The organism is Hymenobacter actinosclerus, from assembly GCF_900111515.1.
GTDB classification, from domain to species: domain Bacteria; phylum Bacteroidota; class Bacteroidia; order Cytophagales; family Hymenobacteraceae; genus Hymenobacter; species Hymenobacter actinosclerus.
Genome location: NZ_FOHS01000004.1, coordinates 1 through 113517 on the forward strand (window position 1 = coordinate 1; position 113517 = coordinate 113517).

Annotated in this window: 99 protein-coding genes; 35 read left to right on the forward strand and 64 right to left on the reverse strand. The window is 63.0% G+C overall.

Features of this window, described 5'->3' with window-relative positions; genetic code table 11:
• A partial coding sequence (locus BMY67_RS14695) for a PA14 domain-containing protein (protein WP_177189850.1) occupies positions 1-1877 on the reverse strand: 1877 nt, incomplete at its 3' end.
• 419 nt (positions 1878-2296) lie between these two features.
• The gene (locus BMY67_RS14700; protein ID WP_092772954.1) at positions 2297-3523 is read right to left on the reverse strand and encodes a molybdopterin molybdotransferase MoeA; all 1227 of its coding nucleotides are present in this window, start codon (positions 3521-3523) and stop codon (positions 2297-2299) included.
• A gap of 231 nt (positions 3524-3754) precedes the next feature.
• Between BMY67_RS14700 and moaC the strand changes: the two genes are divergently transcribed.
• From moaC to BMY67_RS14715, 3 genes are all read left to right on the forward strand, one after another.
• Positions 3755-4243 (forward strand): cyclic pyranopterin monophosphate synthase MoaC, encoded by a 489-nt coding sequence (moaC, locus tag BMY67_RS14705; protein ID WP_092772956.1) that lies wholly within the window; start codon positions 3755-3757, stop codon positions 4241-4243.
• Positions 4233-5420 (forward strand): NTP transferase domain-containing protein, encoded by a 1188-nt coding sequence (locus BMY67_RS14710; protein WP_092772958.1) that lies wholly within the window; start codon positions 4233-4235, stop codon positions 5418-5420. Before moaC ends, BMY67_RS14710 begins: the two co-directional genes overlap by 11 nt.
• Before the next feature lie 192 nt (positions 5421-5612).
• Entirely contained in the window at positions 5613-7877 is a 2265-nt protein-coding gene (locus BMY67_RS14715; RefSeq protein WP_092772960.1) for a S41 family peptidase, read from the forward strand.
• A 92-nt stretch (positions 7878-7969) separates the two neighbouring features.
• Here BMY67_RS14715 and BMY67_RS14720 read toward each other — a convergent pair whose 3' ends face one another.
• Both BMY67_RS14720 and moaD read right to left on the reverse strand, forming a co-directional pair.
• Positions 7970-8389, reverse strand: coding sequence for a molybdenum cofactor biosynthesis protein MoaE (locus BMY67_RS14720; RefSeq protein ID WP_092772962.1), 420 nt, complete (start codon positions 8387-8389; stop codon positions 7970-7972).
• A 122-nt stretch (positions 8390-8511) separates the two neighbouring features.
• Entirely contained in the window at positions 8512-8754 is a 243-nt protein-coding gene (gene moaD, locus BMY67_RS14725; protein WP_092772964.1) for a molybdopterin converting factor subunit 1, read from the reverse strand.
• Positions 8755-8950: 196 nt separating this feature from the next.
• On the opposite strand from moaD, the gene moaA reads away from it, so the two are divergent.
• The 3 genes from moaA to BMY67_RS14740 all read left to right on the forward strand — a co-directional run bounded on the left by moaA (position 8951) and on the right by BMY67_RS14740 (position 10753).
• Positions 8951-9946 (forward strand): GTP 3',8-cyclase MoaA, encoded by a 996-nt coding sequence (moaA, locus tag BMY67_RS14730; protein WP_092773597.1) that lies wholly within the window; start codon positions 8951-8953, stop codon positions 9944-9946.
• 92 nt (positions 9947-10038) lie between these two features.
• Positions 10039-10560, forward strand: a complete 522-nt coding sequence (locus tag BMY67_RS14735) for a hypothetical protein (protein ID WP_143069846.1) — start codon at positions 10039-10041, stop codon at positions 10558-10560.
• On the forward strand, positions 10553-10753 hold the full coding sequence (locus BMY67_RS14740; protein ID WP_092772968.1) for a helix-turn-helix transcriptional regulator: 201 nt from the start codon (positions 10553-10555) through the stop codon (positions 10751-10753). Before BMY67_RS14735 ends, BMY67_RS14740 begins: the two co-directional genes overlap by 8 nt.
• A 9-nt stretch (positions 10754-10762) precedes the next feature.
• Here the strand turns inward: BMY67_RS14740 and BMY67_RS14745 are convergent, their stop codons facing one another.
• Positions 10763-11146, reverse strand: coding sequence for a nuclear transport factor 2 family protein (locus BMY67_RS14745; RefSeq protein WP_092772970.1), 384 nt, complete (start codon positions 11144-11146; stop codon positions 10763-10765).
• Between the two features lie 274 nt (positions 11147-11420).
• Between BMY67_RS14745 and BMY67_RS14750 the strand changes: the two genes are divergently transcribed.
• The gene (locus BMY67_RS14750) at positions 11421-12227 is read left to right on the forward strand and encodes a DUF2490 domain-containing protein (RefSeq protein ID WP_245745065.1); all 807 of its coding nucleotides are present in this window, start codon (positions 11421-11423) and stop codon (positions 12225-12227) included.
• Positions 12228-12306: 79 nt separating this feature from the next.
• Here the strand turns inward: BMY67_RS14750 and BMY67_RS14755 are convergent, their stop codons facing one another.
• The 4 genes from BMY67_RS14755 to BMY67_RS14770 form a co-directional block, all read right to left on the reverse strand.
• The gene (locus BMY67_RS14755; RefSeq protein ID WP_092772972.1) at positions 12307-13509 is read right to left on the reverse strand and encodes a putative sulfate/molybdate transporter; all 1203 of its coding nucleotides are present in this window, start codon (positions 13507-13509) and stop codon (positions 12307-12309) included.
• 127 nt (positions 13510-13636) lie between these two features.
• On the reverse strand, positions 13637-14725 hold the full coding sequence (gene moeB / locus BMY67_RS14760; protein WP_092772974.1) for a HesA/MoeB/ThiF family protein: 1089 nt from the start codon (positions 14723-14725) through the stop codon (positions 13637-13639).
• A gap of 264 nt (positions 14726-14989) precedes the next feature.
• Complete coding sequence (locus BMY67_RS14765) at positions 14990-15421, reverse strand: four helix bundle protein (protein WP_092772976.1); 432 nt, start codon at positions 15419-15421, stop codon at positions 14990-14992.
• Positions 15422-15478: 57 nt separating this feature from the next.
• Positions 15479-15886: a hypothetical protein gene (locus BMY67_RS14770; RefSeq protein WP_092772978.1), complete on the reverse strand. Its 408-nt coding sequence runs from the start codon at positions 15884-15886 to the stop codon at positions 15479-15481.
• Between the two features lie 153 nt (positions 15887-16039).
• Between BMY67_RS14770 and BMY67_RS14775 the strand changes: the two genes are divergently transcribed.
• Complete coding sequence (locus BMY67_RS14775) at positions 16040-16306, forward strand: hypothetical protein (protein ID WP_143069847.1); 267 nt, start codon at positions 16040-16042, stop codon at positions 16304-16306.
• 134 nt (positions 16307-16440) lie between these two features.
• Here BMY67_RS14775 and BMY67_RS14780 read toward each other — a convergent pair whose 3' ends face one another.
• The 11 genes from BMY67_RS14780 to BMY67_RS14830 all read right to left on the reverse strand — a co-directional run bounded on the left by BMY67_RS14780 (position 16441) and on the right by BMY67_RS14830 (position 25745).
• The gene (locus tag BMY67_RS14780) at positions 16441-16764 is read right to left on the reverse strand and encodes a hypothetical protein (protein ID WP_092772982.1); all 324 of its coding nucleotides are present in this window, start codon (positions 16762-16764) and stop codon (positions 16441-16443) included.
• 153 nt (positions 16765-16917) lie between these two features.
• Positions 16918-18450, reverse strand: coding sequence for a carbon-nitrogen hydrolase family protein (locus BMY67_RS14785; RefSeq protein ID WP_092772984.1), 1533 nt, complete (start codon positions 18448-18450; stop codon positions 16918-16920).
• Between the two features lie 215 nt (positions 18451-18665).
• The gene (locus BMY67_RS14790; RefSeq protein WP_092772986.1) at positions 18666-18980 is read right to left on the reverse strand and encodes a hypothetical protein; all 315 of its coding nucleotides are present in this window, start codon (positions 18978-18980) and stop codon (positions 18666-18668) included.
• A gap of 228 nt (positions 18981-19208) precedes the next feature.
• Positions 19209-19628, reverse strand: coding sequence for a hypothetical protein (locus BMY67_RS14795; protein ID WP_092772988.1), 420 nt, complete (start codon positions 19626-19628; stop codon positions 19209-19211).
• An 83-nt stretch (positions 19629-19711) separates the two neighbouring features.
• Positions 19712-19999: a hypothetical protein gene (locus BMY67_RS14800; protein WP_143069848.1), complete on the reverse strand. Its 288-nt coding sequence runs from the start codon at positions 19997-19999 to the stop codon at positions 19712-19714.
• Between the two features lie 114 nt (positions 20000-20113).
• Complete coding sequence (locus BMY67_RS14805) at positions 20114-20497, reverse strand: hypothetical protein (protein WP_092772992.1); 384 nt, start codon at positions 20495-20497, stop codon at positions 20114-20116.
• 101 nt (positions 20498-20598) lie between these two features.
• Positions 20599-22059, reverse strand: a complete 1461-nt coding sequence (locus tag BMY67_RS14810) for a M56 family metallopeptidase (RefSeq protein ID WP_092772994.1) — start codon at positions 22057-22059, stop codon at positions 20599-20601.
• Complete coding sequence (locus BMY67_RS14815) at positions 22056-22442, reverse strand: BlaI/MecI/CopY family transcriptional regulator (protein ID WP_092772996.1); 387 nt, start codon at positions 22440-22442, stop codon at positions 22056-22058. The genes BMY67_RS14810 and BMY67_RS14815 overlap by 4 nt, the downstream gene beginning before the upstream one ends.
• 158 nt (positions 22443-22600) lie before the next feature.
• Positions 22601-24190, reverse strand: a complete 1590-nt coding sequence (locus BMY67_RS19790; RefSeq protein ID WP_092772998.1) for an OmpA family protein — start codon at positions 24188-24190, stop codon at positions 22601-22603.
• A 183-nt stretch (positions 24191-24373) separates the two neighbouring features.
• Entirely contained in the window at positions 24374-24703 is a 330-nt protein-coding gene (locus tag BMY67_RS14825) for a chaperone modulator CbpM (protein WP_092773000.1), read from the reverse strand.
• 115 nt (positions 24704-24818) lie between these two features.
• Positions 24819-25745, reverse strand: coding sequence for a DnaJ C-terminal domain-containing protein (locus tag BMY67_RS14830; RefSeq protein WP_092773002.1), 927 nt, complete (start codon positions 25743-25745; stop codon positions 24819-24821).
• Positions 25746-25903: 158 nt separating this feature from the next.
• Here BMY67_RS14830 and BMY67_RS14835 point away from each other — a divergent pair, with 158 nt between their 5' ends.
• Positions 25904-26305, forward strand: a complete 402-nt coding sequence (locus tag BMY67_RS14835; protein WP_092773004.1) for a DUF6799 domain-containing protein — start codon at positions 25904-25906, stop codon at positions 26303-26305.
• Positions 26306-26508: 203 nt separating this feature from the next.
• Here the strand turns inward: BMY67_RS14835 and BMY67_RS14840 are convergent, their stop codons facing one another.
• The 3 genes from BMY67_RS14840 to BMY67_RS14850 are packed head-to-tail and all read right to left on the reverse strand — an operon-like array spanning position 26509 to position 27983.
• Positions 26509-26703 carry a hypothetical protein gene (locus tag BMY67_RS14840; protein WP_092773006.1) on the reverse strand — a complete coding sequence of 65 codons (195 nt, stop codon included), beginning with the start codon at positions 26701-26703 and terminating at the stop codon, positions 26509-26511.
• A 27-nt stretch (positions 26704-26730) separates the two neighbouring features.
• Positions 26731-27105 (reverse strand): septal ring lytic transglycosylase RlpA family protein, encoded by a 375-nt coding sequence (locus tag BMY67_RS14845; protein WP_092773008.1) that lies wholly within the window; start codon positions 27103-27105, stop codon positions 26731-26733.
• Between the two features lie 41 nt (positions 27106-27146).
• Positions 27147-27983, reverse strand: coding sequence for a glycoside hydrolase family 25 protein (locus tag BMY67_RS14850; RefSeq protein ID WP_092773010.1), 837 nt, complete (start codon positions 27981-27983; stop codon positions 27147-27149).
• 131 nt (positions 27984-28114) lie between these two features.
• Here BMY67_RS14850 and BMY67_RS14855 point away from each other — a divergent pair, with 131 nt between their 5' ends.
• Together BMY67_RS14855 and BMY67_RS14860 are read left to right on the forward strand one after the other, a co-directional pair.
• Positions 28115-28384: a VF530 family protein gene (locus BMY67_RS14855; RefSeq protein ID WP_092773012.1), complete on the forward strand. Its 270-nt coding sequence runs from the start codon at positions 28115-28117 to the stop codon at positions 28382-28384.
• Positions 28385-28592: 208 nt separating this feature from the next.
• Positions 28593-28916 carry a hypothetical protein gene (locus BMY67_RS14860; protein ID WP_092773014.1) on the forward strand — a complete coding sequence of 108 codons (324 nt, stop codon included), beginning with the start codon at positions 28593-28595 and terminating at the stop codon, positions 28914-28916.
• Between the two features lie 144 nt (positions 28917-29060).
• On the opposite strand, the gene BMY67_RS14865 is transcribed toward BMY67_RS14860, so the two are convergent.
• Complete coding sequence (locus BMY67_RS14865; RefSeq protein ID WP_092773016.1) at positions 29061-29441, reverse strand: Hsp20/alpha crystallin family protein; 381 nt, start codon at positions 29439-29441, stop codon at positions 29061-29063.
• A 233-nt stretch (positions 29442-29674) separates the two neighbouring features.
• Between BMY67_RS14865 and BMY67_RS14870 the strand changes: the two genes are divergently transcribed.
• The gene (locus BMY67_RS14870; protein ID WP_092773018.1) at positions 29675-30322 is read left to right on the forward strand and encodes an alpha/beta hydrolase; all 648 of its coding nucleotides are present in this window, start codon (positions 29675-29677) and stop codon (positions 30320-30322) included.
• Between the two features lie 84 nt (positions 30323-30406).
• On the forward strand, positions 30407-31165 hold the full coding sequence (locus BMY67_RS14875) for a PPK2 family polyphosphate kinase (RefSeq protein WP_092773020.1): 759 nt from the start codon (positions 30407-30409) through the stop codon (positions 31163-31165).
• A gap of 79 nt (positions 31166-31244) precedes the next feature.
• On the opposite strand, the gene BMY67_RS14880 is transcribed toward BMY67_RS14875, so the two are convergent.
• The 5 genes from BMY67_RS14880 to BMY67_RS14900 form a co-directional block, all read right to left on the reverse strand.
• Positions 31245-31820, reverse strand: coding sequence for a GNAT family N-acetyltransferase (locus tag BMY67_RS14880; RefSeq protein WP_092773022.1), 576 nt, complete (start codon positions 31818-31820; stop codon positions 31245-31247).
• Positions 31821-31936: 116 nt separating this feature from the next.
• Positions 31937-32209: a phosphopantetheine-binding protein gene (locus tag BMY67_RS14885; protein WP_092773024.1), complete on the reverse strand. Its 273-nt coding sequence runs from the start codon at positions 32207-32209 to the stop codon at positions 31937-31939.
• 37 nt (positions 32210-32246) lie between these two features.
• Positions 32247-32807 carry an efflux RND transporter periplasmic adaptor subunit gene (locus tag BMY67_RS14890; protein WP_092773026.1) on the reverse strand — a complete coding sequence of 187 codons (561 nt, stop codon included), beginning with the start codon at positions 32805-32807 and terminating at the stop codon, positions 32247-32249.
• 145 nt (positions 32808-32952) lie between these two features.
• Positions 32953-33402, reverse strand: coding sequence for an Rrf2 family transcriptional regulator (locus tag BMY67_RS14895; RefSeq protein WP_092773028.1), 450 nt, complete (start codon positions 33400-33402; stop codon positions 32953-32955).
• 169 nt (positions 33403-33571) lie between these two features.
• A complete protein-coding gene (locus BMY67_RS14900; protein WP_092773030.1) occupies positions 33572-34429 on the reverse strand; it encodes a pirin family protein in 858 nt (285 codons plus the stop codon).
• Between the two features lie 163 nt (positions 34430-34592).
• Between BMY67_RS14900 and BMY67_RS14905 the strand changes: the two genes are divergently transcribed.
• The 3 genes from BMY67_RS14905 (at position 34593) to BMY67_RS14915 (ending at position 40251) form a co-directional block, all read left to right on the forward strand.
• Positions 34593-35663 carry an NADH:flavin oxidoreductase/NADH oxidase gene (locus BMY67_RS14905; RefSeq protein ID WP_092773032.1) on the forward strand — a complete coding sequence of 357 codons (1071 nt, stop codon included), beginning with the start codon at positions 34593-34595 and terminating at the stop codon, positions 35661-35663.
• A 205-nt stretch (positions 35664-35868) separates the two neighbouring features.
• Positions 35869-37980, forward strand: coding sequence for a M13 family metallopeptidase (locus BMY67_RS14910; RefSeq protein ID WP_092773034.1), 2112 nt, complete (start codon positions 35869-35871; stop codon positions 37978-37980).
• 159 nt (positions 37981-38139) lie between these two features.
• On the forward strand, positions 38140-40251 hold the full coding sequence (locus tag BMY67_RS14915; protein ID WP_092773036.1) for a M13 family metallopeptidase: 2112 nt from the start codon (positions 38140-38142) through the stop codon (positions 40249-40251).
• Positions 40252-40536: 285 nt separating this feature from the next.
• On the opposite strand, the gene BMY67_RS14920 is transcribed toward BMY67_RS14915, so the two are convergent.
• The 7 genes from BMY67_RS14920 to BMY67_RS14950 form a co-directional block, all read right to left on the reverse strand.
• The gene (locus BMY67_RS14920; protein WP_092773038.1) at positions 40537-41277 is read right to left on the reverse strand and encodes a ZIP family metal transporter; all 741 of its coding nucleotides are present in this window, start codon (positions 41275-41277) and stop codon (positions 40537-40539) included.
• Between the two features lie 150 nt (positions 41278-41427).
• Entirely contained in the window at positions 41428-42168 is a 741-nt protein-coding gene (locus BMY67_RS14925) for a class I SAM-dependent methyltransferase (RefSeq protein ID WP_092773040.1), read from the reverse strand.
• A gap of 101 nt (positions 42169-42269) precedes the next feature.
• Positions 42270-42542, reverse strand: coding sequence for a heavy metal-binding domain-containing protein (locus BMY67_RS14930; protein ID WP_092773042.1), 273 nt, complete (start codon positions 42540-42542; stop codon positions 42270-42272).
• Between the two features lie 21 nt (positions 42543-42563).
• On the reverse strand, positions 42564-42935 hold the full coding sequence (locus BMY67_RS14935) for a hypothetical protein (protein WP_092773044.1): 372 nt from the start codon (positions 42933-42935) through the stop codon (positions 42564-42566).
• Between the two features lie 134 nt (positions 42936-43069).
• Positions 43070-43663, reverse strand: coding sequence for a hypothetical protein (locus tag BMY67_RS14940; protein ID WP_092773046.1), 594 nt, complete (start codon positions 43661-43663; stop codon positions 43070-43072).
• A 102-nt stretch (positions 43664-43765) separates the two neighbouring features.
• On the reverse strand, positions 43766-44626 hold the full coding sequence (nadC, locus tag BMY67_RS14945) for a carboxylating nicotinate-nucleotide diphosphorylase (RefSeq protein WP_092773048.1): 861 nt from the start codon (positions 44624-44626) through the stop codon (positions 43766-43768).
• 433 nt (positions 44627-45059) lie between these two features.
• The gene (locus tag BMY67_RS14950) at positions 45060-45458 is read right to left on the reverse strand and encodes a DUF4783 domain-containing protein (RefSeq protein WP_092773050.1); all 399 of its coding nucleotides are present in this window, start codon (positions 45456-45458) and stop codon (positions 45060-45062) included.
• Positions 45459-45605: 147 nt separating this feature from the next.
• On the opposite strand from BMY67_RS14950, the gene gpmI reads away from it, so the two are divergent.
• Positions 45606-47156 carry a 2,3-bisphosphoglycerate-independent phosphoglycerate mutase gene (gene gpmI, locus BMY67_RS14955; protein ID WP_092773052.1) on the forward strand — a complete coding sequence of 517 codons (1551 nt, stop codon included), beginning with the start codon at positions 45606-45608 and terminating at the stop codon, positions 47154-47156.
• Positions 47149-47745, forward strand: coding sequence for a hypothetical protein (locus tag BMY67_RS14960; protein WP_092773054.1), 597 nt, complete (start codon positions 47149-47151; stop codon positions 47743-47745). The genes gpmI and BMY67_RS14960 overlap by 8 nt, the downstream gene beginning before the upstream one ends.
• A 188-nt stretch (positions 47746-47933) precedes the next feature.
• On the opposite strand, the gene BMY67_RS14965 is transcribed toward BMY67_RS14960, so the two are convergent.
• The 3 genes from BMY67_RS14965 to prfA all read right to left on the reverse strand — a co-directional run bounded on the left by BMY67_RS14965 (position 47934) and on the right by prfA (position 51150).
• Positions 47934-48353 (reverse strand): secondary thiamine-phosphate synthase enzyme YjbQ, encoded by a 420-nt coding sequence (locus BMY67_RS14965; RefSeq protein WP_092773056.1) that lies wholly within the window; start codon positions 48351-48353, stop codon positions 47934-47936.
• Between the two features lie 100 nt (positions 48354-48453).
• Positions 48454-49974: a right-handed parallel beta-helix repeat-containing protein gene (locus BMY67_RS14970; RefSeq protein ID WP_092773058.1), complete on the reverse strand. Its 1521-nt coding sequence runs from the start codon at positions 49972-49974 to the stop codon at positions 48454-48456.
• A gap of 105 nt (positions 49975-50079) precedes the next feature.
• Positions 50080-51150 carry a peptide chain release factor 1 gene (gene prfA, locus BMY67_RS14975; RefSeq protein ID WP_092773060.1) on the reverse strand — a complete coding sequence of 357 codons (1071 nt, stop codon included), beginning with the start codon at positions 51148-51150 and terminating at the stop codon, positions 50080-50082.
• A 223-nt stretch (positions 51151-51373) separates the two neighbouring features.
• Here prfA and BMY67_RS14980 point away from each other — a divergent pair, with 223 nt between their 5' ends.
• Together BMY67_RS14980 and BMY67_RS14985 are read left to right on the forward strand one after the other, a co-directional pair.
• Positions 51374-52048 carry a c-type heme family protein gene (locus BMY67_RS14980; protein WP_092773062.1) on the forward strand — a complete coding sequence of 225 codons (675 nt, stop codon included), beginning with the start codon at positions 51374-51376 and terminating at the stop codon, positions 52046-52048.
• Between the two features lie 321 nt (positions 52049-52369).
• Positions 52370-53677, forward strand: coding sequence for a protoporphyrinogen/coproporphyrinogen oxidase (locus BMY67_RS14985; protein ID WP_143069849.1), 1308 nt, complete (start codon positions 52370-52372; stop codon positions 53675-53677).
• 64 nt (positions 53678-53741) lie between these two features.
• On the opposite strand, the gene BMY67_RS14990 is transcribed toward BMY67_RS14985, so the two are convergent.
• The 3 genes from BMY67_RS14990 to BMY67_RS15000 form a co-directional block, all read right to left on the reverse strand.
• Positions 53742-54512: an exodeoxyribonuclease III gene (locus BMY67_RS14990; protein WP_092773066.1), complete on the reverse strand. Its 771-nt coding sequence runs from the start codon at positions 54510-54512 to the stop codon at positions 53742-53744.
• Between the two features lie 139 nt (positions 54513-54651).
• Complete coding sequence (locus tag BMY67_RS14995) at positions 54652-55011, reverse strand: hypothetical protein (RefSeq protein WP_092773068.1); 360 nt, start codon at positions 55009-55011, stop codon at positions 54652-54654.
• A 2-nt stretch (positions 55012-55013) separates the two neighbouring features.
• The gene (locus BMY67_RS15000; protein WP_092773070.1) at positions 55014-55391 is read right to left on the reverse strand and encodes a carboxymuconolactone decarboxylase family protein; all 378 of its coding nucleotides are present in this window, start codon (positions 55389-55391) and stop codon (positions 55014-55016) included.
• A gap of 191 nt (positions 55392-55582) precedes the next feature.
• On the opposite strand from BMY67_RS15000, the gene BMY67_RS15005 reads away from it, so the two are divergent.
• Positions 55583-56281: a ComF family protein gene (locus BMY67_RS15005; protein ID WP_092773072.1), complete on the forward strand. Its 699-nt coding sequence runs from the start codon at positions 55583-55585 to the stop codon at positions 56279-56281.
• Positions 56282-56516: 235 nt separating this feature from the next.
• Here BMY67_RS15005 and BMY67_RS15010 read toward each other — a convergent pair whose 3' ends face one another.
• On the reverse strand, positions 56517-57770 hold the full coding sequence (locus BMY67_RS15010; RefSeq protein ID WP_092773074.1) for an SUMF1/EgtB/PvdO family nonheme iron enzyme: 1254 nt from the start codon (positions 57768-57770) through the stop codon (positions 56517-56519).
• Between the two features lie 68 nt (positions 57771-57838).
• The gene (locus tag BMY67_RS15015) at positions 57839-58909 is read right to left on the reverse strand and encodes a PorP/SprF family type IX secretion system membrane protein (protein WP_177189851.1); all 1071 of its coding nucleotides are present in this window, start codon (positions 58907-58909) and stop codon (positions 57839-57841) included.
• A gap of 299 nt (positions 58910-59208) precedes the next feature.
• On the opposite strand from BMY67_RS15015, the gene BMY67_RS15020 reads away from it, so the two are divergent.
• Both BMY67_RS15020 and BMY67_RS15025 read left to right on the forward strand, forming a co-directional pair.
• Positions 59209-62286, forward strand: a complete 3078-nt coding sequence (locus BMY67_RS15020) for an AsmA family protein (protein ID WP_092773078.1) — start codon at positions 59209-59211, stop codon at positions 62284-62286.
• 113 nt (positions 62287-62399) lie between these two features.
• On the forward strand, positions 62400-63251 hold the full coding sequence (locus tag BMY67_RS15025) for a DUF4382 domain-containing protein (protein WP_092773080.1): 852 nt from the start codon (positions 62400-62402) through the stop codon (positions 63249-63251).
• A gap of 134 nt (positions 63252-63385) precedes the next feature.
• Here the strand turns inward: BMY67_RS15025 and BMY67_RS15030 are convergent, their stop codons facing one another.
• On the reverse strand, positions 63386-64912 hold the full coding sequence (locus BMY67_RS15030) for a dienelactone hydrolase family protein (RefSeq protein ID WP_177189852.1): 1527 nt from the start codon (positions 64910-64912) through the stop codon (positions 63386-63388).
• 328 nt (positions 64913-65240) lie between these two features.
• Between BMY67_RS15030 and BMY67_RS15035 the strand changes: the two genes are divergently transcribed.
• Positions 65241-65912 (forward strand): alpha/beta hydrolase, encoded by a 672-nt coding sequence (locus tag BMY67_RS15035; RefSeq protein ID WP_092773084.1) that lies wholly within the window; start codon positions 65241-65243, stop codon positions 65910-65912.
• 173 nt (positions 65913-66085) lie between these two features.
• On the forward strand, positions 66086-66856 hold the full coding sequence (locus tag BMY67_RS15040) for a cyclase family protein (RefSeq protein ID WP_092773086.1): 771 nt from the start codon (positions 66086-66088) through the stop codon (positions 66854-66856).
• A 324-nt stretch (positions 66857-67180) separates the two neighbouring features.
• On the opposite strand, the gene BMY67_RS15045 is transcribed toward BMY67_RS15040, so the two are convergent.
• The 9 genes from BMY67_RS15045 to BMY67_RS15085 form a co-directional block, all read right to left on the reverse strand.
• Positions 67181-67456, reverse strand: a complete 276-nt coding sequence (locus tag BMY67_RS15045) for a hypothetical protein (RefSeq protein ID WP_092773088.1) — start codon at positions 67454-67456, stop codon at positions 67181-67183.
• 113 nt (positions 67457-67569) lie between these two features.
• Positions 67570-70080: a DUF5686 and carboxypeptidase-like regulatory domain-containing protein gene (locus BMY67_RS15050; protein WP_092773090.1), complete on the reverse strand. Its 2511-nt coding sequence runs from the start codon at positions 70078-70080 to the stop codon at positions 67570-67572.
• 109 nt (positions 70081-70189) lie between these two features.
• Positions 70190-71146 (reverse strand): NAD(P)/FAD-dependent oxidoreductase, encoded by a 957-nt coding sequence (locus tag BMY67_RS15055; protein ID WP_092773092.1) that lies wholly within the window; start codon positions 71144-71146, stop codon positions 70190-70192.
• A gap of 180 nt (positions 71147-71326) precedes the next feature.
• Positions 71327-74791: a right-handed parallel beta-helix repeat-containing protein gene (locus BMY67_RS15060; protein ID WP_092773094.1), complete on the reverse strand. Its 3465-nt coding sequence runs from the start codon at positions 74789-74791 to the stop codon at positions 71327-71329.
• A 376-nt stretch (positions 74792-75167) separates the two neighbouring features.
• Positions 75168-77894, reverse strand: a complete 2727-nt coding sequence (locus BMY67_RS15065) for a 4-alpha-glucanotransferase (protein ID WP_092773096.1) — start codon at positions 77892-77894, stop codon at positions 75168-75170.
• 180 nt (positions 77895-78074) lie between these two features.
• Positions 78075-78332 carry a hypothetical protein gene (locus BMY67_RS15070; protein ID WP_092773098.1) on the reverse strand — a complete coding sequence of 86 codons (258 nt, stop codon included), beginning with the start codon at positions 78330-78332 and terminating at the stop codon, positions 78075-78077.
• 54 nt (positions 78333-78386) lie between these two features.
• Complete coding sequence (locus BMY67_RS15075) at positions 78387-79391, reverse strand: SPFH domain-containing protein (protein ID WP_092773100.1); 1005 nt, start codon at positions 79389-79391, stop codon at positions 78387-78389.
• 2 nt (positions 79392-79393) lie between these two features.
• A complete protein-coding gene (locus BMY67_RS15080) occupies positions 79394-80758 on the reverse strand; it encodes a hypothetical protein (RefSeq protein ID WP_092773101.1) in 1365 nt (454 codons plus the stop codon).
• 120 nt (positions 80759-80878) lie between these two features.
• Complete coding sequence (locus BMY67_RS15085) at positions 80879-82228, reverse strand: hypothetical protein (RefSeq protein ID WP_092773103.1); 1350 nt, start codon at positions 82226-82228, stop codon at positions 80879-80881.
• Between the two features lie 325 nt (positions 82229-82553).
• On the opposite strand from BMY67_RS15085, the gene BMY67_RS15090 reads away from it, so the two are divergent.
• The 6 genes from BMY67_RS15090 to tamL all read left to right on the forward strand — a co-directional run bounded on the left by BMY67_RS15090 (position 82554) and on the right by tamL (position 95818).
• Positions 82554-83030 (forward strand): hypothetical protein, encoded by a 477-nt coding sequence (locus BMY67_RS15090; RefSeq protein ID WP_143069850.1) that lies wholly within the window; start codon positions 82554-82556, stop codon positions 83028-83030.
• A gap of 46 nt (positions 83031-83076) precedes the next feature.
• Positions 83077-83469: a hypothetical protein gene (locus BMY67_RS15095; protein WP_092773107.1), complete on the forward strand. Its 393-nt coding sequence runs from the start codon at positions 83077-83079 to the stop codon at positions 83467-83469.
• A gap of 72 nt (positions 83470-83541) precedes the next feature.
• Positions 83542-86073, forward strand: coding sequence for a DUF4132 domain-containing protein (locus BMY67_RS15100; protein WP_092773109.1), 2532 nt, complete (start codon positions 83542-83544; stop codon positions 86071-86073).
• Positions 86070-87761, forward strand: coding sequence for a TPM domain-containing protein (locus BMY67_RS19050; RefSeq protein ID WP_143069851.1), 1692 nt, complete (start codon positions 86070-86072; stop codon positions 87759-87761). Before BMY67_RS15100 ends, BMY67_RS19050 begins: the two co-directional genes overlap by 4 nt.
• Positions 87762-88040: 279 nt before the next feature.
• The gene (locus tag BMY67_RS15110) at positions 88041-93233 is read left to right on the forward strand and encodes a translocation/assembly module TamB domain-containing protein (RefSeq protein WP_092773111.1); all 5193 of its coding nucleotides are present in this window, start codon (positions 88041-88043) and stop codon (positions 93231-93233) included.
• 128 nt (positions 93234-93361) lie between these two features.
• Positions 93362-95818, forward strand: a complete 2457-nt coding sequence (gene tamL, locus BMY67_RS15115; RefSeq protein ID WP_177189853.1) for a translocation and assembly module lipoprotein TamL — start codon at positions 93362-93364, stop codon at positions 95816-95818.
• Positions 95819-95923: 105 nt separating this feature from the next.
• On the opposite strand, the gene BMY67_RS15120 is transcribed toward tamL, so the two are convergent.
• The 7 genes from BMY67_RS15120 to BMY67_RS15145 all read right to left on the reverse strand — a co-directional run bounded on the left by BMY67_RS15120 (position 95924) and on the right by BMY67_RS15145 (position 107004).
• Entirely contained in the window at positions 95924-98470 is a 2547-nt protein-coding gene (locus tag BMY67_RS15120; RefSeq protein ID WP_092773115.1) for an FdhF/YdeP family oxidoreductase, read from the reverse strand.
• A 57-nt stretch (positions 98471-98527) separates the two neighbouring features.
• Positions 98528-98854 (reverse strand): DUF7009 family protein, encoded by a 327-nt coding sequence (locus tag BMY67_RS15125; protein WP_092773117.1) that lies wholly within the window; start codon positions 98852-98854, stop codon positions 98528-98530.
• A 146-nt stretch (positions 98855-99000) separates the two neighbouring features.
• On the reverse strand, positions 99001-99858 hold the full coding sequence (gene fdhD, locus BMY67_RS15130; RefSeq protein ID WP_092773119.1) for a formate dehydrogenase accessory sulfurtransferase FdhD: 858 nt from the start codon (positions 99856-99858) through the stop codon (positions 99001-99003).
• A 163-nt stretch (positions 99859-100021) separates the two neighbouring features.
• Positions 100022-100714 (reverse strand): hypothetical protein, encoded by a 693-nt coding sequence (locus BMY67_RS15135; protein ID WP_092773121.1) that lies wholly within the window; start codon positions 100712-100714, stop codon positions 100022-100024.
• A gap of 802 nt (positions 100715-101516) precedes the next feature.
• Positions 101517-102368 carry a hypothetical protein gene (locus BMY67_RS19055; protein WP_143069852.1) on the reverse strand — a complete coding sequence of 284 codons (852 nt, stop codon included), beginning with the start codon at positions 102366-102368 and terminating at the stop codon, positions 101517-101519.
• Between the two features lie 72 nt (positions 102369-102440).
• Positions 102441-104822, reverse strand: a complete 2382-nt coding sequence (locus BMY67_RS15140) for a ribonucleoside-diphosphate reductase subunit alpha (protein ID WP_092773123.1) — start codon at positions 104820-104822, stop codon at positions 102441-102443.
• 496 nt (positions 104823-105318) lie between these two features.
• The gene (locus tag BMY67_RS15145; protein ID WP_177189854.1) at positions 105319-107004 is read right to left on the reverse strand and encodes a CotH kinase family protein; all 1686 of its coding nucleotides are present in this window, start codon (positions 107002-107004) and stop codon (positions 105319-105321) included.
• 394 nt (positions 107005-107398) lie between these two features.
• On the opposite strand from BMY67_RS15145, the gene BMY67_RS15150 reads away from it, so the two are divergent.
• Positions 107399-108538 (forward strand): metallophosphoesterase, encoded by a 1140-nt coding sequence (locus BMY67_RS15150; protein ID WP_092773127.1) that lies wholly within the window; start codon positions 107399-107401, stop codon positions 108536-108538.
• Positions 108539-108551: 13 nt separating this feature from the next.
• On the opposite strand, the gene BMY67_RS15155 is transcribed toward BMY67_RS15150, so the two are convergent.
• Entirely contained in the window at positions 108552-108779 is a 228-nt protein-coding gene (locus BMY67_RS15155; protein WP_092773129.1) for a hypothetical protein, read from the reverse strand.
• Positions 108780-108876: 97 nt separating this feature from the next.
• Complete coding sequence (locus BMY67_RS15160) at positions 108877-109839, reverse strand: ribonucleoside-diphosphate reductase small subunit (protein ID WP_092773131.1); 963 nt, start codon at positions 109837-109839, stop codon at positions 108877-108879.
• 499 nt (positions 109840-110338) lie between these two features.
• On the opposite strand from BMY67_RS15160, the gene rplU reads away from it, so the two are divergent.
• Both rplU and rpmA read left to right on the forward strand, forming a co-directional pair.
• The gene (gene rplU, locus BMY67_RS15165; protein WP_019946836.1) at positions 110339-110644 is read left to right on the forward strand and encodes a 50S ribosomal protein L21; all 306 of its coding nucleotides are present in this window, start codon (positions 110339-110341) and stop codon (positions 110642-110644) included.
• 115 nt (positions 110645-110759) lie between these two features.
• Positions 110760-111077 (forward strand): 50S ribosomal protein L27, encoded by a 318-nt coding sequence (rpmA, locus tag BMY67_RS15170; RefSeq protein WP_019946837.1) that lies wholly within the window; start codon positions 110760-110762, stop codon positions 111075-111077.
• A 189-nt stretch (positions 111078-111266) separates the two neighbouring features.
• Here the strand turns inward: rpmA and ribD are convergent, their stop codons facing one another.
• Positions 111267-112319, reverse strand: a complete 1053-nt coding sequence (gene ribD, locus BMY67_RS15175) for a bifunctional diaminohydroxyphosphoribosylaminopyrimidine deaminase/5-amino-6-(5-phosphoribosylamino)uracil reductase RibD (protein ID WP_092773133.1) — start codon at positions 112317-112319, stop codon at positions 111267-111269.
• Positions 112320-112535: 216 nt separating this feature from the next.
• Between ribD and prmC the strand changes: the two genes are divergently transcribed.
• Positions 112536-113405 (forward strand): peptide chain release factor N(5)-glutamine methyltransferase, encoded by an 870-nt coding sequence (gene prmC, locus BMY67_RS15180; RefSeq protein WP_092773135.1) that lies wholly within the window; start codon positions 112536-112538, stop codon positions 113403-113405.
• The last annotated feature ends 112 nt before the right edge of the window (positions 113406-113517 follow it).

Here is a 113517-nt window from a genome sequence, read left to right on the forward strand (position 1 = left end):
TCGGGGCGGCGCCAGGCCACGGCCAGGTAGCCGGGCCCCCACTCCTGCTTGTGCAGGGCTTCGATGTAGTAGCGGCGGCCGGCCACGAGCTGCACCGGGGCCGACTGCTGGCTGGCGTAGCGGCCGAAGTCGTGCACGCCGCTGGTCCAGCCGCTGCAGCTGGCAATGCGCTGCTTGTGGCTTGGCGCCTCGTCAGAGCTGAGCAGCAGTTCGCCGGCGTCGTCGGCGGCCAGCCAGAAGGTGTAGCTGCCCGACTGGGGGGGGCAGATATAGGCGCGCAGGCGGGCGGCGTAGCGGGTGCTGCCGCCGGCCGGGGTCTGGTGTTCGAACTGGGTGAGCGGGGCGCTGCTGGTCGGGGCCTTGGTGGTGGGCACGCTGGCCAGGTCGGCGCCGGCCACGTTGTCCCACTGTTCGCGCAGCAGGCTGCCCGTGCCCGCGCAGCCGCCATCAGGAGCGGGCGTGGTGGGCGGTGTAGGCGGTGTAGGCGTGGTGGAAGATGCCGCTGTAAAAAACGACGGCGACGAGGTCAGCGTGATATTCTGGCTGGCCAGGGAAGTTTTAGCGCTGGTTGCGGCGTAATCCCACTCGTAGCGCTCCAGGCTGGTCAGGTTCCAGGCGGCCGGAAACGAGTAAGTAGCCGTTGCCACCTCCGAGTTGTCCGTCAGGGCTTTGGCCCACAGGACGTAGGTGTAGGCCCCGGCTTTGCCGAACGCGGCTCCCTGTATGCCGGCGGGCAGGGCCAGGGCGGTGGTCCGGGCCGCATCGTAGCTCCAGCCGTAAAGCAGCTTCGAGGTGGTGGCCAGGGCCTGGCCCTGCTGGGTGATGCGCTGAGCGCCCGGGGCATCGCGCAGCAGGTTCTCGTACAGCCCCATCAACGCCAGTTCATCGGTGCCCGAAACCGAAACACCGGGGGCGGGCGCGTTCACCGATTCGCCCAACTGATAGAGATACAGCTGCCGAATGTCGTTTTTCTGGGCCTGCACCAGCACCTTGATGGTGAAATTACGCTGCATCTCGTCGGTGCCCGTCCGGTCGTCGGACGTGCGGCGGCCGATGTTGGTTTCCGAAATCAGCAGGTGCTTAACCGGGTAGGTGGTGCCGTTGTAGCCGTAGCGGTTCAGCACATCCACCATCGCCTGGCGCTCCTTCAGCAGCTGATCCGTGGCGAGGTCGGAAGTGCGCGAGTACCGGAACCCGTTGAGGCTGGTGTCCCAGGTATGGAGCGAGTAGGAGGGGTAGCTGTGGAAGCTAATGGCATCCAGGTACGCGCCGCCCTTGTTGGGGTATTCGGCCGTTACCTTGCCCCCGTCGGGGTTGTCGGTGTAGCGCAGCAGGGCATCCAGAAACTGCGGGTAGCCGATGCCCCCGGTGGTTACGTAGGCGTCGGGGCGGTATTTTTTAAGAATCTCGTAGCTGATGCGCAGCATCCGGATGTAGTGGAAGATGGGCGCCCGCAGGTTGGGCACCTCGTCCGGGGTGGGGGGGCGCGTCAGCCAGGCATCCAGCCCGGTTCCGTACCGGAAATCGGGCTCGTTTACTATTTCCCAGAAGCGCACGTTGTCGCCATAGATGGGCAGCAGGCGGTAGAAGTAGTAAGCGTAGTAGTTGTTCTGGTTCACGCTGCCATCGGGGTTCCAGATGGGCTCGTAGAGGTGGGCAAACAGCCGCGACGGCTCCGAGCCTCCCGGGTAGGTGGTTGGGTCGCGGTGGGCAGCCGTGGGGCCTTCCACAAAACAGGTCAGCTCCCGCATGCCCTGCGAAGAGGCATAAGACTGGAATGCGGCCTGCCGGATGTTGTAGCCATACTGCTCTACAAAAGCTTCGGGAAGCGTGGGCCGGATGGAGTGTACCCCGAGCGTTTGCGCAATGGCCGCCATAGCTTCATCACTCCAGCGTTCATTGTAATATCCTAAATTAACTCCGTATTGAAACGCACCGGAGTAGGGTTTTACGTAGCTCTGGGCGGTTGTGGTTGGTGGTTGTCCTTTTGCATAAAAGCAAGATAAAGAGAACAATGAAAGAAAAAAAGCAAAAAATCCTCTCTTCATAAAATGTACTTTGAACTGAAACGTCTTTACTATTGCAAGACATAGCGTCTTAACAATATGCAATTTACGACCGTTTCAATAAAGCGCTTTTTGAATTGCTCGATCGAGCCGCCGGCTGCCGGTTTGGCGCCGCCTCATTTTTCGCCCAAAACTGTAAAAACAGAAAGCGAACCGACTTTTTGCCGCCCGCAGATTCCCCAAATTTTATTAGCCGTTACCCGCAACGCGCAACTCCCCAACCCCCGGATTTACCGAAACCGCCACACCGGCAGCACCGTGCCTGCCGGGAAGTAGCTGGTTTCCGGGGGCAGCTCCAGGAAGGCGCTGGAGGTGAGCAGGCTGGCCATGTCGCCCGAGCCGCCGGCCCGCTCGGGCGTGGCCAGCAGGCGGCCGTCGGGGCCGGGCTCCAGGCTCACGAGCAGGAAATGGGTCATGGCGGGCTTGAAGTCGACGGGCGCGGTGAGTACGGCCGGTACCGGGCCGCTACCAGCCGCGGCCGCCCCGTTGGGCTGCTGAACTGCCCGCAGCCAGGGCTGCACGTAGCGGTAGAAGTTCACGAACGTAGACACCGGGTTGCCGGGCAGCGCGAACACCACTGCCCCGCCGGCCCGCGCCCCGAACCAGAACGGCTTGCCCGGCCGCTGGGCCACCCCGTGGAAAAGCTGCTCCACGCCCAACTCCTGCAATATTTCGGGCAGAAAATCGGCCTTGCCCATCGACACGCCCCCACTCAGCACCACGGCGTCGTAGCCGGCCAGCAGTGCGGGCAGGCCCTGGCGCAGGGCGGCGGGGTCGTCGTCGAAGTGGAAGGCTTCGGCCTCGGCACCGGCCTGCCAGGCGGCGGCTTGCAGCATCAGCCCGTTGGAGCGCCGGATTTGGTGGGCGGCGGGCTGCTCGCTGATGGGCACCAGCTCGTCGCCGGTGCTGACCACGGCCAGCCGGGGGCGGCGGGCCACGGCCACGGTGGCGGCCCCCACGGTGGCGGCCACGGCCATTTCGGCGGGCTTCAGGCGGGTGCCGACGGGCAGCAACAGGTCGCCCTGGCGGCGGTCGGCGGCGCGGGCGTGCACGTTGTGGCCGGGGCGGGGTGGCAGGGCCTGCACGGTGGCGTACCGCTGGCCGACCTCGTCGGTGCGGAAAGTGAGGTCCTCGTAGCGAATTACGGTATCAAGCTCCGCGGGCAGCACCGCGCCGGTCATGATTTCGACGGCGGCCGTGGGGTTGGGGGCAGTTACCGGGGGCTGGCCGGCAAACTGGGTGGCTTCAATGAAGAACTCGCGTTGCCCGGCGGCCAGCGCTTCGTAGCGCAGGGCCACGCCATCCATCGCCACCCGGTTGAAGGGCGGAAAGTCGCGGTCGGCCCGTAAGTCTTCGCGCAGCAGGCGGCCGGCGGCCAGCGGCAAACTCAGCAGCTCGGTGCCCAGCGGGCGGACGGTAGCGGCAACGAGGCGGGTGGCTTCGGCAACGGAAATCATGGGCGCAGGCGGAAAGTGAGGAGAGGCGGTTGTAGAGACGCATCTTTGCGTCTCGGCGTTGAACGGCACTACTGAACAACAGGCGCCGCAACGATTTAGCATTTTGGAAACCAAGGCACTCGGCCAATGGGTTCTGCCGGCTCGTTCAACGCTTAGACGCAAAGATGCGTCTCTACAACCGCTAACTACCGAACTTATCGGTTTATTCCGTTCCACCCGCCAACACCTGCTATGCCCGATTCCGCTAAACTCACCCACCTCGACGCTTCCGGCCAGCCCGCTATGGTAGACGTAGGGGCCAAAACGCCCACCCGCCGCGTAGCCGTGGCCCGCAGCCGCGTGGTGCTGGGCCCCGAAATAATGGCGCTGGTGCAGGAAGGCGACCTGCCGACGCGCAAAGGCCCCGTGTTCCAGACGGCCATCCTGGCCGGCATCATGGGGGCCAAGCGCACCTCGGAGCTGATTCCGCTGTGCCACCCGCTGGGCCTCGATAACTGCCGGGTAACCATTGAGGTAGACGGCCCCGACGCGGTGCGGATTGAATGCACGGCCACCGTAACGGGCAAAACCGGCGTCGAGATGGAGGCCCTGACCGGCGCCTCGGTGGCCGCCCTCACCATCTACGACATGTGCAAGGCCCTCTCGCACGACATCGTTATTCAGCAAACCCGCCTCATCAGCAAAACCGGCGGCAAAAACGACTTCCAGCATGCCGACTAACCCCGCCGAGCAGCCCCGCCGCAAGCACGCCCACCTGGCCCGTCCCGACCTGGGGGAGTTCGGCCGCCACGAGCTGGCGATACTGGGCGCGCCCTGCGGCCGCATCAAGGAGCTGGCGGCCCGGCTGCTGCCCCTGCTGGCCCCCGCCCTGCGCGTGGCCTACGTGGATGCCGACCACGCCGCCGCCGATGCCGTGCGCAACGGCACCGCGCCCGAAACCGGAATGCTGGCCGCCGGCGCCAGTGCCGAGCTGACCGACAACGTCAGCTTCGCCCGCCTCGACGTGCGCCGGCCCCTCGATAAGTTCAGCCAGCCCGAGCTGCTGGCCCACCAGAGCCTGGCGCTGGTAAACGGCAACCACTTCCGCGCCCGCCAGCAGTTGGTAATCCTCGACCCCGCCAAGCCCCTGGAAAAAAAGCTCGACCGCCTCACCGACGTGCGCGCTCTGCTGCTGCCCGAGGGCGTAACCGAGGTGCCCGCCTACCTGCGCGCCTACCTCGCCGATACGGCCGGTGCCGCCGTGCCGGTGCTGCCCCTGGCCGATACCGCCGCTATTGCCGAGCTGGTGCTGCGGGAGTGGCGCGCCGCCGCGCCGCCGCTGCGGGGCCTGGTGCTGGCCGGCGGCCGCAGCCAGCGCATGGGCCAGGATAAGGGCCAACTGGCCTACCACGGCCAGCAGGCGCAGCGCGCCTACGCCGCCGAGCTGCTGGCGCCCTTCTGCCACGATGTGCACGTTTCCTGCCGCCCCGACCAAATTACGGAGCTTGAATACGCCGGCCTGCGCCCCCTGCCCGACTCGTTCCTCGACCTGGGCCCGCTCAGCGGCCTGCTCTCGGCCTTCCGCCTCGACCCCAACGCCGCCTGGCTGGTAGTAGCCTGCGACCTGCCGCTGCTGTCGGCCGCCACGCTGAGCCACCTGGTGGCGCACCGCCAGCCCGGCCGGCTGGCCACCACCTTCCAGAGTCCCGAAAACGACTGGCCCGAGCCGCTCATCACCATCTGGGAGCCCGCCAGCTACGGCCAGCTGCTACGGTTTTTGGCTTTGGGCTACAGCTGCCCCCGCAAAACGCTCATCAACTCCGACATCGAACTGCTGACCCCGCCCGCCCCCCAGGAGCTGCGCAACGTGAACACGCCGGAAGAGGCAGCGGAGGTGATGGGGTTAATTAAGAATTAAAAATGGCCTTTGAACGGTATCCTCATGGAGCGTTCAACGACCATTTTTACGGTTGAACGTGTAATTTTTAATTCCTCCGGCCACCTTTTGGCCCGGGCAGGGCTCCTGGAAACAACCGTTTATCCGTGCTCTGCATCCTGACTCAATTAGTGGGTAGGTGCGGTTCGGCCCAGCCATTTTATCGTTTTCTGTATGCGAAAAATTTGCCTCGCGCTGGCTCTGCCGCTGGCCGCCGCTACCATTTGCCTGGCGCAAAGTCCGGTTTCTCCTGTAAATCTGAACTTTGAGCAGCGGGCGGTTGCGGCCGACAGCGTGCCGGGCTGGTCGACCAGCAACGGCAAGGGCTACAGCATCGGGCTCGATTCGGTGGAAGGGCGGCAGGGGCGGTACGTGGTGCGGCTGCGGGAAGCGGGGGCCAAGGACGGCCAGTTTGGGCGGGTGGGCCAACGCATTCCGGTGTGGTTTCAGGGTAGAAGCATTACGCTGAGCGGGTTTATGAAAACCGAGCAGGTGTCGGCTAGCGGGCGGGTGTATCTGACGCTGCTCCAGACCGATGCGGGCGGGGCAACGGTGGCTTACGGCAATACGGCCAGGCAAACCGTGCGGGGTACCACCGGCTGGCAGCGCTACGAGGTAACGCTGCCGCTGAACGCCGATGCCACGGAGCTGTTTTTCGGTGGTATTCTGGAGGGCCAGGGCACGGCGTGGCTCGACGATTTGCAGCTCACCATCGACGGTAAGCCACTCGATAAGGCTCCCACCAAAACCATCAGAACGTACTTGGCCGACCAGGACACGGCTTTCCGGCGGGAATCAGGTGTGGTGCTGCCTGCCCAACTGAGCGCGCAGCAGCTGGAAAACCTGGCGGTGCTGGGCCGGGTGTGGGGCTTCGTGAAATACTACCACCCGGCCGTAGCCGCCGGTAATTTCAACCTGGATGCCGAGCTGTTTCGGGTATTGCCGGCCGTGCTGGCGGCCCCCGACGAGCCCCGCCGCAGCCAGCTGCTGGGGGCCTGGGTAACCCGGTTCGGCCCGGTGCCGGCCTGCCGAAAGTGCGCCGACTGGCCCGCCAACAAGGTGCGCCAACAGCCCGATTTAGCCTGGCTCAACGACGAAAAGCAACTCGGCACCGCCCTGCGCGACCAGCTCCGCTACCTGCGCGAAAACCGCAACCAGTCGGCCCAGCATTACTATGTGGCTTTTGATGCAGCGGGCAACCCGCTTTTCCGTCACGAGCTGCCTTACGCCGCCGCCGCCGGCACCACTCCGCCCGACGACGGCGTGCGCCTGCTGGCCTTGTACCGCTACTGGAACATGATTGCCTATTTCTTCCCCTACCGCTATGCCATCGGGGAAGACTGGCAGCCGGTGCTGCCCGAGTTCATCCCGAAACTGGCGGCTGCCCGTACCCCCGAGCAGTACCGCTTGGCGGCTCTGGCCCTCATTGCCCGCATCCACGACTCCCACGCCAATATCTTCCAGGATGAGGTGCTGAACAAGTACCGGGGCCTGCTGTATGCGCCGGTGCGGCTGCGTTTCGTAGAGAACCAGGCCGTGGTAACCGACTACTACCATAAGGCTCTGGGGGCGGCCACGGGGCTGCAGAAGGGAGATATTATCGTCAGCGTAGACGGCGTGCCCGTGCCCGAGCTGGTGCGGCGGTGGCAGCCCCTGGCCCCGGCTTCCAACGAGCCCACCCAGCTGCGCGACATTGCCAACCTGCTGCTACGTGGCAACACGGCCCAACTGCCGCTGCTGGTGCGCCGCGACGGGCGGGAGTTTCCGGTTACTATCAGCCGCTACCCCAACAACGGTAGGCTGAACCTGGCGTTGAATTCCGGCACGCCTGATAAGGCCGCTCCAACATATCTTCCGCTGCCCGGCAACATCGGCTACCTAGTTCTGGGCACTCTCACCAACGAGAGGCTGCCCGAGATTATGCGGGACGTAGCGGGCACAAAGGGGCTAATAATTGACATCCGAAACTACCCGGCCGAATTTGTGACCTATACCCTAACCAGCTACCTGCTGAAAAAGCCGGCCCCCTTCGTGCAGTTCAGCCGAATGGATATTCTCAATCCGGGCGCTTTCCCCCTGGCCCCGCCGGTACTCGTCAAGCCAGGGGCAAGCCAGTTTTACCCCGGCAAAGTGGTTGTTTTGGTGAATGAACTGACGCAAAGCAATGCCGAGTTCACCGCTATGGCCTTACGCACGGCTCCCAACGTCACGGTGATGGGCAGCACCACGGCCGGGGCCGATGGCAACGTGTCGGCTATCGTGCTACCGGGCAACATCCCCACCCGCATTACCGGCCTCGGCGTTTACTACCCCGACGGCCGCGAAACCCAGCGCATCGGCATCGTGCCCGACATCGAAGTTCACCCCACCATCCAGGGCATCAAAGAAGGCCGCGACGAAGTGCTGGAGCGAGCAGTGGCCCTTATTCAAGGGAATTAAAAAGTTAAGAGTGAAAAAGTGAAAATGGCCGTTAAACGTCCCGCCTGGGTATCGCTCAACGGCCATTTTTACTCTTACTTTTTAATTCCCCGCTAGGGGTGCGCCGCTACCCACACGTCGCCGTCCTGGTAGAACTCCTTTTTCCAGATGGTGACGACCTGCTTGAGCGTGTCGATGATGTACTGGCAGGCGGCGAAGCTTTCGGCGCGGTGCGGCGTAGACACGGCCACCACCACGGCCACGTCGCCGATGTGCAGGGTGCCTTTGCGGTGGATGACGGTTACTTTTTGCAGCATGGGCCACTGCGCCACGGCCTGCTCGGCTACTTTGCGCAGCTGGTGCAGCGCCATACTGTCGTAGGCCTCGTACTCCAGGCGGATTACCGCGCGGCCGGTGCTCTGGTTGCGCACCGTGCCGATGAACGTGTTGATGGCGCCGGCACCATCGGCTTCCACGCTGCGCAGGGCGTCGGCTACGGCTATGGGCTGGTCGGTCAGGTCGATGTGAATCATGGGATAACTGGGAGAAAGACCGTCATTCAGCGCATGTGGCGCATCAAGCCAGGGACGAATGATGCGCCACATGCGCTGAATGACGGTCTGCTTACTGGCAACTGGACACGGGCAACTGACAATTACCCCCCACTTACCGGCGGAATCAACGCAATTTCGTCGCGCTCGTGCAGCGGCGTATCGTCGGCGGCGTACTCGTTATTAACGGCCACGGCCAGGCTGCTGAGGGCGGCCAGCGCCGGGTAGCGGGCGTGCAGCTCGGCGAGCAGGCCGCGGGCCGATTGGCCGGCGGGGGCATCTATTTCGAGCGTCGGCTGACCTACGATTTCGCGGGCTATGCCAAACAGGGCTATATTGAGGTGCATAACGTTGAGGGCTGATGGGGCAATAGTACGTATACCAAACCCAAACCACCGCGCCGGTGTTACGTTTGTTCTGCAACCCCCGCCGCTGTGGCCCGGTCGTCGCGTTTTTTCCTGCTCCCTCATGGCCGTTTCCGCCTTCCCGCCTTCCCTTTCTCCCAACAACCCGCCCGTGGTGCAGGAGGCAACCCCGCGGCCGGTGCTGTTCGATAACCACGGCCGGCCCCTGGAGTACCTGCGCCTGGCCGTAACCGACCGCTGCAACCTGCGCTGCTTCTACTGCATGCCCGAGGAAGGCATCAAGTACCTGCCCAAGCAGGAGCTGCTCACCTACGAGGAAATGCTGCGCCTGACCGGCCTGCTGGCCGGCCTGGGCGTGCGCAAGGTGCGCCTGACCGGCGGCGAGCCCTTCGTGCGGCGCGACCTGGTGCCGTTTATGGCCCGCCTGAGTGAGCTGCCCGGCATCGAGGAAATCAGCCTGACTACCAACGGCGTGCTCACGGCCCCGCACGTGCCCGAGCTGGCCCGCCTGGGCGTGCGCACCGTCAACCTCAGCCTCGATACGCTCGACCGGGCCCGCTTCGCCAGCATCACCCGCCGCGACGAGCTGCCGCGGGTGCTCGACACGCTGTATGCGCTGTTGGAAGCCGGTATCCGGGTGAAAATTAACGCCGTGGTGATGGACGGGCAGAACATCGAGGACCTGCTGCCGCTGGCCGAGCTGACCCGCGAGCTGCCCGTGGAAGTGCGCTTTATCGAGGAGATGCCCTTCAACGGGGGCAGCCACGAGGCCACGCCCGCCACGCTGCCCTGGAACCACCACCGCATCCGCGAGCATCTGGCCTTGAACCTGGGCGAGCTGATGCCCGTGCCCACCCATCCCGGCGACACGGCCAGCCACTACACCGTAGCCGGCCACCAGGGCCGCCTGGGCATCATCGCGGCCTACTCGCGCACCTTCTGCGGCAGCTGCAACCGCCTGCGTCTCACGGCCGAGGGCGGCCTCAAAACCTGCCTCTACGACCAGGGCGTACTCGACCTGCGGGCCCTGCTGCGCACCGGCGCCCCCGACGACGAGCTGGTGGCGGCCCTCAGCCACGCTTTCCGGAACCGCGCCGCCAACGGCTTCGAGGCCGAAAGCCAGCGGCCGCTGCACCAGCTCAACTTCGAGTCGATGAGTACGATTGGGGGATGAGCCTCAGTAGACGAGCAGTATCTTCCCAAACTTCACATGTAAGAAGTTTGATGTAAAATTTGCGAATCATTTTGTCGTGTATGCTTTACATTATGACAAGCATTCATTACCATTGCAGTATCATTCACTCGAAGCTGCTGCTCATGATGACGCGCTATTTATTCCCCCACCGCTACAAGCGGTTGGGTTGGCTGCTGGCCCTGGCTGGGGCCAGCCTCTGGATTCTGGAGCAAACGAACCTGCTGACGCTGCCGCCCTTCATGACCTGGCTGCCCTCGCTGTGGTATGACACTAACGGAATGCTACCCAGCGGGAGCGGCCCCGACCCGCGCAACAACTACGACGCCTACGCCCTCATCTTTATCGTCGGGGCCCTGCTGGCGGCCTGCTCGCGCGAGCAGCACGAAGACGAATACATTGGCCAGCTGCGGCTGGAGGCCTTATTAAAGGCGCTGTACATTTATTGCGGACTGCTGATGCTGGCTATTCTGCTGGTAAGCGGAATGGATTTTCTGCTCGTGATGCAATACGCCATGTTCGCGCCGCTGCTGCTGTTTCTGCTGTTGTTTCAGCTCAGCCTGCGGCGGGCCCAACGCACCCCGGCTCATGACTAACACGCTGCGCGTAGAACGCGCCATCCACCGCTTCACTCAGGAAGAGCTGGCCCGGCGCATCGGCGTGAGCCGGCAGACCATCAACGCCATGGAGGCCGGCAAGTACGTGCCCTCCACGGCGCTGGCCCTCAAGCTGGCCCAGGTGTTCGGCAAGCCCGTCGAGGCGCTGTTTCAGTTGGAGCCGGGCGACTAGGCGCCTGGCTCAGAACATGCCGTTGCCACTTTTGTCGTCGGCCAGGATGACTTGCAGCACGTCCCAGTGCTCCACTATTTTGCCGGCTTCGTCGAACCGGAAAATGTCCATGCCGGCGTAGTCGTGGTCGTGGGGCCAGTGCTGGTGGCAGTGCAGCACCACGTAGGCACCCTCGGCCAGGGCCCGTTTGATGGTTACGCGCTTGCCGGGGTATTCGCGCTGCATCCGCTCGAAGTACGCGATAAAGCCCTGGGGGCCATCGGGCACGTGGGGGTTGTGCTGGATGTACTCGTGGCCCGCGTAGCGCCGGATGGCCTCGGCGGGCTGGCAGTCGTTGAACATCAGCTCGTAGAAAGCAATGGCATTCTGCTTGTTCTGGTCGGGGGCGGGCATGATGCGGACGGTTTGGGGGCGGGGCGGCAAGCTACACGGATTCCCCGTTTCGGCCATCAACGGCGCGCCCGGGCCCGCACTGAACTGCCGGATTAGCACATCGGCTGGCCCGCTACCGGAGGGCAGTCCACAAGGGGTAAGCAGGCGGAATACCAGCGGCACACTTAACTGCCAGCCAATGCCGGGCGCCCGGCATTGGCTGGCTGGCCGGCTGGCTCTGCAAGTAGCCGCTGCCCCCTACCTTCGGGGCATGAACCGGCTTCCCCTTTCCCTCTTGACTGCCCGCCCGACCCGCGCCCTGCTGGCGGGCAGCCTGCTGGCGCTGGCCGCGCCTGCCGCCCGCGCCCAAACCAACGCCGTACCCGGCCAGCGCTGGGGCTCCTGGCTCATTGGCACTGCCGTGCTACCCGCCGGCGAAAAGGGCTGGGGCGGCTACGCCGAGGTGCAAACCCGCTCCGATGCCGTAATGCGCCGTTTTTTCTACTCCGAACTGAAAGCGGGGGTCAGCTACGACGTGGCCAAGAACTTCGCGCTGCTGCTGGGCGGCGGCCGCTACGCCACCTCCGACTACCGCGACCTGTCGGCTGGGCCACTCAACGTGGAGCGTCGGCTCTGGCAGCAGCTCATTCTCACCCAATTTACGGCCCGCCTCAAATTGGAGCACCGCTACCGCTTCGAGCAGCGCTGGTATCACTTCCGCGACGACATCACACCTCCCGGCCAGCGCGACTACCGGACCCGGATGCGTTACCGCTTCAACGCCGTGCTGCCCCTGAATAAGGCTGCCATCGGCCCCAAAACTGCCTTCCTGAGCGCGTACGACGAGGTGTTTTTCAACCCCCGCGGGCCGTTTTTTGAGCGCAACCGGGTGTACGCTGGCGCTGGCTACCAGTTCGACGACCACTGGACTTTGCAGGCCGGCTGGGTGAACCAAGCCAACTACACCGCCGCCCGCAACGGCCCCGCCGGCTTCGTGCCCCAGAGCACGGCGGCCAAAAACAACCTCGTGCTCTCCGTCAGCTACCGCATCGCCCGCCCCGCCAACGCCGACCGCCAGCACATCCCGTTTCAGCCGGATTAGATGGTTGAGTTGCAAGCTGCAAGCCACAAGCCACAAGCTTTCTGAACGTGCTTGTGGCTTGCAGCTTGTGGCTTGCAGCTCAAAAACCCTGCTTCCCCAGCCCCACCCAGCCGCGCCGCATGGCGTAGTAGAGGCAGGTGCCCACGGTGAGGCCCACAAGGTAGCCATAGGGCAGGCCGGCGCAGAGGATGCCGGTGAGCAGGGCCAGAAGCAGGTGGGCTCGCTCGGTGCTGATGTCGCGCAGCAGGGCCGCCAGGCTGAGGGCCTCGAAGAACAGCAGCACCCCCAGAATGGGCAGCGGAAACACCTGCACCAACTGCTGGAAGCCCTGGCTGAAGAACAGGCCCAGCACCAGAAACAGGCCGCCGTAGATAACCACCGAGCCGCCGGTGCGGCCCCCAAACGTGTAGTGGCCCACCATGCCGCCCGAGCCGTGGCAGACCGGGAAGCCGCCCAGAAACGGGTTCACCAGGTTCATGAGGGCATAGGTGAAGCTGATTTTGCGCACCGTCACGGGCCGCTCGGGGAAGTAGTCCTGCACCACTTGGCGGGTGGCCAGCACCGAGTTGCCGAGCGACAGCGGAATCTGGGGCAGCGCCAGCAGCACGGCGCCGGTGAGGATATCGGTCATCTGCGGGACGTGCCAGGTGGGCAGGCGCAGCCCCAGGGCCTGCTGGGCCGAGTTGAAATCGAGCTGGAAAACCAGGCCGTAGACGACGCCCAGCGTGACCACCACCAGCGCGGCGGGCCAGCGGCGGTTGCCCAGCAGCACCACCGTAATCAGGAAAGCGGCCGCGGCCAGGGCGTAGCCGGGCAGGCCATCGGCGGGTACGTATTGCTTGAGGGCCAGCGTGGAAAGCTGCAAGGCCAGCCCGAACTGGATGCCGCGGATAACGGGCTTGGGCACGAGCCGGGCCAGCCCATCAATCAGGCCCGTAACCGAGAGCAGCAGCATACCCGCGCCCACCGCCAGCCCGCCCCCGAATATCACGCGGCCCGGAATTTTCTGGGCGATAACCAGTGCGGCGAAGGCCTTGAGGGGCTGCACCGGCATGGGCATGCCATACCACAGGCCCGAGAACAGCTGCATCAGCCCGAACATGATGAGCACCCCGGTGCTGTCGAGGCCCGAGGCGGCAATTACCCCGATAAGCAGTGGTAGGTCGGTGCCCAGGTCGCCGAAGGCTCCGGCCAGCTCGTTGCGGTCGAAGCGGATGCGCGGGCGGCGCGAAGCTGAATGAGCGACGGGTTGCAGGAGCGGTTCGGTGGGCGTGATGGGCATAGGGCGCAAGCGTGGCAAGGGGGCGCGGAGGCTCCGAAAGCTGGTTCAGCCCCGGCGAAGCGGCAAGATACGGCGCGACCTCTCGATTAGCGGGGCGCCTACTCAGGATATCCTGGGCAGGCCTTCATCAGCCCTCGTAGCCCCCAATTCCGCCTTCCAGGCTGCGCAGGTTTCCTAAACCGAACCCGGCCTGCAGGCGGGCTACGGCCTGGGCGCTGCGGGTGCCGCCCTGGCAGTACACCACTACGGCGCCGGTGGCGGGCACCTCGGCGGCACGGGCGTCCAGCTGGCTCAGGGGCAGATTGACGGCCCCGGGCAGATGGCCGGCGGCAAACTCGTGGGGTTCGCGCACATCCAGCAGCAGCGGGACAGCGGCGGCGGGGCCGGCCAGCGTGTGGCGCAGGGCGGCGGCCGTAATGGTGGGCAGGGCGGGGCGGCACAGCTCGGCGTAGGCGGCGGGCTCGGCGGTGCCCAGGTGCAGGGCGGCCTGCTCGGGGCGGCGGGCGAAGCGCAGGGTGCGGGTAGCAAACGTGAGGGCGTCGAACAGCCAAAGCCGGCCGCTCAGCACCTCGCCCAGGTTCAGCAGCACCTTGAGGGTTTCGGTGGCCTGGGCCGTGCCCACCACGCCGGGCAGCACACCCAGCACGCCGGTAGCCGAGCAGTTGGGGGCCTCATCGGCCCCCGGCGGCACCGGAAACAGGCAGCGGTAGGTGGGCCCGCCCTGGTAGTTGAACACGCTTACCTGCCCCTCGAACTTGTAAATGGCTCCGGAAACCAGCGGCCGGCCCAGCAGCACACAGGCATCATTCAGCAGGTAGCGCGTCGCGAAATTGTCGGTGCCGTCCACTACCACGTCGTAGGCTTCCACTAAGGCCCGCACGTTGCTGAGGTCGAGGCGGGTGTTATGCACTTCGGTCGCTACCAGCGGGTTGAGGCGGGCCACGACGGCGGCAGCGGTTTCGGCCTTGGAGCGCCCCACATCGGCGGGCCCGAACAGAATCTGGCGGTGCAGGTTGCTTTCGTCCACCACGTCGGCGTCGATGATGCCCAGCGTGCCCACGCCGGCGGCGGCCAGGTATTGCAGCACCGGGCAGCCCAGCCCGCCCGCGCCCACTACCAGCACCCGGGCGGCCCTGAGCTTGAGCTGGCCGGCCTCCCCGATTTCGGGCAGTTGCAGGTGGCGGCGGTATTTCCGCTTCTCCTCCTCCGTTAGCACTTCGGAGGAGAAGCGGGAATTAGGAATTAGGGATTCTGAATTATGAATTGGAGCCGGCACGGAGGTGGAATTATGAAGTATGAATTCTGAATTATGAATGGGGGCTTCGGCTGGGCTGGGTAGGTGCTGGCGGCGGGGAGGCGGGGGCGCGGCGTTGCCTGGCAGAACATCCGACCCTCAAATACGGCCTACCGCCCTTCCGGTCTTAAAAGGGCCCCTGCCAGAGCCGTCCGCCATTCAGAATTCAACATCCAGAATCCATCCTTATTCATCCTTCCCGCGCTTATTCTGAGCGGTAAGGAACCCAAGTTGTGGACTAGAGCTAATTACTAGCTCTAATTTTAATACTCTGCAACTTGGGTTAAGGATGATACTCGTGAGGATGCGGAGCAGCTCGGCGTTCTGGTCGTGGAGGGAGTCGAAGAGCGGGTCGGGCAGGTAGTCGTTGTCGTGGAGTAGGCGGAGCCAGTAGCTGGTTTCGCGGCACTCCTTGGCCGAGATGGTGAGCTTATGCACAAAATCGGGGCGCGAAACCCCCGCAAGGGCCTCCTCCACGTTGGCCCCGATAGAGGTGCCGCACCGTAGCAACTGCTTGGCCATGATAAACTCCCGCTTCTCCGCCGTCAGGTACTTGTACGCCTTCACAATCCGGGAGGCAAAGGCATAGGACTTGTCGCGTACCAGATTGTCCTTCATATCACCCGGCCCTAAAGTGCACAGGCGGAAGATAATTCAAAATTCAGCATCCAAAATTCAGAATTCAAAGAGCCAGGCCACCGCCGCGCCTTCGTCGCCGAAGAAATGGATCTGGTAGGGTTTGTCGGTGTAGTACTCCACGGTTTTAAATTCGGGGTCGGCCATGATGTGGGCCAGCAGGGTGGGGCTGGTGAGGTAGGCCACGCGCAGGCCCCCGAGGCGGCGGGCCATGTCGGGGAAGTAGTCGGTGAGCAGCCAGCGGGTGGTAGCCGGGTCGTTGACAACGCGCCGGCGGATATCCTGGAGCCAGTAGCGGCAGCGGCTGGCCCCGGCCTCGCGGGCCAGCTCGCGGTAAGCGGCGGGCAGCAGGCTGGTGTTGGGCTCGTGCGTCCAGCGGCCCACCAGCAGGTCGAGGTCGGCGCGGTAGGCGAGCTGTAGGAGCTGGGCGGGCGTGTTGGAGTCCATGGCAAAAAAGAATGGACTGCAAAGCTACGGAAAGCGGGGGGCAGAAGGAGGCGCGGTAGGAGCGTTGCCCAACATGCCGGCGGGTGCCGCGTATGAGGAGGCACGGCGGCCCGTGCGGGGTTGCCGGCTTTCGTTTCCCTGTTCTACTTTCTTATGCAACGATTCTCTTTGCTGCTGAGCACCGCCGCCCTCACCCTGCTGCTCGGCGCCTGCTCCCAAACCGACCAGCCCGCCGCCACCACCGTTGAAACAGCCGAAACCCCCGCAGAGCGCGCCGCCGACCTGCCGCCCGGCACCACTATTAAGGGGGAAGATGGCAGCAAAATCAAGAAGCAGGCCGATGGCGACATCAAGATAAAAGATGCCGACGGCAACAAAATCAAGCGCGACGCCGACGACGGCACCGTGAAGGTTAAGTAGCCGACAGTCGCCTAACTTACCCAACGCGGCGCTCCGGCTGCCCCGAACAGTGGTTCTCACTTGTTTGGGGCAGCCGGGGCGCCGCGTTAGGTTGCTGCGTAGAACTGGCCGCGCGCGGACGCTTAGCTTACTGGTTACTGGCGCGGGCGGCTTTTGCGCTTGCGTACGGGCGGCTTAGGGGCCGGCGGCACGGGTTGCATCTGCACCGAGTCGGCGCTTACCTGGCCGAACTGCACTTTAGGCATGGGCAGCTGGGCATTGGGCTCGACGGCGGGCACCGGCAGCGGCTCGGCACTACCCTGCCCGACGCCCGTGGGCAGCACCACCCCCGGCACCGGACTGATGCGCTCGGTGGGCTGGTAGCGGGTAGGCGTGGTGGGCTGGCGGTTCTGGGCCTGAGCGGCGAGCGGGGCGCTCAGGCCACCCAGCAGCAGGGCAACGGTCAGGAAACGAAACATGGGCGGGAAGGCTGAGATGAGAAGGGGCATAGCGCCCACGCCTGTTGTTACGGCGGCCGGCCTGGTGGCGTTGGGTTATGTTGCGGGGATGACAGAGTTGGTGGAACCGGTGCCCGGCCCTTTCTCCCCATTACCGCAAGTCCTCCCCTCTGCCTAATGCTTGGGCATGAGCTCGGCCGAGCTGAGCGTGTACACATCGTGGCGGCGGCTGCGCAGGTTCTGCACGCTGCCCTGCTGGCGCAGCTTGTCGAGGATGGACAGATCGACGTCGGTTACCAGAATCATCTCGGTGTTGGGCGTGGCCTCGCTCTTGACGCCGGTGTTGGGAAACGAGAAGTCGCAGGGCGTGAGCACGGCCGACTGGGCGTACTGGATGTCCATGTTTTTCACGCGGGGCAGGTTGCCCACCGAGCCGGCAATGGCCACGTAGCACTCGTTTTCGATGGCCCGGGCCTGGGCGCAGTGCCGCACCCGCGAGTAAGCCGTCTGGGTGTCGGTGAGGAAGGGCACGAACAGGATATCCATGCCCTGGTCGGCCAGCAGGCGGGCCAGCTCCGGAAACTCGGCGTCGTAGCAGATGAGGATGCCCACCCGGCCGCTGTCGGTGTCGAAGGTCTGGAGGCGGGTGCCGCCCTTCAGGGCCCAGTACTTGGCCTCGTTGGGCGTTACATGGATTTTCTCGTAGCGCTCGGTCGTGCCGTTGCGGCGGCACAGGTAGCCCACGTTCAGCAGCTGCCCGTCGGGGGCCAGCTCGGGCATCGAGCCGGTGATGATGTTGATGTGGTACTTAACGGCCAGCTGCGTAAAGCGGCGCAGGATTTCGGGCGAAAACTGGCTGAGCTTGCGGATGGCGTCGATTTCGGCCAGCTCGTTGGTTTCGGCCATCAGCGGCCCGTGGAACAGCTCGGGAAACAGGGCGAAGTCGGCGCGGTAGGAAGCCAGCGCATCCACGAAGTATTCTACCTGCTGAAACAGGTCGTCGATGCCATCGTAGAGGCGCATCTGCCACTGCACCAAACCCAGGCGCACCTGGGTTTTGGGCGCCACGGCGGCGGCGGGCCGCTCGTGGTAGAGCATGTTGTCCCACTGCATCAGCAGGGCATAGTTGCCCGAGGCTTCGTCGCCGGGCAGGTAGCCCCGAATCACGCGTACCGGATGGAAGTCGTTGGCCAGCTGGAAGTTGAGGGCCGAATCCACGATTTCGCGGTTCTTCACCCGCTGCACGTACTCCTTGGGCGTCAGCGTGGCCTGGTACTCGCGGTAGCCGGCAATGCGGGCCCCGAAGGTTATGGCCTGCAGGTTGAGCCGCTCGCAGAGCTCCTTGCGGGCCTCATAAAGCCGCCGCGCCAGCCGCTGCCCGCGGTAGTTGGGGTCGACAAACACCTCGATGCCGTAAAGCGTGTCGCCGGCCGGGTTGTGGGTACTGAAGGTGTAGTCGCCGGTAATCTGGCGGTAGGTGTGGTCGTCGGAGTACTTGGCGCGCTCCACAATAATGGCCAGCGCGGCCGCCACCACGGCCCCGTTCACCGTCACCACCAGCTGCCCCTCCGGAAACAGCTCCCGCAGCCGCGCCAGCGACTCGGCGGGCCAGTAGCTGCCCATTTCGGGGTAGGCGCGGCGCATGGCCGCGTTAAAGGATTCATAGTCGTCGGCCCGCAGGTGGCGGATTTCAATTACTTCGTTCATGCAATAAGGAGTTGTAGTAGCCCCCGCGTTGCCATCGGCAGCACAGGTCCGGCCCGGCGGGCCGGGCACGCAGGCCGGGGCGTTGGTTTTCGGAAGCCCGCTGCCGGCTAAACGCGCACCGTGGCGTTTGGTTGGCCCCCGGTAGCGGCACCGGTACAGCAAAAAAGCCGCTTCCCGGACAGGAAGCGGCTTTTACCGACCGGCAGAAAGGCCGGCTATTTTTTCATCACCCGGGTTGGGGCGCCGGCTTTCACGCTCGGAACGTGGGTACGTCGCTTGGCCTGGGCCTTACGGCGCAGCTTCCAGCGCCGCACGGGGCCGAGCTTCTTGAGCTTGGTGCGGTTGGCGCCCTTGTACTTCATGTAGTTGGGGCGGCCCTTGCGGGGGGTACGCCGGAAAAAGCCGGCCGTAGTAGTAGCGGGGGCGAGCAGCGCAGTGCCAGCCGCACTGGCGCCGGCAGTAGCGCGGGCCGGGGCGGGTTCCAGCATCATTGCAAAAGCCAGCAACAGAAAAAGTAGCGTTTTGAACATACAGAAGAAGGAAAGGGTGGATGCAAATGCCTGAAACAAGGGAGTTAGCCACTTGGTAAATCAAGTACCTAACTCACAATGAAGGTAAACGAAAAGCATTCACTATAAAAATTCATCTTTCCACGAATCTTTTGCACGGTCGAATACGATGCCAAAAAATTGTCTTATTGCCGGTTCTTCAATTCTATAGGATACGCATAGTGCAAAAAAGCTGCTGCCAGTGCTGCCCTAGCGGCGCGAGCAAAGCCAGCGCACAGCCTCCCCTTCGTCGGTGAACTGGTGCACCGAGCAGTAGTCGCCGTGGGTGTAGGGCATGGCGGGCAGCGTATCGTCCTGCACGTCGTCGAGCTGGTAGGGCGCCACCAGGAAAGCCAGGAACACGTGGTGGCCCAGGTGCTGCCGCAGGGTGGGGTAGAAGTGCTCGGTCAGCCAGTGCACATCGCCCGAGTCTACCCGTACGCGGCGGCGGGCGTCAATCAGCCAGCAATTGCAGGCGCTGCAGGTGTTGGCGTGGCGCAGCAGCAGCTGGTAGCCCGCCCGCAACTCGCCCGAAGTAGTCGGCCGCAGCCAGCGGGCGGCAATAATGCCCAGATCGGGCCGGTGGGTGAGGTCGAGGAAGTCGGCGAGCGAGGCGTTGGCAGCTGTCATGCGGGCAGATTCAGGTGAGGCCGGCCAATCGGCCGGTTCGCTGCCATACGCGCCTACCGGGCCCGGCGTTGGCCGGGGCCCGCCTAAGGCCGGCGCAATGGGGCTGCTTTGCGCGGCTCATCGGCCGAGAGGGTGGAGGAATTGGTTTTGGCGGGCGCGGCTTTTTTCAGCGGCCGGTTGCTGTAGTCGGTGGTTACCTGCTGTTTGGGTGCTCCCGTCATGCCCGGTGCTACATAGGTGCCCTCCACTGTATCGGCAGTGGCGGCGGGTGGCACGGGCTTTAGGGGCTGCGACTCGGGTTGGGTGGTCTGGGCGGTGGCGGCAGTGGTCAGGCCGGCCAGCAAAACAAGCAGACTAAGGTGGCGAAGCATGGGGCTGGGAATCAAAAGGTTGAAAGCCTCTTGTACGTTGCCCATGCGCAGAACGGTAACTAATTCGGGTTCTATTTTGGTTGCTGCTGCTTTGCTGCTGCTTTGCTGCTGCCCCTAGTGCTGCACCGCCGGGTCCGGCGGGGTGGGCACTACCGGCACTTCCACGGGCCGGATATCGTAGCGACGGTTGAACTCGGCCACGGCGGCCGAGGCCACGTTGCGCTTGGTTACCACAATCATTACGCCCTCGGTGGCCGAGGCCCCAAAAATCCGGACGGCTTCCGCCCCCTTCACCACGTGCACCGAGGCAATGGTGCGCCGGTTAAGCACGTCAATTGTTTTTTTGTCAGTTGGCTGCCCGTCGAGAAAATACAGGCTCGGTGCCGCTACGGTACGGGTTTCGGCCGCACCAGCCGGCTGGCCCTGGCCCCGGGCAACGCTGGCTACACTCAGGGCGGCCGTTACGAGCACCGCGCCCACTAACAAAGAAAACGACATAGATAAGCGCTAAGAATGAGGAGTATACCGAAGAGATACCAGTTCCGGCGTCCTGGTTGCACAGGCCCCAGGACGCCGGAATAAACGCCCAAACCAGTGGTTTATTCTGATCGGTCCTTGGTCAGTACATTAATTAGACCGTTTTTGCCTCGCTCCCCATACTTCGCTACCGGCCCGTCGGCCACGGCCAGCGCCGATACCTTCCCGGCCGGCAGGGCCCGCAGCTGCTCGGCCGTAGCTTCTTGCTGATTGATAAACACCAGCCGGCCCCCGATTTCCGCGTCGGTCAGGCCCCGGCCGTCCACCAGCTTGCGGTAGTAGTCGCGGGTAATGGTCTGCTGCGCCTGAGCCGATTCTTTCAGGGTCAGCTTGACGCTGTATTTGCGCACGAAGTCCTGTACCGCGGGCTGCTGCTCGCCGCCCGCCGTTATCATCAGCATAATCCCGTCATCCACCTTGCTGCCAAAATCCCGGCGCAGAGCCGCCATATCGGCGCTCTGGCCCGGCTTGGTGCCTTTGAAAACATATAACTGGGGTGTTTCACCGTTCTGGGTTGCTGGCCCGTTGTCAATGGCCTTAAAGGCTTCTTCTTTGGTAGAAGGCAGCCCGTTAAGGAAGTAAGTAAGCTTGTCTATCGAATAGGTTTTGGCGTTCGGTTGGGCGCTGAGGGGCACGGGCAATTCGGCAACCTTGGGCGTGGCGCAGCTCACGGCCAGCCCGGTCAGGGCGATGAGGCCGGCCGCATAGCGGAGCAGCTGGCGGGACGAAGAAGGACGGGCGTTCATCATGGCAATGCGGTTTTTGAGGAGAAGAAAGGAGAAAGGCGTGGTCAGGGATGGCCCCGCTGCCAGGGCACTCAGGCGAGCCAGACTGTACTGGTAGTGGCGGACCGGCAGCCGGCCGTGGCGCAGCACGGCCGCGTCGGCCACAAACTCGTGGTTTTCCTGCACGGCCCGCAGCCACAGCCAGGCAGCGGGGCTGGCCCAGGCCAGCGCCCGGTGCAGCTGGCCCAGCAGCACATCCAGCGAGTGCGCCTGGCGCACGTGCACCCGCTCGTGCAGCAGCACCACCGGCAGTTCGGCAGGCGCATGGTGGGCCGGATTGAGGTAGATGCAGGCCCCGAACGAGAACGGGCTCACATCCTGGGCCACTGCCCGGAAGGCCACCCCGTCGGCCTCGGCCGGGCACGAGCTCCGGTGCAGCCGCCACAGGGCCGCCACCTGCACCAGCAGCCGCGCCAGCAGCAACCCCGCCCCGGCCGTGTACAAACCCAGCAGCCACGCGCCGTAGTCGGGGCCGGCCACCGGCATTACGGCGGCCAGCGGCCCGGCCGCGGGCCCGGTGGGCAGCAGGTCGGGCAATGGCCCGGCCACCGCACGCCGGGGCAGCAGGTAGCCAAAGTCCAGCAGCGGATACACGGCGGCCAGCCCCAGCGCCGCCAGCAGGTAGGCGCGGTTGAGCTGGTGAAACGTGAGCCGCCGCAACAGCCCATAGTACACGGCCAGCAGCAACAGCAGCGCCAGTTGCGCCTGGGCCAGGTAGAGTAACCAGGCCGGTATCATGGCTTCTTTGGTTTAGAAGGCTGATCAGGGCCGTTTTCAATCATGCGCACGATTTCCTTGAGCTCCTCGGCGCTGATTTTCTGCTCCTGCGCAAAAAAGGAAACCAGTTCCTTATAGGAGTCGCGGAAATAGTCGCCCACGAATGTGCCCAAGAACCGCTGGCGGTAGTCGGCGGCCCCGATGGCCGGCGTGAAGCGGAAAGTGTTGCCCAGCTTCTCGGCACTCAGGTAGCCTTTGCGCTCCAGGTTGCGCACCGTGGAGGCCAGCGTGGTGTAGGGCGGCCGGGGCTCGGGCAACTGCTCCAGTACATCCTTGATGAAGCCCCCCTGGAGCTCCCAGAACACGCGCATAGCGTCCTCCTCGGGTTGGGTAAGTCGTTCCATAAGAGTAAGTATGATTGTTTCGTAATTCTACGAATAATTCGTAGAAGGTGCTGCATGCCGGCGGGATTATTTTTTCAACCGGCAAAATCATCTCCCGCAACGCACAAAAAAAACCGCCCACTCAAACGAGTGGGCGGCTTTTCAGGACCGTTCGGAACTTACTTACGGCGCGGGGCCGGCTTACGAACGGGGGCTTTCTTTTTCACCGGAGCAGCTTTGGGAGCTACGGCCGGAGCCTCTACCATTTCGGGGGCCTGGCCATACTTCTCTACGGCTGGGTTCGGGTCGCCGGGCAGGTACACATCGAACTCGACGCGACGGTTGAGGGCGCGGCCGGCATCGGTGGTGTTGCTGGCAATTGGCTTCGCCTCGCCGTAGCCTTTCGAGATGATGCGGTCGGCAGCTACCCCTTTGCTCAGCATGTAGGCGCGGGCCGAAGCAGCCCGCTCATCCGACAGCCGCAGGTTGTAGTTGTCGTCGCCCTTGCTGTCGGCGTGGGCCGAAATGCTCAGGTTGTAGTCGGGGTAGTCCTGCATGATTTTCGACAGGGCATCGAGAGTCGGGTACGACGAAGGCTTCAGAGCCGCCTTATCGAACTCGAACTGGATGAACTTGGTGGCCTCCTGCAGGCGCTTCTTCTCCTCTACCTTCATCTCGGGGCAGCCTTTGTTCGAGGCAGGGCCCGGACGGGAAGGGCAACGGTCGAGGTAGTCGGGAACACCGTCACCGTCCTTGTCGAGGGGGCAGCCAGTGGCATCCACCTGCACGCCGGCCGGCGTGTCGGGGCACTTGTCTTCACTATCGATTACGCCGTCGTTATCGGCATCGGGGCAACCCTGCAGGGCCGCTTTGCCCGGGGTGTCGGGGCACTTGTCTTCGCTGTCGCGCACGCCATCACCGTCACGGTCGGGGCAGCCTTCGAGGGCAGCAACGCCGGCTTCAGTCGGGCACTTGTCGAGGTAATCCGGAACGCCGTCCTTGTCGCCGTCGAGCGGGCAACCAACCAGGTCTACGGCTACGCCAGCGGGCGTGCCGGGGCACTTGTCCTTCTTGTCCGATACGCCGTCGCCATCCTCATCGGCCATCTTGCCGAGGTTGAAGCTCAGGCCCAGCTTGTGCTGCAGGTACCGGTCGTTCTTCTTGCCTACGTTGGTAATGCCGTCAATCTGGTCGGTGAGCGGGTAATGCTGGCCGGTCTGAACGAACAGCCCCACCGTCGCCGAGAAGTTAAACTTGATACCAGCAGCAGCCGCAATGTCAAACGCGTACACGTCCGAGTTGCCGGTTACCTTGTCGTTGATATCGTACAGGTCGGGGCTGGCGAAGAATACGCCGGGCTGCACCACCAGGTAAGGCGCGATGAACGCGTCCTCCTTCAGGGCCCAGCCGTTGTTAAGCTTCAGCTTGATCGGAACGCCCACGTTTACCACGTTGGCATCGAAGCGGCGCACGTTGTAGTAAGTGTTCTTCGGATAGTCGGCCGAGAACTTCATGTCGCCGTAGCTCAGGTCGAGGCCGATGTCGAGGCCCGGGGCGATGTAGCGGCTCACCGTTACACCGGCACCGTACTCCACCTTGTTGTGCTTGAACCACTCCGACCCGAGGTCGCCGTGGTACTGCAGCCAGTTGTAGTACACGCTGATATTGGTCTTGCGTTCAGACGTTTGGGCGTGGGACAGCTGGGGGGCCAGGGTACAGGCCGTTATACCCAACGCCAGCACCTTGGAAAAGGGGATGCGTGGAAGCATATAGAAAAGGGAAAAAAATGGCGGAAGAGCGTTCTGCGGACGCAGAATGGGTTTCTATACTAGGCTAAGCCGGAAAAAGTTGCCTTGTATAGATGAGCTTGTACATAATTAAGATTAGCCTCCCAAATCCCTGTAAATCAACAGGAAATAGTGGGTTTATGCCAGCGGCAGGCCGCGCCGTACTTACCAGTCGAAGTCGAGCAGCGGGCCCCGGCCGCCCAGGAAGGTTTCCAGCTGCCGGACCCGGGCCCGCTGCCGGCGTACCTCCCGTTGCAGGTGCTCCAGCTGGCGGTGCATATTCAGTACCACATCGAGGCTGTCTTTGCTCAGGCCCAGCTCCTGGTGCAGGCGGGCCAGCCGGGCTACGTGCTCGGGCTCTTCGCGCAGCGCGTTGGGCACGTCGGGGGCGGCGTGCAGCAGCCCCAGCTGAACAAACTCGCGTACCTCGGCCTCACTCAGCCCGTAGCGCACTCCGCATTCCTGAAAAGTAATGGTGATAATAGCCGCTTCCATAGCAGTGGGTTTTATAAGCTGTCAGCTACTGGCTGGAGGCCGTCAGCTTCACGTTCCGATTGGTTTCTTATCCGAAAAAGGTACCCGCTACCCGCTGGTAGCTAACCGCCCGGGATCAGGCGCGCAGGTCTGCCAGCTGCTGAAACAGCGCTTTCTCCTGCTCCGTCAGGTGCTGGGGCAGGCTGATGGACAGGCGCAGGTACAGGTCGCCGAACTGGCCCTTGTGCTGGTAAACCGGGAAGCCCTTGCCGCGCAGGCGCAGGCGGGTGCCGTTCCTGGTTTCGGGCTTGATGTTGATTTTGACGGCGCCCGACAGCGTTTCCACGGTCTGCTCGCCGCCCAGCAGGGCCTTGTACAGGTCAACCGGCACGTCCATGGTCAGGTCGTTGCCGGTGCGGGCGTAGCGGGCGTCGGGTCGGATGCGGAGCGTGATGTAGAGCGAGCCCGCCGGGCCCCCGTTGCGGCCCGGTCCGCCCTGGTCGCGCAGCCGGATAACCTGCCCATCCTCTACGCCCGGCTGAATAGTGATGCGCAGGTTTTTGCCGTTCACGGTGAGCGTGCGCGGTCCGCCCTGGTAGGCGTCTTCCAGCGTCAGCTCCAGCTCGGCCTGGTAATCTTGGCCGGCGCGGGGGCGGCTGCCGCCCCCGCCACCGCCGCCCGCACCCCCGAACATGGAGCTGAAAAAGTCGGAGAAGTCGGCCCCGCCAAACGGGTCGCCGCCACCTGCGCCGCCAAAACCGCCGCCGCCGCCCTGCGCGTACTGCGACCAATCGAAGCCGCCGCCGCCACCGCCGGGGCGGCCACCGGTTTGCTGGTAGCGCTGGTAGTCGGCACCCAGCTGGTCGTACTTCTGGCGCTTTTCCGGGTCGCTGAGGACTTCGTGGGCCTCGTTGGCTTCCTTGAATTTCTGCTCGGCCTCGGCGTTGTCGGGGTTCACATCAGGATGATACTGCCGGGCCAGCTTGCGGTAGGCCTTTTTTATCTGGTCCTGCGTGGCCGTTTTCTCAACGACCAGCGTCTTGTAGTAATCTTTATAATCCACGGGAGAGTAGGGCGGAAGGACGAAAGAAAAACCGGCCCGAATTTGGCGGGGAGCCGGCCGGTCGATACTTTAGAACGAACCCGACCCGTTGCGGGTTACCGTAACATTGCCGGCCCCAGCCGGCTTTTTCTTCCCTTCACCCCCGCAGTTCACCCGTTATGAAACTCATCGTTACCCTCGTAGCCGCCCTGCTGTTGGGCGGCACCGTGGCCGCGCAGGCCCAGACCAAAACCCCGCCCGTTCGCCGGGCCGCGCAGCCCAAGGCCCGCGTGGTGTCCAAGGGCGAAACCATGAAGGACGGCTTCCTGATGAAGGACGGCAAGGTGCTCGAAACCCGCAACGCCCACACCGGCGCCATCAGCACCGAATCGGCCCTCGTCAACGGCACCAAAGTGCAGCCCGACGGCACGGTGATGATGGCCGACGGCACCACCGTTCGTTTGCAGGAAGGCGACTATATGTCGCTGACCGGCCGCATGACCACCCGCGCCATGAAGGCCGAGCAGGACAGCCTGCAGCAGGTGCAGCTTATGAAAGCCAAAGGCAAGAAGAAGCGGTAGCATTATTCCGCTGCTAGCTGCTAGCCGTTATCTTTCGTGCTAATCTGTCTCCTTTCAACTCCTTGCCGCGCTGTTGCCGGTTGTGTGGATAGCGGGAGGAGCAGCCATAAAAAACGGGTCGGTTCAGGCGTAAGCTTGAACCGACCCGTTTTTGTCTTACCTGAACAACGTTTTCAGCTGATAGCTCTTGGTCGACAGCTTGCTTACGAATGGCTGTAGTCCTGGAAGATGAGGGCTACTTCGGCCTCGTTGGAGGCTTCCACTATTTCGTTGATGACGAACTGCACTTCGTCTTCGCTCCAGCCCTCGTCTTCGGCGGCCTGGATGAAAGAGCTGAGCTGAACAAAACGGTCGGCCTCGGCGGGGGCCGTCCAGCGGATTTTTTTACGGATGCGCATACTATAGGAAGATGAAGCCGGGCCCGGCTAGCGGGCTTTGCGAATTACTTTCAGGGTTACCGGGGCCACGCCGGCATCGATAATATCGATTTTGCGGGCCGCCTTCTTCGACAGGTCGATGATGCGGCCTTTGGCGTGCGGGCCCCGGTCGGTTACGACGACTTTTACCGAGCGGTTGTTGCGTGGGTTGGTGACGCGCACCCGCGTGCCGAAGGGCAGTGTGTTGTGGGCCGCTGTGAGCTGGCCGGGGCGGTACACGGTGCCGCTGGCCGTGCGGCGGCCGTTGAACTTGTCGGCGTAGTAGGAGGCCTTGCCCGATTCGGTGAAGGCCGCCGGGCCGGCGCAGCTTGCCAGCAGCAGCCCGGCTCCGCAGCACAATCCAAGTCGGAAAAAGTAGGGCATAGCAGTGAAAGTGAAGGCTGAATGATACGCCGGCCGGGGCCTTATGGCCGTTTGGGCGGAATTCGCAGGGCCCGCAGCCGCTCAAAGCTACCCTGAAACACGTTGAAATCGACCGGGCCGCGGATGCCGGGCACGTACGACTCGTCGGAATGCTGCCAGATAATCCAGCGGCTGGCCGGCAGCCGGGGCTGGTCGACGTCGTAGTGGGCCAGCCAGAGCGGGTACTTGTCGAAGTGGCCCGCCAGGTGGCGCTGGTAGAAACCGTAGTTGGAATACAGAATGGGTCGCACGCCGTAGTGGCGCTCCACCAGCCGCAGCCACAGCGCCACGCCGCGCCGCATCTGGGCTACGTCGTGAAAGTTGGCGTGCTCCACATCGAGCACCGGGGGCAGGTCGCCGGGCCCGAGCGGCACGGTGCGCGTGAACAGGTCGGCCTGCCTGGTGGCATCGGAGTTGGGGTGGAAGTAGTGGTAGGCGCCGCGAAACACCCCCGCCGCCCGGGCCCCGCGCCAGTTGCGAGCGAAACGCGGGTCGCGCAGCGTGCCGCCCTCGGTGGCCTTAATGAAGGCAAACCGCACCTCGTGGCTGGCCACCAGCGGCCAGTCGATGCGGCCCTGGTAGGCCGATACATCGATGCCGTGCACCGCGTAGCCGGCCCGGAACGGGGTTTGCTCGTGGCCCGTGAGTGAGCCGGCGCGCAACGAGGCGTAGGCCCGGCGGGCATAGCGGTTGAGCTGGGCCGAATAGCGCCCGTACAGGCCCAGGCCCAGCAACAGCCCCCCGGCCAGCAGCCAGCCCACCCACCGCCGCCCGGGCCGCTGCCGCCGGGCAGGGCGGGACGGGCGCGAGCGGGCCGACGAGGAGGACGTAAGGGGCATAGAACCGGCAGGACGTGAGCAAAGGTAACGCCCCACCCCGCCCGGTTGGTGCCCTGCGGGCAGAAAAGAGCCGGCAAACCGGGCGCAAGCGCCGGTTTTTTCGCACCTTCGGCTTCTTAAATTCCTTTGCCATGCCCCAACCGCCCCGCTCCTCCGCCCACGATGCCCGCGACGAATCGGGCCACCTGATTCGGGAGCTGCACGGCGTTACGCTGGCCCAGATTCTGGAGTACCTGGTGGCGGCCTACGGCTGGCCCGAGCTGGACCGCCGCATCCGCATCAACTGCTTCTCCTCCGACCCCAGCATCAAATCCAGCCTCACCTTTCTGCGCCGTACGCCCTGGGCCCGCGCCAAAGTCGAGGAGCTCTACATCGAAACCCGCACGGCGGAGCTGAGGTGAGATGGTGAGGTGGTGTGTTGGTGAGATAGTGAGTTGATGTCCGGGAGCCCTGTTGGCGCCGGTGGCCTCAGCGGCCAGCGGCCAAATGCACCCTTCTTTCCCCCTATTACGTTCGCGCTATCTGCGCGGGCAGCACCGCAAGGCCCCCGAAACATCAACTCACCATCTCACCAGTTCACCAGTTCACCATTTCACTATCTCACCGCTCATGGCTGAAATCAGGCAGAAATCCGGGCCGCTGGCGTTTCTGGCGGGGGCGGCGCTGTTTGTGGCCTTCGAAACGGCCGCCTACTACCTGCTGCGCTACGCCACCTCGGGCCTGGGCATGGCCAACCAGTTGCAGCCCGAAAACACCATTGTGAGCAACTGGGTGAAAACGGTGGTGTTTCTGCTGGGTCACCTCACGCTGGTAGTGGTGGCGGTGCTGGTGCTCAGCAACCGGCTGCCGCGCCGGCTGCGGGGCCAGCTCATGGGCTGGTTCTACCTTTCGCTCCTCGTCGGCTTCGCCCTGCTGGTTCCGCTATTCTCCTGATTCGTTTTTCGGTACGGAGTATGGAACCACGGAAAACGAGCAACGAAAAACGAACCCGGAGTTCATGAAAAAAGCCACTGCGAAGGCAGTGGCCAGGTGAGACATGGTCCGGTCGGTCCCGGCGTTATAGAAACAATGCGCGGCTTAGCGCTGCTTGATGTCGATTTCGCGCGGCTCGTCGTTGGCGGCGTACGGAATGCGTACGAGCAGTTCCTCGCCCTCGAACACAGCGTCGATGCGGCTGGCGTTGAGGCCGGCCGGCAAGGTGAGCATGCGGCTGAACAACGGTGCGGCCAGCTTATCTTCGGGCGTGTGGCGGAACTCGGCGTATACGCTCAGCGTGTTTTCGTTGAGGACGACGTGGAAGCTCTGCGGATTGACCGACGGAAGGGCTACGCGGATAATGACGCCCTTCTCCCGCTTATCAATCCGCATACGGGCCTGCGCGATGCCGCCACCCAAGGTGTTGAGCAGGTCGAGCTGGGGCGCGATGTTGCGGATAAATTCTTTGCTGATAAGGTTCATGTACTGGGTCCTTTCTATTGGTGTGACTGACTTAGTTCAAAAGGTGTACCAAGCCCGCACGGAGGCCGCTAATAGCCCCGTAGTGCCATAAAGTCCGGATGCGGAGTGGTTTTTTCGGCGGTCCGGCCATTGTGTCGGGCGCTGGTGCCGGGGCAGCGGGCCGCGCCGGGGCAGCGGAAAGCCCGTCCGTTGCGTACACGAGGGCAGACGCTTACTCTCAGCCCCCTCGCCCTATGGAGCTCAAAACCATTTCTACGGCCCGCACGGCCCGCTACATCAGCCTCGGCGAGCCGGGAGCCGATATTCAGCACGTGTGGTTCTGCCTGCACGGCGAAAGCCAGCCGCTGGCCGATTTCGCGGCCCAGCTCGTCAATTTCGACACGCCCGAGCGGCTGCTGGTACTGCCCGAGGCCCTCTCGCGCTACGCCCTGCCGGCCGGCCCCACCGAAACCCCGGTTACGGTTGCCACCTGGTTTGCGCCCGATTCGCTGCTGCCCGACCTGGCCGACCTGACCACCTACCTCGATGAGCTGGCGGCCGAAGTGCTGGCCCAGTGCCCCGCCAATGTGCCCGTAACGGTGCTCGGCTACGGCAGCGGCGCGGCCGCCGCCTGCCGCTGGCTGGCCGGGGGGCGCACCAACTACGACCGGCTGCTGCTCTACGCCCCCGTTTTTCCGTCTTCCATCGACCGGCGCGCGACGCTTGTGGGCCTGCCCGAGCGCCCCGTCACCCTGATTTCGACCACCACCGACGCGTTTACCTCGGAGGCCGCCGGCGTTGGCCTGCTCCAGGATTTGCAGGACGTGGGCCTGAGCGCCCAACACCGCTACGTATCGGAAGGCCCGCTCACACTCGCCGCCCTGGGCACAGTGGGCAAATAAGGCGTGGATGGGCTGTTGTTCAGCACACATTGCGCTTGAAATGACGTTCTTTTCACTAAGCACCAAGCACTAAGCCCTATCGAAATGGCGGACATCGACCTGACCCAACTACCTACCCGCTCGCCGGCCAGTGCCCGTAAAGCGGCGACCAAGCGCGCCAACAAAAAGCTGCGGCAGGAGCTGGTGGAGCTACAGGACCGCCTCTACGCCGACGGCCGCCACAGCGTGCTCATCATTTTGCAGGGCATGGATGCCAGCGGCAAAGACGGCCTGATTCGGCGCGTGTTCAGCGGTATCAACCCCCAGGGCGTGCGGGTATACGCGTTCAAGGAGCCCACCGAAAACGAGCTGGCCCACGATTTCCTGTGGCGCATCCATCAGCAGACGCCCGCCCGGGGCATGATGCAGGTGTTCAACCGCTCGCAGTACGAAGACGTGCTCATCACCCGCGTCGACGGGCTGATTGACGATGCCGAGGCCCGGCGGCGCTTCACGGCCATCAATAACTTCGAGAAACTGCTCCAGCAGGCCGGCACCACGGTGCTCAAGTTCTACCTGCACGTATCGGAGGAAGAGCAGCTGGAGCGGCTACAGGAGCGCATCACCGACCCCGATAAGCGCTGGAAATACGAGGCCGGCGACGAGAAAAAGGCCAGCCAGCGGGCGGCCTACCGTGCCGTGTACGAAGACGTGTTCCGCCATTGCAGCCCCGCCACCTGCCCCTGGCACATCGTGCCCGCCGACCAGAACTGGTACAAAGCTCACTTCGTCGCCCAAACCCTGCGCGACACGCTGGTAGCCCTCGACCTGCAATACCCGACGACTAAGGTGAAGAAGAAGTGATGCGTAAGCAGACGAGTTACTGGCGTCCTGAGCATGTCGCGCATAGAGCGAGGACGAAGGATGACAGTAACTTACCCCATCATGCCTTTTTCTCCTTGACTTCGTTTTTATCCGCCTCCGTCACGTTGCGGCCGAACAGGTGCCGGCCTTCGGTGTCGGGGGCTTCGCTGATTTGGTGGAAGCCGTTGGCTTCCAGCGCCCGGCGGGCGGGCACGTTGGCGGGCGCGATGCGGGCCGTGAGGTAGCGCACCAGATCGGTGTCGGCGGCGTGGCGCACGAGGCCGGCCACCAGCTCGGTGCCCAGGCCCTGGCCCTGCCAGTCGGTGGCTACCGCAAAGCCCAGTTCGGCGGTGTCGTCAACGGGCGGGCCGTGGAAGCCGCCGGTACCGATAAGCGTGTTGGTAGGCGTTTCGGCGCCGGCCCGCAGCAGGGCGTACCAGCCGTACCAGCCCGCCGCCTCGCGGCCGCCGGCCGTGAGCTGCTCCAGAAAATGCTGCTGCACCTCCGTGTCGTATTCGGGCGGGGGCCAGTTTTGGGGGAGCTGCGCGCCCAGCAGCACCGGGAAGTAGTGCGGCTTGGCCGTTTCGGCAATCAGCAGGGCCCGGCTGGCGGCAATCAGCGTCAGGCGGGGCGTGTAAGTAATCAGTGGAATCATGCAAAAAGATACGCAGCCCGTCGGTTTTGGGTATTCAGTAACGCTGCCTCTTCAAACCCAACTGCCGATGGGCGGCCGTTTTCGGTTTTCCGGCCGGCCAGTGGCGCCCCAGCAACCTAGCGGCGAGCTGCCGTAACGGGCACGGTAGCGGTTTCCAGGTGCAGCTCTACGCAGCTGAGCACATCGCGCACGGTGCGCATAGCCTCCATTTCGGCGTCGGCTATTTCAATGTGAAAGCGGTGTTCGAGGTTGATGGCCAGCTCGACGAGGTCGATGGAATCGAGGCCGATATCCTGTTGCAGCCGGGTGGCGGGCCGCAGCACCAGGGCCGGGTTGCGGCGCTTGCGCAGCAGCATGCGCTCGACCTGGTAACGAATGATATTTTCCATGGGAGAAGCAAAAAGCAAAAAACAGACCACTGGGGCCCTACTCAACGTGGCTGAGTAGGGGTGTAGTATCGGGCGCGGGCAGCGGGGCCAGCTGCGCCACCGGCGAATCGGGCCGTAATTGGTCGCCGGCCCGGGCGGTGGGCGCCAGTAGCAGGCCGTCGGCGGGGGCCGTTACGAATACAAAGTTGAGCATGGGCACGGCCCGCGCCAGCTGCGCCTGCGTGGCGGCCAGTTGCGTTTGAGCGGCCGCCAGCTGCCCGGCCGGAGCCGCCTGACTTAGCAGGGCCTCATAGGCCTGCTGCTGCCGCGCCAGCCGAAGCTGCAACTGCTGCTGCTGCACGCTGGGCTGCTTTTGCAGCAGCTTCAGCAGTAGCTGACCCTGGCGAACCCGCTGGCCCGCGTGGTAGAATACCTCGTGCACCCGGCCACTCTGGCCGGCCAGCAGGGGCTCGCCGGCCAGAGTGGCCGCTGCTGCTGCGGCAGGGACCACCGCGGCCACTACCGGAGCCGGCTGGGAAGGAGCGAGCCAGCGGGGCACTACCGCGCCGCCGGCCGCAAAGGCAAACAGGAGGAGCCCTGCGCCAATTGATTTTTTCATGGGCTGAAACCGGCTGGCCGTAAGGGCAGGCCACCTGTAAGGGGTAGCCACCGGCAAAAAGGTTGGTTCCGCGCGAAAAACCGGAAACCGAGAGAGGTAAAAGGAGAGAAGAAGCCCCGGAAGGCCCTGGCCGCAACCGTCAGGCTCAGGCCGAGCTTTGCGGACAGTGGGCTACCAGCCGCTGGTGCAGCTGCTGCTGCACCTGGGCCACCGAAACGGCCCCCAGGGCGGTGCGCATGGCCTCAATGGCGGGGCCAAACATGTCTTCGAGCGTCTGCTGCATCACCCGGCCCAGGTCGCAGGCATGGTTGGGGGTGGTACTGCTCACCTGGAACAGGTCGGGCTCGGCCTGCTGCATGGCCCGGTACACGTCGAGCAGCGAAATATCGGCCGGCGGGCGGGCCAGCAGTGTGCCGCCGCCGGTGCCGCGCTGGCTCTGCACCAGGCCCGCCGTGCGCAGCGTGCCCAGCAGCCGCCGCACCACTACCGGGTGCGTACCGGCACTACCGGCCAGCACCTCCGACGATACCGGCTGCCCCGGCGAGTGCGCCAGGTAAGCCAGAATGTGGGTGGCAACGGCAAATCGGGTGTTCATAACGGAGTAAGTAACAGATTCGGTTACAAATGTACAACAGAAAATGGTTGTGCGCAACCTTTGCAGTCAACTGCTACCAATGCGTTGGTAAAGAATAGTTGGAGGCAGTGAGTTGCACAATGGGTAGTGCAAAACCCGGTTTCATGCTACCGACTGTGCAACCCTCAACCTACTCGGTCCAGGTGCCGAACCGGCCGGCCTGGTAATCCTGGTAGGCCTGCCGGATTTCGGCCTCGGAGTTCATCACGAAGGGCCCGGCGGCCACGATGGGCTCATTGAACGGCACGGCGTGGCCCAGGAGCAGCACGGCGTCGTCGGTCAGGGCGCGGGCCTCGAAGTCGTCGCCGTCGTAGTTGAATTCGACCAGCTGCCGGGCTTCGGCTTCCTGGCCGTTCACCAGTAGCCGGCCCCGAATCACGTAGCAGAAAATGGTGCGCCCGGCCGCGATACTCAGCTGTAGCCGGCCATCTTGCCGGAAGTTGACGGTGGCCAGCGCCATGTCGGTGAGCGGTTGCACGGCCCCGGCGGTACCGGCCCAGTTGCCCGAAACGGCGTGGATTGTTACGCGCCCCTCATCGAGCGTTACGGCCGGAATTTCGGGCTGCTGCAAGCCGGTGTAACGGGGCTCGGTCATTTTCAGGCGGGCCGGCAGGTTCACCCAGAGCTGTAGGATTTCCAGCGGGCCGCCGGTCTGCTTGAACTCGTCGGACGAAATTTCGGAGTGAATCAGGCCCCGGCCGGCCGTCATCCACTGGATGCCGCCCGGCCCGATAACGCTGCGGTGCCCGCCCGAATCCTGGTGCAGAATGTCGCCTTCCAGGATAAATGTCACGGTTTCGAAGCCGCGGTGCGGGTGGGGGCCGAAGGGCAGGCCGCGGTTGCGGGCCGGGTAGGTTTGGGGGCCATGGTGGTTGAGGAACAGGAACGGGTCGAGGTGCTCCACCGAGTTGGTGGGCAGGGCCCGGTAGGTCGTCAGGTCGGCAATGGGGGCGCTCTGGGCGCGGTGCAGGGTTTTGATGGTGCGCATAAGGCGGCAGAATTCAAGGAGGAAAGTTGGTTGCCGGGCCCCGCGGGCCGTAGGAGGGAGGCAGCGGGGCGGCGGCGGATAAAACGTTTACGGCCCATTTTGTTATTACGGCGGGCTTCCGGCCCCGCTTCTGTTCATCCTGATCTGCTTACAACCGTCCCGAATGATTCACCTGTTTCAACCCTTTACCCAGCGTGGGCTCTCGCTCCGCAACCGCCTCATCATCTCCCCCATGTGCCAATACAGCTCCCAGGAAGGCTTCAGCACCGACTGGCACGTGGTGCACCTGGGCTCGCGCGCCGTGGGCGGGGCGGGCCTCGTACTGCTCGAAGCCGCCGCCGTGTCGCCCGAGGGCCGCATCACCCCCGACGATTTAGGCATCTGGCAGGACGAGCACGTGCCCGGCCTGCGCCGCATCACCGATTTTATCCGCACCCAGGGCGGCGCTTCGGGCATTCAGCTGGCCCACGCCGGCCGCAAAGCCAGCCACGCCAGCACCTGGAAAGGCAGCCATACCCTAACGCCGGCCGAAGGCGGCTGGACGACCCTCGGGCCCAGCGCCCGGCCCTTCAGCGACGAATACCCCATGCCCCAGGCGCTGGACAAGGCCGGAATTCAGCAGGTTATCGAGGATTTCCGGCAGGCCACCCGCCGGGCCGTGGCGGCCGGTTTCGAGGTAATCGAGCTGCACGCGGCCCACGGCTACCTGCTGCACGAGTTTATGTCGCCGCTGAGCAACGAGCGCACCGACGAGTACGGCGGCGCGTTCGAGAACCGCGTACGGCTGCTGCTGGAAGTGGTAGCCGCCACCCGCGCCGAGCTGCCCGCTGCGCAGCCGCTGTGGGTGCGCATCTCGGCCACCGACTGGACCGAAGGCGGCTGGACCGGCGACGACTCGGTGCGCCTGGCCGTGCTCCTGAAAGAAGCCGGCGTGGACTTGCTCGACTGCTCAACCGGCGGCAACGTGCCCCAAGCCGACATTCCGGTGGGCCCCGGCTACCAGGTGCGCTTCGCCGAGCAGGTGCGCCGCGAAACGGGCCTGGCCACCGGCGCCGTGGGCCTCATCACCGACGCCCGGCAGGCCGAACAAATCGTGGCCACCGGCCAGGCCGACGTAGTGCTGCTGGGCCGCGAGTCGCTGCGCGACCCCTACTTCCCGCTGCACGCCGCCCACGAGCTGGGCGTTGATGTGCCGTGGCCCGTGCAATACGAGCGCGCCAAGCCAAGGCGATAGGGTTCTTAGCGGCAAGCCCGTTGTCATTCTGAGCGGAGCGAAGAATCTCGCGTGCCAAAGTAATTTCTGACGACAGGGTTACCATTGCACGCGAGATTCTTCGCTCCGCTCAGAATGACAACGGGCTTGCCGCTTGTAGCTTGAGGCTTGCAGCTTGCAGCCAAACTTCGTGTCCCTATCCTACGCATTCTCATTATCTTCCTGCATGAACAACCTTTCCGCTCCTCACCGGGCCGGGGCGGCGGCGGCCCTGCTGCTGGTGCTGGCCGGCTGCGCTACCAGCCAGCCGCCGGTAGCCACCACCACCACCTCCGCGCCGGTATCCGCGCCTGCCGTTCAGGAGCTGGGCCCCGGCCGCAGCATCAATCTGGCCGATGTTGACCGCTCGGTGGAGCCCTGCGACGACTTTTTCCAGTTTTCGGGTGGCAACTGGCTGCGCAACAACCCCGTGCCGGGCTACGCCTCCAGCTGGGGCCCGCGCAACCTGCTCAACGACCGGACCCAGGCCCGCCTGCGCCAGCTGCTCGACGATGCCGCTGCCGACCAAAGCGCCGCGCCGGGCAGCAACCGCCAGAAAGTGGGCGACTTCTACGCCTCGGGCATGGACTCGGTGGGCCTGGAGCAGGCCGGCCTGAAGTACCTCCGGCCCGAACTGGCCCGCATTGCTGCCATTACCAACCTGGCCGGTGTACGCGCCGAAATTGCCCGCCAGCAGACGCTGGGCACTGGCGCGTTCTTCCGGGCCGGCGTGACGCCCGACCGCAAAAACAGCAGCCAGTACGTGGTGAGCATGAGCCAGGGCGGCCTGAGCATGCCCGACCGCGACTACTACCTGAAAGGCGACGCCCGCTCGCTGGCCGTGCGCACCGCCTACGTGCAGTACCTGACCAACACGTTCAAGCTGCTGGGCGAGAGCGAAACGGCCGCGGCCACCAAAGCCGCGGCCGTGCTGCGCCTGGAAATCCGCCTGGCCAAAGCCAGCAAAGACCGGGTTTCGTTGCGCGACCCCTACGCCAGCTACAACAAAATGACGGTAGCCGAGGCCGACAAGCGCTTCCCGAACCTGGGCCTGCCCGCGCTGCTGAAAACCAACGGCCTGGGCGCGGCTCAGGAGGTAATCGTGGGGCAGCCGGAGTTCTTCCAGGAGATGAGCCAGCTGCTGAAGCAGACGCCGCTGGCCGAGCTCAAAACCTACCTCAACTGGCAGCTGGTATCGTCGCTGACGTCGGCGCTGCCCCAGGCGTTTGGCGACGAGGCCTTCCGGTTTGCCCAGGTGCAGAGCGGCGCCCGCCAGCAGCCCACGCGCTGGAAACGCATGCTGAGCGCCACCGACAACACCCTGGGCGAGGCCTTCGGGCAGTTATACGTGGACGAAGCCTTTCCGCCCGCCGCCAAGCAAAAGGCGCTGGATATGCTGGCCAACATCCGCGAATCGATGGCCGAGCACATCCAGACCAACACCTGGATGAGCGAGCCGACCAAGCAGGAAGCCCTGAAAAAGCTGGCCGCGCTGCGCGTGAAAATCGGCTACCCCGACCAGTGGAAGGACTATTCGGCGCTCAATATCAGCCGCGAGTCGTACCTGAAAAACGTGCTGGCGGCCCGGCAGTGGAGCTTTAAGCAGAACACCAAGAAGTTCGGCGGACCGATTGACCGCACCGAGTGGGGCATGACGCCGCCCACCATCAACGCCTACTACAGCCCGCCGCTCAACGAAATTGTGTTTCCGGCCGGCTACCTGCAACCGCCCTTCTTCGACCCTGAGGCCGACGACGCAGTAAACTACGGCGCCATTGGCGGCGTGATGGGCCACGAAATGACCCACGGCTTCGACGACTCGGGCCGCCAGTACGACTCGGAGGGCAACCTGCGCGACTGGTGGACGCCGGCCGACGCGGCCGAATTCACGAAGCGCGCCGGCATCGTGGGCACCCAGTATTCGGCCTTCTCGCCGCTCGATTCGGTGTACGTGAACGGCAAGCTGACCATGGGCGAAAACCTGGCCGACTTCGCCGGCCTGACCATCGTGTACGCCGCCCTGCAAAAGCAGCTCGACCAGAAATACGGCAAAGGCCAGCGTCCGCTCATCGACGGTTTCACGCCCGAGCAGCGCTTTTTCCTGAGCTGGGCCCAGCTGCGGCGCACCAACATCCGCCCCGAAGCCCTGCGCCAGCAAATCCTCACCGACCCGCACTCGCCCGGCCAGTACCGCACCATCGGCCCGCTCATGAACATGCCCGAGTTCTACCAGGCCTTCGGCTGCCAGCCCGGCCAGAAAATGGTGCGGGCGGAAGGCGAGCGGGCGAAGATTTGGTAGCCCGCTAACCCCACCCCCAGCCCCTCCCCTCCGGGAGAGGGGTGCGTTCAACGAGTGGTTAAGCTCGCGTCTGGCACCCCTCTCCCGGAGGGGAGGGGCCGGGGGTGGGGTGCACCAACAGAACAAAATCATTTCTCCACCTCACCAATTCCCACTTCCATGACGCCACAACGAACCCTCCTGCTCACCCTGGGCACCGCCGCCGGCCTCGCGCTGGGTGGCTGCGCGGCCAGCACCCCGGCTACTACTGCTTCCACGGCTCCGGCGGCGGGTGCCGCCGCGCCGCAACTCGGCCCCATCATGCCCGGCGTGGGCCTCGACCCGGCCAACATTGATGCGTCGGTGTCGCCCTGCGACGACTTTTTCCAGTATGCTTCGGGCACCTGGCTCAAGAACAACCCGGTGCCGGCCGCCGAGTCGCGCTGGAGCTCCTGGAACGGGCTCATCAACCAGAACGAGGCCGTAATGCGCCAGATTCTGGAGGAGTCGGCGGCCAATACCACGGCGGCGCGGGGCTCGAACCTGCAAAAAGTGGGCGACTACTACGCCTCGGCCATGGACTCGACTACCATCGAAACGGCGGGCCTCAAGTACCTCAACCCCGAGCTCAACCGCATCAATAGCATCAAAAATCTGAAGGATTTGCAGCTGGGCCTCGTGCGGGCTCAGCAGCTGCAAACCCGCTCGGTGTTCGGCCTCGGCGTGGCCCAGGACCGCAAGAAAAGCGACGAATACGCGCTGTATCTGAGCCAGGGCGGCCTCAGCCTGCCCGACCGGGACTACTACCTCAAGGACGACTCGCGCTCCAAAACTATCCGGGCGGCCTACACGGTGTATCTCAACAACACCTTTAAAATGCTGGGCGACTCGCCGGCCCAGGCCGCCAAGCACGCCGCTACGGTGCTGCGCCTCGAAACCCGGTTGGCCAAGGCCAGCAAAGACCGGGTGGCCCTGCGCGACCCCTACGCCAACTACAACAAAATGAGCGTGGCCGAGGCCAACCAGCAGTTTCCCAACCTCAACCTGCCCGCCATGCTGCCCGCCCTCAAGCTGGCCGGCGCCCAGGAGGTGATTGTGGGCCAGCCCGAGTTTTTGAAGGAAGCCAACGCGGCCCTGACGCAGGAGCCGCTGGCCGACTGGAAAACCTACCTGCGCTGGCACCTGGTATCGTCGGTGGCTTCGGCGCTGCCCCAGGCCTACGTCGATGAGCAGTTCCGCTTTCAGCAGGTGCTGAGCGGGGCCAAGCAGCAGCAGCCCCGCTGGAAGCGCATGCTGCGGGCCACCGATGGCTCCTTGGGCGAGGCTTTCGGGCAGCTGTATGTCGACAAGGCTTTCAAGCCCGAAACCAAGGTGAAGGCCCAGCAGATGGTAGCCAACATCAAGGAGGCCATGGGCGAGCACATTAAGGGGCTGGAGTGGATGAGCCCGGCCACCAAAGAAGAGGCGCTGAAAAAGCTGGCCTCGTTCAATGTAAAAATCGGCTACCCCGATAAGTGGAAGGACTATTCGGCCCTGAACATCAGCCGCGAGTCGTACCTGAAAAACGTGCTGGCGGCCCGCGAGTGGGAAAGCCAGGACAACGTGAGCCGCTACGGCAAGCCCATCGACCGCTCGGTGTGGAGCATGACGCCGCCCACGGTAAATGCCTATTACAACTCCTCGCTCAACGAAATCGTGTTTCCGGCCGGCATCATGCAGCCGCCCTTCTTCGACCCCAATGCCGACGACGCGGTGAACTACGGCGGCATGGGCGCCGTCATCGGCCACGAAATCACCCACGGCTTCGACGACCGGGGCCGGCAGTCGGACGCCCAGGGCAACCTGCGCGACTGGTGGACCAAGGAAGATGCCACCGAGTTCACGAAGCGCGCCGACATGGTAGGCGCCCAATACTCGGCCTTCTCGCCGCTGGATTCGGTGTTCGTGAACGGCAAGCTGACGATGGGCGAAAACCTGGCCGACTTCGGCGGGCTGGCCCTGGCCTACTCGGCCCTCGAAAAGCAACTCCAGCAGAAGTACGGCAGCACCCCGCCGCCCCGCTACGACGGCTTCACGCCCGAGCAGCGTTTCTTCCTGGCCTGGGCGCAGGTGTGGCGCACCAACGCCCGCCCCGAATACCTGCGCCAGCAGGTGCTCACCGACTCGCACTCGCCGGCCCAGTACCGCACCAACGGCCCGCTCATGAACATGCCCGAGTTCTACGAGGCCTTCGGCTGCAAGGAGCCCGCGAAAATGGTCCGCCGCGAGCAGGAACGCGCCCGGATCTGGTAGGTTTTTAAGCTGTTAGCTGAACTGACAAGCTAAATTGGTGTACAGAACGTCATTCAGAGCGGAGCGAAGAATCTCGCCTGAATTCGTCCAACGTCTGTTCGAGCGAGATTCTTCGCTCCGCTCTGAGTGACGTTCTGTACACCAATTTAGCTTGTCAGTTCAGTTAGCTGTTAGCTGAAAAAACAAAAAGGGCGCCGCACTCGGTTGAGTGTGGCGCCCTTTTTTGTGAGGAATAAATGGGATTCCAGAACGAAAGCTAACAGCTATAAGCTCTCAGCTAACAGCTTAAAAAATATCCACCGCCAAAGCCAGCAGCAGGCCGGCCAGCGTGGCCAGCAGTTTGCGCACATTCAGGCGGTGGTCGGGGCTGGTTTCGAACAGAATGGTGGTGGACACGTGCAGGAAGTTGCCGGCCACCAGGCCCAGCAGGGCCGCGTAGAGGCCGGCGCCCAGCAGCTGGTCGAGCACTACGAAGTTGCTGATAACGATGCCCGCCGGGCCGGCCAGCGCGAACAGCAGCAGGTAGGGCAGGGCCCGCCGGAACGAGCCCAGCCGCAGCCGCAGCAGCGCCATCAGGGCGAAAGCGGCCGGAATGTGATGCAGGGCAATGCCGGTCAGGATGGCGTAGAAGTTGTTGTTCACGTCGCCGGCTACTGGGTCCTTAATTAAGATGCTGCCCTCCAGAAAGGAGTGGATGGCCAGCGAGAACAGCAGCATAAACGGCACCTGGCCCCCGTGCCCGCCCGGCTCGGGGTGATGGTGGACGTGGCCGTGCTCGACGCCCTGCGAGAACACCTCCAGCAGCATCTGCCCGAAAAAGCCGGCCAGCACGAAGTAGCCCACCTCATGGCCCGGCCGCAGCTCCAGGGCCTCGGGCAGCAGGTGCGTTACGGTGAGCGTGAACAGGTAAGCCCCGCTGAAGGCCAGCAGCGGCTTCATCCAGACGGTGCCGGCCGTGGGCACGAAGCGCGTCAGCCACCCGGCCCCCAGCACCGTCAGGAACAGCGCAAAAACGGCAAACCACATAGTTTAGTAGGAGATAGTTAGTTTGTTGGACTTGTAATCGCCTGTCATCCTGAGCTTGCGAAGGACTTTATCACGTGAAGACGAGTTGTTGCTACGGCCGTTCTAACGTGATAAGGTCCTTCGCAAGCTCAGGATGACAGGTGGTTGTGCTTATTTCTTCAGCACGAACAGCATGCGGGGGCTGGTGGCCAGGTCGAAGGGGCGGAGCTGGTAGTCGCCCAGGGTTTCGGCCAGGCGCAGGCCCGCCAGGTGGAAATACTCCTCGAACCGCTCCAGCGTGAGGGCCCGCACCCGCTCCTCGAAGTGCTGCGGCCGGCCCTGTTCGTCCTCAAACCGGATGTCCTTCACGATGAAGTCGTTCTGCAGGTGGCGGTGCAGCTCGAACGTAACACCATCGACCTGCTGGGTTTCGTGGGCCACCAGCTGCCGGATGGCCAGGTCGGTGTTCAGAAAGTCGATAACCAGCTTGCCGCCGGGCCGCAGCGCGTCGGCGGCGTGGCGCAGGGCCACCACGTTTTCGGCCTCCTCGGCAAAGTAGCCGAAGCTCGTAAACAGGTTCAGCACTAAATCGAACGAGTCGTAGGGCAGCTCGTCGCGCATGTCGTGCTCGTAGAAACGCAGGTGCCCGTGGGCAAACTGCCGGGCGTAGGCAATGCTCTGAGCCGACAAATCGACGCCCGTTACATCGTAGCCCTGCTCGCTGAGGTAGCGCGAGTGCCGGCCCTTCCCGCAGGCCAGATCCAGCAGCCGCGCCCCGGGTTTGGGGTGCAAATGGGCCAGCAGCCGCCCCAGAAACTGCTGCGCCTCGGCGTAGTCGCGGTGCTGGTAGAGGCGGTGGTAGTAAGGCGAATCGAACCAGGTGCTAAACCATTCGGTGGCAGCAGCAGACATAGGCAAGGGGTGAAAAACGAAGAAGGGCGTAGCTACGCCCTTCTTCGCATTCGGGAAAGCAGGTTGGCCGCAGTTCGCAGAGGCGGGGCGCGGGCCGTAGGCTACAGCGTGGCGGCGGGGGCAGCGGCGGGGTTGGGCTCCAGGTCCATTTTGCAGACCGGGCACTGGCCGGGCTTGTCGCTGGCGCTGCCTTCGCAGTTCATGGGGCAGATGTAGGCGGCGGTGGCTACGGGCGTCGCCTCGGCGCCGGTGGCGGCAGGGGCTTCGGTAGTCGTGGCCGGGGCCTCGGCAGTGGCCGCTTTCTGCTCGCAGCTGGTCAGGGCCAGGGCGGGCAGAAAGCACAGGGCCAGGGCCGCTTGCTTGAGATACTTCATCAGCTTACGGGTTGCGGGTGCTTACTGCTTGGGGCCGCTCAGGGCCTTGGTAGCGGTGGTGTCGGAGGGCTTTTTCACGCTTCGCACAGCCTCTTCGCTGCGCGTGAGCGGGGCCGAGGGGTCGTTGGCGCTCCGGACTTCTTCGGCCGTGGTGCGCTTTTTCTGATTCGGCTCGTCGAGCGTGACGCCCGAGCTGACGGGCTCGGCAATAGCCCCGCCGTGCGAGTTGTCCACCAGGTCTTCCTGGTCGTAGTTCTCGCTCGAACGGCTGCCGGGGGCCACCATATCCAGAGACACTTTCTTGTCGGGGCGCCAATCTGAGGGTTCGGAACTGCACCCGCCCAGGGCCAGCGCAGCCAGGGCCAAAGCGGAAAAAACGAGTTGCTTGCTCATGAGAAAAGTAGTGAGTAATGAGTAGTTGGTAGGGCGTACTTGGTAGCGGGCAGGTAGTTGGGGCCGGGCAGAAAAACCGGCCGGCCCTGCTGTGGCCAATCCGATGTTTTATACTCCATGCCAACTACTCCAGGCTATACCAAAAGGCTTTTGCGGCGCAGCATGGCCTCGAACAGCTTCTGGTCGTTGCCCGAGTTGAAGATGCGGTCGGGTACTTCCACAAAGATAGGCGCATCGAAGGTGCGGGCCATCCAGCGCTTGAGCCCGGTGACTTCGGCCGGCAGCTCGGGCGACTTGAGCAGCATGAGGTAGCCGGCGGGCTCGCGCTTCACCTCGCCAATCATGTCCCAGGTCAGGCGCATGCCTTCCTTTTCGTTGCGGCGCAGTACAATCTGCTTGTTGTCGAACTCGTAGGCCATTTTCTCGAACAGCGGCTTGCTCTGCTCGACCTGCGTAACGCCCGTTATCTGGGCCGAGCGGAACAGGACGTAGAGCAGCGTGAGGCCAAACGAGAGCGCCAGCCACCACCACGAATGCCAGACGATGGCCGGCAGCAGCCCCACCGCGAACGGAATCAGGGCGTACCACCACTCGCGCCGCCACACCCGGCCCATGGCCATGCGGGTGTAGGTATTGGTGTCGAGCTGGTGCTTTTTGGTGCGGATGGCCATCGGCGAGGGGCCCTGCTGCTGCTGCCGGTAGCTCCCGCGCTGGTTGGGTAGTTGCATTGGTTTGTAGTTGTCGGTTGTCAGTTGGTAGTTGTCAGTAATAGAGTGAAGCGAATTATTCGCCCCACCACTACCAACTGACAACTACCAACTGACAACTCATTAAAAAGCTTTTAAACTCATGTCGAGGCTGCGGATCGAGTGCGTGAGGGCCCCGACGGAAATATAATCGACGCCGGTAGCGGCTACGTCGGCAATGGTTTCCTCGGTGATGCCGCCGCTGGCTTCGAGCGGGTAGCGGCCGGCCACCAGGGCCACGGCCTCGCGGAGCTGGGCCGGCGCCATATTGTCGAGCATGATGCGGTCGATACCGCCGGCATCGAGGACCTGCTGCACTTCGTCCAGCGAGCGGGTTTCAATTTCGATGGGCAGCTGCCGGCCGGTGCTGGCCAGATAGGCCCGCGACGCCTCGATGGCCTGGCGCACGCCCCCGGCGTAGTCGACGTGGTTGTCCTTGAGGATAATCATGTCGAAGAGGCCATAGCGGTGGTTGACGCCGCCGCCGATGAGCACGGCCCATTTTTCGGGCAGCCGGAAATTAGGGGTGGTTTTGCGCGTGTCGAGCAGGCGGGCCTTGGTGCCGGCCAGCAGGCTCACCAAGTGGGCCGTGTGGGTGGCAATGCCGCTCATGCGCTGCATGCAGTTAAGCACCAGCCGCTCAGCCGTGAGGATGCTGCGGGCCCGCCCTTCCACCGTGAGGGCCACGTCGCCGTAGCTTACCCGGTCGCCGTCCTGGAGGCGCACATCCAGCACGAGGTCGGCATCAACAAAGGCGAAAATATGGCGGGCCAGCTCGACCCCGGCCAGCACACCGGCATCTTTGATGATGAGCTGGGCCCGGTTGCGGGCCTGCGCCGGAATAGACGACAGCGCCGAATGGTCGCCGTCGCCCACGTCTTCGGTCAGGGCGGCTTGAATGAAGGCCGTCAGGGCTTCGGGAGTGAGGTAGGAGGGCGTTTGCACGGTACAAAAATAGCAAAAACGACCCGGTTCCGGTCCTTATCAGCGAAGACTATCCGATTCGGGCCGAATGGCGCCCGCCGGAGCCCGCAGAACAGGCCGAACAGGACGTGCCGGACAGACCAAACCAGACAGAACGTGTCATGCTGAGCGGAGGCGGAGCCGAAGTCGAAGCATCTCTACCGCCAAAGTAATCCTGACGACAGAATTAGCATTGCGGTAGAGATGCTTCGACTTCGGCTCCGCCTCCGCTCAGCATGACACGTTCTGTCTGGTTTGGTCTGGATGATACGTTGTGGTGGCTCGACACGACCCGTTCTGACGGTTCCACCTGACGCCTGCCACCGACTTCGTGCGCCGCGCTTTGCCCCGGGCACAAAAAAATACCGCGCCCGAAGGCGCGGTACGGATAGGGTGAGCCGGCCGGAGCCGGGCGTTATTCTTTGGTGAATTCGATGGTGGCAATCTTGAGGGTGCTGCCCGTTGTTTTCATTTTTACAAACATGCGGTAAGCTCCTTCTTTGCCCGTATAGCGGCCCACCGCGTAGGTAGTGCCCTCGTTGCTGCCGCCGTAATGAATGAACTCGAAGGAGGCCGGCGCGTGCTTGGAGAAGAAATCCTTCATCACGAACTCGGCCTGGGTGGCGCTGTAGCTCTGCTTGTCGCCATCGAAGCTCAACTCCACGCTGGGGGCGAAAAGCTGGGCCAGCTCGCGGGCATTGCTGTTGCGGATGGCGCTACGCACCGGTCCGAAAGCATCGGCCTGAGCCATGGCGCCCACGGCCAGCAGCAGCCCCAGCAGCAGCACCGAAGCGAAATAAGTTAGACGTTTCATTTAAAAACAGAAAGAGTTTGGTCGGCAAGGTGCGAAAATAGTGCCAAGCTGCCGCCATTCGGAGCCCGATTTGCCTAAATCAGCCGGCCGGCCGGCAAGTTACAAATGAGCCGTCCGTTTTGCCGGGGCTGCCGTATCTTTGCAGCCATGGACAAACAGGTACTGTTGGTGATTCTGGACGGGTGGGGCCTGGCCCAGAACAAGGAGGTTTCGGCCATCGATCAGGCCCGCACGCCCTTCGTCGACTCGCTGTTCGCGCGGTTTCCGCACAGCAAACTCCAGGCGTCGGGCGAGGCCGTAGGTCTGCCCGACGGGCAGATGGGCAACTCCGAAGTGGGCCACATGAACATCGGGGCCGGCCGGGTGGTGTACCAGGATCTGGTGCGCATCAATAAGGCGGTGCGCGAGCGGAAGCTGGCCGCCGTGCCCGCCCTGCAACAGGCCTTCGAGTATGCCCGCCAGAACCGCAAGCCCGTGCACCTGATGGGCCTGCTCTCCGACGGCGGCGTGCACTCGCACATCGACCACCTGAAAGCGCTGTGCTCCATCGCCCACGACCAGGACGTGCACAACGTGTTCATTCACGCCTTCACCGACGGCCGCGACACCGACCCCAAGGGCGGAGTGAGCTACGTGAACGACCTGGAGCAGCACCTGCAACGGGGCGCCAGCGGCAAAATTGCCTCGGTGGTGGGCCGCTACTACGCCATGGACCGCGACAACCGCTGGGAGCGGGTGAAGGTGGCCTACGATGTGCTGGTAAACGGCATCGGCACGCCCTCGCAGAACCTGATTCAGAGCATGCTCGACTCGTATAAGGAGGGGGCCACCGACGAGTTTATGAAGCCCATCGTGAAGGTGGATGCCGACGGTACGCCGCTGGCCACCATCCAGGAGGGCGACGTGGTTATCTGCTTCAACTTCCGCACCGACCGGGGCCGCGAAATCACGCAGGCCCTCACCCAGCAGGATTTTCACGCCTTCCAGATGCACCGGCTGAACCTGCACTACCTCACCATGACCAACTACGACGCCACCTTCACCGGCGTCATTCCCATCTTCGAGAAGGACAACCTGGAGCACACGCTGGGCCAGGTGCTGGCCGAGCACGGCAAAAAGCAGATTCGGATTGCCGAAACCGAGAAGTACCCGCACGTTACGTTCTTTTTCTCGGGCGGGCAGGAGGTGGAGTTTCCGGGCGAAAGCCGCATTATGCGCAACTCGCCCAAGGTAGCCACCTACGATTTGCAGCCCGAAATGAGCGCCTACGAGCTGCGCGACGCGCTGGTGCCGGAGCTGCTAGCCAAATCGGCCGACTTTGTGGTGCTCAACTTCGCCAACACCGATATGGTGGGCCACACCGGCATTTTCGCGGCCGCCGTGAAGGCCGCCGAAGCTGCCGATGAGTGCACTAAAGGCGTGGTAGAAGCCGCCCTGGCCGCCGACTACGCCTGCCTCATCATTGCCGACCACGGCAACGCCGACATGATGGTGAACCCCGACGGCACGCCCAACACGGCTCACACCACCAACCTGGTGCCCTGCATTCTGGCCAGCAACGACTACCACGGCCCGCTGGCCGATGGCAAGCTCGGCGACATTGCGCCCACCGTGCTCGAACTGATGGGCCTGCCCCAGCCCGCAGCCATGACCGGCCAGAGCCTGCTGCAACCCCAAACCCCCACCCCGAATGCGTAAGCTCGGGTTCGGGCTGCCGCTGGGGCTGGCCTTGGTGCTTACGGCCTGCGGGTCGGCGGCCGATGCGCCGGCGCCCAACGCCAACGCCGAGGCCCTGCGCCAGCATACCAGCTACTTCAACCTGCCCGCTTTTCTGAGCGAGCAGAGCACCCAGCTCGGCCGCCGCAGGCCCACCGTAGAAAAGCAGGTGCTGCTGCGCGATGGTGGCCAGGAAACCGAGCGCCTCACGCCCACCGACTGGGCCAAAGAGCTCCAGATTTTCCAGCAGGCCGACATCGACAAGCCCGCCCTGCGCGGCCAGTACCTCGTCGATTCAGTGCTGACGCCCGACGGGCTGCTGCGGCGCACCTACCGCCGCCGCCCCGGCGTTGCGCACCCGGTGCGCCAGCTCTCGGTCGTCAGCCGCGACGGGCAGGTGCAGCAGGTGCGCGCCACCATCGCCCAGGACAACCCGCTGGTGTATTCCACCAAAACCCTGGAGCTCGACACCCCAAACGGCCAGCTGCAAAGCTACCGCGTGCAGGGCGTGCAAAAGCTGGTGCTGTTCGACTCGGTGCGCTACGCGGTGCAGGGGGTGGTAAGCTATTAGGGCTTGGGGTTCAGAACTAGAACGTCATTCAGAGCATGTGGCGCATCAAGCCAGGGACGAAGAATCTCGCGTGCCAAAGTAATTCCTGACGACAGGGTTACCAATGCACGCGAGATTCTTCGTCCCTGGCTTGATGCGCCACATGCTCTGAATGACAGGCGGGCTCACTCATTCACCGAGTCACTCACTCACTCCCCCATCAACGTAGCCACCACCCAGCGGCGGCCGCCGTGGGTGCGATGCTCGCCTAAATAAATGCCCTGCCAGGTGCCCAGCAGCAGTTCGCCTTGGCTGATGGGGATGCTGACGGCGTGGCCCAGCAGGCTGGCTTTGAGGTGGGCGGGCATGTCGTCGGGGCCCTCCTGGGTGTGCTGGAAGTAGGGCGCGTTTTCGGGCACCAGCCGGCGGAAGAACTGCTCGAAATCGGCCCGCACGGTGGGGTCGGCGTTTTCGTTGAGGCTGAGGCTGGCGGAGGTGTGCTGGATGAAAAAGTGCGCCGTGCCCACCTGCAACTGCTCCAGTTCGGGCAGCTCGGCCACCAGCAAATCGGTTATCAGATGAAAGCCCCGGCTCAGTGCCGGCAGCCGCAGCCGTTTCTGGAAAAACATAAGAGAGAGGTGAGATGGTGAGACATGAGAAGTGAGACTGGGTTCTACGAGCCTTGCGCTGCTGAAGTACAGTCTCATGTCTCACCATCTCACCTCTAAATCAGGGATTCACCCGCTCGTAGGCGCCGATATCGGGGGTAGCGGGGTGGCGGGGGCGGTTGAGCAGGTCGGTGGACAGGCCCGGCAGGGGCAGGGCGAGGTTGCTGGCCGGCGAGAGGGTATCGAGCTCGAAGCTGGGTTTGGACAAGCGCGGGCGCGAAGGGGTGCTCCGGAAGATGGAAGCGGCAAACTCGTCGGGGTTGAGCACGTTGCCGTTTTTCTGCTGGCCCAGCGGCCCCGTGTTGTCGTACTTCTTGGTTTTGAGCAGGCTGTTACGAAGGCTGATATTGCCCGCGTACTGCTCGCCATCCACGAATTCCAGCTCCTCCCCGCTACGGATGCTGCCCCAGATAATGGAGTTGCGCACCGCTAAGCGCGGGGCGGCCACGGGCAGCGGCCGGCCACCAATAGTTGCGAAAGAGGCCTTCGGCGAAATCAGTACCGACGGCTGTTCGCGGGTGCCCTGGCTGTAGTTGGCAATGGTGCAGTAATCGAGCTGCACCTGGCTGCTTTGCACGGCATACACCGCGTACTGCTCGCAGTTGCTGATGAGCGTGTTGCTGACCGTGAAATCACCGGACAAACTCAGCAGCGCGGCGCCATCGAACGGGTAGCCGCTGTTGAGGCTGGAGATGTTGCGCAGCTCGGTGTTTTCCACCTTCACCTGGGGGCGGGGCTGCTCGTTGAAGGGGTTGTAGAGGTAGAGGCCCAGCGTGCTGTTCTTGATTTCGGTGTAGCGCACCACGTTGCCTTGGCTGCCCAGGTCGAACTCGATACCGCCCCACTGGCCGGGCCGCTCGGCATAGTCGGCCTCGCGCCGGTCGCCGCCAAAGCGCACAATGTTGGGGTCGGAGGGCTTGATGGGGCCGGTGGGCTGGTAGTCGGGGTTGCACAGCAGCCGGCCCTTCACCAGCAGAAACGAGCCGAAGTGCGCGTAAATGCGCGCCCCGGCCGCAATCGTGAGCGTAACGCCCGGCTTCACCAGCACCGAGTTGTAGATGACGTGGGGCTTATCGGCCTTCCAGACGGTGTTGCGGGTGATTTCTTCGGCGTCGTGGAAGTAGGCGTTCTGGCCGTAGCTGAGCACCTTCACGGCCTGCTCGTTGCCGTTGGTCGTAAAGCGCAGGTCGTCTTCGACCACGAACGGCTTGCCGTCGGCCGGCGTGGGGTCGATGGTGGCCCGCACCAGCACCAGCAGGCTGTCGCGGCCCCGGATTTCCACGTTGCGGGCGCTGGCGCCGGCGTCGCCGTTTATCAGCAGGCTGTAGGTGATGGCCGGCCGGCTTTGCAGGCTGATTTCGGCTACCCGCACGGCGCGGGCGTTGCGGTTGTACACCCACAGGCGCTTGCTCACGGTGCCGGTGGCCACGAACACGGTGTCAAACTTCACCGTGTCGAGCGAGAATTCCAGCTTCGCGCTGCTATCCGTAGTTATCAGGTCTTCCTTCGGCTCACAGCCCGGCAGCAGCACGGTGGTCGTCAGGGCCGAAAGCAGCAGCAGCAGGGGAAGCAGGAAACGCATGAGTTGGTGGGTTTCTTAAAGCAGAAGAACGCCATGCTCAGTGGAGTCGAAGCATGACGTTCTATTAGTGGCATCAGATTTCAAACGCCCAAGCTACTGCAAAAATTACCCCACGCCCTCCTGCAAGCGGGCCGAGCTTTCGGCCAGGCGCAGCTGCTCCACGAAGTCGTCGATGTTGCCGTCCATCACGCTGGCCAGGTTGTGCACCGTGAAGCCGATGCGGTGGTCGGTTACGCGGCCCTGGGGGTAGTTGTAGGTGCGGATTTTGTCGGACCGGTCGCCGCTGCCAATCATGCTTTTGCGCTGGGCACCTTCGGCCTCGTTCTTCTTGGCCAGCTCGATTTCGTAGAGGCGCGAGCGAAGCACGCCCAGGGCCTTGTCGAAGTTCTTGAGCTGCGACTTCTGGTCCTGGCACTGGGCCACGAGCCCGGTGGGCAGGTGGGTGAGGCGCACGGCCGAGTAGGTGGTGTTTACCGACTGTCCGCCGGGGCCCGACGACATAAACAGGTCCTTGCGCACGTCGTTCATGTCAATCTGCACGTCGAGCTCCTCGGCCTCGGGCATCACCACAATCGAGGCTACCGAGGTATGGATGCGGCCCTGGGTTTCGGTGGCCGGTACGCGCTGCACGCGGTGCACGCCGCTTTCAAACTTGAGCTTGCCGTACACGTCCTCGCCCTTGAGGGCCAGAATGATTTCCTTGTAGCCGCCCGACGTGCCTTCGGTGGCGTCAATGAGGTCCATTTTGAGGTGGTGCTTTTCGGCGTAGCGCATGTACATGCGTTGCAGGTCGCCGGCAAAAATGGCCGCCTCGTCGCCCCCGGCCCCGGCCCGGATTTCCATGATGACGTCCTTGCTGTCGTTGGGGTCCTTCGGAATCAGCAGCTCCTTGATAACGGCTTCCAGGCGCTCCTCTTCGGGATAAAGCTCTTCGAGCTCGTCCTTGGCCATCTGGCGGAAGTCCTCGTCTTTTTCGGTAGAAATGACCTGCTTGGAGCTGGCAATGTTGGCCAGCACGTTCTGGTAGGCCTTGTACTCGACCATAATCTTGCCCAGGTCCTTGTATTCCTTGTTGAGGGCCTTGAAGCGCTTCATGTCGCTCATGGCTTCGGGCTGGGTCAGCTCCTCGCTCACGTCCTCGTAGCGCCGTTGGATGGCCTCCAGTTTATCTAGCATCTTGCCTTCTGAAATTTGTAGTAGGACTACAAAGATACGGAAACGAAGTGGTCTGTTTCCTGAGCTGCCAGCTATTAGCTGCCAGCTGTTAGCTTTATGATTCCGGCCCCTTATCCCGACGTCGGTAGTTCGATTCTGGTTCTACCCTGAACATTCGGTTTCGCTTACCTCTTATCAAGAACCAACGCTATCAGCCAGCCGCTAATAGCCAAAAGCTTTAAAAATGCGCCTGCCCCTTGCCGCCTCCCTGCTTCTGCTCCTCGCCGCCTGCCGCCCCGATCAGGTGGAGCACCTGAGCAACACCAAGGAGCTGGCCAAGGAGGCCGTCAACTGGGAAGTCAAGCGCATTATGCCCGCCGATTTGCTGCGCGCCACCGCCTGGGCCGGCGACTCGCTCACGCGCACGGCCGAGCGGGAGCTGCGCCAGGTGCTGGCCGAAAAGCTGGCCGCGGGCGGCGTGGCGGCAGCTCTGCCCTTCTGCCACCCCGAGCAGCTGCCCCGCACCGATTCGCTGGCCAAAACGCTCCAGGCTACCCTAAGCCGCGTGAGCAACCGCCCGCGCAACCCCGCCCACCAGGCCACGCTTTCAGCTGCCGAACTGAACCCGGCTGATACCGCCCGCCAGGTGGCCCGCCTGAACCAGGAGGTGTTCACCTACCAGCGCCCCTTGGTACTTAACGACCAGCTTTGCCTGCGCTGCCACGGCGAGGTCGGGAAAGATATTGCCGCCGCCGATTACGCTCTCATCAAGCAGCAATACCCCCAGGACCAGGCCACCGGCTACCAGCAGGGCCAGGCCATGGGCGCGTGGCGCGCCAGCTTCGCCCGCGGCGGCGTGGCCGAGCTCTGGACCATGAAAACCCGCAAAATCATGAAGCCCCGCAAGCCGCTGTTTTGAGAAGGGAGAGGGGGAGAAGTGAGAAGTGAGAGGTGAGTACAGAGAAGGGAGAAGTGAGAGGGGAGAAGTGAGAAGTGAGAGGTGAGTACAGAGAAGTGAGAGGGGAGAGGGGTGTCATTCTGAGCGGAGCGAAGAATCTCGCGTGCAATGGTAATCCTATCATCAGGATATACTTTGGCACGCGAGATTCTTCGCTCCGCTCAGAATGACACCCCTCTCACCTCACCTCTCCCCTCTCTGTACTCACTTCTCCCCTCTCATTTCTCCCCTCTCACTGCTCTAAAAACAACCTTCGCGCCGCGTTTGCAGTTTGCTTTGTCTATGACGACGACGACCCCTGCTTCCTCCGCTCAATTGCCTGTTATCATTATCGGGGCTGGCATGGCCGGGCTGGCCTGCGCCAACTACCTGCACCGCGCCGGCCGGCCCGTGCTGCTGCTCGACGCCGCCGACGCCGTGGGCGGCCGCGTGCGCACCGACGTAACGCCCGAAGGCTTCCGCCTCGATCGGGGCTTCCAGGTGCTGCTCACGCGCTACCCCGAAGTCGAGCGGCTGATTGATTACGGGGCCCTTAACTTAAAGGCTTTCCGCTCGGGCGCCGTCATCCGGCTGCCCGATGGCAAGGAAACGACCCTGCAAAACCCGTTGCAGCAGCCCACGGCCGCCTTTTCGGCCCTCACTTCGCGCATCGGCACGCTGCCCGATAAGCTCCGGATTCTGAGCCTGGTGCAGCACGTGCGCGGCTACAGCAGCGGGCAGCTTATCAGCCGCAACTCCACCAACCGGCAAACCACGCTCGAATTCCTGCGCCACTACGGCTGGAGCGAGCAAATTATCGACAACTTTTTCCGGCCCTTTTTCGGCGGCGTTTTCCTGGATAGGAGCCTGAGCACGGCGGCCAATTTCTTCGAGTTTGTCTTCCAGCAGTTCGTGATAGGCGAGGCCGTGGTGCCGGCCCTGGGCATGCAGCAGATACCCGAGCAGCTGGCGGCCCGCCTGCCCGCCGGCACCGTCCGCCTGAGTGCGCCGGTAGCGGCCGTGGAGGGAACCCGCGTTAGGCTCGCCAGCGGCGAAACGCTCGAAGCGGCGGCCGTGGTGGTGGCCGTCGATGGGGAGGCCGCCGCCCGCCTGCTGCCCGCCGCTACCGACGAGGCCCTGATTTCTACTCCCACGCCCTTACGCTGGCGGCGCACTACCTGCACCTACTTCGCCGCGCCTGCCCCCACCGGCCGGCCCGATAAGCTGCTGCGCCTGAACGCCTCGCCCACCGGGCTGGCCCACAACGTGGCCTTCCCCTCGGATGTGGCTCCGGCCTACGCCCCCGCCGGGCAGCGGCTGGTATCGGTGAGCACCCACGGCGAGCATGGCCTCTCGGAAGCCGGCCTGACGGCCCAGCTACGGCGCGAGCTGACGGCCTGGTTCGGCCCCGAAGCGGCCAGCTGGCCCCACCTGCGCACCTACGAACTGCCCTTCGCCCTGCCCGAATACCCCGCCGGCCAGCCGCCCCGCCAGGCGCTCCGCCTCGGGGCCAACCGGTTCCGCTGCGGCGACTATTCGGCCTACCCCTCGCTCAACGCCGCTATAGCCTCGGGCCGCGAGGTGGCGGAAATGATTTTGGTTGAGAAATGAGAAACGGAGAAGTAAGAGGTGGCAGGTCTCTCATTTCTAGTCTCTTACTTCTCGCCTCTCACTTCTAAAAGCCAAGCTGCAACGACGCCGGGCAGTGGTCAGAATGGATGACGTCGGGCAACAGGTCGGCGTGGCGGATGTGGGGCGCGAGGCGGTTGTCGACCAGCAGGTGGTCGAGGCGCCAGCCGACGTTGCGGGCGCGCGAGCCGGCGCGGTAGCTCCACCAGGAGTAGCGCTGGGGCGCGTCGCCGTGGTGGTGGCGGAACGAGTCGGTGAAGCCGTCGGCCAGAAAATCCTGGAACCACTGGCGCTCCTCGGGCGTGAAGCCGGGGCTTTTCTGGTTGGCTTTCGGGTTGTGCAAATCCAGCTCGCGCTGGCAGCAGTTGAAGTCGCCGGCAATGACCAGCGGTGGCACCCCGCCGGCCCGCAGCCCGGCCACGTAGCGCCGGAAAAAATGCAGCCATTCCACCTTGAACGCCTGCCGCTCGGGCCCGCTTGTGCCCGAGGGCATGTAGGTATTCAGCACCGAAAAATGCTCGAAATCGAGACGCAGCACCCGGCCCTCGGTGTCGTAGAGCTCCTGGCCGCAGCCCTCGGTTACGGCCAGCGGCGGCGGCTTGGAGAAGATGGCCACGCCGCTGTAGCCGGGTTTCTGGGCCGGATGCAGGTAGGCGTGGTAGCCCAGATCGGTGAGCGGCGTTACGTCGAGCGGTTCGCGGCCGGCCTTAATTTCCTGCACGCACAGCACGTCGGGTTGGGCCGTGGCCACCCAATCGGCCAGGCCTTTGCTCAGGGCCGAACGCAGGCCGTTGAGGTTATACGAAACGATGTGCATGAGGCCAAAGTCAAAGAGAAAAAGTCAAAGGCAGAAGCCGGGCAGCCCTTTGGGAAGTCGAAGAGAAAAAGTCAAAAGTAAAAGCCGTCGAACGTCCACACCGGGGCTGTTCAACGGCTTTGACTTTTTCTCTTCGTCTTCACCCTTCATTCTGCTGGTCGAAGTATTCCAGCACGTGCCATTTCAGCATGCGCTCCTGCTCCTTAAGGTTGGAGAAGGGCAGGGCATTCAGCAGCCGGTAATGGGGCCAGCCTTCTTCGTCCACGCTTTCCAGCTCGTAGTAGCCCGAAATGCTGAAGAGCCGGCAGGTGGCAATGTGCATCAAATCCTGCTTCTGCTCCTTGGTGAAGGGGCCCGCGCCCTGGCCCAGCTCCTGCACGCCGATGAGCAGCAACAGCGCGTTGAGGTCGGGCTTTTTGCCGAAACGGGTTTTCATCTCGGTCATCAGCTCCCACCAGCGGTGCTCGAACTGGGCTTCGGTTTCCTGAGGGTCGAGCATGCTTAAGCGCTGTGCGGGTGAACGGGGGGTGGAGTTACCGACTCGTCCTTGAGGGCTTCCCAGTACTCCACGGCCCGGCGGAAGTGCGGAATCACGATGCTGCCGCCGATGAGGTTGGCAATGGCGAACAGCTCGTAGATTTCCGCCTCGCTCACGTTTTCCTCGTAGCACTTGCCCAGGTGATACTTGATGCAGTCGTCGCAGCGCAGCACCATGGAGCAGGCCAGGCCCAGCAGCTCCTTGGTTTTCACGTCGAGCGCGCCTTCCTGGTAGGTGTTGGTGTCGAGGTTGAAAAACCGCTTGATAACCTTGTTATCATTGGCCATGATTTTCTCGTTCATGCGCTGGCGGTACTCGTTGAATTCGGTGACGATGCTCATGGCTTGCTTGGAATGAATAAGTGAGGCGCTGACTGCGTGCAGTTGCCGGGATTCCGGCCCGTAGCTCGGGTAAGTCCGGAGCCCGGGGTAAAGCGGGCTGGCGGCCCAAAGAGAGCAGCACGTTGGATTTTCAGCTTTAAGCCTTAAAATTAAGGAGAAGTTTTCCCCGCCGCACTAGTCGCCCTCCTGCCATGCCGCTGCCCGCCGTGTTTGCCGACTTCGTGAGCCTGCTTTTCCCGCGGGTGTGCCTTGCCTGCCAGGAGCCGCTGGCCCGCGGCGAGGACGACCTCTGCACCGACTGCCGCGCCCAGCTGCCCTACACCGACTACCACCGCCTGCCCCCCGCCGATAACCCGCTGGCCCGCCGTTTCTGGGGCAAGCTGCCCGTTACGCACGTGCTGGGCTACCTCACGTTCCAGAAGCACGGCCGGGTGCAGCACCTGCTGCACGAGCTCAAATACCGCAACCAGCAGCAGGTGGGCAGGGTGCTGGGCCGGCACTTCGGCCAGGAGCTGGCCGAAACGGGCTACCTCGATACCTTCGCGCTGGTCGTGCCCGTGCCGCTGCACCCGCGTAAGCTGGCCCGCCGCGGCTACAACCAGGCCGACAGCTTCGCCGAGGGCCTGGCCACCGCCCTGGGTTGCCCCTGGCACCCCGAGGCTCTTCGCCGCACCGCCGCCACCGAATCGCAGACCCGCAAAAACCGCCTCCAGCGCTGGCAAAACGTGGCCACCGTTTTCGAAGCGGCCCGCCCCGACCTCATCGAGGGCCAGCACGTGCTGGTAGTCGACGACGTGCTGACGACCGGGGCCACGCTCGAAGCCTGCTGCGCCGTGCTGCTCGCCGCCGGCGCCCGCGAAGTCAGCGTGGCCACCATCGCCGTCGCCTGAATCACAGATGTTGCAGATGAAAGGGATGCCGCAGATTCGTTCTAACGCCACCTTCATTTCAGTCGCCGGTAGGTTCGCTGTTTTGTGCTTTAGCGACAGGTGCCGAGAAAAAGCATAACAAAACAGCCACCCCATAAGAGGTGGCTGCTTTGTTGGTTCTCAGTTTACAGCTATCAAACGAAGCGACTGTCAGAACGAATCTGCGGCATCCCATTCATCTGCAGCATCTGCGATGTTATTTGTTTGAGCCGGCGTTGATCATGGCGCAGCGGAAGCCGATGGTAGCCGTAGCCGAATCCTCAGCCATGAAGCGGCGGGTGCCGGGCGAGAGCCAGTAGGCTACGTCGCGCCATGAGCCACCTTTATACACGCGCACGTGGTCGTCGATGAGCGACTGGTAGCCCTTCTTGTCGTACTTCTCGGAGGGGTCGAGGTAGCCGTTGCGGCGGAAGGGGTTCAGATCTTCCACATCCTCGTAGGAAAGCGGCCGGTAGATGTCCTGCACCCACTCGTTCACGTTGCCGGCCATGTTGTAGAGGCCGTAATCGTTGGGTGGGTAGGAGAATACCTGCTCGGTAATCATGGCGCCATCGTTGAGCGAGCCGGCAATACCGGCGTAGTCACCACGGCCACGCTTGAAGTTGGCCAGGAACTGGCCCTTCTTCTTGCCGTAGGGGTTGCGCACCTGGCGGCCATCCCAGGGGTAGATGCGCTTGTTTTCCTGGTTTTCGTTGCCGGTTTCCTGGGTGCCGATGAGGGCCTGGGCCGCGTACTCCCACTCTGCCTCGGTGGGCAGGCGGTAGTTGGGCAGGGTGTTGCCGTTTTCGATGGCGATTTTCACGCCGCCATCGTCGGAAGTACCTTCAGCGGCGTCGCCGCCCTTGTTCTTTTTGCGCCCGAACAGGCCGCCCTTGCGGGAGCCGCCACCGCTATCGGAAGCGTCGCTGGCCAGCCGCTCGTTTACCTTGGCCGTCCGCCAGGTGCAGTAGTCGTTGGCCTGCAGCCAGCTCACGCCTACTACCGGGAAGTAGCGGAAGCCGGGGTAACGCAGGTAGTAGTCGACGTAGGGGTCGTTGAACGACAGCTCGCGGGCCCATACGGTGGTGTCGGGCAGCGCCGACATATAAAACTCCTCGGCCGAGTCCTTGCGCACGTAGTGCAGGTATTCGAGCCAGTGGATGTTGGCCACCTCGGCCTCATCCATGTAGAAGGAAGCGAGCGTAACGGTGCGCTCCAGGTTGTCGTGGGTCATGGCCACGTCTTCCTCCGCCGAGCCCAGCACGGTGCGGCCGCCTTCGATAAACACCAAACCCGGGCCATCGGGGATGCCCTGATAATCAGACACCTTCATGCCCTCATCGGTGTTGTACTCGATGCCCGTGGTGGAGCTGTATTTGCCGGGGTTGGTGGCTGAGCGCGGACCTTTGTTACAGGCACTAAGGGCGCAGGCTCCGACGAGGGCCAGGCCCAGGTACTTGGAAATATTCATGATCAAGTTGAAACTACCTGTTTGAAAAGGGTTTAGACAAGGCAAGTCGGCTGCAATAATACAACATTTTAAAAAGCCGGGCAAGGAATCTTCGGGTAATTACGTCGCTTTAGTCGGCGCCAGGCAGCTTCGAGCGCATCAAACTCGCGCAGCGTGAGCGAAAGCTCGTGGGCCCCACCTAAATCGGCACTGAACTGACTGAGGCTGACATCGTAGCTATAACCAAGCCGAAAAGTGCCCGCACTGATGCCGGCCACCGCCGTGAGCACCTGCTGGGGCCGGGGCGTACCGGGTAGCGGCAGGCCCCGGTACACGGCCCCGAGCGTTAGTGGCGTCGTGGTAAAGTACAATCCTAGGTCGGTGCGCTGGGAGTTGCCCTGCCGGGTGTAGCCGGCCGTGGGGCTCAGGCTGACTTCGCGCTGCTCGCGCACGGTGTTCACCTGGGCGAAGTAAAATTTGTAGCCGCCCTGCACGTTCAGGCGCATCGGTAGCGTGCCCTGGCCCACAAAGCCCAGGTCGGGCTGGTTGAGGTGATGGGCGGCCGCGCCCAGCCAGAACTGCGGCCCGAACAGCAGCCCGCCCAGCCCGGCCGTGAGGTAGTTGACGGGCGCAAAATCGGCCGCTTCCTGGCTGAGGTCGCGCACCTGACCGTCGTCGGAAAGCTGGTCGCCGAAGACGAGGTTGCCGTAGCCCACGCGCTGGCGGCCGTAGCTGAGCGTGGCCCCGCCGCTGAGGCTGAGCTGGCGGTTCAGGCGCACGTGGTAGGCATACACGCCGCCCGCCTGCAGGCGGGTGTAGCCCACGGCGCCGGTGCGGTCCTGGTTTATCAGCAGTCCAAAGGCGCTGCGCTGGTTGCGCAGGCGGTAGTCGGCGGCGAGCTGGGTGGTCTGGAAGGTGCCGGCCAGGGTGGGGAACTGGTTGCGGTAGCTGAGCGCCACGCCGTAGTCGTCGAGCAGACCGGCGTAGGCGGGGTTGAGCTGCATGCGGTTGGCAAACGGCTGGGCGAAGTACAGGTCCTGGGCCCCGGCGGCGGGGCCGGCCAGCAGCAGCCCCACTAGGCCCGGCCCGGCCACGGCCAGCCAGCGCCGCCCCGTGGGCCGCCGGTGGGCGCATTCTGCCGGATTACTGGTGCTTCGCATACGTGGGCGGCTAACGAACGGACCGGCAGGTTTGGTACCCGCGGGCCGTGGGGAACTGTATAATTGCCAGCCCGTGCAGAAACGCAATATCCGGCGTTTCGTCGGTGCTGACATTGTTCATGTAGGCTGGTCAGGCGAGCCGCTCAACGACGAGACGCAAGATATGGCATCCCTATACCGTTCATTGCAACCACAGTCCGGTTGAGTTTCTCCTTACTTTTGCCGGGCTCGGTAGTTGGGCTGATTGCGCTGATTGTCAGTCCGGCTGCCGAAATCTACCTTTTTTAAGTTGTCCTACTATGCGTAAGTTTTTTGTCGGCCTCGGGATTTTTCTAGTGGTGCTGGTGGCTTTTCTGGCCCTGGCCCCGCTGCTGTTCAAAGATAAAATTAAAGCCGCCTTCGACAAGCAGCTGGCCCAGCGCGTGCGGGCCGAGGTGCAGTACGACCCCGAAAATGTCGACATAACGCTGCTGAGCACCTTCCCCGATCTGGCCCTGCGCATCAACCAGCTGCGCATTATCGGGCAGGACTCGTTTGCCCGCGACACGCTGGCCTACCTGCCCCAGACGCGCATCGGCCTGAACCTGATGAGCGTTATCAGCGGCGACGAAATCAAAATCAAGAACATCACCCTCGAAGAGCCCGACATCCATATAAAGGTGCTCAAAAGCGGCCGCGCCAACTGGGACATTTTCATCTCGGACTCGGCCGCCGCTACTAAGGGGCAGGATACCTCGGCGGTGCGCCTGGCTATTAAGGGCTGGAAAATCAACCAGGGCCGCCTGCGCTACGACGACCGGAGCATTCCGTTCGGCATGGAGCTGCGCGGCATCGACCACACCGGCGCGGGCGACTTCGAGCAGAACATCTTTGACATGGTGAGCCAGACCACGGCCCAAAGCGCCTCGCTGAGCTACGACGGGGTGCAGTACGTGAGCAACAAGCAGCTCGACGCCGACGTGACCATGGCCATGAACCTGGAGCAGATGCTGTTCACCTTCAAGGACAACAAGGTGAAGCTGAACGATTTCCCGGCCACCTTCCAGGGCACTATCGGTTTGCCCAACGCCACCGACATTGTGTACGACCTCACGTTCAAGGCGCTGGAAACCGATTTCAAGAACATTCTGAGTTTGGTGCCGGGCGCTTACAACGAGCAGTTCAAGGACATTAAAGCCGATGGCAAGGTGGCGTTTGATGGCTATTTTAAGGGCGTGCAGAACGCGCTGAAGATGCCCGGCTACGGCGTGAACCTGCAAATCAAGGACGGCAGCTTCCAGTACCCCGCTTTGCCCGAGCGGGCGCGCAACATCAACGTAGATATGGTGGTGGACAACCCCTCGGGTTTTACCAACAACGTGAAAGTGAACGTGAAGCAGTTCCACCTCGACCTGGGCAAAAACCCGATTGACGGCCAGGTGGCCATCGACGGGCTGGCCCCGATGAAGGTGGACGGCCGCGTGAAAGCCAACGTGGATTTGGCCGAAATGATGAAGGTGTACCCGGTGCAGGACCTGCTGCTGCGCGGTAAGCTGTTCGTGGATGCCACGGCCAGGGGCGTGTATTCGGAAACCCAAATGCCGGTTATTCAGGCCCAAATGAACCTGACCAACGGCTACGTGAAGAGCAAGCAGTTTCCGGCTCCGATTGAAAACCTGACATTGAACGGCACCGTGACCAACCCTACCGGCCAGCTCAACGACACCAAAGTCAACATCCCGCAGTTTAAAATGCTGCTCGACGGTGAGCCGCTACAGGGCCGCGTGGCCACCCAGGGCGTAGATAAGCTGGCCTTCGACACGGATGTGAAAGGCACTGTGGATTTGACCAAGCTCACCAAAATATTCCCGCTTGAGGGCATGACGGTGGCCGGCCGCCTGAACGGCAACGTGGCCGCCAAGGGCAACATGGCCGACATTGAGGCCGGCCGCTACCAGTCGGTGGTGGCTTCGGGCACCGTGAACGCACGCAATATCGACTACAAGAGCCCCGACTTTCCGCAGGGCATGAAGGTGAGCCAGGCCACGGCCACGTTCAACAACGACCGGATTGTGCTGCGCGACCTGCAGGGCTTCGTGGGCTCGTCGGACGTGGCAGCTTCGGGCACCATCAGCAACTACCTGGGCTACCTGTTCGTGCCCGGCCAGCCGTTGCGCGGCGACCTTACGGTGAATTCGCGCCGCTTCAACCTGAATGAATGGATGGTGGACGAGGTGAGTGCCAAACCCACCGCCGGCGCCAAAGCCCCCGTCGCCACGGCCCAGGCCGACGGCGTGCTGCAAATCCCGAAGGAATTCGACCTGACCATGAACACCGCCGTGGGCCAGGTGCTGTACGACAACCTGAAACTCAACGACGTGAAGGGCATCGTGACGGTGCGCAACCAGGTGGCCACGCTCAAGGGCCTCACCTTCAACACGCTCGGCGGCTCCTTCGCCACCAATGGCTCGTACAGCAGCCAGAACCTGGCGCGGCCCACCTTCGATTTCGGGCTGAACGTGCAGAACCTGAACTTCCAGCAGGCGTTTGCAGCCTTCAACTCGATTAAAACGCTGGTGCCGCTGGCCGCCAACCTGGAGGGCATCTTCTCGACCAACTTCAACGTGCGCGGCGAAATGGGCCCCGATATGATGCCCAAGTACAGCACCCTCACCGGCAAGGGCGTGTTCGACATCGTGCGGGCAGCCGTGGCCAGCTCGCCGGTGCTCACCAAAATCAGCAGCCTCACCCAGTTGCAGGACCTGAAGAACTTCGTGGTGACCAACAAGGACGTGGCCGCCGAAATCATCAACGGCAACTTCGTGGTGAAGCCCTTTGATTTGAACGTGGGGCAGATAAAGATGACGGTGGGCGGCTCGAACAGCATTGCCGATGGCGGGCTGGAGTACGTGGCGGCCCTCGACGTGCCCACGGGCCAGGTCGGCAACGCCCTCAGCAGCCAGCTCACCCGGCTCACGGGCGTACAAAACCTGAAAGGCACCGAGCGCGTGACGCTGGGCCTGACCATCGGGGGCACCGTGAGCAACCCGCTGGTGAAGCTGAGCAGCGGCAGCGTGAAGGGCCAGGCCAAGGACCTGGCCAAGGAGCTGGTAACCGGCGTCGTGCAGAGCAAGCTCGACGACTCGAAAGCCGGCCAGGCCGCCAAAATCCTGCTTTCGCAGGACAGCCTCAAGAAGGAAGTGGCCCTGAAGCGGGCCGAGCTGGAAGCCCGGGCCCAGCAGGAGCTGGAAAAGAAGCGCCTCGAAGCCGAAGCCAGGCTGCGCGAACAGGCCAAAAAGGGCCTCAACAGCCTGTTCGGCAAGCCCAAGCCGGCCCCGGCCACCACCCCGGCACCCGCCCCCAAAGCCCCGGCCGATACGACCAAGGCGGGTGGTTGATTTCAGCGGTCCGGGGAAAATGTAATTGCTGGCCGATTTATTGCGGAACTCCCGCGCCTGACTGGCGTAAGCACCGGCCAGATTTCTCTCCCTCAACTCTTTACCGTTCCGCCATGCAGTTTCACCGCACTTTACTTTATACTCTGGTAGCCGCGCCGCTGGCGCTGGTTTCCTGTAACAACGATAAGGCGGACGATGCGCTGGCCTCCAGTACGCTGGAAGTGCGCCTGACGGATGCGCCCGGCGACTTCCGGGCAGTGGTGCTCGATGTGCAAAAAATCGAGATTCATCTGAAAGAAGAAGGCAACCCCGACGGCTGGCGGCTGCTGCCTTTCAAAGCCCAGCCCATTAATGTGCTGGAGTACGTGAACGGCCGCTCGGCGCTGCTGGTCAGCTCCGATTTTGACCCCGGCACGCTCAAGGAAATTCGCCTGGTGCTGGGCCCCGACAGCTACGTGACCGGCCGCGACGGCCAGCGCTACGACCTGAAAACACCCAGCGGCCAGTCGTCCGGTATTAAGCTCAAGCTGGACAAGAAGAATCTGTACCAGCAGCGCGACAACTACCAGTTGCTGCTCGACTTCGACGTCGCCAAGTCCATCGTGGAGCGCGGCAACTGGAAGCCCGGCAACGACAAGAAGGAGCGTTACCTGCTCAAGCCCGTTATCCGGGTGGTGGCCCAGGACATCCGGGGCGGGCTGCGCGGCACGGTAACTCCGGCCGCGGCGCTGCCCCAGGTGCTGGCCATCCGCTCGTCCATCACGCCCGCCGACACGTTCAGCACCACCGCCGATGTAGCCGGCGCGTTCCAGCTGGGGGCGCTGCCCTCGGGCACCTACCGGGTGGAGTTCTTCCCCACGGCTACCGCCCTGGCTGGCCAGACCGGCTACAAGCAGGTTATCCGCACGGGCATCACCGTAACCAACGACCAGCTAACGGACATCGGCAGCACCCCGCTGCAGTAAGCCTGTTGGGGCTACTACAGTGGCCTTAAATAAGCATGCAGGGGGAGTGCTTATTTCAAGCGTTGCCGCCTCGCAGCTGTAGAGCGGGCGCTTACTGGTTCAGTATAGCAGTTGGTATCCCTGTGCGTGCAGCGTTAGTTGGCGGGCGACCCTGGCGCGGGTGCCCCGAGGGCCTGCAGGCGCTGCCGGGCGTTGCCGTTCTGCGGATTCAGCTCCAAGGAGCGCCGGTAGTGCGTAATGGCAGCGGCCTGGTCGTGGTTGAGCTCATCGGCTTCGCCCAGGCTGTCGAAAAGGTTGGCGCTGCCGGGATACAGCTCCGTGCCCAGGCGGAAGATGGCGCGCGCTGCCGGCAGGTCGTGCGCCTCGCGCAGCAGCTGGTAGCCCCAGGAGTTGAGGGCCCCTTCCGATAGGGTAAACGCGGCATCCTGCTGCTGTATCCTGCGGTAGACCGGCAGCGCGTGCGTAAAGCCTTCCTGCGCCAGCGCCGCCGCAAAGCCCGCCTGCGTGGGCACCGGGCCGGTTTGCGCGGGCAGGTGGTCGAGCCGGGCCATGTGGGCGGGTACGCCGTTCTGGGCCGGCGTGCGGTCGAGGAACTGGCGGCCGGCGGCGCTGGCTTTGAGGGTGGCATTCAGAAACTCCAGAGTGTAGCGGCAGGTCCAGCGGTAGGCCGCCTCCACTTCGGCGCGCGAATACTCGGTGAAGTGCGCCGGTGGGGCCAGGCGCAGGGCTTGGGTGGAGAAATCCACGTGTTCCATCGGGTTCATGACTACATGGTACCGGTCGGCATACTTCGCCTCATTCAGCAGAATAGATGAGGTCGCCATGCCCCTGACACTAAGCTCGCGCACCGACTCGGGGCGGCGCTGGATGTAGAGCCACGGCAGCGTGAGCCGCGTGCGGACTGCCGACCTGGTATCGTCCTGGTGCTGAGTGCCATCGAAGCTGACCAGCGCGTCAATGCGTGCATCCTGGGAGGCGGCCAGGGCATTGGCCAGCCCGCCCCAGCTCCAGCCGGCGGCGGCTATGTGGGCCATGTCGGCCTGCGGGAGCGTATGCGCGTAGGCCAGCAGAAACTCTATGTCGCGGGCCTGAGTGTCAAGCCCTTCCTGGTCGAAGTTCATCAGGCCCGTGCGCGTGCCCAGGCTGCGGCTGGCCAGCACTACGTAGCCGTGGCTGGCGAGGTACTCGCACAGGTCGACGGCTTCGTGCGCCACGCCCCCGCCGCCCGCGGCGTAAATGACCACGGGAAATTTGCCTGCCGCCGCCGGGGCATCCGCCGCGGCCCACATGCGCTGGTCGAGCATGGCCTGCGCCTGCCTAGCCCCCAGATTGGCGACGGCGCTCTGCCGCTGTCCGGCCACGAAAGCGGCTACCTGCGCCTCCGTCCGCGCAAATACTTCGTCGGTGGCTTCCGTGCGCAGGTAATCGGCGTACCGCAGGGGAGTACCCGCCTTCGCGGCCGGATACCACACCAGGGTTTGCACGGGCCGGGCGCGCTCACCCAGGTACGGCTGGCCCGTAACCAGGTCGGTTTGGCCCTTGTAGGAGCGCGCATAGTCATATTGCTGCACCACCCGCAGGCCCACCCGATACGGGCCGGGTTGGAGGTCGGCAAAGCCGGAAGCCTGCGCCACGCCGCTCAGTGGGCACAGGAGCAGCAAGAGAGCAAGTTGGCAAAGCCAGGAACGTAGCATGGGCGCAGTGAAAAGAGAAGGAGGCAGTTGTGCGGAAAATATTCGCACAAAGCTATGCGCCCTGCTGTCTGAAACAAAGGACTGTAAACGCTAATGGACTGCGTCTGTGCGGGCAGGAGGCAGAGCACCCAGCCGGGTAACTATTGCGCTGCTCTCGCGTTCTGGAGCAGCGCGGGAACCGCTTGGGCCGCTTGGATTTCTGGAAGTAGATCTACTGCCAACCGATCCTATACGGTTGCCGCTAGCCAGCTGAGCCGGAGAAGCTGGCGGCCCTCATCCGGCTTCTCCACACAAAATGAACAAGCCTATCTTCTACCTGATACCGGGCCTGGGAGCCGACGAGCGGGTGTTTCAGCGGCTTCAGCCGTTGCTGCATGGCCCCAGCCGGGTATTGCTCTGGCTGCCACCCGAGGCGGACGACGAGCCGCTGGCCCACTACGCGGCCCGGATGGCAGCGGCTATTCCGGCCGAGGCGACGGGCTGGCTGGTGGGCGTGTCGTTTGGCGGGGTGGTGGCGCTGGAGATGCAGCGGCTGCGGCCGGGGTTGCGCGTGGTGCTCATCAGCAGTTTGCCCGATGCGCAGAGTCTGCCGCCGCTGCTGCGGCTGGTGCGGGCCTCGGGGCTGTACCGGCTGGTGCCGCCGCAGTGGCTGAAGCTGTTTCCCCGTGCCGGGCAGCTGTATTTTGGGGTGCGCAACGGGGCCGAGTACCGGCTGTTCAAGCGCATCTTGCTCGATATGGAGCCGTGCTACACCCGCTGGGCTATCAGCCGTCTGCTGCACTGGGACAGCACCGGCGTGGCGCCCGCCGTGCAGCTGCTCGGCACCCGCGACCGGGTATTTCCGCCCGGCCACCGTACCATCGACTACCGCATCCGCGGCGGCGGCCACTTCATGGTGCTCAGCCACGCCGCGGAAATTGCTGGGATTCTGAACGAACTGGAATTGGGTGCGGACATGAAAAAGTAGCGGTCATTCTGAGCGAAGGCGCAGCCGCAGTCGAAGAATCTCGCGGGCAATGCTATCTCCTGACGACAAAATTACTTTGGCACGCGAGATTCTTCGACTACGGCTGCGCCTTCGCTCAGAATGACCGTTCTTTAGCTCCTCACCCCATCGCCCTATCACCCCATCACCACCCCATGCTCGCTACTTACCCCTACCACGGCCGCACGCTTAGCTTCGACCCGCAGGCGCCGCTGGATATTTCGCTGCCGCTGGTGCCGAACGGGCCGCAGGTGAACTGCTTCTGGGCCGAGCCGGCGGCGGCGGAAACCATTCGGGTGGGCGACTTTGTGGGTAGCGTGGCCGAGGGTGGCAGCACCAACTACCAGCGCGTGCACCTCACGCCCCACGGCAACGGCACCCATACCGAGTGCTACGGCCACATTTCGGCCGCGCCGGAAGCTACGCTCAACCGCTGCCTGCGCCGATTTCTGTTCGTGGCCCGGCTGGTGTCGGTGCAGCCCCGGCCCCAGCCGGGCGGCGACGAGGTAGTGCTGCTCGAAGACGTGCGCCGCGAGCTGGAAGGCGGCCCCGACGCGGCCGTGCGCCCCGAGGCGCTGGTGCTGCGCACGCTGCCCAACCACCGCGCCAAGCGCACCCGCCAGTACTCCGGCACCAACCCCACCTACCTGGAGCCCGCGCTGGCCGAGTATCTGGCCCGGCAGCACATCGAGCATCTGCTGCTGGATTTGCCCAGCGTCGACCGCGAAGAGGATGGGGGCGAGCTACTGGCCCACCACGCCTTCTGGCAGTACCCACACGCCACCCGCCAGCAAGCCACCATCACCGAACTCATCTTCGTGCCCGATGCCGTCGAGGACGGCCTCTACCTGCTCAACCTCCAGATAACCAGCCTTGAGCTGGACGCCAGCCCCAGCAAGCCGGTGCTGTATGCGGTGAGATGGTGAGGTGGTGAAATGGTGAGTTTTATGTTCGGGGGGCCTATGTTGCGCGCCAGTCCTGGCGGGGCGGCATATCGGTAGTAAGGTGCGCCCGCCCATGCGCGCCAGCCCCAGCGGGGCGACATGTTGGTAGTAACAATGGATTTGCGAACGGCAAAGCCCCGGCGGGGCGACACCATCAACTCAACGATTGGTGCCGCCCCGTCGGGGCTTTGTTTTTTTAGCGGCTGTTTTGTTACCGATATGCCGCCCCGCCAGGACTGGCGCGCAACATAGGGCCCTCGAACATAAAACTCACCATCTCACCACCTCACCATCTCACCATCTCACCTAATTAAGCCACACCGTGAGCAATAGCTCGAAGCGGTGGGGGGCGAAGGCGTTGTAGTAGGGTGCTTCGCCCTCGAAGCCGAGCACGTGGACCAGGGCAATGCCCTCGGTGCGCGAGTCGACCGTGCGGATGGGGTACAGGGCGCCGGCTTCGGGCCAGTCGCCGACGTGGTTGTAGGGGCGCTGCCCGGCGTCGATGCAGCGGGCGTAGTCGATGAACGGGGCGTGGCGGGTGGCCTCGGCCAGGGTCAGGTTGTCAACTTCGTATTTGGCCATGTCTTTTTTAAGCTACAAGCGGTCAGCGGCAAGCTCCAAGCGAGTGGTTAAGCAACCGGCTGTTTGCCTGGCATCGGCCTTACACCTTGTTGCTCGCGGCTTGCCGCTCAAAATTAAAGGCTGAATTTCAGGCTCAGCTTCACCCCAAAGTTACGGGCCTCGGGCCGGTCGCGGTAGGTGAGGCGGTGCAGGAAGTCAACCCGCACGATTTTAAAAATGTTCTCGATGCCGTAGCCCACCTCGGCGTAGGGCAGGCGGCCCAGCGACTGAAAGGCCGGCAGCGGCTCGCCGGTAACCGGGTCGGTGGTAGGAATAATGCGGCGGTTGGCCTCGCTGACGCTGCCCCAGAGCAGGTTGGTGGTGCCCACCAGCCGCCAGTTGAGCTGCTTGATAAGCGGCAGCGAGTTGGTGAGAAAACCGCCGAACTGGTGCTCCAGTTGCAGGCCGGCGTACCGGTCGCTCACGAACTCGAAGTAGCGCATCAGGTTGTAGGCGCCCGCGTTGTAGAAGACCGATTGGTTGCCCAAATGGCTTTTGAGCACCGGGTAGGGCACGGTGCTCGGGATGTAGCCGGCATCAACGCGGTACGTGGTGCGGCCCAGCTGGCCCAGGCGCAGGCTGTGGTCGATGAGCAGATTGAACTTCTGGTAGCGGAAATCGGAGCCCAGCAGATGGTTGAGGCCCAGCGTGTAGCGCGCCGTGAACACCGGCCAGCGCTTGAGACCCACGGCCGTGCGGCGGTTCTGGTTGTTGGCCACCAGCACCTCGTCGCGGGCGTAGCGCGACTCCACAATCACTTCCGAAAGCGTAAAATCGGTGCCGGTGGGGTTGCCGGGGCGGGGCTCCTGGGTGTAGTAGGCGAAGGGGTAGAGCGGCTGAAACTGCTGGCGGCGCAGCATCACGCGCTGGGTAAAGCCCCGGAACAAATCCGACTGCACCGAAACGCTGGTCAGGTCGCGCAGCAGCGGGCGGCTGTTGCTGATGTTGCCCAGCCGGGCCGCCGCCTCGAACAGCGGGTTTTCGAGGGCGTAGTCGTTGTCGAGCAAGGCTACCTGGTCGATGTCGTGGCGGTGCTCGAAGTTGGCCACCGTCCAGTGCCGCCGCTCCAGCACGCGCTGCACCCGCAGGCCGTACTTGAAGCGGCCATCCTGGGTGCCATAGGCTACGTAGGGCCGCAGCTGCCAGTCGCGGCTCCATTCGGTAGAGGTGCGGAAGCCCGCCCGCAGCCGCAGGCCCTCGATGTTGTTGTAGCCCAGCGTAGCCAGAATAGGACCCAAATCGATTTTACCCAGCGGATAGTAGCCGTTCACCACAATATCGGCCAGCTCCAGCACCGAGCGCACGGCCGGCAGCTGGCGCACCGTGTCGAGCACCGTCAGCGTCAGCTGCTCCTGGCGGCTAAGCGAATCGGGCCTGTTTTGGGCGAAGTAGCCGGGCGGCACGTCATAGGCGTCGGCGGCTATTTCCAGGGGCTTGTCGTAGAAAGCCAGCGGCCGGGGCTGGTTTACCCGGAAGTTGGAGTAGAGCGTGCTGATGCGGGCCAGCACGCCGGTGCTGCCCTTGCTGGGCCGGATGCCGATAACGAAGCGCGTAACCGTGGGCAGCCAGGGCCCGGCCGTGGTGGGCGTCAGCTCCTGGCGCACGGCAATCTGCTCGATGAAATTCAGGTTGGCCTGGGTGCTGACTTCCACATCGAGCTGGCGCAGGGCGTAGGTGTCGGTGGTTATCCAGATGGTGCCTTTGAACGCCAAGTCCTGGGGCCGGCGGGGCGTCACCTTCAGCTTATAGCAGTAGTCATCACCGACCATGAGCGAGTCCTGCAGCTCGTATTCGTAGGAGAATTTCCAGCCCTCGGCGATGGGCGAGATGAAATCCTTGCCCACAATGCGAATCCAGTTGCGGTAGAAATCCCAGTCCTGAAACGAGGAGCCCATAATCTGTGATACCACCGAGCCCTCGCGGGGGGCCGCGCCGTGCATCTGGGTTTTGGCCACCTCCTCGCGCTGGCGCAGCGGGTTGTTGTTCTGGTAGAAGTGCGACAGCACTTCGGAGGCGAAAATGGGCACTACGGGCCGGCCGTTGGCGTCGCGCTCCAGGCCCAGCGTGTCGGCCACGGCCGTAATCTGGCGCAGCAGCTTGCGGCGGCTCAGCTGGTCGGGCAGGTTGTTGATGAGCAGCTCGTTGCGGGCGTAGCTGTCGTAGTCGTAGGAGGCCAGCTCGGTTTTCTGGTTGCGGCGGCGGTTGGCATCCACGCGGCGCAGAATACGGTAGGCCGGGTTTTCGTGGGGCCGCACCGTCACCTCGCCCAGCGACACGCCCCCGCTGCCGAGCACGAAGTTGAGCGTCTGGCGGGCGGCGTCGCTGGTTACGGCTTTTTTCACCGGCGCAAACCCGATGGCCGAGGCCGTCAGCGTATCGGCCGGACCGGTGAGGGTGAACTGGTAGTAGCCCTTGTCGTCGGCGGTGGCGCCCTGGCTGGTGCCGCGCACAAACACCGAGGCAAAGGGCACGGGCTGGCCGCTGGTTTCGGTGATGCGCCCGTTGAAGCTGATGCGCTGGGCCCAGGCAGCCGGCCCCATCAGAAGCAGGAGCAGCAGCAGAACGGGCGAAACAACAGGGCGCATAAACAGATAGGCAACGAAACGGCCGGCCCCGGATAAGGCTAGCCGCAGTAAGATAGGACCCTCGGCGGGGAAAACCCAACCCGGCCCGGCAAGGTTCGGTGCGCCCGGCTTATTTGGGGCATTCCTCCCGCGTCAGGGTTTCGTTGATGCTGATGGCGGCCCCGCTGCCCTCGGCGGCGGCCAGCAGCGCCTGCTGCGTACCGGGCGTGTTGTCGCCGGCCGCGTACAGGCCCGGCACCGAGGTCTGGTGCTGCTTGTTGACCTTAATAGCTCCCTTGGCGCTAAGCCGGCAGCCCATTTCCTGGGCCAGCGAGCTGCGCTGGTGCTGGTGGGCATGAATGAACAGGGCCCGGCGCGCCAGCTTCTCGCCCGACTCGAACACCAGGTGGCGCAACTCGCCGCCGGCTGTGCCTTCGAGGCTGGCCAGGGCTTCTTCGCGCACTTCGATGCCCTGGCGGCGCAGGCGGCGGCGGGCGTTCTGGGTCAGGTTGGCCGGGTCCTCCACGCACACCACCACATCGGGGCTCCAGCGGCTCACCAGCAGGGCCAGGCCAGTTACGAGCTTGGCCCGGCCGTACACGGCCAGCGGCTGGTCGCGGTGTTCCCAGCCGTGGCAGTAGGGGCAGTGCAGCACCCCGCTGCCCCACAGCTCGCGCATGCCCGGCAGCGGCGGCAGCTCGTCTTCGACGCCGGTGGCCAGCAGCACCTTACGGGCCGTGCGCGTACTGCGCCGGCCGGTCGGCCCTTCCAGCGTCAGCTCGAAGTGCTTGCCGCATCGCACCAGGCCCACCACTTTCGCTTCTTTAATTTCGACTGACTGGTAGGCTTCCAACTCCGCCCGGCCCAGGTTGAGTAGCTTGGCGGGTGCCGTACCGTCGCGGGTGAAGAAGGCCTGCACAGCCGGCGAAGGGGCGTTGCGAGGCGGCCCGCCATCGAGCACCAGCACCCGGCGCAGGCAGCGGCCCAGCACCAGCGCGGCACTCAGGCCGGCGCTGCCGGCGCCCACAATGGCTACATCAATATCGGTGGGCACCCGGCCGGGTACGGAGCGGCGAACAGCAGGCATAAGTCAGTCGAAGGAAAGGGAGCAACAGAAGATTTACAGAGCGGCCGGTGCGGCCGGAAAAGCTATACCGCCAAAGCAGCCGGCTGGTTGTACGGCGCGGGCCCGTGGTACCCTCAAAGCAAAGCGTCCCCCCGCCGGGTGGCAGGAGGACGCTTTGCTTACGCAGCACTCAGCGGCTGACTATTGCTTGATAACGCGCCGGCTGAACGACTGCCCGTTGCCCTGCACCCGCACCAGGTAGGTGCCATTGGGCAGGCTGGTCAGCTGCAGTTCCTGCACGGTACCGCCGTTCTGGCTGAAAGTGCGCAGCGTGCGGCCCGTCATATCCACCAGCGTTACCAGGTAGGTGCCGGCCGGGGCGCCGCTCAAATCGAGCTTGGCATCCTGGATGGCAGTGGCGGGGTTGGGGTACACGTCCATCTGGGCGCGGGCCGTCAGTGGGAAGCGCACGGTCTGCACTTCGCTCAGGCTGGCCGTGCCGTCAGTATCCACCTGGCGCAGGCGGTAGTACACCAGGCCGGCAGGGGCCAGGGCAGCTGCCCGCGCATCGGTGAAGGCGTAGGTGGTAGCCGTCTGGATCGAGCCCTGGCCTTTCACCTCGCCCACGGCCTCAAAGCGGCTACCGTCGAAGCTGCGCTCCACCACAAAGTGGTCGTTGTTGAGCTCCTGCGCCGTTTTCCAGTTGAGCTCAGCGTTCAGGCCGGAAGGCTTAGCGCCGAAGGCAACCAGCGTTACGGGCAGGGGCGAGTTCTGATTGATCTTAATATTGGCCGAGAACTCCGAGGTATTCTGGCCTACGGTCGCGGTGGCGGTTATACGTGCGGTGTTGGCCGTAATTGCCGTTCGCAGAGTGGGGGAAAGGCTGCTGATCGGGATGTTGAAGTAGAAGCGCGAGGCCCCGGTTTCACTGCCCTGATCAAAGCCGTTGAAGACGCCGCTGTAGCTGCCAGTTTTCGTATCTGCATCGGCTACTCCATTTACGGTGCTTCCCTCTACCCGGGTGAACAGGTAGGTTTGGCCTTGGCCAAAACCATCAGCGGTTTTATCCGACAGGAAGAACTCGATGGTGCTGCCTGCTGGGGCATAGCCGCTAATTCTTAGGTTGTTATTGGTGGTGCCAGTTGTGGTAGTAGAAGCCTGCGTAATTACCGGGAAATTGAGTAGGCCGTTGGCTCCGCTGCCTGCAGTTTTACCATTGGCGTTCTTGGTGACATCATCACCGGTTGCGCTACTGGTGGCTGACAGGTCGATACCCAGGTTGCCATTGCCGGAAATGCTGTTCTGGGTGAAGCGGTTGCCCGAGGTGCCAGTCAAGGCTACAATACCATCACCAGCGCTACCCGAAATGGTGTTGCTGCTGATGACGTTGTCATTACCTGACGTAATGCTAATGCCAGCATCGTCGGTAGTGATAGTGGTTACTAAGCCGTTAGTCGCTAGTATATTCCCCGAAATGAGGTTGCGGTTGCTACCCGCCATCAGCTCAATACCAAAACCGCTGTTGTTGCTGATGTTATTGTTTTGAATCGTATTGTCCGAAGCGTTCGACAGTAATACTCCGGCTCCATCGTAAGCGATGGTGGAGTTGGTCGCATTGGCAGCCACAGAGCGGCCAGTACGGAAGGAGTTATCGGAAAGCGTTACGTTGGTAGCTCCGTTAACCAGCAGTACCGATGCAACCGTGTTGTTGGAGCTGGTTACATCCGTAACAAGAGAGCCAGCAGTGTTAGCACCCGTGAAAACAATAGCTACACCATCTGCTATTGCAGCACCTGTAGTGTTCAACGCTCTGCTACCGTTTGTACCGCCTCCAAGATTGCCAGCACCCGTAATATTCAGCGAGGCAATGCGCGTATTACCGCCCGTAACAGAAATGCCACCACGGTTTGAAGTATTAAAGTCAAGAGTGATTTCCCCAGCTAAATTGGCTGCAGTCGGAGTTGTGCCTTCACCCGTTAAAATAGTCTGTAGCTTCCCATCAATAGCGGTATTGCTGTCCGTGATAGTGGGCAGTGCGGCCAAACTAAACGTGAAGGCTTTGGTGGTAGTGCTATAGCCAGCAGAAGCAGACCCTACGCGCAAGCCTGGCAAGGCTGTACCTTGGCCATTGTTGAGCATAAAGATGGCATACTCCGTACCCGGAGCGGGGTCAATGGCAGTTGTGCCAGTGGCTGGAGTCCCGTTGAAAGGATCCTGATCCAGGCCGGCATTCGTCAGTGCGTTGCTGTTGGAGATGAACTGCCGCAACGAGCCTTGGCCGGAGTTGTTCGTGTTTACTACGGTGCTGAAGTTGAAGCCAAAATCGGCTGTTACTGCAGTGGTACCTACGGCCACCGTTACTGGGGCCTGGCTTTGAGCTATTGTCGTGGCTGTATTCAAGCCAGCTAGGGTGGTACCTGCTCCTCCGTTACCGGCATCCGTTTTGGTTGGATCTTCGCCGCCAACGTAATTGGTTTCGTTGTTATACGTCTGCACTGGTAACAGTCCCGCAATGGCACCGGGGCGGCGGCTGGTTACGGTGCTATTTACTACGCGCACGGTGTAGTCTCCCAAGCCCGGAGTAAAGGTGTACTGGCCACTTGCATTAGTGGTAGTGAATGATACAAAAGCACCATTCGAGTCATATAACTCAACACGGGCATTTGGTCGTACAACAGCTCCAGCGGCTGTACGTGGCCGACCTGCTCCACCACCGTAATTTACATCTTCATATACAGTGCCGGTTATAGGCGAAATGGAGGCAAGAGATGATACGCTGATAATCCAACCATCAGCAGTATGTCGGCTATTATCTGTTGTATGCACAGCTCCTCCACTAGCATTCGGTCGCAGATAGATACGGAAGACCAAGCTCGTTACACCGCCCCCGTTAGGTGTCTTCACCAAAACTGAGCCGCTAGCTGCACCTTCACCTGTAGTACCATCGGGTGCAGGCGCGCTATTAAGAATTTGTGTGGGCGTGACATTCAGTTCTACAGAACCGGCAAGCTTGGAGAGCGTGACAGCAGTAGCACCTAAATCAGCTGATACTAAGTCCAGTTCACTCGTAAAGCCAATGCCACCACCAAAGCTACCACCTAAGCCCGTCACGTGGATGATAGGGTTAGCTACGGAGCGGTTAAATGTAATCGTTAAGTCGGCGTAACGGTATCGGGCATTAGCAGGTACAGATGCTGGTAATGGTTCTGTAGATACGAATATCTCAGTTCCGCGATTAAAAGTCACATCGATACCACCTGTTCCGCCAACAGCCGACGTGTAGTCAGCATTGCTAGACCCACCTATCAAACTAAGTGGTGGAAATAGCGCCAAGCTTCCTGCTAACTGTCCAGTAGCGTTCAGGTTTGCGCCAAATGCCACGCCCGTACGCGTTACAATCTTAGTAGCGGGTTGCGTGAATTCCTGATTGCTCAAAGACAACGTAGCAGTTGTCAAAGGAACGGAGGCTCCTACAGTATTGCCTGTTGGGTTATTAGTGTTTGTTTGAAACGTGATAACCTGGTTGGATACTGTTGGACCATTGCCTGTAGGGTTGTTTGCACCAGCCGCAAACTCCAGCGTCGGTACTGTCTGCGCCCATGAAGCATTCTGACCTGACAACACTCCTGCCGCAAGCAGGAGTAGTAAGCGTAAGTGTGTTTTCATGAAATAAAAAAGAGTGGATGTGCCGGAAGTGAAGTAGGGGTGGTGGTTTATGTGCAGTTCTAAGCAGAACAAATGTACCTCGCGGGCGAAGTGCACAACCTTTCTATTCGGTCAACGTAGCGCATGGCTCGATGAACCGGCTGAATGGCAGGTGGAAAAAATCAGGTATTGGAAAAGTTCAGATCCTGTCGCTCAACGTGGGTGGCCGTTGCCGTAGCGCCGAAGCCTACGGAATAGCTACTGCTGCCGGATTGCAGGCAAAGCAAGAAAAATAAATAGCGCTACTGTGGAGTTAGGTTAGTGATATGTATTGCTGTTAATTTTATATTTATAAAATACCGATGGGTAATACAGCAGGCTGATAGTAAAGTCCGGCTTAGTACACCTGCTGCCTGCGGCTTAAGCTTACTAGCTCCCGCACCTCGCCATTAAAGCCTGCTTGTTTGGCTAGCTCCTCTAGTGGCAGATGGAAACGATACTTCCAGAAGTGCGTGGGGTTGCTGGGCACATTGATCTGCTCGGCCTGCGGATCCTGGCGGCGCAGCTCGGCGCTGAGGGCCACGATGTCCTGGAGCGGGAAGATGGCCCACATGGCGGGCGAGTACAGGTGCTGCTCCAGTATTTCGCGTACCACCCACGGCTCGCAGTAGAACGGGGCCGCCTCGTGCCAGTGGCCCAGGATGGTTTCGAAGAAGCGCTGGGTCTGGGCACGGTCTTCCTCCCACCAGCCGCGCAGCGTGCTCATGTCGTGCGAGCCGGGGCTTACTACGCTTAGGTAGGGCGCGGTGCCGGGGTTGCCGAACTCGGTGCTGGGGTCGGAGGGCATGCGCTGGATGTTGAGGCCCAGAATGCCCAAATCCTTCATCACGCCGGGTACCGAGGCGGGCACCATGCCCAGGTCTTCGCCGCAGATGAGCATGTTGGTGGCCCAGCGCACGGGCGGCAGCTTGGTGAGGCCCTGCTCGCGCCAGAAACCCTCGTGGCGCTGGTAGAAAAAGTCGTCGTAGAGGGCCTGCAGGCGCGGGCGGGTGGCCGCGTCGAGCTCCCGGAACGAGCGGCTCAGGTGCAGCGTGATGCGCGGATGGTAGTGGTCGGGCTGCTGGTCGTCGGGCACCAGCAACACCTCGTTGGCCAGCCCGAACAGGCCGGCCCGCAGCCAGCCGTAGTACTCCTCGTGGTTCGGGTCAGCAGCCAGCTTGTCGTTGATCACGGCCTCCATCTGGCGCTGGGTGCGCACGAACTCCTTCAGGCGGATGACGCCGTGCTCGTCGGCGTCCATGAACTCATCGAACACCGCCTGTGCCTGACCACCAAACACCTCCTGCACCACGTGCCAGCGGATGTAGGGTTCGCACAGCCGGCCGTAGTCAAACCAGCCCAGGCGCTGCTCGATTTCCTGCTGCGAAAAGGGCAGGGCGGGCGAAAAGTGGCCCAAGAGGCCCTCCACCGAGTGGGCCGGAATCTCCCAGATGCGGAAAAAACCCAGAATGTGGTCGATGCGCAGGGCGTCGAAATAGCGGGCCAGGTGGCCCATGCGCTGCTGCCACCACTGGTAGCCGTCGAGGGCCATCTGCTCCCAGTTGTAGGTCGGGAAGCGCCAGTTCTGGCCGGTCGTGGAGAAGTCGTCGGGCGGGGCGCCGGCCTGCTGGTGCAGGTGGTAGAGCTCAGGCTGGGTCCAGGCATCAACGGAGTGGCGGTAGATGCCGATGGGCAGGTCGCCTTTCACCACCACGCCCCGCTCGCGGGCATAGGCCACGGCTTCGCGCAGCTGCTTGTCGAGGTGAAACTGCAGGAAGAAGAACAAGCCGAACTCGTCGAAATCAGTGCTGGCCTCATCGGTAAGCGCTTCCGCCTGGGTTGGGGTGCGGAACTTGGCGGGCCATTGGCTGAAATCGGCGGTGCCAAACCGGTCGCGCAGGCCGCAGAAGGCCGCGTAGGGCACCAGCCAGGCCGCCTGCTCCTGGCGGAAGGCGTGGAAGTCGGCGTCAGCCAGAAAAGCCCTTTTCTCCTGCTGATATAGCTGGCGCAGGAAGCGCCACTTGGCGGCCATCACGGGCTCGTAGTCCACGAAATCCTTCGCGTTCAGCTCGTCGCGCAACTGCGCCAGCTCCTGGCGGGCGGCGGGGTCGCGCAGCTCGGCCACCGCCTCCAGGTTGAGGTACTGCGGGTGCAGGGCAAACACCGAAATGGCGGCGTAGGGGTAGCTGTCGACCCAAGTGTGGGTGGCTACTGTGTCGTTGATGGGCAGCACCTGCACCAGTTGCAGGCCGGTGGCCACGGCCCAGTCGACGAGCAGCTTCAGGTCGGGAAATTCGCCCACGCCCAGGCCTCGGCGGCTGCGCAGCGAGAAGACAGGCAGCGCCACGCCGGCCCCGCGCCAGGGCGCGGCCAGGTAGCGGTACTGGTTGTCGGCGACTACGCGCAGCGTCTGCGGGTCGGTTTCGGCGGCCAGCAGCCGGTCGTCGCCGGCTTCCAGCTCCACGAGCTGGCCCGTGCCGGGGTTCCAGCGGCCGTACTTATAACGAACTTCCGCGGCCGGCGCGGCCAGTGTTACCTCGGCCGTCCAGGTGGGGTAATCGGCATCCGACAGCACCACGGCCCGGGCGGCATCCCAGGCGCCCAGGGCCGCATCGGAGCCCAGCACGCACAGCTGCTCGCCGGGCGCCACGCGCGGGGCCGTTAGCTGGAAGCGCACGGCCGGGCCGGTTGTGGTGGGCGTTGCCGGGGCGGCTGGGGTGGGCCGCCGGAACAGCGCCTCGGTGAAGGCGGCCGTGAACAGCTCGTTTTCGGGTTGCGCGGGAGCCCGCCACCAATCGGCCAGCACCAGCCGGCTGAAGGTTGCGTCGGCAGTGGGCAGCAGGCGGTTAGGGCCCCACTCCCAGTGCCGGCCGCCGTCGCGCTCATCCAGCAGCAGGTATTTGTAGCTGCCTTCTGCCTGGTCGGCGGGCAGCTCCAGCTCGCGGCTCCAGTGGCCGGTGGCCTCGTCGTAGTGGAGCGCCAGGGCGGCCTCGGGAGCCCACTGGCCCAGGGCGGGCAGCGAGCCGCAAACGACCAGCCGCTGGCCCGGTTGGGTGCGGTAAGGGAGCGTAAAACGAAGAATCATCGGAAGCGGAGTCAGGTAAAAACCGGTCCGAAAGATACGGGTTAATAGCCTGGAACAGGCGCTCTTCGGAGCAAAAAACCACCGGTTCAGCCCCCAAATTGCCGGTTCAACCGCCTAATCAATGCCGCATTAGCGCCTGGGCAGTGTCCCATTGACAACTGCTGCGGGGCCCGCAGCGGCCTACTTCTGGTCGCGGCGCGGCAGCCGGGGCTGCACCCGTTGCCCCCCGCTGCTGTCGTAGCCGGCGGCGGGGTTGCGGAAGAAAGCAAACCAGCAGATGATGAGCACGGCCCAGCCGACGGCCAGCACGACCAGCGTAGCGCCACTGCGCAGCAGCGTGTCCTGGCTGACCAGGCTGATGCCCCAGATGCGCAGCACCAGCAGCCCGGCCAGCGCCAGGCCCACCAGGATAATTGCGAATCCAACTAGCTTTTTCATGGTCGAAAGGGTTTAAACCGGAGGGATTGGTACGGCCGGATTACGGCGCGCAACTCATAATTTATCGAGCCAGGTCCGCCGCTTGATGGCGTACTCTTCGGGGGTGAGAATGCCTTCGTCAAGCAGCAGCTTGAGCTTTTGTAGCTGCTGAACGGGGTCGGCATCGGGCGGGGCGCTGGTGGTGCTTTCGGTTTGGGCGGCGAAGACTTTGCCCAGCTCGGCGCCGGCACCCAGCGCGAGGCCGGCCCCGGCCAGGCCGCCCTCGGTGCGGGCGGCGTCGCGCAGGGCCCGCAGCTTCTCCAGCTCCGGGTAGTTGAGGCCCCCGGCGGCGGCGGCCTGGGTGTCGGCCGTTACGTCGGCCACCCGGCCGATACGCTCCTGGGTGTCGGCATCGAAGACGGTGCCGTTGAGGCGGAAGTCGGTCAGCTCCAGCCCGAACTGGCCCAGCTCGGGCTGTAACCGTTCGCGCAGCTGGGACGAGAGGCTGACCAGGTGCGCGTCAATCTGCTGGTACGAGAGCTGCGACCCGGCCAGCAGGGTGGTCAGCACCTGGGTGAAACGGCTCTGCAGCAGCTGCCGGGCCTGGGGCACCGTGAAGCTGTCCTGCTGCCCGGCCACGGCGCCGAAAAACAGGTTGGCATCGAGCAGCCGAAACGAGAAGTTGCCGTTGGCCCCCAGCTCCACCGGAATCTGGTACACCGGGTCGAGATACTTGATGGGCATGGCCGTGCCCCAGGGCTGGTTCACGTTTTCGGCGGTGCGGAAGAAGTAGATTTTTACCTTGTGCTCGCTCTCAAACTGGGTGCGGAGCTTGGTGAGGGTGGTGAAAAACGGCAGGTTTTCGGTTTGCAGGTTGTAGCTGCCTGGCGTGGTCAGCACGCTTTCCACCTGGCCCTCGTACACGAGCAGCGCCCCCTGGCCGGGCCCCAGCAGCAGCTTGCTCGCATTCTTGATTTCGTCGTCGTTGGTCGAGGCGAATTTCTGCAACAGCAGCCCCGGCGCGGGGTTGGGCCACTGGATTACCTGCGAAAGCTGATTGCGAAAGAAGTTGAAGGCCATGGCTAATGGAGCGTTACGGGTTTGCGAAAAGTGCCGTCGGGGTTCAGCAGCAGCGTGGTACGGTTGTCGCGCAGGGCGTAGCCGCTGGGGTAGCGGACGGCCTGGTCGGGGTCGAAGTCGGTGGGCAGGGGCGTCGTGAATTTAATGGCCCCGGTTTTAGCATCGAGCACCTGAACCACGGGCGCGCTGCCGTCGGCGGCCGTGGGCCGGAACCGAATCAGCACCTGCCCGGCATCGGCGTACAGCACCCCCGGCGAAAAGTACAGCCGCCCGGGCGTAAAGTCGCTGAACGACAGCACCCGCGCCCGCTGCAAGCCGCGAGGCGTGATGAGCACCTTTTTGTGCGGGTCGGCATCGGTGAAGATGCCCGACCCGCCGTAGTCGTCATCCCAACTGAAATCGGGGTCCTGCTTGGCCCCGCCGTCGTTGTTGAGGTACTGGTATTTGATGAGCTGGAGCTTGTCTTCGGGGTACGTCGTGCTTTTGCCGGTGAACACAAACGTGGTTTTGGTGGCGCTGTTGGGCGGCAGCGTTTTGAAGCCGCCCTGGGCCTCGTAATACGCCTCCTTGTCGTACACCTGGCGGCTGCGCGGGAAGAAGAATACAGTCCGGCCGTCGTTGGTGAAAATCGAAAAGCCGTCCCCGTTGCCGTCGCGCACGGGCTCGATGCTGGCCACGCCGAGGCTCAGCTCGGGCTGCCCCTGGAACAGCGTTTTGGTCACGTCCGTCACCGTATAGGCCGCTTTGTCTACCTGGTAGACTTTGGTTTTATTGGCCAGCAGGTACAGGTCGCCGTTTTCAAAGGCCTTCAGATCCAGGTTCTTCAGCTTCTGGCCGTTCAGTTCGGTCAGGGGCACAGTCTTCAGCTCCTGGCCGGTGCTGGCGTCGTAGAAGCTGGCGAAACAGGTGTCCGTCTCGCTCCGGGAATAGCGCCGGGAAGCGCTTTCGTAGCGGCGGCTGCCCGCCACAAACAGCACCGGCTGGCGCTTGGCACTAAGGTACAACTCCTCCTCCGTCGTCGACCAGCTAAACTTGCCGGAAGGCGCAGCATCCTCATCGTTTCTGCCGCCCGCCACCACCGGCCCATTGCCCGTGCTGACTACGTACGCAGGGGCAGCCGGCCGGAACAGGCGGGGCAGCACGAACAGCAGCAACAGTACGCCCAGCACCACGCCCGCAATCAGGCCGGGGCGATTGGGCGTGGCTGGAGCACTAATCCTCCGCTCGGTGTAGTTGATGTTGATGTCGTCGTTGTCGAGGAAGTATTCGGTGCCGCAGCTGTCGCACCGAAAAAAGTCGGGGCGGACCTCCGTTTTCTGGGTGCTGCCGCATTGCGGGCACTTAATTGCTTTAATCGATTTGGCCATGCGCAAAAGGGAAAGTAGGCGGGGTGCAGTAACGCGAACTTTGCAGTTCGCGGCCCCGTGCCATTAGCGTCGGTTGAACGGCGCGGGGGGCGCGAACTGCAAAGTTCGCGTTACTGCTGCTCAGGGAATGATGACTGAGGTGCGGGTGGTGCCGTCGGGGTTGAGCAGCAGGAGGGTGCGGTCGTGGCGCACGATAAAGCCTTTGGGGTAGCGCAGGACCTGCTCAGCCCGGAACTTGTCGGGCAGCGGCGCCGTGAACCGGATGGCCCCGGTTTTGGCGTCCAGGCTTTGCAGGGTGGGCACCGCGTCGTCGGCGGCCGTGGGCCGGAACCGGATCAGCACCTGCCCGGTGTCGATGGCCACCACTTCGGGCGAAAAGTACAGCCGGCCGGGCGTGAAGTCGCGGTACGACAGCAGCCGGGCCTGCTCCACCATGTAGTCGTTGATGAGCGACTTCTTGTGCGGCTCGTTGCCCGTAAAAATGCCCGCCCGCCCGTAGTCGCGGCTCCAGCTGAAGCGCGCCGGCTCCTGCGGGGCGCCCGGGCTGCTGCGGTACTTGTAGGTGATAAGCTGGAGCTTCTCGTCGGGGTAGTTTGTGCTTTGGGTGCTGAAAGTGAAACCGGTTTTGAGCACGCTGTTGGGCCGTAGGGTGGCCATGCCGCCGCGGGCCTTGTAGTAGGCCTTTTCGGTGTATACTTCGTTGATGCGTGGATAAAAGAGCAGGTTGCGACCGTCGTTGGTGAGCACCGTGAAGCCGTCGTTGAGCGCGTAATGCACCGGCTGAAGCCTGGCCACGCCGCTGCTCAGCTCGGGCTGCCCCTGGAACAGCGTTTTGGTCACGTCCTGCACCCGGTAGGCTTCCTTGTCGATGGCGTAGAGCCGCTTCTCATCGGCTATTGCGTACAAGTCGCCGCCCTCGAAATCGGCGAAGCGCAGGCTGGGCGACGACTCGCCATTGAGCTCGGGCAACGCAACGCTTTTGAGCTCCTGGCCGGTTTCGGCCGCGTAGAAGCTGGCATAGCAGCTGTCGCCCGCTTCGGCTCTGCCGAGGCGCCCGCCCCCCGTTATTTCGTAGCGCCGGGCGCCCATCACCAGCAGCACCGGCTGGCCGCTGGCCGTCAGGTACAGGTGCTCGGATGCCCCCATCCAGCGGTAGGTGGTATCGGCGGGTTGCTCGGCCACGGGCTCGGGCCGGCCGGGGGCCACGTACACCGGCGCATCGGGCTCAAACAGCCTGGACAGCAGAAACAGCAGAAACAAAGCGCCGAAGGCAATGGCCGCCAGCTTCTTAACCCGGTCGGGTACGCCGGTCGGCGCGGTCTGCCGCTCGGTGTAGTTGATGTTGATATCGTCGTTGTCGAGGAAGTACTCAGTCCCGCAATTGTCGCAGCGGAAATGCTCGGGGCGAACCTCCGTTTTCTGCGCGCTGCCGCACTGCGGACACTTGAGGGCTTTAATCGATTTGGCCATGCAAAAGGCAGTTCTTGGGGCAGCAGCGGGCCCGCGGCGGAAGGAGTACGACTCCCAAAAATTACGCCCCCGCTATACTTTGGTTATGTTGCCGGCGTAACCGGTGGGGGGCGGCCGGTAATAGCCGCACCCCGAACATAGCACGTTTTCAATCGGCTGAGCCAGGGGCCAGTCTTTTAGCAATACGGAGATGAACCCTATGACTTTGGAAAGCGCGCTTGCTGAAATCGGCCAGTTCTGGCCTGGCAAAAATCCTTTCGGGTTCGGCCACGGCGGCGCGGCAGCCCGGCTCGGTGCCGAATACGCTCACCCGCTACCACCCGACTTGATAGACTACCTCAACCGCGTGGCCCCGGCCGAGGACGTTTACTTTGATACGGTAGGCAACCCGTTGGAGCTTTATGGCCTGTCCCGGTTGGGGGCACGCCAGGACGGCTACAGGTGGAATTCTGTCACCCAACAGCCCATCCCCGGCTGGAATCCTGATTTCTTTCTGCTCGGCGACGAGGGAGCCGACCCGGTGCTGCTGAACTTGGGGCACCCCGAAATGGGCATTCAGCGGCTCCTGCATGGGGCCGGCGACTGGGAAGCCGGTGAGGCAATAGCCGATACCGTAGGCCAGTTGCTGCTGTGCGCCGCCGCCCGCCACCACGCCCTCACGGGTTTTGAGGAAGACCCGATTATCGACGACGATAAGGGCTTCAACCTGGCCCCGCGGGCTGCCGAGTGGCTGTTTCCCCGCCTGCGCCGCTGGGCCGGCGACTACTACTACGCCTGGACCGCTGGCTTCGACAATGCCTGATGTTGTTCCAGGGAAGGCCTATCTTACCCGCTAAACCCTTTCTGCTATGCCCCTACTCACCATCCTCGACGAAACCGCCAGCGGCAGCATCATCAACCGCCTGGAGCTGGAAATCAGCCAGGAAACCCTCACCGTGCGCGAAATGATTACCCGCCGCGTGCTGGGCGAAGTAGCGGCCTACAACGAGCGGCAGAACGGCGTGTTCCAGGGCCTGGTGCAGCCCACCGAATCGGAGCGGGCGCTCAACGGCTACAAGCTGCGGCCCACCAAGCGCATCGACGGCGAGCAGCAGCAGTACCGCGCCCTGGAGGCGTTTCAGCAGAACGGTTTCTTCGTGCTGGTGAACGACCGGCAGGCCGAAAGCCTGGACGACACCGTGTGGCTGGGCGACGGGGCCACCGTCAGCTTCGTGAAGCTCACGCCGCTGGTCGGCGGCTGAGTTGTGAGGCGGCTCGCCCGTTTTCTTTGCTTGTTCAACTCCGTGGCCACCCCGGCCGCTCGCTAATTTCCTATGCCCTCTCAAAAAGAAAGCAAGTTCGATCCGGCCATTCTTCAGGACCCCAGCCCCGAAGCGGTGGAGATGCAGCCGGTACTGGCCGAACTGCTACCGCAGGTACTGGACAAAGATTACACCACCAGACTCAACGACCTGCCCGCCTATCAGGCAGTGCGAACCCAGGATATGGCCTACCAGAGCCGGCTGGTGCTGGCCCTGGTCGCGGCCCTGGCGCGAGCCAGCAACGAATCGGCCCGGCGCTACGATTACCGCGTGCGCTGGGTGCTTGATGAGGTGCTGTCGGCACTGCTGCGCACCCGGCTCAGCCTCACCGAAGACGACTACCTGCGCCTGTTTGCCCAGGCGGGCCTCACCTTCGGCCGGCCCGGCAAGGTTCGCCCCCTTTATCCCTTTCCCCTGACGCTGGCCATCAACCAGGTGGCCAAGCTGGCCAGGCAGCAGGAGCTGGGCCCGGCCATGCGCACGTTTTTGGAAGGCCTGCGCGACTACACGGCCGGCACCAACGCCGACGATTTGAAGATTCATCGGAAGATGCATGAGATTCTGGGAGAGGGCGAGGGAGACCAGGGGGTGCCCGTAGTGGTGTTTGCCGAAGGCGACCCTTTTGGCGTAGCCCTCGGGCAGTTCGTGGCCGATCTTGACCCGGCTAACTCAGCCACCCGGCCCTGGCTGCAACTGCTGCAACTCTGGCCAAAGGCCACCGCCGGCCAGCCCACCGCCAAGCTGCGCCAGGAGCTGGCCGCCGCCACCGCTGCCGTAGGGGCCGAGGTTGTGCGCGAGCAGGGCCGGATTTGGCTGGATTTGCTGCTGGCTATGCCCGTGGAGCAGGAAAGCCACACCAGCCACAATTATACCTACACCACTTATACCTACCTGCTCGATGCTAACACGGTAGTAGCCAAGGGCCTCGTCTGGACCCTGGAGCCGCTGGCCGACGCGGCGGTGCTGGCCCAGCTCACGGCGCTGGTGGCCAAATGCTTCCGCAAGATTCCGGGCAAGGGCCCGCTGGCCGTGGGGCTGGGCAACGCCGCCTTGCTGGCCCTGTCGCAAAACGGCCTGCCCGGCGTGGCGGCCCTGGCGCGGGTGCGCGGCAAAATCCGCCAGAGCAACACGCAAACGCTCATTGCCAAGTATATCGAGCAGGAGTCGGTGAAGCTGGGCGTGAGTCCGGCCGAGATTGAGGACATGGCCGTGCCCGATTTCGGCCTCGAAAACGGCCAGCTTACTGAGCAATTGGGCGACTACACCGCTACGCTGGAGTTGGTGGCGGGCAAGGCCGAGTTGCGCTGGCAGAAGGGCGACAAGGCTCTGAAAAGTGCCCCCGCAGCTCTCAAAGCCACTCACGCCGACGAGCTGAAGGAACTGAAAGCGGCCCAGACCAACGCCCAGCAAACCTACTCCGCCCAGCGCGACCGGCTCGACCGCAGCTTCGTGGAAGGCCGCCGCATTGCCTGGCCCTGGTTTGAGCAGTACTACCTCCATCACGGCCTGATGACCTTGCTGGCCCGCCCCCTCATCTGGCGGCTGTACCAGCCCGATGGCACGTTTCAGGACGCAATTTTTCGGGTGGACGCCTGGCAGGACGCGCAGGGCCGGCCGGTGCCCGCGCCGACGGCCGAAACCGAACTACAGCTCTGGCACCCGGTGCTGGCCCCGGCCGAAGAGGTGCTGGCCTGGCGGCAGCTGCTGGATGGCTGGCAGCTGCGCCAGCCGCTCAAGCAGGCCTACCGCGAGGTGTACCTGCTCACGCCGCCCGAGGAGCGTACCAACACCTACTCCAACCGCATGGCCGCCCACGTGCTCAAGCAGCACCAGTTCAACAGCCTGGCCAAGCTGCGGGGCTGGCGCTACAGCCTGCTGGGCGCCTACGACAAAGGCTACGAGTCCGACATGGCCAGCCTGGCCCTGCCCGCGCACAATCTGACGGCCGAGTTTTGGGTGAGCGAGGTGGATGCCGATGGCGAGTGGAACGACACCGGCATCTACAACTACGTGAGCACCGACCAGGTCCGTTTCGTGCGCAACGACGAGCCGGTGCCGCTGACCCAGGTGCCGCCGCTGGTGCTCTCGGAAGCCATGCGCGACGTGGACCTGTTCGTGGGCGTGGCCTCGGTGGGCAACGACCCGCAGTGGCGCGACAACGGCGGGCTGGTCCAGTTTCGCACCTATTGGGAAACCTACAGCTTCGGCGAGCTGGGGGAAGTGGCCAAAAACCGCAAGCTGGCCCTGGAACGGCTGGTACCCCGCCTCAAAATCGGCAGGGTGAGCGAAATCAAGGGCAACTTCCTGGTGGTGCGCGGTACGCGGCACATCTATAAAATCCACCTCGGCTCGGGCAACATTCTCATGGAGCCCAACGACCAGTACCTGTGCATCGTACCCGACCGCTCGGCCAAAACCACGGGCAGCGCCGACGTTTTCCTGCCCTTCGAGGGCGACGCCGTGCTGTCCATCATCCTGAGCAAAGCCCTGCTGCTGATGGAGGACGACAAGATTACCGACGAAACAATATTGCGCCAGCTGTGAGCGACGAACCCCTGCCCCCGCAAACTATCCAGGATTTGCGAGCTGCCGGGGAGGCCGAAGGGTTGGCTGAGTTCTGGCCGCGCCTGCAGCCGCACTGTCAGTTCAGTATTCGGCTGCTGCTCATGCCCAGGCTCTACGCCCAACTACTCCTTTGCCTGCTGTTGCCGCTGACTCTGCTGCTCGGCGGCTGCCAGGACAAGCAGCCGGCCGGCCGCATCACGGCCGACAACTACCTGACGGCCATTCCCGACCCCAAAAGCCTGGGCGAAACCTACGTGAGCGACCCCGACTCGCTGCTGCAACCCGGCACGGTGGCCGCCCTCAATGCCCAGCTGTCCGGCCTCGACCAGCGGGGGCGCGCCCATATTGATGTGGTGCTGGTGCAGAGCATCGGCGAAGAAGCGCCCAAGACGGCGGCCACGGCCCTGTTCAACCAGTGGAAAATCGGCGACAAGGACAAGAACAACGGCCTGCTGCTGCTGCTGGTGATGGACCAGCACCGGGTGGAGTTTGAAACCGGCTACGGCCTCGAAGGCGACCTGCCCGACGTTACCTGCTTCCGCATTCAGCAGCAGTACATGGTGCCCGAACTGAAAGCCGGGCGCACCGATGCGGCCGTGCAGGCCGGCGTAGATGCCCTCATTCGCGAGCTGGCCGGGTCGTTGACCACTCCCGCTCTCGTCCCCGATATCCCGCTCGGTCCGGATGCAGAGCTGGCCACGCCCCCGCCGCCAATGGAGCAGGCCCCTTTGGAAGTCGCTCCCGAAGCCTACCAGATGCAACCCGAGGTAGCTTCGCCGGGCTACGACGAGGACGCCAACCAACTGGCCGAGCCGGCCCCGTCGTTTCTGGGCCAATGGGGCGGCTGGCTGCTCACACTGGGAGTTCCGGCACTGATTCTGCTGCTGATACTGCGCACTTCGGACCCCCAAAAGAAGAAGGAGCGCCTCGGGCAGTTTGGCTTCTGGACCTTTGTAATAGCGCTGTTTTCGCTCACCTGGGTGTCGTGGCTGGTGCTGGCCTACGTGCTGCCGCTGCTGGCGGTGCATGGGTACTTGCTGCACCTCTACCGGCGCACCCGGCAGCCCCAGTGGCAACGCCTGAGCCGGCGGCGGCAGTATCAGCGGCTACGGCGGACGCACCGCTATCTGGGCTTCACAGCCTACCTGTTCCCGCTGGTGCTGGCCTGGTACTGGCCCTGGCACCGTCGCCGGCTGGCCCACCTGCGCAACGACCCCTACACCTGCCCCGACTGCGCCCAGCCCATGCACAAGCTCGACGGCACCGCCGAAAAGCCCTACCTCACGGCCGGCGAGCAGACCGAAGAAATGGTGGAGTCGGTTGATTATGACGTGTGGGCCTGCCCCAATGGCCACTATCTGCAACTGGCCTACGCCAACCCCGACAGCGCCCTCAAGCAGTGCCCGGCCTGTCACTATCTGACGCTGGACCTCGAAAGTTCCGAAACGGTGAGGGCTGCCACTACCTCCGCCTCCGGCTGGGGTTGGAACAGGTTCCGCTGTAAATTCTGCCAACACGAGCAGAAGGCCCGGTTCACCATCGCGCGCAAGTCCGAAAGCAGCTCTTCCTCCGGGGGAAGCTACTCGTCCTCCTCCTCATCCAGCAGCAGTAGCTCCAGCAGCAGCGGCGGTTCGTCGGGTGGCGGCGGGGCGGGTAGTAGCTGGTAAGCAGGTGGTGGTTTTGCGCCGGCTAGTAGCCTGATTTTGAGGCTACTGATTTTTGACTGCCTATCTTGCCGGCCCGGCCCGGCTGCGGCTGGAGCCAAGCTGAGCCGTAAATCGGGCGGGTGGCGCAAACCCGGCGGCCGGTTTTTCCGTTTGGCTGACTTAGCTGTGGCCAACCGCGAAAACGTCCTGCTCCGTACCGGGAGCTGAAACGCGGCCGGCCGTCATCCGCCGCGTCTGTCAGGCTTCGCTTTCTCTATTCCGACCTCTACTTTTCGTCTTTTGCCGGTTTACCTGCGTCGCATTTTATACGCCCTGCTGGGGCTGGTTGGGCTGATCCTGCTTATAGTGGTCGGCCTGTTTTTCTACGTCCAGACGCCCTCGGGGCAGGATTTCGTGGCCAATCAGGCCCAGAAGTACCTGCGCGACAAGCTCCAGACCGATGTGCGCATCGGCAAGTTCCGCTCCGACTTTCGCAACACCATCAGCTTCGACGACGTGTTTCTGGCCGACCAGAAGGGCGACACGCTCGTGTCGGTGGGTCATCTGGGCGTCAACATCGACATCTTCGCGCTGCTGAAGTCGAAAATCAAGGTCAGCAGCCTGGAGCTGGACAATGGCCGCGTTGCCATCAGCCGCACCGAGCCCGACAGCATCAGCAACTACGACTTCATCCTCAACGCCTTTGCCACCGGCGACACGGCCACCGTGAACCCCACCACGGCCGCCGACACCACCGGCTCGGGCTTCACCTACGACATCGGCAAAGCCCGGCTAACCAACGTGCTCCTTACTTATAAGGATGAAGTGGACGGGCTGAACCTGCGCACCAAAGTGGGCGCGCTGGCCCTGAACATGGACGAGGTGGACGTAGACAACTCCATCTACAAGGTGGATGAGGTGGCGCTGAAGGACGCGACCATCAACTTTGTGCAAACCAAGGTGCCGCCCGACTCGCCCGCCGATACAGCGGCCCTGACGCTGAAGTTCGGCCTCAACAAGGCCCGGCTCGATAACGTGGCCCTGACCTACCGCAACCGCCCTTCGGCCCAGTACATTACCACCCGCATCGGCGAGGCCGAGGTAACGGCCGACAACATCGACCTGATAAACAGCCGCGTGGCCCTCAACAAGCTCACGCTGCGCAACACCACCTTTGCCTACGCCCAGAACGAGGAGGTGCCCACCGAGCAGCGCGTCATCAACCCCGCCGAGGCCGTGCGCGACCTCAACAAATCGGTGGAAAACGCCACCAACCAGGACGCCAGCTGGATAGTGAGTCTCAGGGAGTCCGATATCAGCGGGGTCGACGTGGCCTTCGACAACTTCAACCAGCCGGCCCAGCGTACCAAAGTGCGGGGCATGGACTATAATCACCTCAAGTTCAGCAACCTCACGCTGAACACCGAGAACCTGCGCTACTCCGAAAACAGCACCACCGGCCGCATCACGCAGCTTGCGGGCCAGGAGCAGAGCGGCTTTGCCGTAACCCGCGCCCAGGCCGACGTGGTGTTCGACTCGACCCAGACCCGCCTCGACAACCTCGACCTGGTAACGCCCCACACCCGCATCCGCCGCACGCTGGCCATGCAGTACAAGAGCCTCGACGCCCTAACCGACGACCTGGCTAATCTGCAAATTGAGGCCGACCTGCGCGACACCCGCCTGGGCTTCCGCGATATTCTCTACCTGGCCCCCGACCTGATTGACACCCCGCCCTTCACCACCGGCCCCAACCAGTCGGTGCTGCTCAGCGGCAAGGTGGGCGGCCGGGTGGGCGATTTGCGCATCCAGGGCCTTGAATTGGTGGGCCTGCGCAACACCCAGCTCGTGGCCAGCGGCCGCATTCAGGGCCTGCCCGAAACCGACCGCCGCCTCTACGCCGACCTCGACATCAAGAAGTTCGTTACTACTGCCGCCGATATTAAAAGTCTGGTTCCCCGCGGCACGATTCCGGCCGGCTACTCGCTGCCACCTCTGATGAGCGTGAGCGGCACGTTTAAGGGCCGGCCCACGGCGCTGGTGTTCGATACCGATTTGCGGGCCACCACCACCTACGGCAACCTGGCTGCCAAAGTGAACGTGGGCGCGGGCCCTGCCGGCCAGGAGCCGATCAAGGCCGTATTCAGCACCCGGCAGCTCAACGTGGGCAAGCTCATCGGCGACCCAACCATTGGCACCGTAACGGCCAGCGGCACGCTCAGCGGCCGCGGCGGCCTCGACCCCAACCAGCTGCGCGGCCAGCTGACTGCTAACGTGCAGCAGGCCACCTACAACGGCTACACCTACCACGGCATTGCGGCCAAGGTAGACATCGACCGCAACCGCTACGTGGTAGACGCCAGCAGCAAGGACGACCCCAACCTCAACCTCGATGTGCTGGCCACCATCGACCTGCGCAACGCTTCCAACCCAACGTATACCGTCGACCGGCTGAACCTGCGCGGGGCCAACCTCACCGCCCTGGGCTTTTATACCGGCGGCAATCTAAGCGTGCAGGGCGACCTGAAAGCCAACCTCAGCGGCTCCGACCTGAACACCATCAACGGTACGTTCTCGGGCAGCCGCATTGCCATTGTGAGTGATGGCAAGCCTTTCGTGCTCGATTCGGTGAGCGGGCGGATTGTGCAGCGCACCGGCCGCACCGAGGTGGACTTCGCCAGCTCAGTGGCCGATATTGAGCTACGCGGCAACACCCGCCTCGGCGACATTGCCACGGCTTTGGAGCAGCACATCGACCGCTACTTCAACCTGCCCGGCGTGCAGTACCGCCCCGGCGGACCGTACCGGCAGTTCACGTTCAAGGCCGACGTGAAGGAGCCCAAGGTGTTCTCGGCCTTCGTGCCCGACCTGCAACAGCTCACGCCCTTCACCCTCACCGGGGGCTTCGACAGCCGCGAGGCCGACCTGCGCCTCAACACCCGCATTGCCCGCATCAAGTACGCCGGCTACCAGCTCGATTCGTTGCGCTTGGCGGTGTCGTCGGACCCGCAGAAGCTCGACTACGGACTGCGGCTCGACCAGATCAGGCAGGACACTACCCTCAACCTGCCCAACCCCAGCCTGAAGGGCAGCATTGCCGACAACAAGGTGGGCACTCACCTGCGCATTGCCCAGAACGACAGCAGCACCAACCTCGACTTGGGCGGCGTGTTGCAGGTATATGAGCGAGGGGCCTCCTACGGCTTCAGCTTCGACCCCAAGCTGGTGCTCAACAACCAGCAGTGGGCCGTGCAGCCCGGCAACGAGCTGCGCTACAACGTGAACACCGGCGCCATCCGGGCCGAAGACGTGGAGCTTAGCCAGGGCCGTCAGCGCATCGCGCTGCAAACCCTGGCCGGCACCGGCTACCCCCTCCAGGCCCAGTTCAGCAACCTCAACCTGAATGAGCTGGCCAAGGCCGGCGGCCTCCAGGATTCGCTGGTGGGCGGCGAGCTGAACGGGCAGGCCGTGGTGAAAGCGTTGGGCCAGCCCGGCATGGCCTTCACGGCCGACGCCAGCCTGCGCGGGCTGACCTACAGCAAAACCCTGCTCGGCGACCTGGCCCTGAAAGCCAATAACCCTGCCGCCGACCGCTACACTGTGGACCTGCGCCTGACCGGCGGCCCCAACAACAACGATGTGCGCGTGAGCGGCGACTACCTGGCCAGCGGCGCTTTGGACATGCAGGCCGACGTTGCGCGCTTTGCCCTCGGCACCGTTGAGCCCTTTTCGCTGGGCCAGATCAAGGAAACCACCGGCTACCTGAGCGGCCGGCTGGCCATTGCCGGCACCACCGCCGCCCCCGAGGTGCGCGGCCAGCTCACCACCAACGACGCGGGCTTCACGCTCAGCCAGCTCGGCGCCCCCTTCACGCTGCCCCGCCAGGATATCACGTTTGATGAGAAAGGCATCCGCCTCAACGACTTCGTGATTCTGGATTCGCTGCAGAACCGGGCCGTAGTGGATGGCTACGTGCTGACCCAGAACTTCGTGGACTACGGCTTCCGGCTCGATGCCACCACCAAGGATTTCATTGCCGTGCAGAGCACCCAGCGCGAAAACCCGCTGTTCTGGGGCAAGCTGATTGTGGATTCCAAGTCGCGCATTACCGGCGACCTGAACCTGATGAAAGTCAATACGACGGCCGCCGTGGTGAAGGGCTCGAACTTCTTCGTGGCCGTGCCCAACGACGAGGCCGATAAGGTAGCCACCGATGGTATCGTGGAGTTTGTGGACAAGAGCGCCCCGATTGATACCATGCTGCTGCGGCAGCTGGCCCGGCAGGATTCGGCCAAAACGGCCGCCGGCTACGATATCCGGGCCAACATCACGGTCACCGACGAAACGCCCTTTACCGTTGTGATTGACGAGGCCTCGGGCGACAACCTGAAGGTGCGGGCCAACGGCACGCTCAACACGGCCATCGACCCGGCGGGCAACATTACGCTCAGCGGCCGGCTGGCCGTGAAAAGCGGCAAGTACCACCTCTCGCTCTACGACGTAACCGAGCGCGACTTCGAAATTGCCGAGGGCAGCACCATCACCTGGGCCGGCGACCCCTACACCGGCGCTGCCGACGTGTCGGCCATTTACGTGGCCAAGGCCGCGCCGGCCGAGCTGCTGTCGGGCCAGGGCTCGAACAGCGAAGACCTGAAATCGACGGCCCGCAACACCATCCCGTTTGATGTGTACCTGAACGTGGCCGGGGAGTTGCTCAAGCCCGCCATCAGCTTCGATATTCAGCTGCCCGAGGACTCCCGCTCGCCCCTGCGGCCCCAGATTGAGAACCGCCTGGCCCAGCTGCGCCAGCCCAGCCAGACCGACGAGTTGAACAAGCAGGTGTTCTCGCTGCTGGTGCTCAACCGCTTTCTGGCCGAAAACCCCTTCGAGAGCAGCGGCGGCAGCATTGTGGCCGAGCAGCTGCGCGGCAGTGCCAGCCAGGTGCTCACCGAGCAGCTCAACAAGCTCACCGGCTCCTACCTCTCCAACCTGGGCGTGGAGCTGGGCGTGAACTCGCAGGCCGACTTCTCGTCGGGCTCCGAAAAAACCCGCACCGACCTGAACGTGGCCGTGCGCCGGCAGCTGTTCAACGACCGCATAACTGTGCGCCTGGGCACCGATGTACCGTTGGGCGGCGGCAACCAAACCAGCAACAGCCAAAGCGCAAGCGACTTTGCCGGCGACGTAAGCATCGAGTACGACGTGCTGGCCAACGGCCGCCTGCGCCTGCGTGCCTACCGCAACAACGGCTACGGCGACATCGACGGGCAGTATGTGCGCAACGGTGCCTCGCTGATTTACCAGCGCGACTACCAGAACTTCGCCGAGCTGTTCAAGGGCATCGACAAGGATGTGAAGCAGCGCAACAAGGAAATCCGGAAGCAGCAGAAGCAGGAAGAAAAAGCCGCCGCCGACTCGGTAAAAACTACCACCACCGTGCCGCGCCGCGACTCAGCGCGCGTAGCCGGGCAGCGGCCAACAAGCAGTAAATAGAGAAACCAAAAGAACGTCATGCAGAGCGGAGCGAAGCATCTTGCGTGCTGACATTGTAATGGTTACCCAATGTCAGCACGCAAGATGCTTCGCTCCGCTCTGCATGACGTCCCAAAATGAATCAGCCAGTGCCCCAACTTCAACCTCCCCGCCCCCTGTTCTCCCGCTTTATCCGCTCCGGCCGCCGGTTGGCGGCGGGGCTGCTGCTGGCCGGGCTGGCCGGGTGCAGCGGCCTCAAGTTCATCCCCGATGGCGCCCGCCTCTACACGGGCAGCACCGTTAAGCTTAAGTCGAACACCGGCTCCGAAATACCCAACGAGGCGGTAGTGCAGACCGAGTTGGAAGCCGTAATTGCGCCCAAGCCCAACTCGTCCATTCTGGGGCTGCGGCCCAAGCTGTACTTCTGGCACATGGGCGTGGGCAAAACCAAGGGTATCGGGCACTGGCTGGCCGACAAGTACGGCGAGGAGCCGGTGCTCTTCAGCAAGGTCGATACTGCCAGGGTGGCCGGGCTGATGCTCAACCGCCTCAACAACGACGGCTTCTTCAAGCCCGAGGTGCGCGCCAACGTCAAGCTCGAAGAGCGCACGGCCTCGGTCGATTACGAGGCCCGCGTGAACGATGTGTACCGCATCAAGGAGGTGTTTTTCCCCGAGCGCGACACGCTGCTCGACCGCGACATTCGGGCCACCCAGGCTGCCTCGCTGCTGAAGGCGGGCGACCCGTACAACCTGCAAACCTTCGTGAACGAGCGGGTGCGGATCGACAACGAGCTCAAGAACAAGGGCTACTACTATTTCGCACCCGACTACCTGCTGTTCCAGGTCGATAGCACCCTCAACAACCAGGTGAACGTGTACGTGAAAGTGAAGGGCAGCATCCCGGCCAAGGCCGCCCAGCCCTACGTGCTCAACCGCGTGGTGCTCAACACCGACTACACGCTCCAGGACACGACCACCAACAAAACGCCCATCAACTACCGGGGCTACCGCTACTACCCCGACGAGTCGGTGTTCAAGGCCAGGGCTATTACCAACGCCGTGTTCCTGTACCCCGACAGCCTCTACCGCCGCCGCCGCGCCGACCAGACCTTGAGCCGCCTCATGAGCCTGGGCACCTTCCGCTTCGTCGACCAGCAGTTCCGGCCCGCCCGCAACAAGCCCGACTCGCTGCAATATGGCTTTCTGAACGCCATCGTGCGCATGACGCAGGTGCCCAAGAAGTCGCTGCGGGCCGAGGTGCAGATGAACGCCTCCAACCTGTTTACCGGGCCGGCCCTGGTGGTGCAGTACCGCAACCGCTCGGCGCTGCGCGGGGCCGAGCAGCTGCTCATCAACGCCCAGGCCTCGGCCGAAACGGGCAAGGGTGCGCTGTCGGGCGTTACCTCCACCCAGTTCGGCATTGATGCCCAGCTGCTGGTGCCCCGCCTGATTACGCCGCCCTTCGATATCCGGCTGCGCAACTCCGATTTCCAGCCCCGCACCTTCTTCGAGGCGGGCGCCAAGTACGTGCTGCGCACCAAGTACTTCCAACAGAACGTCTTCAACCTGGGCTACGGCTACAGCTGGAAAACCAAGCTCACCAACGAGCACCGCCTGCAACCCGTCGATTTACAGTATGTGCGCCTGAGCAAAGAGGAAGACGTTTTCAAGCGCCTGCTTGAGCAAAGGCCCTTCCTCAAGCAGAGCTTCCGCCAGCAGTTCATTCTGGGCAGCAGCTACACCTATACCTACAACCAGCAGGTGCTGGAGCAGCGCCGCAACCAGATTTACTTCAGCGGCGGCCTGGAGCTGTCGGGCAACCTGGCCTACCTGCTCAAGAACCTGAGCGGGGCCGACAAACAGGCGCCCGAAGGCCAACGGCCCGCGTACGAAATTGCGGGGCAGGCCTTCTCGCAGTATTCCAAACTAAACCTGGAGCTGCGCAACTACTACCGCACGTCAGTGAATCCGGCCAGCGGCAACAAACTAGCGGCCCGGCTGCTCATCGGGGCCGGTATTCCCTACCTCAACTCCAGCGTGCTGCCCTACCTGAAACAGTACGGCATCGCCGGCCCCAACAGCGTGCGGGCCTTTGCCGCCCGCGGCGTGGGCCCCGGCACCTACCGCACCCCTGCCAACGACTCCAACGGCGGCTTCTACGACCAGGTGGGCGACATCCGCATCGAAGGCAACGTGGAGTACCGCCAGGACCTGTTTCCGTACGTGAAAGGAGCGGTGTTTATTGATGCGGGCAACATCTGGCTGGTGAACGGCGACCCCGCCCGCGCCACCTACACTACCACCAGCACCGACGCGGAAGGCAACAACGGCGTGGCCGACGGTAAAAACGGCCAGTTCAAGTTCAACTCCTTTTTCAAGGAACTGGCCGTGGGTGCCGGCGTGGGCCTGCGCATCGACGTGCAGTTCTTCGTCATCCGCCTCGATGCCGCCGTGCCCGTGCGCTACCCCTACGCCAACAAGGAAATCAAAGTCCGGCGGAATTCCGAAATCCCGCTCCCCCCCGGACTTACTGATACTTACAAGAAGAGCCATGTTGGCTACGAAGGCCTCCGCCTGAACCTCGGCATTGGGTATCCTTTTTAATCAGAACTGTTAGCCTCCGTTCAAAAGCCCGTTGCCCAGAACCCGAAAGGGCCCCGCACCTAACCAAGTGCGGGGCCCTTTCGGGTTTCAGCTAACAGCTCAAAATCAGGCTTCCACTGCCATGCGGATTTCCGCCGGGGCACCCACGGTTTTACTGGCTGGCACCACGGTCACGCGCACGTACTTCGAGGTGGGCGTATTGCTCTTCTTGGCCACGCTGCCGATGGGCACGAGCGGGTTGGCCTCGGGGAAGTAGGCCGACACGTTCCCTTTCGGAATATCGTAGGGCACGGCCACGAACTTCTCGACGGTGCGGTCCTGGCCGTTGTAGTGGCTGGTGATGTCGATGAGGTCCTTGGCCTTGAGGCCGCGGTCGGCCATGTCCTGGGCGTTCATGAACAGCACGCGCCGCTCGCCGTGAATGCCGCGGTAGCGGTCGTTGTAGTCGTAGATGGTGGTATTGAACTGGTCGTGGCTGCGCACGGTCATCAGAATCAGCTCGTCGGCCCCTACCTCGTAGCGCTCCAGCTCGGTGGTCGTGAAGTGGGCCATGCCGTCCTTGGTCGTGAAGTTCCGGTCGCGGGGGCCATTGGGCAGGTAAAACCCGCCGGGCCGCCGCAGCTTCTCGTTGAAGTTCTCGAAGCCCGGAATCACCCGCGCAATATGGTCGCGGATAACGTCGTAGTTCTCCGTCATGGCCACCCAGTCGGCAATGTTGGTTTTCTCGCCCAGCGTGGCAATGGCCACGCCGGCCAGAATGGCCACTTCGCTCAGCATCTGGCCGCGCAACGGCTCCAGTACCCCCTTGTTCTGGCTTACCACGCCCATCGAGTTTTCGCACGAAGTCATCTGGTGGCCGCTTTTCTGCATGTCGATGTCGGCGTGCGTGAAGCAGGGCAGCAGCAGGCTCGTTTTGCCGGTGGTGAGGTGGCCGCGGTTGAGCTTGGTACCCACGTACACCGTGAGGTTCTGCTTGCGCATGGCCTCGGCAATGAACTCGGTGTCGGGGCCGGCGCCCAGCAGGTTGCCGCCGAGGCCGAAGTACACTTTCACGTCGCCCCGGTGCATGGCCTTGATGGCGTCCACGGTGTCGTAGCCGTGCTCGGTGGGCGAGGTGAAGTTGAACTCGGCGCCCAGCCGGTCGAGGAAATCCTGCGACATCTGCTCCCAGATGCCCATCGTGCGGTCGCCCTGCACGTTGGAGTGGCCGCGCACCGGGCAGGTGCCGGCCCCAGGCTTGCCGATGGCACCCTTCAGCAGCAGCAGGTTCACCAGCTCCTGAATTGTCTGCACGCCCTGGCGCTGCTGGGTCAGGCCCATGGCCCAGCAAATGATGATTTTCTTCTTGTTGGCCAGCAGGTTGGCCGCCTCCAGCAGGTCGGCGCGCGAAATGCCGCTTATTTCCTCAATGTCCTCCCAGCTCGTGGCCTTGATGTTGGCAATGGCCGACTCGTAGCCCTCGGTGTACTTGTTGATGAAATCGAAATCGAACACCTGGCCGGGATTGAGCTCCTCGGCGGCCAGCAGGTGCTTCATAATGCCGCGTAGCAGGGCCATGTCGCCATCAATGCGCACCTGCAAATACACGTCGGTTATTACCGTGCCGTTGCCCAGCAGCGCGCCCAGGGCCTTCAGCGGGTTCATGAAATCCTGGGGGTTCTTGAAGTGGTTCAGGCCGGCCTCAATCAACGGGTTTACGCTGATGATTTTGGCCCCGTTTTGCTTGGCCAGCTGCAGGGCGCTCAGCATCCGTGGGTGGTTGGTGCCCGGGTTCTGGCCGATAATCATAATGACTTCGGCCTCATGAATGTCGTTGAGCGTGACCGAGCCCTTGCCCAGGCCCAGCGTGCTGCTCAGGGCGGCGCCGCTGCTTTCGTGGCACATGTTGGAGCAGTCGGGCAGGTTGTTGGTGCCGAACTGCCGGGCGAAGAGCTGGAACAGGAAAGCCGGCTCGTTGGGCACCTTGCCCGAGGTGTAGAACACGGCCTCGTCGGGCGAGGCCAGCGCGTTCAGCTCGGTGGCAATCAGCTGGAAGGCGTCGGCCCACTCGATGGGCTTGTAGTGGTTGTCGCCGGGGCGCAGCACCAGGGGGTGGGTGAGGCGGCCGGCGTTGTTCTGGTCGCGGTCGGTCATCTGCGAGAGCTGGGCCAGGCTGTGGCGGGCGAAGAACTCGGGCCCGCAGGCCTTGTCGTCGGCATCCGAAGCCGTCGCCTTGGCGCCGTTTTCGCAGAACTCGGCGATGGAGCGGTGGTGGTCGGGGTCGGGCCAGGCGCAGCTTGAGCAGTCGAAGCCATCCTTCTGGTTCATGTTCAGCAGGCCCTTGGTACCACGGTCCAGGCCCCCCTCGCCCCAGCTAAACGACATGCTCTTGATAACGGCCGTAACGCCGGCGGCCACCGTCTGGCGGGGCTCCAGACGCAGGCCCGTCAGGGCCTCGGGGGGCTGGGCCAGAATGGGGTGGTTGTACTTGGCGTTGGCCACGTCGGGCGCTTTAATGGGCTCGGGCACGTTGTTGCGGTTGGTGGGGTCGTAGTTGTCGGGGGCGGGCGCCTGGCCCTGGTCGGGCCGCTCGCCGCTTTTAGGCGCGTGGTCGGCCTTTTGTTCGTTGGTCTGGCCGGCTTTTCCGGGGTCAGTGGCAGGAGAATTTTCCATGGGAAAGCGAATAGCAAAGGTGGGATAGGGAACGTAAGCCGGACCGTAGCGGCCGCATCAGTGCGCGCAGCCCAGGTCCTTCTCTACCAAGATAAGCAGGAATTGGTTTTCAGCCACTTCCACTTTCGTGCGCAGACTGATTTCGTCGGACCCCGCCCAGGCCGTTGCCTGCGCCGCCGGCACCAGCACCCGGATGCGGCCCGGCTCCGGGCGCAGCGTCAGGGCTGGCACTTCGGCGTCGCGTTCCAGCGAGTACCGTAGCTGCCCGGCCGCACCCGGTCCCAGCGGCACGGCCGTTTCCAGGAGCCCGGTCCGGCCGAATTCGGCTACCTCGGCCGAGTCGAGGCGCAGGCGCAGGGAGGTTTCATCGAGGCGGAGTTTCATGGGCGGGGTTTTGGGGTTTGGCGAGAGATTGTTCTGCTGGTGCACCCCACCCCCGGCCCCTCCCCTCCGGGAGAGGGGTGCCAGACGCGAGTGTAACCACTCGTTGAACGCACCCCTCTCCCGGAGGGGAGGGGCCGGGGGTGGGGTTACCCAATCCGCTCGGGGTGGGTGTAGATGTTAAACCGCTGCTGGCGCACGAAGCCGCAGAGCGTGAGGCCAAAATCGTGGGCGGCGGATACGGCCAGGGAGGAGGGTGCGCCCACGGCGGCCATCACGGGGATGCCGGCCACGGCCGCCTTCTGCACCAGCTCGAACGAGGCCCGGCCGCTGACCAGCAGCACCGCCTGGTGCAGCGGCAGCTGACCGGCGAGCAGCGCGGCCCCTATCACCTTGTCGAGGGCGTTGTGGCGGCCTACGTCTTCGCGCAGCAGCAGCAGCTCGCCGCTGGCCGAAAACAGGGCCGCCGCGTGCAGGCCGCCGGTTTGCTCGAACAGCTCCTGGGCCTGGCGCTGCCGCTCGGGCAGGGCATGAATCACGGCGATGGGCACTTGCAGCCCGCCGGCGGGCAGGCGCGGGCAGCCGGCGGCGTGTACGGCAGCAATGCTGGTTTTGCCGCACACGCCGCAGCTGCTGCTGGTGTAGAAGTGGCGCTCCAGCCGCGGCAAATCGGGCTGCACGTTGGGGGCCAGCTCGGCCCGCACTACGTTCTCGCGCTCCTCGTCCTTGCTTACGTCGGGGCAGTAGAGGATGCCCTGGAGGTCCTGGGGGCCGGTGAGCAGGCCTTCGGTGAGCAGGAAGCCGGCGGCCAGCTCGAAATCGTGGCCGGGTGTACGCATGGTGATGGCCAGCGTGCGGTACTCGCGCTGCCCCAGCGGCCCGAAGCCCACCCGGATTTCGAGCGGCTCCTCGGCGGCCAGCACGTCGGTGGCCGGCTGCACGGTGGCGCCGCGCACCTGCTGCACGGTGGCGTATTCGTAGCTGGTAGGCGGGAGCAGGGTTTGCATGGCGAAGGAGGGAAGTAGAAGGCGCGCGTCAGGAAACCAACACACGGGGTTGCCTTATGTTGCGCGGCGCAGTAACGCGAACTTTGTAGTTCGCGGCCCCGCACCGCTAAAGCTCCTCCAACGGCGCGGGACCGCGAACTACAAAGTTCGCGTTACTCCGGCCCTAATAGCCTTCCTTCTGGAAGCCGAACTCGCGCAGGCGGGCCTCGGCCGTGTCGGGGTAGTTGGCTTTGAGCTGGTGGACGAGGGCGCGCAGGGCCCGGCGCACCTGCTTTTCGGTCTGGTCTTTCTGGCCCACCTGGGTGCTGCGCTGGCCGGCGGTGTCGGTGCTCTGCTGCACCAGCTGGGCGTACTCGGTGGTCAGGGGCTGCCAGTAGGCGGTGCCGTACTTCTTTTTGTCGAAGCTGTGGGCCTTGAGGGCGGCCAGCAGCTTGGGCAGGGCCTTGGCCCGCTCGGCGCGGGCGGTGGGCAGCTGGTAGGCTTTGCCTTCCCGGATGATACCGAACTCGGGGAAGTAGGCCCGCCCCTGGTCCTGCTCGTGCTCCTCGGCCAGGTAGGCCTTCACGTAGCGCAGGTTCTTATCGAGCTGCTGGTCCAGCTCCTGGAGCCGGCGGGCCTGGGGGCTGCGCTGGTCGCCGGCGGCCTCGGCCGCGTCGCGGTTCTGGGCAAAGCTGGCGGCCAGGGCCGTGAAGTCGGCTTTGGCGAGCCACAGCAGCGCGGGCAACTCCGAAGCGGCCCAGGCACGGGCGGCGTTGGAGGCCAGCGCGGCCAGCGGCACGGCGCTGGTGGGCAGCTGACCGATGCGTTTTTTGGTAACCGGAGCCGGGTTCAGCTCCTCCGATTTGGGCGATAACATAAAACGGGAATAAGGGTGAATGACGCGCCTAATGTATTGATTTGTCGGCAACTCCCGCCACTTCCCCCGACCCTTATCCAATCGTTTATTTCCTTCCCCACCTTCCGGGAGCCCTCCACCAATCGTTTAGCTCCTCCCGGAAGGCCCGGGAAGGCAAAACCAATCGTTGGAAAGCTCCCGGAACGCCCGGGAGCCTCCCCCCAATTGCAGGAAAGCTCCCCCACCTTCCGGGAGCCTTCCAACGATTGGTGGAAGCCTCCCGGAAAGTGGGGGAGCAGGTAACCGAAGGATTCTGACCGGGCCGGCCGGCGAACCGCTTCCTAAGCAGCGCCGGTCGCCAGCGTCGTATCGGGCGGCATGTTGCCCGTGGCTATCAGGTGCGCTAGTGACTCCTGTTTCGTCACAGCTTGCCGGGGGATTTGTCGGCCGCTTCCAGTGTGGTACTCCTGCTGCCCCAGCGGCCCAAACGCCAATTAGCTACTACTGGGGACGGCAACGGCTGGCACTATTGAGACCACCAGACCTATATAGAGACGCAATAGTCGGAGTCTAGTTGTTACTGATATTGACCAGCGCATAATATCAGTAAACGAAGGAACTCCGGCTATTGTGTCTCTATGACGAGGTGCACTGTTCACGAAACCGCTATAGTAGGCTTTTATACTGTATGGACAATACCTTCAATTGAATTCGAATCATATATCAAGCGGCTCTTCGACGGCCATTACACTGAATTATTTTCGCTACATCTACCCTTGCATATATACGGGATAGTGTTTGGTTTTCAAATCTAGAATGGAGACTAATTTCTATACTTTAAGTTGCTAGAATTTATATATCCATAAAAACCATTAGTGTAAACCAAAAAGTATTCCCCTGAATGATTAGGTAACCTGCTTATGACTTGTATGTTACTTTTAGGAGGTATTATAGTTATGGATTTATTCCTGTTTGGATACATATATAGTTGACTTACCTCTACAGTTTCATCCGTGTATATTATTTCGGGGCCCGGTCCAGACGAATTTTTTTTTCCTGTTACCAAATACACAAAGTGCGTTAATCTATTATTGGATAGTTCCGTGTACTCGCTTGAATATTTTTCATTACTTTCTTCTAATTCTGGTTCGTTATTATAGTCCTCTTCAATATATTCTTGTAATTCGTATTCTGTGGGCTTCTTTTTTATATTAATCCCGTAGACAGGTGAAGATGTGTCAGAGTCAACACTTGTAGTTGTCTGGATTACATAATTGGTTCCAATATATGTTGAGACTATATAACCATCTTTAGCTTCTGAAGAAATCCTATTCATTTTATAACTTATGATTTTATTTTTAATTATATTAAAATGTTCTTTGTATACTGTTTGATATGATAGTTGACTATTATAGCCATCAGCAGTTAAGAGCTTTATAAAGGCTTTTGAATAATTACTATAATACTGCTTTCCAAATGACCAAGTTGTAGTGCTATAACTTTCCTGAGTTTCCTCCGATGCATCGTTGAATTGCCATCCTTTTGATGATAAATAGGTATTAGCTGATTCTATATCCTTACTTCTTATAATAATTAACTCATCTAGTGATAGATATTGAGCATTAACAGCCGTGGTAGATGCCAAGAAGAAAGCCAATAATGATGCGTTTTTCATATAAAAAAGACATAAAATTGGCTGTTTATTCATTTAAGTATAAACAGCCAATTCGGACCAAATGATAGTTTCTTACGAACCGCAGGCCTCGCAGCCTTCCGGATCGTCCAGGGAGCAGGCCATGTCGGAGGCGTTCTGGGCCGATACGTTGAGCGGCTCCAGGGTCTCGGCGGCCTGCTTCTGCACCGTGAACTTGATGGCGTCGGCGGCGGCTTTGGTGCGCAGGTAGTACATGCCCGTTTTCAGGCCCTTCTTCCAGCTGTGGAAGTGCATGCTCGTGAGCTTGCCGAAGTTCACGTTCAGCACGTGCAGGTTCAGGCTCTGGCTCTGGCAGATGTAGGCGCCCCGGTCGGCCGACATGTCGATGATGCGGCGCTGGGAAATCTCCCACACCGTTTTGTACAGGTCCTTGATGTGCTGCGGGATGCTCGGGATGTCCTGCACCGAGCCGTTGGCGGCAATGATGGCCGTCTTCATCTGCTCGTTCCAGAGGCCTAGCTTAATCAGGTCCTTGAGCAGGTGCTTATTCACCACCATAAACTCGCCTGAGAGCACCCGGCGCACGTAAATGTTGCTCGTGTAGGGCTCAAACGACTCGTTGTTGCCCAGAATCTGGGCGGTGCTGGCCGTGGGCATGGGGGCCACCAGCAGCGAGTTGCGCGCGCCGTGCTCCATCACCTCGGCCCGCAGCGCGTCCCAGTCCCAGCGGCCCGAGTCGGGCGTTACGCCCCAGAGGTCGAACTGGAACTTGCCCTCGCTCAGGGGCGAGCCGGGGAAGGTTTCGTAGTGGCCGTCGCGCTTGGCCAGGTCCTTGGAGGCCGTCATGGCCGCGAAGTACAGCGTCTCGAAGATGTCCTTGTTCAGGCCGGTGGCTTCGTCGCTCTCGAAGGGCATGCGCAGGGCAATGAACGTATCGGCCAGCCCCTGCACGCCCAGCCCGATGGGGCGGTGGCGGCGGTTGCTGCGCTCGGCCTCGGGCACGGGGTAGTAGTTGATGTCGATGACCTTGTTCAGGTTCAGCGTAGCGTGGTAGGTTACCTCGTAGAGCTTCTGGTGGTCGAAGAACAGGTTGCCGGCCTCGTCGGGGCGCACGTAGCGGGGCAGGGCCAGCGAGGCGAGGTTGCAGACCGCAATTTCGTGCTCGTCGGTGTACTCCATAATCTCGGTGCAGAGGTTGGAGCTCTTGATGGTACCGAGGTTCTGCTGGTTGCTCTTGCCGTTGGCAGCGTCCTTGAACAGCATGTAGGGCGTGCCCGTCTCGGTCTGGCTTTCCAGAATGGCGAACCACAGCTCCTGGGCCTTGATGGTGCGGCGGCCCTTGCCCTCGCGCTCGTACTTGAGGTAGAGCTTCTCGAACTCGGCGCCGTGGCTGGTGTCGAGGCCCGGGCACTCGTGGGGGCACATCAGCGTCCAGTCGCCGTTGGCTTCCACCCGCTTCATGAACAAATCGGGCGTCCAGAGGGCGTAAAACAGGTCGCGGGCGCGCATTTCCTCCTTGCCGTGGTTTTTCTTGAGGTCGAGGAAGTCGAAGATGTCGGCGTGCCAGGGTTCGAGGTAGATGGCGAAGGCGCCCTTGCGCTTGCCCCCGCCCTGGTCGACGTAGCGGGCGGTGTCGTTGAACACCTTGAGCATGGGCACGAGGCCGTTGGAGGTGCCGTTGGTGCCCTTGATGTAGGTGCCGGTGGCGCGCACGTTGTGCACGGCCAGCCCGATGCCGCCGGCGCTCTGCGAAATCAGGGCGCAGTTTTTCAGCGTGTCATAGATGCCGTCGATGGAGTCGTCCTTCATCGTGAGCAGGAAGCAGGAGCTGAGCTGGGGCTTGGGCGTGCCGGCGTTAAAGAGCGTGGGCGTGGCGTGGGTAAACCACCGCTCGCTCATCAGCTCGTAGGTTTCGATGGCAGCAGCAATGTCGTGCTTATGAATGCCCACGGCCACGCGCATGAGCATGTGCTGGGGCCGCTCGACTACCTTGCCATCGAGCCGCAGCAGGTAGCTGCGCTCCAGGGTCTTGAAGCCGAAGTAGTCGTAGTTGTAGTCGCGGTCGTAGATAATGGCCGAATCGAGCGTCGCCGCGTTGGCGTGCACGATTTCCCACACGTCCTGGGCCACGAGCGAGGCGTTTTCGCCCGTTTTGGGGTCCTCGTAGGTGTGCAGCCGCTTCATGGTGCTGCTGAACGACTTGCTGGTCACCTTGTGCAGGTTGCTCACGGCAATGCGGGCGGCCAGGATGGCGTAGTCGGGGTGCTTGGTGGTGAGCGAGGCGGCGGTTTCGGCGGCCAGGTTGTCGAGCTCCACAGTCGTTACGCCGTCGTAGATGCCGTCAATTACCTTTTTAGCCACCTCAATCGGGGCCACGAAGTTCATGTTCAGGCCGTAGCAGAGCTTTTCGATGCGGGCCGTAACCTTGTCGAACTTCACGGATTCGCGGCGGCCGTCGCGCTTGAGTACCAACATAAGCGTACTGATTGAGGTGAGGAGGAGTAGAAAGAGGCCCCGGCTACCCGCTGGAAGGCGGCTAGCCGAGGCGTGGAGTTGGGTTCAGCTGGCCCGGCCAAGTGGTCGGACCCAGGCATTGATACCGGAAGATATTTCTATCTGGCGTGTAGGACAAACCTTCTTTTCAGAAGTTTTCCACATATGCCTAAAACAGTGCAGTTCAGGCGGTTTTTGGCGTTTGCCTTTTGCTATATAGAAGCGTCGCCAACCGAAAATTGGAGTTGGCGGATTGCCGCCGATGTGGTATCAAAGCAGAGCCGGTCGTTGCGCCGGATGCTCCAGGGCCCAAACAAAAGCCCGGCTTCCTCCCGAACAGTACGTTCAGCAGAAAGCCGGGCTGATGTAGCGACGCATCCTTGCGACGGCCCGTTGAACGAAACCGTTGAACGGTCAGACGCAACAACGATGCGCCCGACGAGACGCAAAGATGCGTCTCTACACCAAACGAATGGGCTTAGTTGATAACTACCCGGGCCGTGCGGGGCGCCAGCTGACCGCTGGCACTCAGGGTAGCCAGGTACAGGCCCTTGGGCAGCTGGCGCACATCGAGGCGGGGCTTAGAGCCGCGCAGCGTGGTTTGCAGCACCAGCCGGCCGGTCAGGTCGCGCAGCGTCAGCTCCGTTGGGCCGGTTGCGCCGGTTTCCACCGTAATAACGTCGCTGCTGGGGTTGGGGTACAGCATGAGACGGTTGGCGGCAGCCACCGGAGTCGCCGTTATAATGTCGAAGGGTGCCCCAAAGGTGGCATCGAGGAAGCGCAGCCGGTTGGCCAGCCAGTTGGCAGTGTAGTCGAGCTGGGTGTTCATCTCGGCCGGCGCGAAGCCGGTCCAGGCCAGCTGCTCCCGCTCGTACACGGCGTTGCGCTGCAGCAGGTCCTGGTTGGCCCGGAACTTATCCAGAATGTGCTCCTCGGTAATAATGGTCTGGCGCAGCTCGGCCCAGCGGGTACGCAGCGTGGCCCGGAAGCCGTTGGCCGTGCGGTCCTGCCACAGCCGGTCGTAGAAGCCGTTGGAGAGCAGGTCGTTGGTTACGTTCACGTTCGAGCCGTCCCAGCCATTGCCAAATACGCCGTCCAGGTCCCAGGGCACGTAGAAGTAGGGCTCGCCCTGCTTGTAGCGGGCAATGTAGAGGTTTTTGCCCCGGTTATCGTCGGCCCGCAGCAGGTTCATAAACAGGTAGTAGTCCACCGCGTTTCGCAGGTTGAACTTCTGCTGGTAGGTGGCCAGAAACTCCCGCTCGGGGCTGTTGCGCACGAAGCCTACGAACCCGTGCAGGTTGGTCCAGTCGATTTTTTCGTCGGGGTGCTTGTACTCGAAGCCGCCCCAGGTTTCGGAGCCGTTGTCGAAGTCGGGCAGGCCGCTGAACGTCACGGCCGGGCCCCAGTCGTCGCCCTTGTACAGCTCGCCGGTAATGCCGTTGCTGTACTTTTTCAGCTTGAGCTGCTTGCGGTCAACCCGTTCGGTGAGGGCGTAGATGCCCCGGTAGGCGCCGTTCACGAACACCTCCACGTACTGCAGGGCAATGCCGCTCTTGGCCTCGGGCTCCTGGGCCAGGTAGGTGGGCTGGTGGATTTCCTGCCACAGCTCGTGGCTGCTTTTGTTGCGCACCCGCAGCGGCTCGTTGTAAAGGGCCTGCAGGTTGTACTTGTTGTCGGAGCGCATGCCCAGCAGCCGCACATCGCGCGACTTGTCCCCCGTGCTGTCCTGCCAGAAGCTCAGCTCGTACGATTTCTTGGGGTAGGTCTGCGAGAAGCCGCCGCGGTACTCAATGCCCAGATCGGCCGTCAGCGTCTGGCCGCTGCCGTCCACCAGCGTCAGTTTGGCCGCAATGCTGGGCGTGTCCTGAATGGAGTCGCGGGTGCTAACGCTCAGAATGGGCAGGTCGGTAAAGTACACCGCATACCGGGTGCCATCGTACGCGGCCTCGTAGCCGGTCCGGGTCGTCGGTGTTTGCAGGGGCTTCGTGAAGGTGTACGTCTGATCGAGGGTCAGATGGCTGTTCTGCTCACCAGACTCTATCTGCAGATCGACTGGTTTCTTGTTAACCAGAATCAAATGCTTCTGCGCATCTACATTATAGTAGGCCGGCGCCAGCGTCAGCGTATCGGCCCGGCCCGGCAGGGCGGCCAGCAGCCCACTCAACGACAGAAATAAAAGAGGGGTAAGGGTTGTTCGCACGCTTATATAGTTTAGCAATGAGTGAGTGTAGAAATCGGGCCGCAAAAGTAAGATTAAATAAAGGCAAGATGAAGGCCGGGTTACCGCTATTTTACTGAATAGTACTAATTTATTGAATCCTATATAGGTACATGAAGTATGATCGAGCTGACAACAAGAGAGTTAATGGTACTCTTCCGGCCCTGGAATGCTGAAATAAATAGCGAATGAATAATTGAATATTATTAAGAAATATTGTTATCGGAAGGTGGCGTTTGAAAAAAAGGCTTCGGGGAAGGGAATAAAAAGCCTAGTTTTATTGTCCGGCTTGTCTTTCCGGCTGTTCTTTTGCCCCATAACCAGTGCTTCACCAGGTAGTATGAGTTCTTTTTATGGCCTTTCGGGCCGCAGCTGGCTGGCCGGGCCGCTGCTACTAGCTTTCCTGCTGCTGGGAGCCGGCCCCCTGGCCGCCCAGCGCTTTGCCGCCATCGGCGACTATGGCTATACCGGCCCGGCCGAGCGCGACGTGGCGGATCTGGTGAAAAGCTGGAACCCGGAGTTCATCGTCACGCTGGGCGACAACAACTACGATTTCGGCGACTCGACCACCATCGACCAGAACATCGGCCAGTACTACCACGCCTATATTGGCAACTACAAGGGCCGCTACGGGCCACGGGCGTCTACCAACCGGTTTTTCCCCTCGCTGGGCAACCACGATTATTACACCCGCAACGGGCAGGCCTACCGCGACTACTTCACGCTGCCCGGCAACGGCCGCTACTACGAGTTTGTGCGCGGCGACGTGCACCTGTTCGCCCTCAACAGCGACCCGGCCGAGCCCGATGGCATCACGGCCACCTCAGCCCAGGGCAAGTGGCTGAAGGAGCGCTTAGCAGCTTCGCGGGCCCGCTGGAAAGTGGTGTACTTCCATCACTCCCCCTACACCTCGGGCCGGCATGGCTCCGACGCCGACCTGCAGTGGCCCTTTCGCGAGTGGGGGGCCTCGGTGGTGCTCAGCGGCCACGACCACATCTATGAGCGGCTGGCGGTCGACGGGCTGCCCTACTTCGTGAACGGGTTGGGGGGGCGCAACATCCACGGCGTGCAGCCGGTCAAGCAGCCCAACAGCCAGGTGCTCTACAACGCCAACTACGGCGCCATGCTGCTCAACGCCACCCCCGACAGCCTGACGCTGCAGTTCATCACCCGCAGCCACCAGCTGATTGACACTTACGTACTGCGTCGCCAGGGCGGCCCCGCGCCGGTGCTCTACCCCGTCAGCCCCAACCCGGCCCAACCCGAAAGCCTGCTGGAGTTCTACCTGCCGGCTGCCGCCCCGGTGCAGCTGCGGGTGCTCGATGCTCTGGGCCGCGAGGTAGCCCGCCTGCACGACGGCCCGGCGGCCACTGGCTGGCACCGGCTCCCGTTGCGGGCCGCTGGCCTGGCCCCGGGCCTGTACTTCGTGCAGCTGCGCAGCAACCGCTTCGCCCAAACCTCCAGGTTCGTGGTGCAATAGCGCGGCGTAACAGCTACGGGCGCCGGCGCCCCAGCCAAACTGCGCCCGCCAGCACCAGCGCCGCCCCGGCCACTACGGCCCCGATGGTTACGCCGGGCCCGAAGGCTTTGCAGGAGCAGCTCCGAAAAACGGGCCGGCCATTGATGCGCAGCCGGCGGCGGCAAAGGGCGCAGGGCGTCAGGCTGGGGTCTGTCTGGCCCGGCAGGGGCCATTGGTGGCGGGGTTCGAGGGAGTAGCGCATGCGGCTTGATACGGTACCGGGCGCATAGTAACCCAACAGAAAGCCCCGCTTCCGGATTTGGAAGCGGGGCTTTGCCTTTAAAATCAGGGCGAAGGGGTTAAAAATCCTCGTCCAGCGAGAAGGCGTTTTCGGTCCGCTCGCTCATCACGCCAGCCTTCTGGTACTCGGCCACGCGCTTTTCGAAGAAGTTGGTTTTGCCCTGTAGCGAAATCATCTCCATGAAGTCGAAGGGGTTGGTGGCGTTGTAGATGCGGCTGTAGCCCAGCGACTCCAGCAGGCGGTCGGCCACGAACTCGATGTACTGGCTCATGGTCTTGGCGTTCATGCCAATCAGGTTCACGGGCAGCGCGTCGGTCACGAACTCCTGCTCAATCTCCACTGCGTCGCGGATGATTTCCTGCACCCGGGCCTCGGGCAGCTTGTTTTGCATGTGGTCCTTGTAGAGCAGGCAGGCGAAGTCGCAGTGCAGGCCCTCGTCCCTGGAAATCAGCTCGTTACTGAAGGTTAGGCCGGGCATCAGGCCGCGCTTTTTCAGCCAGAAAATGGAGCAGAACGAGCCCGAGAAGAAAATGCCTTCCACGGCGGCAAAGGCAATCAGGCGCTCGGTGAAGTTCTCCGAGTTGATCCACTTGATGGCCCAGTCGCCCTTTTTCTTCACGCAGGGCACCGTTTCGAGGGCGTTGAAGAGGTAATCCTTCTGCTTGGGGTCCTTGATGTAGGTGTCAATCAGCAGGGAGTAGGTTTCGGAGTGGATGTTTTCCATCATCACCTGGAAGCCGTAAAAGCAGCGGGCCTCGGCCATCTGCACCTCCTGCATGAAGTTGATGGCCAGGTTCTCGTTCACGATGCCGTCGGAGGCCGCGAAGAAGGCCAGCACGTGCGAGATGAAGTGCCGCTCGCCGTCGTTGAGGTTGTCCCAGTCCTTCTGGTCCTGGCTCAGGTCGATTTCCTCGGCCGTCCAGAATGAGGCCTCGGCCTTCTTGTAGAACTGCCACACGTCGTCGTGCTGGATGGGGAAAAGAACGAAGCGGTTGGGGTTTTCGGTGAGTAGGGGTTCCATGCAGGCGGGGTGAAAGGCGAAAAATGGCGGTGCCAGGGCTACCGCACTTGGCTAACCCCGGCCCGAAGGCAATGTTTGGCTACTTTTCAGCGCGGCTTAAAACCAAAGATAACCCACCGGGTTGGGAAAGGCAGCCCCGGACCAACATTTTTTACCGGTCCTTCGCTGGTCTTCCGCCCGCCTGCCCCTGGCCCGTTAGCGGCCCTCCCTAGGTCCGTGCATACGCTTCCCGGATGAGGGTCTAAAGCCTGAAAAAGCCCAAATCAGGCCTTCCGGTAGGCGACAGGCACCAAAAGGAGAAAAAGTTATCCACAATTGCGCTGTGGACAATGATAGTTATCCACAAAAAGTTATTCGCGTACCCGTTTGCGCGTTCCTTGGATAAGGGCTTTTAACGGCCATACGGATAGGCGCTCTGCTATTTAGTTAGTTAGAGTTTGGATATATGAAACGTTCCGGGTACTTTTGCCTTCCAATTTTCAGAAACACCAAGACGCCGATGTACGCAATTGTCAACATAGCCGGGAAGCAGACCAAGGTCGAAGCCAATAAATTTGTATACGCCCACCGTTTGGCTGGCAACGTTGGCGACGAGGTGCAGCTGGGCAAAGCCCTGCTGACCGATGATAACGGAACCCTCACCATCGGCTCGCCGCTGCTGGACGTGACCGTAACCGGTACCATTCTCGCCCACGTAAAGGGTGATAAGGTGCTCGTGTTCAAGAAAAAGCGCCGCAAGGGCTACAAGAAGCTGAACGGCCACCGTCAGCAGTTCACCAAAGTAATGATCAACAGCATCGGCTAGTTTGTTGAGCGGCAAGCTGCCAGCCACAAGCTGCCAGCCTGCCATTCGGCAGCAACCGGGCTTATTTTACCATAAAGCTTGCAGCTTGTAGCTGGCAGCTTGAAGCTCCAAAAAAATGGCACATAAGAAAGGCGTAGGTAGCTCCAATAACGGCCGCGAATCGGAATCCAAGCGCTTGGGCGTGAAGATCTTCGGCGGTCAGTCCATCATTTCCGGCAACATCATCGTGCGTCAGCGCGGTACCAAGCACCACCCCGGCCAGAACGTGGGCATGGGCAAGGACCACACCCTGTTCGCCATGATCGACGGCACGGTGCAGTTCCGCAAGGGCCGCAAAGACCGCTCGTTCGTGTCGGTAGTAGCCGGCGACGTAGTAGCCTCGGAGGTGCACACCTCGGCTCCCGCTTCGGCCGAAGCGCACGACAACGCTTAAGTATTGAGCGGTTAGCTGATGGCTTTTAGCCGTTAGCTTTCGTTCAAAAAGCAAAGCCCCTGCCGGCTCTTCTCCTTTCCAGGAGGAGGGCTGGCAGGGGCTTTTGCACTGCACTGGTCCCTGCAAAGCAGAACGGCGGTAGGGGCGGGGCTTAGCTGCGCTGTCCTGCCCCTACGGGACGAAAAGCGGTCAGCTAACCGCTCTCAAAAACACGAACACCTCGTCCTCGCCCAGCCGGAACTGCTCGTGCAGGCCGCTAAGGCCCATTTTGGGCGCGGGTACGCCGCCACCCAGCCGCTTGGGGGCCCTGATGATGCGGGCCTCGTCCCAGAGGCCGTCCTTGAGCAGCGAGTTGAGCACCGTGGTGCCGCCTTCGACCAGCACCGACTGCACTTGCCGCTGCTGGAGCTGGCGCAGCATCTGCGGGAACAGGTCCTCGGCCTCCGACAGCACCACGTACTCCAGATTGGGGCGGCTGGCCTGCTCGCGGTAAGTGAACACCAGCGTGGGCTGGGTGCCGTCGAACAGGTGGTGGGTGGGCGGTAAGCTCAGGTTTTTGTCGATGACGAGCCGGAGCGGGTGCTGGCCGGGCCACTCGCGCACGTTTAGGCGGGGGTTGTCGTGCAACGCCGTGCGGGTACCTACCAAGATGGCCTGTTCCTCGGCCCGCCACTGATGCACCGCCACCCGGCTCTGCTCGCCGCTGATGGGCACTGATTGGTAGTAGGGCCCGGCCAGGTAACCGTCGGCGGTTTCGGCCCACTTGAGCACCACGTAGGGCCGCTGCTGCTCCTGAGCCGTGAAGAAACGCCGGTTCAGCCAGCGGCCCTCGGCCTCCAGCACGCCGGTTTCCACTTTGATGCCCGCCTCGCGCAGCTTGGTTATGCCCCGGCCGGCTACCAGCGGGTTGGGGTCGGGGTTGCAGATAACGACTTCGGCTACCTGCTTCTCGATGAGCAGGTCGGCGCAGGGCGGGGTTTTACCGTGGTGGGCGCAGGGCTCCAGCGTGACGTACACGCGGCTTTGGGGCAGCAGTTCCGGCTCCGCAACGCTGTTGATGGCGTTTACCTCGGCGTGGGGGCCGCCGTACTGCCGGTGCCAGCCCTCCCCGATAATGCGGCCTTCGTGGGTGATAACGCAGCCCACCAGCGGGTTGGGCCGGGCGTAGCCGGTGCCAAGCCGGGCCAGGTCGAGGGCGCGGCGCATCATCAGCTGGTCGAAGTCGGGGGTGGGGGCGGGCATGGGTGGGAGGCTTTTACAGTTCTTACGTAGCGCCTCCCCCCCTAGCCCCCTCTCCTTTTCGGCGAGGGGCTAGGGGGGGAGGCGCACGTCAGGCGCGACACGAGAGGACCTTGGAGGATGATTCAGTAGAGGCAGGCAACTGAAAGAGCGAAGATACGGCCCCACCTCAAACGATAGGCCTAACCAATGGCCCCGTCAGAACCGTACTTTTGCCCCATGCCCACGCTCCGCCAGCTAACCGCCAACCTTAGCACCGCCCTGCAAGCCATCTACGAAGCCCCCGAAGCCGAGGCTATGGCCGCCCAAACCCTCGAACACCTGCTGGACCTGACACCTCTGCAACGCCGCTCGCGGGCCGACGAGCCGCTGGGCGATGATGACCGGCTGGCCCCGCTGCCCGCCCTGCAGGCGCGGCTTTTAACCCACGAGCCGCTGCAATACGTGCTGGGCACGGCCCATTTCGCCGGGCTGGAGCTGGAGGTAACGCCTGCCACGCTCATCCCGCGCCCCGAAACCGAGGAGCTGGTAGCGCTGATTGCCCGCGAGCAGCAGGGCCGGCCCAACCTGCGCGTGCTGGACGTGGGCACCGGCTCGGGCTGCATTCCGCTGGCGCTGGCCCAGCGGCTGCCCGGGGCCCATTTTACGGCCGTTGATGTATCGGGGGAGGCGCTGGCGGTGGCCCGGCGCAACGCGGCCCGCTGCGGAGTGGCCGTTGATTTTCAGCAGGTGGATATTTTGCAGGGAGTGCCCCAACTGGCCGCGCCGCTGGATGTGCTGGTGAGCAACCCGCCCTACGTGCTGGAAGCCGAGCGGGCCCTGATGCGGCCCAACGTACTCCAGTTCGAGCCCGCCACCGCCCTGTTCGTGCCCGACCACGACCCGCTGCTGTTTTACCGCCGCATTGCCGAGCTGGGCTGCCAGCTACTGGCGGCGGGCGGCGGGCTCTACTTTGAAATCAACGAGCAGTACGCATCCGAAACCGAGGAATTGCTGCGCGGCCTGGGCTACGCGGCGGTGGCCAGCCACGCCGATATTTTCGACCGGCCCCGCATGGTGCGCGCGACCTGGGAGGGCATTAGGCAGTAGTTTAGAAAACGGGCAGTTGAAAAGTGAATACGGCGGTTGCCGCAGTGGCTTTTAGCGCCTCACTTTCTGGCCTATAAACTTCGCGGCATTACTACCCGGCCAACTTCCTAAC

Excerpts from the sequence above, each read along its gene's own strand:
- BMY67_RS14700 (WP_092772954.1), bottom strand. The coding sequence starts at position 3,523 with ATGATTTCCGTTGCCGAAGCCACCCGCCTCGTTGCCGCTACCGTCCGC.
- moaC (WP_092772956.1), top strand. The coding sequence starts at position 3,755 with ATGCCCGATTCCGCTAAACTCACCCACCTCGACGCTTCCGGCCAGCCC.
- BMY67_RS14710 (WP_092772958.1), top strand. The coding sequence starts at position 4,233 with ATGCCGACTAACCCCGCCGAGCAGCCCCGCCGCAAGCACGCCCACCTG.
- BMY67_RS14715 (WP_092772960.1), top strand. The coding sequence starts at position 5,613 with ATGCGAAAAATTTGCCTCGCGCTGGCTCTGCCGCTGGCCGCCGCTACC.
- BMY67_RS14720 (WP_092772962.1), bottom strand. The coding sequence starts at position 8,389 with ATGATTCACATCGACCTGACCGACCAGCCCATAGCCGTAGCCGACGCC.
- moaD (WP_092772964.1), bottom strand. The coding sequence starts at position 8,754 with ATGCACCTCAATATAGCCCTGTTTGGCATAGCCCGCGAAATCGTAGGT.
- BMY67_RS14735 (WP_143069846.1), top strand. The coding sequence starts at position 10,039 with ATGACAAGCATTCATTACCATTGCAGTATCATTCACTCGAAGCTGCTG.
- BMY67_RS14740 (WP_092772968.1), top strand. The coding sequence starts at position 10,553 with ATGACTAACACGCTGCGCGTAGAACGCGCCATCCACCGCTTCACTCAG.
- BMY67_RS14745 (WP_092772970.1), bottom strand. The coding sequence starts at position 11,146 with ATGCCCGCCCCCGACCAGAACAAGCAGAATGCCATTGCTTTCTACGAG.
- BMY67_RS14755 (WP_092772972.1), bottom strand. The coding sequence starts at position 13,509 with ATGCCCATCACGCCCACCGAACCGCTCCTGCAACCCGTCGCTCATTCA.
- BMY67_RS14765 (WP_092772976.1), bottom strand. The coding sequence starts at position 15,421 with ATGAAGGACAATCTGGTACGCGACAAGTCCTATGCCTTTGCCTCCCGG.
- BMY67_RS14770 (WP_092772978.1), bottom strand. The coding sequence starts at position 15,886 with ATGGACTCCAACACGCCCGCCCAGCTCCTACAGCTCGCCTACCGCGCC.
- BMY67_RS14775 (WP_143069847.1), top strand. The coding sequence starts at position 16,040 with ATGCAACGATTCTCTTTGCTGCTGAGCACCGCCGCCCTCACCCTGCTG.
- BMY67_RS14780 (WP_092772982.1), bottom strand. The coding sequence starts at position 16,764 with ATGTTTCGTTTCCTGACCGTTGCCCTGCTGCTGGGTGGCCTGAGCGCC.
- BMY67_RS14785 (WP_092772984.1), bottom strand. The coding sequence starts at position 18,450 with ATGAACGAAGTAATTGAAATCCGCCACCTGCGGGCCGACGACTATGAA.
- BMY67_RS14790 (WP_092772986.1), bottom strand. The coding sequence starts at position 18,980 with ATGTTCAAAACGCTACTTTTTCTGTTGCTGGCTTTTGCAATGATGCTG.
- BMY67_RS14795 (WP_092772988.1), bottom strand. The coding sequence starts at position 19,628 with ATGACAGCTGCCAACGCCTCGCTCGCCGACTTCCTCGACCTCACCCAC.
- BMY67_RS14800 (WP_143069848.1), bottom strand. The coding sequence starts at position 19,999 with ATGCTTCGCCACCTTAGTCTGCTTGTTTTGCTGGCCGGCCTGACCACT.
- BMY67_RS14805 (WP_092772992.1), bottom strand. The coding sequence starts at position 20,497 with ATGTCGTTTTCTTTGTTAGTGGGCGCGGTGCTCGTAACGGCCGCCCTG.
- BMY67_RS14810 (WP_092772994.1), bottom strand. The coding sequence starts at position 22,059 with ATGATACCGGCCTGGTTACTCTACCTGGCCCAGGCGCAACTGGCGCTG.
- BMY67_RS14815 (WP_092772996.1), bottom strand. The coding sequence starts at position 22,442 with ATGGAACGACTTACCCAACCCGAGGAGGACGCTATGCGCGTGTTCTGG.
- BMY67_RS19790 (WP_092772998.1), bottom strand. The coding sequence starts at position 24,190 with ATGCTTCCACGCATCCCCTTTTCCAAGGTGCTGGCGTTGGGTATAACG.
- BMY67_RS14825 (WP_092773000.1), bottom strand. The coding sequence starts at position 24,703 with ATGGAAGCGGCTATTATCACCATTACTTTTCAGGAATGCGGAGTGCGC.
- BMY67_RS14835 (WP_092773004.1), top strand. The coding sequence starts at position 25,904 with ATGAAACTCATCGTTACCCTCGTAGCCGCCCTGCTGTTGGGCGGCACC.
- BMY67_RS14840 (WP_092773006.1), bottom strand. The coding sequence starts at position 26,703 with ATGCGCATCCGTAAAAAAATCCGCTGGACGGCCCCCGCCGAGGCCGAC.
- BMY67_RS14845 (WP_092773008.1), bottom strand. The coding sequence starts at position 27,105 with ATGCCCTACTTTTTCCGACTTGGATTGTGCTGCGGAGCCGGGCTGCTG.
- BMY67_RS14850 (WP_092773010.1), bottom strand. The coding sequence starts at position 27,983 with ATGCCCCTTACGTCCTCCTCGTCGGCCCGCTCGCGCCCGTCCCGCCCT.
- BMY67_RS14855 (WP_092773012.1), top strand. The coding sequence starts at position 28,115 with ATGCCCCAACCGCCCCGCTCCTCCGCCCACGATGCCCGCGACGAATCG.
- BMY67_RS14860 (WP_092773014.1), top strand. The coding sequence starts at position 28,593 with ATGGCTGAAATCAGGCAGAAATCCGGGCCGCTGGCGTTTCTGGCGGGG.
- BMY67_RS14865 (WP_092773016.1), bottom strand. The coding sequence starts at position 29,441 with ATGAACCTTATCAGCAAAGAATTTATCCGCAACATCGCGCCCCAGCTC.
- BMY67_RS14870 (WP_092773018.1), top strand. The coding sequence starts at position 29,675 with ATGGAGCTCAAAACCATTTCTACGGCCCGCACGGCCCGCTACATCAGC.
- BMY67_RS14875 (WP_092773020.1), top strand. The coding sequence starts at position 30,407 with ATGGCGGACATCGACCTGACCCAACTACCTACCCGCTCGCCGGCCAGT.
- BMY67_RS14880 (WP_092773022.1), bottom strand. The coding sequence starts at position 31,820 with ATGATTCCACTGATTACTTACACGCCCCGCCTGACGCTGATTGCCGCC.
- BMY67_RS14885 (WP_092773024.1), bottom strand. The coding sequence starts at position 32,209 with ATGGAAAATATCATTCGTTACCAGGTCGAGCGCATGCTGCTGCGCAAG.
- BMY67_RS14890 (WP_092773026.1), bottom strand. The coding sequence starts at position 32,807 with ATGAAAAAATCAATTGGCGCAGGGCTCCTCCTGTTTGCCTTTGCGGCC.
- BMY67_RS14895 (WP_092773028.1), bottom strand. The coding sequence starts at position 33,402 with ATGAACACCCGATTTGCCGTTGCCACCCACATTCTGGCTTACCTGGCG.
- BMY67_RS14900 (WP_092773030.1), bottom strand. The coding sequence starts at position 34,429 with ATGCGCACCATCAAAACCCTGCACCGCGCCCAGAGCGCCCCCATTGCC.
- BMY67_RS14905 (WP_092773032.1), top strand. The coding sequence starts at position 34,593 with ATGATTCACCTGTTTCAACCCTTTACCCAGCGTGGGCTCTCGCTCCGC.
- BMY67_RS14910 (WP_092773034.1), top strand. The coding sequence starts at position 35,869 with ATGAACAACCTTTCCGCTCCTCACCGGGCCGGGGCGGCGGCGGCCCTG.
- BMY67_RS14915 (WP_092773036.1), top strand. The coding sequence starts at position 38,140 with ATGACGCCACAACGAACCCTCCTGCTCACCCTGGGCACCGCCGCCGGC.
- BMY67_RS14920 (WP_092773038.1), bottom strand. The coding sequence starts at position 41,277 with ATGTGGTTTGCCGTTTTTGCGCTGTTCCTGACGGTGCTGGGGGCCGGG.
- BMY67_RS14925 (WP_092773040.1), bottom strand. The coding sequence starts at position 42,168 with ATGTCTGCTGCTGCCACCGAATGGTTTAGCACCTGGTTCGATTCGCCT.
- BMY67_RS14930 (WP_092773042.1), bottom strand. The coding sequence starts at position 42,542 with ATGAAGTATCTCAAGCAAGCGGCCCTGGCCCTGTGCTTTCTGCCCGCC.
- BMY67_RS14935 (WP_092773044.1), bottom strand. The coding sequence starts at position 42,935 with ATGAGCAAGCAACTCGTTTTTTCCGCTTTGGCCCTGGCTGCGCTGGCC.
- BMY67_RS14940 (WP_092773046.1), bottom strand. The coding sequence starts at position 43,663 with ATGCAACTACCCAACCAGCGCGGGAGCTACCGGCAGCAGCAGCAGGGC.
- BMY67_RS14950 (WP_092773050.1), bottom strand. The coding sequence starts at position 45,458 with ATGAAACGTCTAACTTATTTCGCTTCGGTGCTGCTGCTGGGGCTGCTG.
- gpmI (WP_092773052.1), top strand. The coding sequence starts at position 45,606 with ATGGACAAACAGGTACTGTTGGTGATTCTGGACGGGTGGGGCCTGGCC.
- BMY67_RS14960 (WP_092773054.1), top strand. The coding sequence starts at position 47,149 with ATGCGTAAGCTCGGGTTCGGGCTGCCGCTGGGGCTGGCCTTGGTGCTT.
- BMY67_RS14965 (WP_092773056.1), bottom strand. The coding sequence starts at position 48,353 with ATGTTTTTCCAGAAACGGCTGCGGCTGCCGGCACTGAGCCGGGGCTTT.
- BMY67_RS14970 (WP_092773058.1), bottom strand. The coding sequence starts at position 49,974 with ATGCGTTTCCTGCTTCCCCTGCTGCTGCTGCTTTCGGCCCTGACGACC.
- prfA (WP_092773060.1), bottom strand. The coding sequence starts at position 51,150 with ATGCTAGATAAACTGGAGGCCATCCAACGGCGCTACGAGGACGTGAGC.
- BMY67_RS14980 (WP_092773062.1), top strand. The coding sequence starts at position 51,374 with ATGCGCCTGCCCCTTGCCGCCTCCCTGCTTCTGCTCCTCGCCGCCTGC.
- BMY67_RS14985 (WP_143069849.1), top strand. The coding sequence starts at position 52,370 with ATGACGACGACGACCCCTGCTTCCTCCGCTCAATTGCCTGTTATCATT.
- BMY67_RS14990 (WP_092773066.1), bottom strand. The coding sequence starts at position 54,512 with ATGCACATCGTTTCGTATAACCTCAACGGCCTGCGTTCGGCCCTGAGC.
- BMY67_RS14995 (WP_092773068.1), bottom strand. The coding sequence starts at position 55,011 with ATGCTCGACCCTCAGGAAACCGAAGCCCAGTTCGAGCACCGCTGGTGG.
- BMY67_RS15000 (WP_092773070.1), bottom strand. The coding sequence starts at position 55,391 with ATGAGCATCGTCACCGAATTCAACGAGTACCGCCAGCGCATGAACGAG.
- BMY67_RS15005 (WP_092773072.1), top strand. The coding sequence starts at position 55,583 with ATGCCGCTGCCCGCCGTGTTTGCCGACTTCGTGAGCCTGCTTTTCCCG.
- BMY67_RS15010 (WP_092773074.1), bottom strand. The coding sequence starts at position 57,770 with ATGAATATTTCCAAGTACCTGGGCCTGGCCCTCGTCGGAGCCTGCGCC.
- BMY67_RS15015 (WP_177189851.1), bottom strand. The coding sequence starts at position 58,909 with ATGCGAAGCACCAGTAATCCGGCAGAATGCGCCCACCGGCGGCCCACG.
- BMY67_RS15020 (WP_092773078.1), top strand. The coding sequence starts at position 59,209 with ATGCGTAAGTTTTTTGTCGGCCTCGGGATTTTTCTAGTGGTGCTGGTG.
- BMY67_RS15025 (WP_092773080.1), top strand. The coding sequence starts at position 62,400 with ATGCAGTTTCACCGCACTTTACTTTATACTCTGGTAGCCGCGCCGCTG.
- BMY67_RS15035 (WP_092773084.1), top strand. The coding sequence starts at position 65,241 with ATGAACAAGCCTATCTTCTACCTGATACCGGGCCTGGGAGCCGACGAG.
- BMY67_RS15040 (WP_092773086.1), top strand. The coding sequence starts at position 66,086 with ATGCTCGCTACTTACCCCTACCACGGCCGCACGCTTAGCTTCGACCCG.
- BMY67_RS15045 (WP_092773088.1), bottom strand. The coding sequence starts at position 67,456 with ATGGCCAAATACGAAGTTGACAACCTGACCCTGGCCGAGGCCACCCGC.
- BMY67_RS15050 (WP_092773090.1), bottom strand. The coding sequence starts at position 70,080 with ATGCGCCCTGTTGTTTCGCCCGTTCTGCTGCTGCTCCTGCTTCTGATG.
- BMY67_RS15055 (WP_092773092.1), bottom strand. The coding sequence starts at position 71,146 with ATGCCTGCTGTTCGCCGCTCCGTACCCGGCCGGGTGCCCACCGATATT.
- BMY67_RS15060 (WP_092773094.1), bottom strand. The coding sequence starts at position 74,791 with ATGAAAACACACTTACGCTTACTACTCCTGCTTGCGGCAGGAGTGTTG.
- BMY67_RS15065 (WP_092773096.1), bottom strand. The coding sequence starts at position 77,894 with ATGATTCTTCGTTTTACGCTCCCTTACCGCACCCAACCGGGCCAGCGG.
- BMY67_RS15070 (WP_092773098.1), bottom strand. The coding sequence starts at position 78,332 with ATGAAAAAGCTAGTTGGATTCGCAATTATCCTGGTGGGCCTGGCGCTG.
- BMY67_RS15075 (WP_092773100.1), bottom strand. The coding sequence starts at position 79,391 with ATGGCCTTCAACTTCTTTCGCAATCAGCTTTCGCAGGTAATCCAGTGG.
- BMY67_RS15080 (WP_092773101.1), bottom strand. The coding sequence starts at position 80,758 with ATGGCCAAATCGATTAAAGCAATTAAGTGCCCGCAATGCGGCAGCACC.
- BMY67_RS15085 (WP_092773103.1), bottom strand. The coding sequence starts at position 82,228 with ATGGCCAAATCGATTAAAGCCCTCAAGTGTCCGCAGTGCGGCAGCGCG.
- BMY67_RS15095 (WP_092773107.1), top strand. The coding sequence starts at position 83,077 with ATGCCCCTACTCACCATCCTCGACGAAACCGCCAGCGGCAGCATCATC.
- BMY67_RS15100 (WP_092773109.1), top strand. The coding sequence starts at position 83,542 with ATGCCCTCTCAAAAAGAAAGCAAGTTCGATCCGGCCATTCTTCAGGAC.
- BMY67_RS15120 (WP_092773115.1), bottom strand. The coding sequence starts at position 98,470 with ATGGAAAATTCTCCTGCCACTGACCCCGGAAAAGCCGGCCAGACCAAC.
- BMY67_RS15125 (WP_092773117.1), bottom strand. The coding sequence starts at position 98,854 with ATGAAACTCCGCCTCGATGAAACCTCCCTGCGCCTGCGCCTCGACTCG.
- fdhD (WP_092773119.1), bottom strand. The coding sequence starts at position 99,858 with ATGCAAACCCTGCTCCCGCCTACCAGCTACGAATACGCCACCGTGCAG.
- BMY67_RS15135 (WP_092773121.1), bottom strand. The coding sequence starts at position 100,714 with ATGTTATCGCCCAAATCGGAGGAGCTGAACCCGGCTCCGGTTACCAAA.
- BMY67_RS19055 (WP_143069852.1), bottom strand. The coding sequence starts at position 102,368 with ATGAAAAACGCATCATTATTGGCTTTCTTCTTGGCATCTACCACGGCT.
- BMY67_RS15140 (WP_092773123.1), bottom strand. The coding sequence starts at position 104,822 with ATGTTGGTACTCAAGCGCGACGGCCGCCGCGAATCCGTGAAGTTCGAC.
- BMY67_RS15150 (WP_092773127.1), top strand. The coding sequence starts at position 107,399 with ATGAGTTCTTTTTATGGCCTTTCGGGCCGCAGCTGGCTGGCCGGGCCG.
- BMY67_RS15155 (WP_092773129.1), bottom strand. The coding sequence starts at position 108,779 with ATGCGCTACTCCCTCGAACCCCGCCACCAATGGCCCCTGCCGGGCCAG.
- BMY67_RS15160 (WP_092773131.1), bottom strand. The coding sequence starts at position 109,839 with ATGGAACCCCTACTCACCGAAAACCCCAACCGCTTCGTTCTTTTCCCC.
- rplU (WP_019946836.1), top strand. The coding sequence starts at position 110,339 with ATGTACGCAATTGTCAACATAGCCGGGAAGCAGACCAAGGTCGAAGCC.
- rpmA (WP_019946837.1), top strand. The coding sequence starts at position 110,760 with ATGGCACATAAGAAAGGCGTAGGTAGCTCCAATAACGGCCGCGAATCG.
- ribD (WP_092773133.1), bottom strand. The coding sequence starts at position 112,319 with ATGCCCGCCCCCACCCCCGACTTCGACCAGCTGATGATGCGCCGCGCC.
- prmC (WP_092773135.1), top strand. The coding sequence starts at position 112,536 with ATGCCCACGCTCCGCCAGCTAACCGCCAACCTTAGCACCGCCCTGCAA.